Annotated in this window: 105 protein-coding genes, 1 tRNA gene and 1 riboswitch (2 of these 107 only partly in view); of the genes, 53 read left to right on the forward strand and 53 right to left on the reverse strand. The window is 62.8% G+C overall.

The window, feature by feature from the left end:
• Both ACIQUG_RS00540 and ACIQUG_RS00545 read right to left on the reverse strand, forming a co-directional pair.
• On the reverse strand, positions 1–251 hold the 5' end (the start) of the coding sequence (locus ACIQUG_RS00540) for a hypothetical protein (protein WP_402316344.1). The gene continues 259 nt to the left of window position 1, outside the view; 251 of the gene's 510 nt are visible here — the first part of the coding sequence; the start codon lies at positions 249–251; its stop codon lies off the left edge, out of view.
• Positions 248–808 (reverse strand): CGNR zinc finger domain-containing protein, encoded by a 561-nt coding sequence (locus tag ACIQUG_RS00545; protein ID WP_402316347.1) that lies wholly within the window; start codon positions 806–808, stop codon positions 248–250. Before ACIQUG_RS00545 ends, ACIQUG_RS00540 begins: the two co-directional genes overlap by 4 nt.
• 67 nt (positions 809–875) lie before the next feature.
• Here ACIQUG_RS00545 and ACIQUG_RS00550 point away from each other — a divergent pair, with 67 nt between their 5' ends.
• A complete protein-coding gene (locus ACIQUG_RS00550; RefSeq protein WP_402316348.1) occupies positions 876–1,772 on the forward strand; it encodes a branched-chain amino acid ABC transporter permease in 897 nt (298 codons plus the stop codon).
• 19 nt (positions 1,773–1,791) lie between these two features.
• Here ACIQUG_RS00550 and ACIQUG_RS00555 read toward each other — a convergent pair whose 3' ends face one another.
• From ACIQUG_RS00555 to ACIQUG_RS00575, 5 genes are all read right to left on the reverse strand, one after another.
• Entirely contained in the window at positions 1,792–2,256 is a 465-nt protein-coding gene (locus tag ACIQUG_RS00555) for a molybdenum cofactor biosynthesis protein MoaE (protein WP_402316351.1), read from the reverse strand.
• A gap of 4 nt (positions 2,257–2,260) precedes the next feature.
• Complete coding sequence (gene moaD, locus ACIQUG_RS00560; RefSeq protein WP_034803865.1) at positions 2,261–2,521, reverse strand: molybdopterin converting factor subunit 1; 261 nt, start codon at positions 2,519–2,521, stop codon at positions 2,261–2,263.
• A complete protein-coding gene (pgsA, locus tag ACIQUG_RS00565) occupies positions 2,518–3,105 on the reverse strand; it encodes a CDP-diacylglycerol--glycerol-3-phosphate 3-phosphatidyltransferase (RefSeq protein WP_034803862.1) in 588 nt (195 codons plus the stop codon). The genes moaD and pgsA overlap by 4 nt, the downstream gene beginning before the upstream one ends.
• 129 nt (positions 3,106–3,234) lie before the next feature.
• Positions 3,235–5,259: an excinuclease ABC subunit UvrC gene (uvrC, locus tag ACIQUG_RS00570; RefSeq protein WP_402316355.1), complete on the reverse strand. Its 2,025-nt coding sequence runs from the start codon at positions 5,257–5,259 to the stop codon at positions 3,235–3,237.
• Complete coding sequence (locus ACIQUG_RS00575; protein ID WP_402316358.1) at positions 5,256–6,020, reverse strand: SDR family oxidoreductase; 765 nt, start codon at positions 6,018–6,020, stop codon at positions 5,256–5,258. The genes uvrC and ACIQUG_RS00575 overlap by 4 nt, the downstream gene beginning before the upstream one ends.
• Positions 6,021–6,387: 367 nt before the next feature.
• Here ACIQUG_RS00575 and ACIQUG_RS00580 point away from each other — a divergent pair, with 367 nt between their 5' ends.
• Positions 6,388–7,026 (forward strand): outer membrane protein, encoded by a 639-nt coding sequence (locus tag ACIQUG_RS00580; RefSeq protein ID WP_043611409.1) that lies wholly within the window; start codon positions 6,388–6,390, stop codon positions 7,024–7,026.
• Between the two features lie 60 nt (positions 7,027–7,086).
• Here the strand turns inward: ACIQUG_RS00580 and ACIQUG_RS00585 are convergent, their stop codons facing one another.
• The 4 genes from ACIQUG_RS00585 to ACIQUG_RS00600 all read right to left on the reverse strand — a co-directional run bounded on the left by ACIQUG_RS00585 (position 7,087) and on the right by ACIQUG_RS00600 (position 9,819).
• Positions 7,087–7,677, reverse strand: a complete 591-nt coding sequence (locus ACIQUG_RS00585; RefSeq protein ID WP_402316361.1) for a glutathione S-transferase — start codon at positions 7,675–7,677, stop codon at positions 7,087–7,089.
• Positions 7,678–7,738: 61 nt separating this feature from the next.
• Positions 7,739–8,455, reverse strand: coding sequence for a ribonuclease T(2) (locus tag ACIQUG_RS00590; RefSeq protein WP_402316364.1), 717 nt, complete (start codon positions 8,453–8,455; stop codon positions 7,739–7,741).
• A gap of 2 nt (positions 8,456–8,457) precedes the next feature.
• The gene (locus ACIQUG_RS00595; protein WP_043611411.1) at positions 8,458–8,898 is read right to left on the reverse strand and encodes a hypothetical protein; all 441 of its coding nucleotides are present in this window, start codon (positions 8,896–8,898) and stop codon (positions 8,458–8,460) included.
• Between the two features lie 51 nt (positions 8,899–8,949).
• On the reverse strand, positions 8,950–9,819 hold the full coding sequence (locus ACIQUG_RS00600; RefSeq protein ID WP_402316367.1) for a 23S rRNA (adenine(2030)-N(6))-methyltransferase RlmJ: 870 nt from the start codon (positions 9,817–9,819) through the stop codon (positions 8,950–8,952).
• Between the two features lie 69 nt (positions 9,820–9,888).
• On the opposite strand from ACIQUG_RS00600, the gene ACIQUG_RS00605 reads away from it, so the two are divergent.
• From ACIQUG_RS00605 to ACIQUG_RS00625, 5 genes are all read left to right on the forward strand, one after another.
• On the forward strand, positions 9,889–12,024 hold the full coding sequence (locus tag ACIQUG_RS00605; RefSeq protein ID WP_402316369.1) for a molybdopterin-dependent oxidoreductase: 2,136 nt from the start codon (positions 9,889–9,891) through the stop codon (positions 12,022–12,024).
• Positions 12,025–12,056: 32 nt separating this feature from the next.
• On the forward strand, positions 12,057–12,950 hold the full coding sequence (locus tag ACIQUG_RS00610; protein WP_402316372.1) for a cation diffusion facilitator family transporter: 894 nt from the start codon (positions 12,057–12,059) through the stop codon (positions 12,948–12,950).
• 42 nt (positions 12,951–12,992) lie between these two features.
• A complete protein-coding gene (locus ACIQUG_RS00615) occupies positions 12,993–13,589 on the forward strand; it encodes an NUDIX domain-containing protein (protein ID WP_402316375.1) in 597 nt (198 codons plus the stop codon).
• Between the two features lie 103 nt (positions 13,590–13,692).
• The gene (gene mprF / locus ACIQUG_RS00620; RefSeq protein ID WP_402316378.1) at positions 13,693–16,302 is read left to right on the forward strand and encodes a bifunctional lysylphosphatidylglycerol flippase/synthetase MprF; all 2,610 of its coding nucleotides are present in this window, start codon (positions 13,693–13,695) and stop codon (positions 16,300–16,302) included.
• Positions 16,299–17,684, forward strand: coding sequence for a virulence factor family protein (locus ACIQUG_RS00625; protein WP_402316381.1), 1,386 nt, complete (start codon positions 16,299–16,301; stop codon positions 17,682–17,684). Before mprF ends, ACIQUG_RS00625 begins: the two co-directional genes overlap by 4 nt.
• Before the next feature lie 13 nt (positions 17,685–17,697).
• Here ACIQUG_RS00625 and purN read toward each other — a convergent pair whose 3' ends face one another.
• Positions 17,698–18,366, reverse strand: coding sequence for a phosphoribosylglycinamide formyltransferase (gene purN, locus ACIQUG_RS00630; RefSeq protein WP_402316384.1), 669 nt, complete (start codon positions 18,364–18,366; stop codon positions 17,698–17,700).
• Positions 18,363–19,433 carry a phosphoribosylformylglycinamidine cyclo-ligase gene (purM, locus tag ACIQUG_RS00635; protein ID WP_043611418.1) on the reverse strand — a complete coding sequence of 357 codons (1,071 nt, stop codon included), beginning with the start codon at positions 19,431–19,433 and terminating at the stop codon, positions 18,363–18,365. Before purM ends, purN begins: the two co-directional genes overlap by 4 nt.
• Positions 19,434–19,692: 259 nt before the next feature.
• On the opposite strand from purM, the gene ACIQUG_RS00640 reads away from it, so the two are divergent.
• The 4 genes from ACIQUG_RS00640 (at position 19,693) to ppx (ending at position 25,316) form a co-directional block, all read left to right on the forward strand.
• Positions 19,693–20,814, forward strand: a complete 1,122-nt coding sequence (locus ACIQUG_RS00640) for an AI-2E family transporter (protein ID WP_043611419.1) — start codon at positions 19,693–19,695, stop codon at positions 20,812–20,814.
• Between the two features lie 26 nt (positions 20,815–20,840).
• A complete protein-coding gene (gene hdaA, locus ACIQUG_RS00645; protein ID WP_043611420.1) occupies positions 20,841–21,530 on the forward strand; it encodes a DnaA regulatory inactivator HdaA in 690 nt (229 codons plus the stop codon).
• A 64-nt stretch (positions 21,531–21,594) separates the two neighbouring features.
• The gene (locus ACIQUG_RS00650) at positions 21,595–23,781 is read left to right on the forward strand and encodes an RNA degradosome polyphosphate kinase (RefSeq protein ID WP_402316389.1); all 2,187 of its coding nucleotides are present in this window, start codon (positions 21,595–21,597) and stop codon (positions 23,779–23,781) included.
• Between the two features lie 11 nt (positions 23,782–23,792).
• A complete protein-coding gene (ppx, locus tag ACIQUG_RS00655) occupies positions 23,793–25,316 on the forward strand; it encodes an exopolyphosphatase (protein WP_402316391.1) in 1,524 nt (507 codons plus the stop codon).
• 65 nt (positions 25,317–25,381) lie between these two features.
• On the opposite strand, the gene ACIQUG_RS00660 is transcribed toward ppx, so the two are convergent.
• Both ACIQUG_RS00660 and ACIQUG_RS00665 read right to left on the reverse strand, forming a co-directional pair.
• On the reverse strand, positions 25,382–26,740 hold the full coding sequence (locus ACIQUG_RS00660) for an esterase-like activity of phytase family protein (protein WP_402316394.1): 1,359 nt from the start codon (positions 26,738–26,740) through the stop codon (positions 25,382–25,384).
• A gap of 174 nt (positions 26,741–26,914) precedes the next feature.
• Positions 26,915–27,841, reverse strand: coding sequence for an AraC family transcriptional regulator (locus tag ACIQUG_RS00665; RefSeq protein WP_402316397.1), 927 nt, complete (start codon positions 27,839–27,841; stop codon positions 26,915–26,917).
• Here ACIQUG_RS00665 and ACIQUG_RS00670 point away from each other — a divergent pair.
• The gene (locus ACIQUG_RS00670; protein WP_402316399.1) at positions 27,840–28,247 is read left to right on the forward strand and encodes a DUF2000 family protein; all 408 of its coding nucleotides are present in this window, start codon (positions 27,840–27,842) and stop codon (positions 28,245–28,247) included. The genes ACIQUG_RS00665 and ACIQUG_RS00670 overlap by 2 nt on opposite strands.
• A gap of 45 nt (positions 28,248–28,292) precedes the next feature.
• On the opposite strand, the gene ACIQUG_RS00675 is transcribed toward ACIQUG_RS00670, so the two are convergent.
• The 4 genes from ACIQUG_RS00675 to ACIQUG_RS00690 form a co-directional block, all read right to left on the reverse strand.
• Entirely contained in the window at positions 28,293–29,342 is a 1,050-nt protein-coding gene (locus ACIQUG_RS00675) for an adenylate/guanylate cyclase domain-containing protein (protein ID WP_402316402.1), read from the reverse strand.
• 161 nt (positions 29,343–29,503) lie between these two features.
• A complete protein-coding gene (gene rnd / locus ACIQUG_RS00680) occupies positions 29,504–30,676 on the reverse strand; it encodes a ribonuclease D (RefSeq protein WP_402316405.1) in 1,173 nt (390 codons plus the stop codon).
• 77 nt (positions 30,677–30,753) lie between these two features.
• Positions 30,754–32,154, reverse strand: a complete 1,401-nt coding sequence (locus tag ACIQUG_RS00685) for a multicopper oxidase family protein (RefSeq protein ID WP_402316408.1) — start codon at positions 32,152–32,154, stop codon at positions 30,754–30,756.
• A gap of 93 nt (positions 32,155–32,247) precedes the next feature.
• Complete coding sequence (locus ACIQUG_RS00690; protein ID WP_205239160.1) at positions 32,248–33,489, reverse strand: MFS transporter; 1,242 nt, start codon at positions 33,487–33,489, stop codon at positions 32,248–32,250.
• Positions 33,490–33,816: 327 nt separating this feature from the next.
• Here ACIQUG_RS00690 and aspS point away from each other — a divergent pair, with 327 nt between their 5' ends.
• The gene (gene aspS / locus ACIQUG_RS00695; protein ID WP_402316411.1) at positions 33,817–35,604 is read left to right on the forward strand and encodes an aspartate--tRNA ligase; all 1,788 of its coding nucleotides are present in this window, start codon (positions 33,817–33,819) and stop codon (positions 35,602–35,604) included.
• Positions 35,605–35,684: 80 nt separating this feature from the next.
• On the opposite strand, the gene ACIQUG_RS00700 is transcribed toward aspS, so the two are convergent.
• Positions 35,685–36,887, reverse strand: a complete 1,203-nt coding sequence (locus tag ACIQUG_RS00700) for a serine hydrolase domain-containing protein (RefSeq protein WP_402316414.1) — start codon at positions 36,885–36,887, stop codon at positions 35,685–35,687.
• 66 nt (positions 36,888–36,953) lie between these two features.
• On the opposite strand from ACIQUG_RS00700, the gene ACIQUG_RS00705 reads away from it, so the two are divergent.
• Positions 36,954–37,604 carry a TetR/AcrR family transcriptional regulator gene (locus tag ACIQUG_RS00705; protein ID WP_402316416.1) on the forward strand — a complete coding sequence of 217 codons (651 nt, stop codon included), beginning with the start codon at positions 36,954–36,956 and terminating at the stop codon, positions 37,602–37,604.
• A gap of 22 nt (positions 37,605–37,626) precedes the next feature.
• On the opposite strand, the gene groL is transcribed toward ACIQUG_RS00705, so the two are convergent.
• From groL to ACIQUG_RS00730, 5 genes are all read right to left on the reverse strand, one after another.
• Complete coding sequence (groL, locus tag ACIQUG_RS00710) at positions 37,627–39,252, reverse strand: chaperonin GroEL (RefSeq protein ID WP_402316419.1); 1,626 nt, start codon at positions 39,250–39,252, stop codon at positions 37,627–37,629.
• Positions 39,253–39,348: 96 nt separating this feature from the next.
• Positions 39,349–39,582, reverse strand: coding sequence for a hypothetical protein (locus tag ACIQUG_RS00715; RefSeq protein WP_043611430.1), 234 nt, complete (start codon positions 39,580–39,582; stop codon positions 39,349–39,351).
• A gap of 134 nt (positions 39,583–39,716) precedes the next feature.
• Entirely contained in the window at positions 39,717–40,724 is a 1,008-nt protein-coding gene (locus ACIQUG_RS00720; protein ID WP_402316422.1) for a lysophospholipid acyltransferase family protein, read from the reverse strand.
• Complete coding sequence (locus tag ACIQUG_RS00725) at positions 40,711–42,144, reverse strand: cytochrome P450 (RefSeq protein ID WP_402316425.1); 1,434 nt, start codon at positions 42,142–42,144, stop codon at positions 40,711–40,713. The genes ACIQUG_RS00720 and ACIQUG_RS00725 overlap by 14 nt, the downstream gene beginning before the upstream one ends.
• Before the next feature lie 482 nt (positions 42,145–42,626).
• Complete coding sequence (locus ACIQUG_RS00730; protein ID WP_402316428.1) at positions 42,627–43,826, reverse strand: hypothetical protein; 1,200 nt, start codon at positions 43,824–43,826, stop codon at positions 42,627–42,629.
• Between the two features lie 448 nt (positions 43,827–44,274).
• On the opposite strand from ACIQUG_RS00730, the gene parC reads away from it, so the two are divergent.
• The gene (parC, locus tag ACIQUG_RS00735) at positions 44,275–46,551 is read left to right on the forward strand and encodes a DNA topoisomerase IV subunit A (RefSeq protein ID WP_192447319.1); all 2,277 of its coding nucleotides are present in this window, start codon (positions 44,275–44,277) and stop codon (positions 46,549–46,551) included.
• Positions 46,552–46,724: 173 nt separating this feature from the next.
• Positions 46,725–47,138, forward strand: coding sequence for a transcriptional regulator (locus ACIQUG_RS00740; RefSeq protein ID WP_402316431.1), 414 nt, complete (start codon positions 46,725–46,727; stop codon positions 47,136–47,138).
• Between the two features lie 9 nt (positions 47,139–47,147).
• Here ACIQUG_RS00740 and ACIQUG_RS00745 read toward each other — a convergent pair whose 3' ends face one another.
• The 4 genes from ACIQUG_RS00745 to hemB form a co-directional block, all read right to left on the reverse strand.
• Complete coding sequence (locus ACIQUG_RS00745) at positions 47,148–48,044, reverse strand: DMT family transporter (protein WP_402316434.1); 897 nt, start codon at positions 48,042–48,044, stop codon at positions 47,148–47,150.
• 3 nt (positions 48,045–48,047) lie between these two features.
• Entirely contained in the window at positions 48,048–48,836 is a 789-nt protein-coding gene (locus tag ACIQUG_RS00750) for an arginyltransferase (RefSeq protein ID WP_402316437.1), read from the reverse strand.
• A gap of 188 nt (positions 48,837–49,024) precedes the next feature.
• Positions 49,025–49,489 (reverse strand): RDD family protein, encoded by a 465-nt coding sequence (locus ACIQUG_RS00755; RefSeq protein WP_043611437.1) that lies wholly within the window; start codon positions 49,487–49,489, stop codon positions 49,025–49,027.
• Between the two features lie 88 nt (positions 49,490–49,577).
• Positions 49,578–50,594, reverse strand: a complete 1,017-nt coding sequence (hemB, locus tag ACIQUG_RS00760; protein WP_402316442.1) for a porphobilinogen synthase — start codon at positions 50,592–50,594, stop codon at positions 49,578–49,580.
• Between the two features lie 183 nt (positions 50,595–50,777).
• Between hemB and ACIQUG_RS00765 the strand changes: the two genes are divergently transcribed.
• The 7 genes from ACIQUG_RS00765 to ACIQUG_RS00795 all read left to right on the forward strand — a co-directional run bounded on the left by ACIQUG_RS00765 (position 50,778) and on the right by ACIQUG_RS00795 (position 57,384).
• Positions 50,778–51,215: a DUF6163 family protein gene (locus ACIQUG_RS00765; protein ID WP_402316445.1), complete on the forward strand. Its 438-nt coding sequence runs from the start codon at positions 50,778–50,780 to the stop codon at positions 51,213–51,215.
• A gap of 130 nt (positions 51,216–51,345) precedes the next feature.
• A complete protein-coding gene (gene ldtR, locus ACIQUG_RS00770) occupies positions 51,346–51,858 on the forward strand; it encodes a transcriptional regulator LdtR (RefSeq protein ID WP_043611441.1) in 513 nt (170 codons plus the stop codon).
• Positions 51,859–52,350: 492 nt separating this feature from the next.
• A complete protein-coding gene (locus ACIQUG_RS00775) occupies positions 52,351–53,679 on the forward strand; it encodes a murein L,D-transpeptidase (protein ID WP_402316448.1) in 1,329 nt (442 codons plus the stop codon).
• A gap of 183 nt (positions 53,680–53,862) precedes the next feature.
• Entirely contained in the window at positions 53,863–55,158 is a 1,296-nt protein-coding gene (gene glyA / locus ACIQUG_RS00780; RefSeq protein WP_043611443.1) for a serine hydroxymethyltransferase, read from the forward strand.
• 10 nt (positions 55,159–55,168) lie between these two features.
• Positions 55,169–55,642, forward strand: coding sequence for a transcriptional regulator NrdR (gene nrdR, locus ACIQUG_RS00785; RefSeq protein WP_034803756.1), 474 nt, complete (start codon positions 55,169–55,171; stop codon positions 55,640–55,642).
• Between the two features lie 18 nt (positions 55,643–55,660).
• Complete coding sequence (gene ribD / locus ACIQUG_RS00790) at positions 55,661–56,764, forward strand: bifunctional diaminohydroxyphosphoribosylaminopyrimidine deaminase/5-amino-6-(5-phosphoribosylamino)uracil reductase RibD (protein WP_402316452.1); 1,104 nt, start codon at positions 55,661–55,663, stop codon at positions 56,762–56,764.
• Positions 56,764–57,384 carry a riboflavin synthase gene (locus tag ACIQUG_RS00795; protein WP_402316454.1) on the forward strand — a complete coding sequence of 207 codons (621 nt, stop codon included), beginning with the start codon at positions 56,764–56,766 and terminating at the stop codon, positions 57,382–57,384. Before ribD ends, ACIQUG_RS00795 begins: the two co-directional genes overlap by 1 nt.
• 73 nt (positions 57,385–57,457) lie before the next feature.
• Here the strand turns inward: ACIQUG_RS00795 and ACIQUG_RS00800 are convergent, their stop codons facing one another.
• The 3 genes from ACIQUG_RS00800 to ACIQUG_RS00810 all read right to left on the reverse strand — a co-directional run bounded on the left by ACIQUG_RS00800 (position 57,458) and on the right by ACIQUG_RS00810 (position 59,190).
• Entirely contained in the window at positions 57,458–57,808 is a 351-nt protein-coding gene (locus ACIQUG_RS00800; protein WP_402316457.1) for a hypothetical protein, read from the reverse strand.
• A gap of 281 nt (positions 57,809–58,089) precedes the next feature.
• Positions 58,090–58,665, reverse strand: a complete 576-nt coding sequence (locus ACIQUG_RS00805; RefSeq protein ID WP_402316460.1) for a GNAT family N-acetyltransferase — start codon at positions 58,663–58,665, stop codon at positions 58,090–58,092.
• A 24-nt stretch (positions 58,666–58,689) separates the two neighbouring features.
• Positions 58,690–59,190 (reverse strand): cupin domain-containing protein, encoded by a 501-nt coding sequence (locus ACIQUG_RS00810; RefSeq protein ID WP_402316463.1) that lies wholly within the window; start codon positions 59,188–59,190, stop codon positions 58,690–58,692.
• A 428-nt stretch (positions 59,191–59,618) separates the two neighbouring features.
• On the opposite strand from ACIQUG_RS00810, the gene ribH reads away from it, so the two are divergent.
• The 4 genes from ribH to ACIQUG_RS00830 all read left to right on the forward strand — a co-directional run bounded on the left by ribH (position 59,619) and on the right by ACIQUG_RS00830 (position 64,125).
• Positions 59,619–60,080, forward strand: a complete 462-nt coding sequence (gene ribH / locus ACIQUG_RS00815; RefSeq protein WP_043611448.1) for a 6,7-dimethyl-8-ribityllumazine synthase — start codon at positions 59,619–59,621, stop codon at positions 60,078–60,080.
• Positions 60,077–60,559 (forward strand): transcription antitermination factor NusB, encoded by a 483-nt coding sequence (nusB, locus tag ACIQUG_RS00820; protein WP_043611449.1) that lies wholly within the window; start codon positions 60,077–60,079, stop codon positions 60,557–60,559. Before ribH ends, nusB begins: the two co-directional genes overlap by 4 nt.
• Positions 60,560–60,564: 5 nt before the next feature.
• On the forward strand, positions 60,565–61,794 hold the full coding sequence (locus ACIQUG_RS00825) for an MFS transporter (protein WP_402316468.1): 1,230 nt from the start codon (positions 60,565–60,567) through the stop codon (positions 61,792–61,794).
• A 195-nt stretch (positions 61,795–61,989) separates the two neighbouring features.
• Complete coding sequence (locus tag ACIQUG_RS00830) at positions 61,990–64,125, forward strand: sodium-translocating pyrophosphatase (RefSeq protein ID WP_402316471.1); 2,136 nt, start codon at positions 61,990–61,992, stop codon at positions 64,123–64,125.
• A gap of 71 nt (positions 64,126–64,196) precedes the next feature.
• Here ACIQUG_RS00830 and ACIQUG_RS00835 read toward each other — a convergent pair whose 3' ends face one another.
• Positions 64,197–64,703, reverse strand: coding sequence for an outer membrane protein assembly factor BamE (locus tag ACIQUG_RS00835; RefSeq protein ID WP_043611497.1), 507 nt, complete (start codon positions 64,701–64,703; stop codon positions 64,197–64,199).
• Positions 64,704–64,841: 138 nt separating this feature from the next.
• On the opposite strand from ACIQUG_RS00835, the gene ACIQUG_RS00840 reads away from it, so the two are divergent.
• The 6 genes from ACIQUG_RS00840 to ACIQUG_RS00865 all read left to right on the forward strand — a co-directional run bounded on the left by ACIQUG_RS00840 (position 64,842) and on the right by ACIQUG_RS00865 (position 69,367).
• Positions 64,842–65,381, forward strand: a complete 540-nt coding sequence (locus tag ACIQUG_RS00840; protein ID WP_402316475.1) for a ubiquinol-cytochrome C chaperone family protein — start codon at positions 64,842–64,844, stop codon at positions 65,379–65,381.
• Positions 65,382–65,470: 89 nt separating this feature from the next.
• Positions 65,471–66,022, forward strand: coding sequence for a DUF177 domain-containing protein (locus ACIQUG_RS00845; protein WP_043611453.1), 552 nt, complete (start codon positions 65,471–65,473; stop codon positions 66,020–66,022).
• A gap of 202 nt (positions 66,023–66,224) precedes the next feature.
• Positions 66,225–67,283, forward strand: coding sequence for a phosphate acyltransferase PlsX (gene plsX, locus ACIQUG_RS00850; RefSeq protein ID WP_043611454.1), 1,059 nt, complete (start codon positions 66,225–66,227; stop codon positions 67,281–67,283).
• Between the two features lie 4 nt (positions 67,284–67,287).
• A complete protein-coding gene (locus tag ACIQUG_RS00855) occupies positions 67,288–68,259 on the forward strand; it encodes a beta-ketoacyl-ACP synthase III (protein WP_402316478.1) in 972 nt (323 codons plus the stop codon).
• Positions 68,260–68,351: 92 nt separating this feature from the next.
• Positions 68,352–68,690 (forward strand): integration host factor subunit alpha, encoded by a 339-nt coding sequence (locus tag ACIQUG_RS00860; protein WP_034803721.1) that lies wholly within the window; start codon positions 68,352–68,354, stop codon positions 68,688–68,690.
• Positions 68,691–68,830: 140 nt separating this feature from the next.
• Positions 68,831–69,367, forward strand: a complete 537-nt coding sequence (locus ACIQUG_RS00865) for a MerR family transcriptional regulator (RefSeq protein WP_034803717.1) — start codon at positions 68,831–68,833, stop codon at positions 69,365–69,367.
• Positions 69,368–69,566: 199 nt separating this feature from the next.
• On the opposite strand, the gene ACIQUG_RS00870 is transcribed toward ACIQUG_RS00865, so the two are convergent.
• Positions 69,567–69,731 (reverse strand): hypothetical protein, encoded by a 165-nt coding sequence (locus tag ACIQUG_RS00870; protein WP_089043959.1) that lies wholly within the window; start codon positions 69,729–69,731, stop codon positions 69,567–69,569.
• 397 nt (positions 69,732–70,128) lie between these two features.
• Here ACIQUG_RS00870 and ACIQUG_RS00875 point away from each other — a divergent pair.
• The 3 genes from ACIQUG_RS00875 (at position 70,129) to ACIQUG_RS00885 (ending at position 71,838) form a co-directional block, all read left to right on the forward strand.
• Positions 70,129–70,205 (forward strand) — tRNA-Pro (locus tag ACIQUG_RS00875).
• A gap of 156 nt (positions 70,206–70,361) precedes the next feature.
• Complete coding sequence (locus ACIQUG_RS00880; RefSeq protein WP_402316482.1) at positions 70,362–71,225, forward strand: glycosyltransferase family 8 protein; 864 nt, start codon at positions 70,362–70,364, stop codon at positions 71,223–71,225.
• Between the two features lie 319 nt (positions 71,226–71,544).
• Complete coding sequence (locus ACIQUG_RS00885) at positions 71,545–71,838, forward strand: hypothetical protein (RefSeq protein ID WP_402316484.1); 294 nt, start codon at positions 71,545–71,547, stop codon at positions 71,836–71,838.
• Between the two features lie 88 nt (positions 71,839–71,926).
• On the opposite strand, the gene ACIQUG_RS00890 is transcribed toward ACIQUG_RS00885, so the two are convergent.
• The 5 genes from ACIQUG_RS00890 to ACIQUG_RS00910 are packed head-to-tail and all read right to left on the reverse strand — an operon-like array spanning position 71,927 to position 77,739.
• A complete protein-coding gene (locus ACIQUG_RS00890; RefSeq protein WP_402316487.1) occupies positions 71,927–73,120 on the reverse strand; it encodes a glycosyltransferase in 1,194 nt (397 codons plus the stop codon).
• Positions 73,121–73,122: 2 nt separating this feature from the next.
• A complete protein-coding gene (locus ACIQUG_RS00895; RefSeq protein ID WP_402316490.1) occupies positions 73,123–74,367 on the reverse strand; it encodes an O-antigen ligase family protein in 1,245 nt (414 codons plus the stop codon).
• The gene (locus ACIQUG_RS00900) at positions 74,364–75,926 is read right to left on the reverse strand and encodes an undecaprenyl-phosphate glucose phosphotransferase (RefSeq protein ID WP_402316493.1); all 1,563 of its coding nucleotides are present in this window, start codon (positions 75,924–75,926) and stop codon (positions 74,364–74,366) included. The genes ACIQUG_RS00895 and ACIQUG_RS00900 overlap by 4 nt, the downstream gene beginning before the upstream one ends.
• A gap of 59 nt (positions 75,927–75,985) precedes the next feature.
• Positions 75,986–77,158, reverse strand: a complete 1,173-nt coding sequence (locus ACIQUG_RS00905; protein WP_402316496.1) for a glycosyltransferase family 4 protein — start codon at positions 77,156–77,158, stop codon at positions 75,986–75,988.
• A gap of 5 nt (positions 77,159–77,163) precedes the next feature.
• Positions 77,164–77,739, reverse strand: coding sequence for a polysaccharide biosynthesis/export family protein (locus tag ACIQUG_RS00910; protein ID WP_402316499.1), 576 nt, complete (start codon positions 77,737–77,739; stop codon positions 77,164–77,166).
• A gap of 203 nt (positions 77,740–77,942) precedes the next feature.
• On the opposite strand from ACIQUG_RS00910, the gene ACIQUG_RS00915 reads away from it, so the two are divergent.
• Positions 77,943–80,126 carry a GumC family protein gene (locus ACIQUG_RS00915; protein WP_402316501.1) on the forward strand — a complete coding sequence of 728 codons (2,184 nt, stop codon included), beginning with the start codon at positions 77,943–77,945 and terminating at the stop codon, positions 80,124–80,126.
• Positions 80,127–80,180: 54 nt separating this feature from the next.
• Here the strand turns inward: ACIQUG_RS00915 and ACIQUG_RS00920 are convergent, their stop codons facing one another.
• From ACIQUG_RS00920 to ACIQUG_RS00930, 3 genes are all read right to left on the reverse strand, one after another.
• On the reverse strand, positions 80,181–81,425 hold the full coding sequence (locus ACIQUG_RS00920) for a GNAT family N-acetyltransferase (RefSeq protein WP_402316504.1): 1,245 nt from the start codon (positions 81,423–81,425) through the stop codon (positions 80,181–80,183).
• Positions 81,426–81,565: 140 nt separating this feature from the next.
• Positions 81,566–82,306 carry a metallophosphoesterase family protein gene (locus tag ACIQUG_RS00925; protein WP_402316507.1) on the reverse strand — a complete coding sequence of 247 codons (741 nt, stop codon included), beginning with the start codon at positions 82,304–82,306 and terminating at the stop codon, positions 81,566–81,568.
• A 33-nt stretch (positions 82,307–82,339) separates the two neighbouring features.
• A complete protein-coding gene (locus ACIQUG_RS00930; RefSeq protein WP_043611500.1) occupies positions 82,340–82,552 on the reverse strand; it encodes a DUF2842 domain-containing protein in 213 nt (70 codons plus the stop codon).
• A 173-nt stretch (positions 82,553–82,725) separates the two neighbouring features.
• Between ACIQUG_RS00930 and ACIQUG_RS00935 the strand changes: the two genes are divergently transcribed.
• A complete protein-coding gene (locus ACIQUG_RS00935; RefSeq protein ID WP_402316510.1) occupies positions 82,726–83,829 on the forward strand; it encodes a COX15/CtaA family protein in 1,104 nt (367 codons plus the stop codon).
• Between the two features lie 77 nt (positions 83,830–83,906).
• Here ACIQUG_RS00935 and argC read toward each other — a convergent pair whose 3' ends face one another.
• The 3 genes from argC to ACIQUG_RS00950 form a co-directional block, all read right to left on the reverse strand.
• A complete protein-coding gene (gene argC, locus ACIQUG_RS00940; protein ID WP_192447293.1) occupies positions 83,907–84,839 on the reverse strand; it encodes an N-acetyl-gamma-glutamyl-phosphate reductase in 933 nt (310 codons plus the stop codon).
• A 150-nt stretch (positions 84,840–84,989) separates the two neighbouring features.
• A complete protein-coding gene (gene speB / locus ACIQUG_RS00945) occupies positions 84,990–85,952 on the reverse strand; it encodes an agmatinase (protein ID WP_402316514.1) in 963 nt (320 codons plus the stop codon).
• 126 nt (positions 85,953–86,078) lie between these two features.
• Entirely contained in the window at positions 86,079–86,870 is a 792-nt protein-coding gene (locus tag ACIQUG_RS00950) for a phenylalanine 4-monooxygenase (protein ID WP_402316517.1), read from the reverse strand.
• Positions 86,871–86,983: 113 nt separating this feature from the next.
• On the opposite strand from ACIQUG_RS00950, the gene ACIQUG_RS00955 reads away from it, so the two are divergent.
• Positions 86,984–87,457, forward strand: a complete 474-nt coding sequence (locus ACIQUG_RS00955) for an Lrp/AsnC family transcriptional regulator (RefSeq protein ID WP_192448278.1) — start codon at positions 86,984–86,986, stop codon at positions 87,455–87,457.
• A gap of 36 nt (positions 87,458–87,493) precedes the next feature.
• Here ACIQUG_RS00955 and ACIQUG_RS00960 read toward each other — a convergent pair whose 3' ends face one another.
• The 4 genes from ACIQUG_RS00960 to ACIQUG_RS00975 all read right to left on the reverse strand — a co-directional run bounded on the left by ACIQUG_RS00960 (position 87,494) and on the right by ACIQUG_RS00975 (position 89,524).
• Positions 87,494–87,832, reverse strand: a complete 339-nt coding sequence (locus tag ACIQUG_RS00960; RefSeq protein WP_402316520.1) for an antibiotic biosynthesis monooxygenase family protein — start codon at positions 87,830–87,832, stop codon at positions 87,494–87,496.
• A gap of 102 nt (positions 87,833–87,934) precedes the next feature.
• Positions 87,935–88,402 carry a 30S ribosomal protein S9 gene (rpsI, locus tag ACIQUG_RS00965; RefSeq protein ID WP_043611468.1) on the reverse strand — a complete coding sequence of 156 codons (468 nt, stop codon included), beginning with the start codon at positions 88,400–88,402 and terminating at the stop codon, positions 87,935–87,937.
• 2 nt (positions 88,403–88,404) lie between these two features.
• On the reverse strand, positions 88,405–88,869 hold the full coding sequence (gene rplM / locus ACIQUG_RS00970; protein ID WP_043611469.1) for a 50S ribosomal protein L13: 465 nt from the start codon (positions 88,867–88,869) through the stop codon (positions 88,405–88,407).
• A 223-nt stretch (positions 88,870–89,092) separates the two neighbouring features.
• A complete protein-coding gene (locus tag ACIQUG_RS00975; protein WP_402316524.1) occupies positions 89,093–89,524 on the reverse strand; it encodes a PaaI family thioesterase in 432 nt (143 codons plus the stop codon).
• 168 nt (positions 89,525–89,692) lie between these two features.
• On the opposite strand from ACIQUG_RS00975, the gene ACIQUG_RS00980 reads away from it, so the two are divergent.
• A complete protein-coding gene (locus ACIQUG_RS00980) occupies positions 89,693–90,514 on the forward strand; it encodes an enoyl-CoA hydratase (RefSeq protein WP_402316527.1) in 822 nt (273 codons plus the stop codon).
• 3 nt (positions 90,515–90,517) lie between these two features.
• Here the strand turns inward: ACIQUG_RS00980 and ACIQUG_RS00985 are convergent, their stop codons facing one another.
• Positions 90,518–91,354 carry a DMT family transporter gene (locus ACIQUG_RS00985; protein ID WP_192447288.1) on the reverse strand — a complete coding sequence of 279 codons (837 nt, stop codon included), beginning with the start codon at positions 91,352–91,354 and terminating at the stop codon, positions 90,518–90,520.
• Positions 91,355–91,540: 186 nt separating this feature from the next.
• Here ACIQUG_RS00985 and ACIQUG_RS00990 point away from each other — a divergent pair, with 186 nt between their 5' ends.
• From ACIQUG_RS00990 to ACIQUG_RS01000, 3 genes are all read left to right on the forward strand, one after another.
• Positions 91,541–91,969, forward strand: coding sequence for a CoA-binding protein (locus ACIQUG_RS00990; protein ID WP_402316530.1), 429 nt, complete (start codon positions 91,541–91,543; stop codon positions 91,967–91,969).
• Positions 91,970–92,172: 203 nt separating this feature from the next.
• A complete protein-coding gene (locus tag ACIQUG_RS00995) occupies positions 92,173–93,456 on the forward strand; it encodes an O-acetylhomoserine aminocarboxypropyltransferase (RefSeq protein ID WP_192447286.1) in 1,284 nt (427 codons plus the stop codon).
• Between the two features lie 50 nt (positions 93,457–93,506).
• Positions 93,507–93,851, forward strand: coding sequence for a cupin domain-containing protein (locus tag ACIQUG_RS01000; RefSeq protein ID WP_043611473.1), 345 nt, complete (start codon positions 93,507–93,509; stop codon positions 93,849–93,851).
• Between the two features lie 39 nt (positions 93,852–93,890).
• Here the strand turns inward: ACIQUG_RS01000 and ACIQUG_RS01005 are convergent, their stop codons facing one another.
• Positions 93,891–95,129 (reverse strand): cytochrome P450, encoded by a 1,239-nt coding sequence (locus ACIQUG_RS01005; protein ID WP_402316534.1) that lies wholly within the window; start codon positions 95,127–95,129, stop codon positions 93,891–93,893.
• Positions 95,130–95,327: 198 nt separating this feature from the next.
• Between ACIQUG_RS01005 and ACIQUG_RS01010 the strand changes: the two genes are divergently transcribed.
• The 9 genes from ACIQUG_RS01010 (at position 95,328) to ACIQUG_RS01050 (ending at position 107,936) form a co-directional block, all read left to right on the forward strand.
• Positions 95,328–95,975, forward strand: a complete 648-nt coding sequence (locus ACIQUG_RS01010) for a VOC family protein (RefSeq protein WP_402320497.1) — start codon at positions 95,328–95,330, stop codon at positions 95,973–95,975.
• Between the two features lie 159 nt (positions 95,976–96,134).
• Entirely contained in the window at positions 96,135–96,992 is an 858-nt protein-coding gene (locus ACIQUG_RS01015) for an endonuclease/exonuclease/phosphatase family protein (protein ID WP_402316536.1), read from the forward strand.
• Between the two features lie 19 nt (positions 96,993–97,011).
• Positions 97,012–98,571 (forward strand): phospholipase D family protein, encoded by a 1,560-nt coding sequence (locus tag ACIQUG_RS01020; protein WP_402316539.1) that lies wholly within the window; start codon positions 97,012–97,014, stop codon positions 98,569–98,571.
• A 287-nt stretch (positions 98,572–98,858) separates the two neighbouring features.
• Positions 98,859–99,491 (forward strand): ATP-dependent Clp protease proteolytic subunit, encoded by a 633-nt coding sequence (locus ACIQUG_RS01025; RefSeq protein ID WP_034803630.1) that lies wholly within the window; start codon positions 98,859–98,861, stop codon positions 99,489–99,491.
• A gap of 283 nt (positions 99,492–99,774) precedes the next feature.
• A complete protein-coding gene (gene clpX / locus ACIQUG_RS01030; RefSeq protein WP_043611478.1) occupies positions 99,775–101,052 on the forward strand; it encodes an ATP-dependent Clp protease ATP-binding subunit ClpX in 1,278 nt (425 codons plus the stop codon).
• Between the two features lie 384 nt (positions 101,053–101,436).
• Positions 101,437–103,857 (forward strand): endopeptidase La, encoded by a 2,421-nt coding sequence (lon, locus tag ACIQUG_RS01035; RefSeq protein ID WP_043611479.1) that lies wholly within the window; start codon positions 101,437–101,439, stop codon positions 103,855–103,857.
• 220 nt (positions 103,858–104,077) lie between these two features.
• The gene (gene hupB / locus ACIQUG_RS01040; protein WP_034803616.1) at positions 104,078–104,353 is read left to right on the forward strand and encodes a DNA-binding protein HupB; all 276 of its coding nucleotides are present in this window, start codon (positions 104,078–104,080) and stop codon (positions 104,351–104,353) included.
• A gap of 123 nt (positions 104,354–104,476) precedes the next feature.
• A riboswitch (FMN riboswitch) is annotated at positions 104,477–104,659 on the forward strand.
• 87 nt (positions 104,660–104,746) lie between these two features.
• Positions 104,747–105,661 (forward strand): DMT family transporter, encoded by a 915-nt coding sequence (locus ACIQUG_RS01045; RefSeq protein WP_205239127.1) that lies wholly within the window; start codon positions 104,747–104,749, stop codon positions 105,659–105,661.
• 67 nt (positions 105,662–105,728) lie between these two features.
• Complete coding sequence (locus ACIQUG_RS01050) at positions 105,729–107,936, forward strand: esterase-like activity of phytase family protein (protein WP_402316544.1); 2,208 nt, start codon at positions 105,729–105,731, stop codon at positions 107,934–107,936.
• A 94-nt stretch (positions 107,937–108,030) separates the two neighbouring features.
• Here ACIQUG_RS01050 and ACIQUG_RS01055 read toward each other — a convergent pair whose 3' ends face one another.
• Together ACIQUG_RS01055 and ACIQUG_RS01060 are read right to left on the reverse strand one after the other, a co-directional pair.
• Positions 108,031–108,507: a MarR family winged helix-turn-helix transcriptional regulator gene (locus tag ACIQUG_RS01055; protein ID WP_043611481.1), complete on the reverse strand. Its 477-nt coding sequence runs from the start codon at positions 108,505–108,507 to the stop codon at positions 108,031–108,033.
• A gap of 228 nt (positions 108,508–108,735) precedes the next feature.
• Entirely contained in the window at positions 108,736–110,574 is a 1,839-nt protein-coding gene (locus tag ACIQUG_RS01060; protein WP_402316547.1) for a methyl-accepting chemotaxis protein, read from the reverse strand.
• 379 nt (positions 110,575–110,953) lie between these two features.
• On the opposite strand from ACIQUG_RS01060, the gene ACIQUG_RS01065 reads away from it, so the two are divergent.
• Positions 110,954–111,830, forward strand: partial view of an exonuclease SbcCD subunit D gene (locus ACIQUG_RS01065; RefSeq protein WP_402316550.1) — the 5' portion only. Its footprint extends 404 nt past the window's final position; only the first 877 of its 1,281 coding nucleotides appear in the window; it begins with the start codon at positions 110,954–110,956; its stop codon lies beyond the right edge, outside the window.

Raw genomic sequence — 111,830 nt, forward strand, 5'->3', positions numbered from 1 at the left:
GGAAAGAGCTTGCGCTCGAGCGTCAGCGCGTCGCCGCCGGCGGGGTTTTCGAAGCGCGCAACGACGACGCTGCCGTCGGGCACCGCCTCGGCCTTGGTCAGCGTGACCATGTAGGTCGCATAGGCGAGGCGGTAGTTGAAGACGAACATCTTGCCCGTCAGCTTCAGCGGATCGGCGCCGCTCTCGCGCTGGCAACCGCTGACGGCGAGTGCAATGGCGAGCGTGGCCACGATCCCGAATGTCCTTGTCATGAGGCTGCCTCTTCCCTGTTGCGGCGATAGTGGCGCTTGGCCTTGTTGCGGTTGCCGCAGACGGCCATGTCGCACCAGGTCCGGCTGCGGTTGCGGCTGCGGTCGAGAAACAGCCAGCCGCAATTCGGGCAGATCTTCAGCCGGTCGGGCTCCGGGTTGGCGGCAAGCGCGAGCGCCGATTGCGCCGTCGCCGTGTCGAGCGAAAGCCGGCCGCCCTGATGCTTCGGGCCGCGCAGGACGCCGGCGATCGCCTCCAGCAGATCCGCCAACAGATCCGGCCGCCCTGCATCCGAAATCTCCGCGCGAAAATGCCGGTCGGTCGCTTCGCGCAGCAGCAAGAGTCGGCCACGGTTCTCCTCGGCGACCGGTACGAGCACGCCGAAGCGCCCACTCTCCGCCCCAAAGCGGGTGGCCGCGTCCGCAAAGGAATCGAGCGCTGCGACATCGGTGAAGCGGTCGATCCGGCGCTCGGGGTCGAAGCGCAGGACGATGGAATTGGCGACGTCTAGTGCCAGGGCGCCGCCGGCAAATCGATGGGCTGTCCAGGTGAAGGTCATGCTAAAATCCTAACTGGCAAAATTGATTTTACCAGTTATATTGATCTTGTCACGTTCCGGATGTGCCATGCTCTATTTTCTGCAGCAGCTCGCCAATGCCGTTCCCATTGCAGCGCTCTACGCGGCGCTTGCCTTTGGCTATGCCATCGCCTTTGCCGTGACGCGCCGGGCCGATCTCACCTATGGTGCGCTCTTTGCCTTCTCGGGCCAGATCTTTGTGCTGTTTGCCGCTTTCGGCTGGGACCGGTTGTGGCTGGTGCTTCCGGCCGCCCTTGGTCTCGGTGCGGCGGCAGCCCTGACTTTCAGCGTTGGTGCCGGGCTCGTCGCCGGGCGGTATGTCATGCGACCGTTGGCCTTCTCGTCGGCCAACACCGTCGTCGTCGCCTCGCTTGGCTGCCTGCTGGTGCTGATGGAAACGGCACGGCTTGCCTCGGAGACCCGCAGCCTGTGGCTGCCGCCGTTCCTCAACGCCAACATCGTGTTCTGGGACGATCCGCGGTTCCCGGTCACCCTGACGGTCATCCAGCTCGGCAACACCGCGCTGATGGCGGCGCTGGTGGCGGCCGGCCACTGGTTCCTGACGCATTCGCGGGCAGGGCGGTTCTGGCGGGCCGTCTCCGAGGACCGGGGGGCTGCGGCCCTTTGCGGCGTCGACGCTGCCACCGTCTACATCGTCGCCTATGGCGCGGCATCCCTGATTGCGGCGGTCTGCGGCATTCTCGCCGCGTCCTACTACGGCAACATGGATTTCGGCACGGGGCTGACCTTCGGCGTCAAGGTGCTGTTCATCGCCGCGATCGGCGGTCAGGCTTCACCGCTCTATGCCGCGCTTGGGGCGGCTGCGGTCGGCCTGCTCGAAACGCTGTGGACCGCCTATGGCCCGATCCTCTGGCGAGACTTCGCGATCTTTGGATTTCTGGTGATCGTGCTGGCGGTGACGCGCAAGGAGAAGGTCATTCCCTGACCTTGAGGGACCGTCGTTTTTACTTCGACCAGCGGTCCCTGGCCGTATCGTCGGCGTCCTTGGCGCTGACCCAGCCGCCGGTCGTGCCGTCGCCCAGGTGTTCCTTTTTCCAGAAGGGCGCCGAGGTCTTCAGGAAATCCATGATGAAGTTGGCGCCGTCGAAGGCAGCCTGCCGGTGCCGCGAAGCGGCAACGACAAGCACTACGTTCTCGCCGGGAAGGATCTTGCCGTAGCGGTGGATGGCGGTGGCGGCCTGGAGCGAGAAGCGCTCGACCGCTTCGTGACAGATGCGTTCGATCTCCGCCTCTGCCATGCCGGGATAGTGTTCCAGTTCGAGGGCGGCAAGCGCGCCCGCTTCGTCGCGGCAAAGCCCGGAAAAGGTGACGACAGCGCCGATATCGGCACGCCCGATCGAAAGCTTCGCAACCTCGGCATTGAGGTCGAAGTCCTCGCGCTGGACGCGCACGGTCACCGGCGCGCGCATGGGCTCAGCCACCCGTCATTGGCGGAAACAGGGCAATCTCCCGGGCGCCGGCGATCGGCTCCTTGTGGTCGACATGTTCCTGGTTGATGGCCGCACGGATGACGTTTTCATGTTCGAGCGCCGCCTCGTATTCCTCTCCGAGCGTCTTCAGGTGCTGAAGCAGATCGGCAATGGTGACGACGCCGGCGGGAAGGTCGAGGGTTTCCTCGCCCTTGCCGATGCGCTCGCGCACCCATGAGAAATAGACGAGGTTGACGGTGCTCATTCGTTGACCACGTGCTTGAGGCCGGCGCGGAAGTAATCGTAGCCCGAATAGAGCGTGATCGCGGCGGCAATCCACAGGAGCACGATACCGGCTTCCGTCGTATAGGGCAAAATCTTGTCGCCGGCCGGGCCGGCAAGCAGGAAGGCGATGGCGACCATCTGGATCGTCGTCTTCCACTTGGCGATGCGGGTGACGGGAACGCTGACCTTCAGCGCCGCCAGATACTCGCGCAGACCCGACACCAGGATTTCACGGCACAGGATGATGATCGCAGCCCAGATCGACCAGCCGGCGATCGTGCCGTCGGCGGCGACGAGCAGCAGGATGGAGGCGACCAGCAGTTTGTCGGCGATCGGATCGAGCATCTTGCCGATGTTCGACGTCTGCTTCCAGATGCGCGCGAGATAGCCGTCGAAGAAATCGGTGATCGAGGCAACGGCGAAAAGCGCCACGGCCGTCCAGCGCGCGAAGTCCGAACTGTGCAGCCGTCCTTCGACAAAGAAGCAAAGCACGATCAGCGGCACGATCAGGATGCGGAAATAGGTGAGCAGGTTCGGGATGCTGTAGGCGACGGGCGTGGGCATGGATTCGTGTTCTCTGGTTCGTCAGGTACAGAAATGACTTTGCTGGCCGGAGGTCAACAGGTCATCGTCGTCAACTGTCATATTTGCCCTATCGCATGTGAACGCCGGGTGAATTGTGACATCAGGTTTTCATTTCCCCGCATCGTCGTGGAAATGTTCGTAGACCAGCCGCGCCACCGTTTCGGAAATCCCGGCGACGGCCATCAGGTCGTTGATGCCGGCGCGCGAGACGGCCTTGGCCGTGCCGAAATGCGTGAGCAGCGCGCGCTTGCGCGTCGGCCCGATGCCGGCGATCTCGTCGAGCGGGTTCTTGACCATCTCCTTCTTGCGGCGGGCTCGATGCGAGCCGATCGCGAAACGGTGCGCCTCGTCGCGCAGCCGCTGGATGAAATAGAGCACCGGATCGCGCGGCGGCAGTGTGAAGCTGTCGCGGCCGAGTGCGAAGAAGCGTTCACGGCCGGCGTCACGGTCGACGCCCTTGGCGACACCGATCGCCGTCACGCAGTCCTCGACGTCGAGCTCCTTGAGGATGGCGCGCACCGCGGTCATCTGTCCCTGGCCGCCGTCGATGAGGATGACGTCGGGCCAGGCGGGGAAGGCGGCATCGTCGCCGACCTCGACGGTCCGGTCCGGCTTGCCTTCCTCTTTCAGCAGCCGTGAGAACCGTCGTGTCATCACTTCGCGCATCATGCCGAAGTCGTCGCCCGGGGTGATGTCGGTCGATTTGATGTTGAACTTGCGGTACTGGCCTTTGACGAAGCCTTCCGGCCCCGCGACCACCATGCCGCCGACGGCATTGGTGCCCATGATGTGGGAGTTGTCGTAGATCTCGATGCGGCGCGGCGTGCGCTCCAGCTTGAAGGTTTCCGAGAAGCCTTCAAGCAGGCGCGATTGCGAGGCCGTTTCCGCCAGCTTGCGGCCGTGGGCTTCGCGCGCATTTGCGAGCGCGTGATCGACGAGATCTTTTTTTTCGCCGCGCTGCGGCACCTGAATCGCGACCTTGTAGCCGGATTTCTCGCTGAGTGCCTGGCCGAGCAATTCCTGCTCTTCCACCGCTTCGCAAAGCAGGATCTGCCGGGGACAGGGCTTGTCGTCATAGAATTGCGCGAGGAACTGCGAGAGCACCTCGGCCGTCGGCAGCGAAGGATCGGCCTTCGGGAAGTAGGCGCGGTTGCCCCAGTTCTGTCCGGTGCGGAAGAAGAAGACCTGGATGCAGGAGATCCCGCCCTCGTGGTGGATCGCAAAGACGTCCGCTTCCTCGACGCCGGAGGGGTTGATGCCCTGATGGCTCTGGACGTGGCTGAGCGCGGCCAGACGGTCGCGGTAAAGCGCCGCCCTTTCGAAGTCGAGGTTCTCGGCTGCCTCGCCCATCGCAGCAGCAATCGTCGCCTTCACCGCCTGGCTCTTGCCTGAGAGGAAGTCCTTGGCCTCCTGCACCAGTTCCGCGTAGCCCTGATCGCTGATTTCGCCCGTGCAGGGCGCCGAACAGCGCTTGATCTGGTAGAGCAGGCAGGGGCGCGTGCGCGTCTCGAAGACGCTGTCGGTGCAGGTCCGAAGCAAAAAGGCGCGCTGCAGCGAATTGATCGTGCGGCCGACGGCGCCGGCCGACGCGAAGGGACCGAAGAAATCGCCCTTGCGGCTGCGTGCACCGCGATGCTTGTAGAGCGCCGGCGCCCGGCTGTCACCGGTCACCAGGATATAGGGAAACGACTTGTCATCGCGCAAAAGCACGTTGAAGCGTGGGCGTAAGCGCTTGATCAGGTTTGCTTCGAGCAGCAGCGCCTCTATCTCGGTGCGCGTCGTCACGAACTCCATGTTCGCCGTCTCGCGCACCATGCGGGCGATGCGGTTGGAATGGCCGCGTCCCTGGGCATAGTTGCTGACACGCTTCTTCAGGCTGCGCGCCTTGCCGACATAGAGTACGTCGCCGGCCTCGTTGAACATGCGGTAGACGCCGGGGCCGTTCGGCAGCAGCTTGACGAAGGCCTGGATCAGCTCCGCGCCCTTCAGCCCCTCGGTCTCCGAGTGATTCTCGTGCCACTCGACGACGGGCGCGACGCCGCCTGCGTCAGACACTTCGATCAGGTCGTCGTCGTCTTCCGCTTCGTTGCCGTCATAAAGGATGCCGCCGTCGGCCGGCACGCGTCCATTCATTCCACTATCTCCCTGATGTCGGGCGTTTCCCAGGCGAGGTGCTGGCCCCCGTCCAGTGCGATCATCTGCCCGGTAATCGACGGCGTGTCGAACAGGAAGCGGATCGTGCGTCCGAATTCGTCGAGCGTCGGCCCGCGCTTCAAGATCAGCGCGTCGACCTGCGCCTCAAAATCTTTCGGGTCCTGCCGTTCGTTCGGCAGCGTCGGCCCGGGGCCGATGCCGTTGACGCGGATGCGCGGGGCGAGCGCCTGCGCCATCGTCCGGGTTGCCGTCCAAAGCGCCGACTTGGACAACATATAGGAATAAAAGCGCGGATTGGGAGCCCAGACGCGTTGGTCGATGACATTGATGATGAGCCCGTTGGCATCGGCCGGCAGTAGCGCGGCGAAATCGCGCGCGAGAAGGGACGGGGCTTTCACATGCAGCGCGAAATGCTGGTCCCAGACCTCTTCGTCGAAGGCATCGAGGCTGTCCTTCTTGAACAGCGACGCATTGTTGACGAGCAGGTCGATCGGCCCGAGTGCAGCCGTCGCGCGCTCGATCAGTGTCGATGTCGCGCCCGTATCCGTAAGATCGGCTCGAATCGCGACGGCATTCGTTCCGGCCTCTACGAGGGTTTCGGACAGGGCCTGCGCTTCGTCAAATGAGGCATCGGCATGAATGGCGACCGCAAAGCCGTGGGCGGCCAGGTCCTCCACTATAGCTTTGCCGATCCTCTTGGCGCCCCCGGTTACGAGTGCCGCCTTCAGTGCTTTCTTCAACGTTTCATCCCGCTTTTTCGAATCTTCGCGTCAGCGGACGAAGATATAGGGAAGAAACGCGGGGCTGAAACACTCCCTGACGATTCCTTGCCCAAAAATTAATGGAATTGGCGTAAATTGTATTATTTTGCGTACTTATAGTATAGCTTTCGTTAATCTTGAATCATGGTTAACAAATCTCCTGTGGCGCCAAAGCAACATCAAATTTTGGGCGCGTTTGTGCCACCAAAATTTCACAATTTGGCTCTTGTGAATCCGCAATTGCTGGCCAATTTCAGCTCAACCGGGCGGGTTAATTAAAAGTTGTCCGATGTTCCACTGCGGGACCCCAAGCCCGAGGGGCATCGGTACGAAAAGGAGAATGTTTATGCGTACGCTCACCACCACCCTCATGGCTTCGGCTATGACCCTCATCGCCTTCCAGGCCGCCCAGGCTGCAGACGCGATCGACGAAGTTCCGGCAGCTCCGCAGGCCGAATACACCGAGCCGGCAGCCAAGAACTGGTCGGGTGCCTATGTCGGTGGTACCGCCGATTGGAAGCATGGCCAGCACGATGCGACCGGCAGCAACACCGCAGCCGGCTTCGGCGGCGGCCTCTATGGCGGTTACAACGTTCAGGACGGCCAGATGGTATACGGCGGTGAAGCCGACATCGGCTACTCCGGCCAGGATTCGACCAAGGGCAACCTGCGCATGAAGCAGGGCGTCAACGGCTCGCTCCGCGGTCGCGTCGGTGTCGATCTGAACCCGGTCCTCGTTTACGGTACCGCAGGTCTCGCCGTCGGCCAGACCAAGGGCACCGTCGGCGGCGCTTCCGACAAGAACACCATGGTCGGTTGGACCGCAGGTGTCGGCGCGGAAACCTTCGTCACCGACAACATCACCGCACGCGTCGAGTACCGTTACACGGACTACGGTTCGAAGGACTTCCGCATGGGCGGCACCAACGTTTCGTCGGGCTACGACGAGCACAGCGTTCGCGTCGGTATGGGCGTGAAGTTCTGATCGGCTTCGCCAGATCAACGAAAAAGGCCGGGTCACCCCGGCCTTTTTTGTGGCTTCTGTTCAGGCCTTGAACTTAGGGTAATCCGGGAAGTGTTTTTCGAACTTCGCCGGCCAGTTCTTCAGCTTGGCGCGTCCCTTCTGCCATTCGCCGGCAAAGCGCAGCTCGATGTAGCGCAGCATCGCAGCGAGCGCGAAATGGCCGGCATTGAGCTTGGCGCCGGTCTTCGGCAGGTTGGCATTCAGATAGTCGAGGCTGCGCTCGACCTTTTCCCATTGCCGGTCGATCCAGGGCTGATGCACCTTTTCCGGCGGATGGGAGCGCTTCTCGTAGACGATCGACAGCAGGCTGTCACAGATGCCGTCGCACAGCGCCTCCAGCAGCTCGACGTCGGTGCGCTTTCCGGCATTCCTCGGATAGAGCTTGCCCTTGGTTTCCCGGTCGATGAAATGCATGATCGTACGGCTGTCGTAGAGCGCCCGACCGTCGTCGAGAATCAGCGTCGGGATCTTGCCGAGCGGATTGTTGTCGATCAGCTCCGGCGGGTTGGCATTGGTGTCGGTCAGGACACTTTCGGCCGCATAGCCCGCATAATGCGCCGCCATGCGCACCTTGGTCGAATAGGGCGAGGCGGGCGAGTACAAGATCTTCATCGAGCGTCTTTCCTTCCAGGGATTGCGAGATGGGTTTCTAACAGGCGCCTTCTCCGGCTGGTCAAAGCGCCGGGGGCAGCGACACGCTTTCCTTTCGGCAGGCCTGGCGATCGACCGCCGGGCAGGCGCGGAAATTGAGCGACTTGTCGAAGCAGATCCGGATTTCCTCGAGCCGATTGCCCTCGCAGGTCACGGCGACGGCGTCCTTCGTCATGCCGGGGTTCTTGGCGACGAGCGCGTCTTCGATGGCGGCAACACGCAGGCCTTTTTCTTGGCGGGGAGGTGCGAGCTCCGATGGCAGCGTCAACCGCTCCCAGGCCGCGCGTGTGACGGCGAAGTAATCCTCCTGGCTGAGGCCGGAACAGGTCCCGTGCTTGCGCCATTGGTGGCCGATCAGGCCCATCGATGGAATGAGGTCGAGATATTGCTTGCCGAGCGACGAGGGCACGCGATCGGACTGCCGTGTCGGGCAGAAGTCCGGATAGCCCCGTTCGTTCTGCGGCCACAGGCCATGCACGATCAGGCCGCGATTGCCGCCGACTTCGCACTGGCTGGATTTTCCCTTGGGGTCGTTGTCGCCGCACCAGGTCGGCGACCAGGAAAGCGAAAGCACGTAGAAATCGAAGCCGCTGCCGAGCGGAACCGCAGCGGCTGCCTTTGTCGTCTGCTGCCCCGTCGCCGTCGGCGCCTTCTCGGTGCTCTGGTCGCTGCAGGCAGCAAGGACGATGACAATAAAAAGCGCCGGCAAAAGCCGGCGTACATTCCGGAATGCTTTCATGATTAGCGAAGCGAGGCGCAATACGCGCCGTAGACATACCAGGGATCGAGGCCGCCGACACAGAACTCGATGCTTCTGCCGACGCCGGCAAAGCCCCACGGGCGTTCGATGAGGTAATAGAGCGACCGTTGTTCGCCGTTGGTCATCACAGCGGTTCCGTAGCAGTATTCACGCTCGACGAGATGCGTCTCGTCGCGGAACTCCTGCCGGTTCTGCCCCATGTTGCGGATTTCGGCGATCGAGAGATTGGCGTGCAGGTAGTTTGCATCCCGATACGCGAACCGGGATGTGATGAAGCCGAGGACCGAGGATTCGCTGCAGACCCCGGCGTTGTAGGATTGCGCCTGGCTGCTGCCGATATAGTCGGCGGCGATGGCGCCCGGCGCCGTAGCGCCCGCGAGGGAAAGCGAAATGAGAAGCGTGGCGGCGAGCGTGCGAGTCATGGGCGTCTCCCTATGTCGTCACATGAGATTGCGGTGCGTCGCGCCCGTCCGTCAAGCCCCTCGGGTTGTCTGTTCTTCCCCGCGCAGCCAGAAGCAGCGGCTGGACGCAAAACGATCCTGCCCCAGCCGGGTTTTCAGGAACGGCAGCAACAGGTCGAGCTCGCTCTTCAGCGTGAAGGGCGGGTTGACGATGATGAGGCCTGAACCGGAAAGCCCCGTGGTTTCCCGGTCGCTTCTGACCGACAGCTCGGCGCAGAGCATCTTCGGGATGTCCAGCGCCTTCAGCGCCTCATGAAACGCTTTGATCGGCGCGCCCTGCTTCAGCGGATACCACAGGCAATAGACGCCGCCGGTAAAGCGGCGGTAGCCGCGCGCAAGGCCATCGGCCAGCCGCTCGTATTCGCCCTCCTTCTCGAAGGGCGGGTCGACGAGAATCAATCCGCGCTTTTCCTTCGGCGGCAGGTGCGCGCCCAGCGCCAGCCAGCCGTCGAGCTCGGTGACCCGGCTCTGGAAATCGGCGTCGAACAGCCGGTGCAGGGTCTCGTAGTCGTCCGGATGCAGTTCCATCGCCGAAAGCCGGTCCTGGGAGCGGAAGAGCATGCGCGCGAGCTTCGGCGAACCGGGGTAGAGCGTCAGCTCGGAGCCGGGGTTCAGGGCGCGGATGGAGGAGAGGTAAGGGGCAAGGATCGCCGCGATCTCCGGCGGCAGTTCGCCGTCGAGCAGCCGGCCGACGCCGTCGCGCCATTCGCCGGTCTTCTGCGCTTCCTCGCTGGAGAGGTCGTAGAGCCCGATACCCGCATGGGTATCGAGAACGCGGAATGCCTTCTCCTTCTGCTGCAGATAGGTGACGAGCCGCGCCAGCACCGCGTGCTTCAGGACGTCGGCGAAATTGCCTGCGTGATAGATGTGCCGATAGTTCATGAGCGCCGCCGATGGCTGTGATCAATAGTTGCGATGGGTGGGCGATTGGCTCTTTGAGCCGAAATGCCGATGCCATATAGAAAAGCCATGAACGTTGCGACCCCCATCAAAGCAGAAAAAACCATCGGCCACTCGGTCTGTCCGCACGACTGCCCCTCGGCCTGTGCCCTGGAAGTCGACCTGACCGCCGAGGGGCGGATCGGCCGTGTGCGCGGCGCAGCCGCCAATACCTACACCGCCGGCGTGATCTGCGCCAAGGTGGCGCGGTATTCCGAGCGCATCTATCATCCTGACCGTCTGATGGCGCCGAAGCGTCGCAAGGGCGCCAAGGGCGAGGGGAGCTGGCAGGAGGTGAGCTGGGAGGCGGCGCTCGACGAGATCGCCGATCAGTTCATTCGCGCCGAGCAGAAATATGGCGCCGAGACCGTGTGGCCCTACTTCTATGCCGGCACCATGGGCCAGGTACAGCGCGACTCGATCGACCGGCTGCGTCATGCCAAGCGCTATTCCGGCTTCTTCGGTTCGATCTGCACCAACATGGCCTGGACCGGTTTGAGCATGGCGACCGGCGCCCTGCGCGGCCCCGACCCGCGCGAAATGGCCAAGGCCGATTGCGTCGTGATCTGGGGTACGAATGCGGTCGCCACCCAGGTCAACGTGATGACCCATGCCGTGAAGGCCCGCAAGGATCGTGGCGCGAAGATCGTCGTCATCGACATCTACGACAATCCGACGGTCAAGCAGGCGGACATGGGCCTAGTGCTGAAGCCGGGCACCGACGCCGCACTTGCGTGCGCCGTGATGCACATCGCGTTTCGCGACGGCTACGCCGATCGGGCCTACATGGCTGACTTCGCCGATGATCCGGCCGGCCTTGAAGCACATCTGACGTTGCGCGGGCCGGAATGGGCGTCGGCGATCACCGGCCTGTCGGTCGAGGAAATCGAGGCCTTCGCAAGACTGGTCGGCACGACGCCGCGGACTTATTTCCGCCTTGGCTACGGTTTCACGCGCCAGCGCAATGGTGCCGTCGCCATCCACGCGGCAGCATCGGTCGCGACCGTTCTCGGTTCCTGGAAACACGAAGGCGGCGGCGCCTTTCACTCCAACAACGACATCTTCAAGCTCGACAAGCGCGAATTGATCGGCTCGGCCTTCCACGATCCGGATGTCCGCATGCTCGACCAGTCGCAGATCGGCCGGGTGCTGACCGGGGACGCCGAGGCGCTGCGCCATCGCGGTCCCGTGACGGCGATGCTGATCCAGAACACCAATCCGGTGAATGTCGCGCCGGAGCAGCGGCTGGTGAAGCGCGGCTTCCTGCGCGACGATCTCTTCGTCGCCGTGCACGAGCAGTTCATGACCGATACGGCGGCTGTTGCCGATATCGTCCTGCCGGCAACCATGTTCCTGGAGCATGACGACCTCTATCGCGGTGGCGGTCACCAGCACATCCTGATCGGCCCCAAGGTGGTCGAGCCGCCCTCGACCGTGCGCACCAATCTGTTCGTCATCGAGGAACTGGCCAAGCGCCTTGGGGTTGCCGACCATGCCGGCTTCGGCCTGACGGAGCGCGAACACATCGACCGGCTGCTCGCCAACTACGGCATCGGCTACGAGGAGATGAAACGCCAGAAGTGGCTCGACTGTCAGCCGGCTTTCGAGGAGGCGCACTTCCTCAACGGCTTCGGCCACCCCGATGGCAAGTTCCGCTTCAAGGCGGACTGGACGGGGACGCCGGCGCCGAACCGGCCGCCGAAGTCGATGGGCACGCAGGGGCCGCACCAGGCGCTGCCGGAGTTTCCTGACCATGTCGACCTCATCGAGGTTGCCGATGCCGAGCACCCGTTCCGGCTGGCGACCTCTCCGGCTCGGTCCTTCCTCAACTCGACCTTTGCCGAGACGCCGTCCTCGATCCAGAAGGAAGTGCGCCCGGAAGTGATGGTTCATGCGGAAGATGCGGCAGAACTCGGCATTGCCGATGGCGATATCGTCCAGCTCGGCAACGTTCGTGGCCAGGTGCGTCTGCATGCGAAGATCGGTGGCGGCGCCCGCCGCGGCGTGGTCATCGCCGAGGGCCTGTGGCCGAATGGCGTGCATCTCGACGGGGAGGGCATCAACGTGCTCACCGGCGCCGATGCCGTTGCGCCCTATGGTGGTGCCGCCTTCCACGACAACAGGGTCTGGGTAAGGTTGGCGCGCTAAGTCAGGTTGTAGAACGGCAGACGGAACCTCCCATGAGCGGCGATCACAACCACGCAGATGTCACGAGCACGCCGGTTTCAAGGCTTTGGGCCTCGCTTGGCCTGACGGGCGGCTTCATGCTGGCAGAAGTGGTCGGCGGGATCCTGACCGGCAGCCTGGCGCTGATCTCCGACGCGATGCACATGCTGACCGATACGGCGGCCCTTGCGATTGCGCTCGTCGCCATCCATGTCGGCCGCCGCCCGTCGGACCTCCTGCGCACCTATGGCTACGCCCGCTTCGAGATTCTGGCCGCCGCCTTCAACGCGCTGCTCCTGCTCGGTGTCGCCTTCTACATTCTCTACGAGGCCTGGAAGCGGTTGTCCGAGCCGCAGGAGATCCAGTCCGGCGGCATGCTGGTGATTGCCGTCATCGGCCTTCTCGTCAATCTCGCCTCGATGCGGCTGCTCACCAGCCACAAGGACGAGAGCCTCAACGTCAAGGGCGCCTATCTCGAAGTCTGGTCAGACATGCTGGGCTCGGTCGCTGTCATCGTCGGCGCGGTGGTCATCTGGCTGACAGGGTGGCAATTGGTCGATTCGCTGCTCGCTGTCGGCATCGGCTTCATGGTCTTCCCACGCACCTGGGTGCTGCTGAAGGAATGCGTCAACATCCTGCTTGAAGGCGTGCCGCCGGGCATGCGCCTCGCCGATGTCCATGCGACGATTGCCGCCGTTCCCGGCGTTGCCTCCGTGCATGACCTGCATCTTTGGGCGATCACCCAGAGCCAGCCGTCGCTGACCGCTCACGCCGTGCTTGCCGACGGTGCCGATGCCGAGGCCGTGCGCCGCGCGATCGAGGACCGCTTGCGCGCGACCTTCGACCTGCACCACACGACGCTGCAAATGGAGCGGGAAGACCGCGCGGCGACAGAACATATCCACTGATGGCCAAATGGCGGGATCGCACTAGCCGGAGAAGGAAGTTGCATGAGCACCCACCATGACCCACGCGTCAGGATCGTCGGCCGCCGCACGCTGTGGAAGGGCTTTGCGCACCTGGAAGAGGTGACGTTCGAACAGCAGATGTCCGATGGCGCGACCGTGACGCTGAAGCGGGAGATCCATGACCATGGCAATGCGGCGACCATCCTGCTCGTCGATGCCAGGCGGCAGAGCGTCATCCTGGTGCGGCAGTTGCGCGTGCCGGTGCTGCTCCAGGGCGACCCGGCCTATCTGATCGAGGCGGCCGCCGGGCTTCTGGACGGCGACACACCGGAAGAGGCGATCTGCCGTGAGGCGCTGGAGGAGACCGGCTACCACGTCCAGGACGTCATCCACCTCTTCGACGTTTATATGAGCCCGGGCGCGCTGACCGAGCGCACGAGCTTCTTTGCCGGCCACATCGACGCCACCGAGAAGCGCGGCGACGGCGGCGGGCTTGCGCATGAGGGAGAGGACATCGAAGTGCTGGAGATCCCCTTCGACGAAGCCTTCGCGATGATCGCCGGCGGCGAGATCCGCGACGCAAAGACGATCATGCTGCTGCAGTGGGCGAAGCTGAACCGGCAGGAACTGTTCGCTTAAGGGATTGTTTTGTAAGACTATTATTTATTACGGATATTTCACTTTTTGATCCGCATCGGGTAAGCTAAAGCGCTGATGTCCTCATTATCGACATGGGCGCTTCATGACACCCTCTCTACCGGTACGTGCAGCCGACGACGAACAGCAGGCGGAGGGAGGCTGGATCGCCTTCCTGCGCCGCAACCGTCGCTATCTTTCGGCTGCCGGTACGCTCTTTGTTATCGCACTCTTTGGCTTTGCGATCTTTCACCTGACATCCGAGGTTCAGTACGACGAAGTCGTCCAGGCATTGGCGGACACCAGCTGGACGGCGGTTGCGGCCGCGGTGTTCTTCACCGCATTGAGCTTCCTCGCGCTCACCTTCTATGATGTCAGCGCGCTCGATTACATCAGGCGCAAGCTGCCCTATGCCGATGTGGCGCTGACGGCGGCTTCGGCTTATGCGGTCGGTAACACCGCGGGTTTCGGGGCGCTCAGCGGCGGCGCTATCCGCTACCGTTCCTATTCGCGCCTCGGCATCGAGCCGGAAAACATCGCCCGGATCATCGCCTTCGTGACGCTGGCCTTCGGGCTCGGACTGCTGACGGTGACCTGCCTCAGCCTGCTCGCTGTCGGCGAATATGTGGCGCCGATGACCGGCATGGATCCGTTGGTGCTGCGCGTGATCGCCGCCGTCATCCTCGCCGGGCTCTTCAGCGTGTTCTTTCTGGCGCGGGACGGGCGGGAGGTGAGCCTCGGCCGGCTGACCTTGCGGCTGCCGGATTCGCGTACGGTCTCGCGCCAGTTCCTGGTGACGGCGCTCGATCTCGCCGCCTCGGCGACGGTTCTCTATGTTCTCCTGCCCGCCGGTACGATCGGCTGGCCGGCCTTCCTTGCGGTCTATTCGCTGGCCGTGGGCGTTGGCGTCTTGAGCCATGTGCCGGCCGGCCTCGGCGTCTTCGAGACGATCATCATCGCGACGCTCGGCCACAATGCCGATGTCGACACTATTCTCGGCGCGCTGGTGCTCTACCGCGTGATCTATCACGTGTTGCCGCTGGTGATCGCGATCGCCGTCGTCATCGGCATCGAACTCCGCCAGCTGTCCGGCCATCCGGTCGCATCGAGCGTACGGCGCATCGGCGGCCGCATGACGCCGCTCCTCTTGGCGACGCTCGGCATCGTGCTGGCGATCATGCTGGTTCTTTCCAGCGTGACGCCGACGCCGGACGAAAACCTGGCATTCCTTGAAGGACTGCTGCCGCTGCCGATTGTCGAAGGCGCACACTTCCTTGCCAGCCTGCTCGGCCTTGCCCTTGTCGTCGTCTCGCGCGGGTTGGCGCTCAGGCTCGACGGTGCCTGGTGGGCCTCGATCGTGATTGCTGTCGCCGCGCTTCTGCTGTCGCTGATCAAGGCGATCGCCGTGGTGGAAGCCGGCATGCTGGCCTTCTTCCTGGTGGGGCTCATCGTCAGCCGCCGCCTGTTCGTGCGACCTGCTTCGCTGTTCGGGCAGGCGCTGACGGTGCCGTGGCTGACGGCGCTGGGCGTCATCTGCCTAGGCGCTCTGGTCGTGCTGCTCTTCGTCTATCGCGATGTCGAATACAGCCATGAACTCTGGTGGCAGTTTGAATTCTCCGCCGAAGCGCCGCGCGGCCTTCGCGCGCTTCTCGGCGTCACCATCGGCGCGAGCATGCTTGCGATCTGGAGCCTGATGCGTCCGGCAACCGGATCCGCCGAGCCAGCCTCAGACGACGCGATGGAGCGCGCGCTTTCGATCGTCGAGGCGCAGGACATGTCCGATGCCAACCTGGTGCGCATGGGCGACAAGAGCCTGTTGTTTTCCGCCGACGGCCGCGCCTTCATCATGTATGGCCAGCGCGCCCGTTCCTGGATCGCGCTTTTTGATCCCGTCGGTCCGATTGATGCCTGGCCGGAGTTGATCTGGCACTTCATCGAAAAGGCGCGCGCGGCCGGCTGCCGGGCGGTCTTCTACCAGGTCTCGCCGCAGGGGCTTGCCTATTATGCCGATGCCGGGCTGCGCGCCTTCAGGCTTGGCGAACTGGCCCGCGTCGATCTTGCCCGCTTCGAGCTGAAGGGGGGGAAATGGGCAAACCTGCGCCAGCAGGTGAGCCGTGCCCAGCGAGACGGGCTCGAGTTCCGTGTCGTCGCGCCCGAAAACGTTGCGGACGTCATGCCGGACCTGACCGCGGTGTCCGATGCCTGGCTCGCGCATCACAATGCCAAGGAGAAAGGCTTCTCGCTCGGCGCCTTCGATCCCGAATATCTTCGTGAGCAGCCGGTGGCGATCCTCACCTGCGGCGGGCGTATGGTCGCCTTTGCCAACATTCTGGTCACGGCGACCAAGGAGGAGGGCACCGTCGACCTCATGCGCTTCTCGCCGGATGCGCCGAAAGGCGCCATGGATTTTCTCTTCGCCCAGGTGATGGAGTATCTGAAGGCCGAGGGCTACCGTACCTTCAACCTTGGCATGGCGCCCCTGTCGGGCATGTCCACGCGCCAGATTGCGCCGGTCTGGGACCGGGCCGGGCGCACCTTCTTCGAACACGGCGAACGGTTCTACAACTTCAAGGGCCTGCGGGCCTTCAAGTCGAAGTTTCATCCGCAGTGGCAACCGCGCTATCTTGTCGCCAGTGGCGGCATCAATCCGATCCTCGCCCTGATGGATGCGACATTCCTGATCGGCGGCGGTCTCAAGGGAGTGGTGAAGAAATGATCCGTGTCGCGAACGCCTGGAAATGCCTGACTTCGGCGGCGCTGCTGCTCTCGGCATCGATGTTCCCCGCTCTCGCCGAGGACGCACCGAAGAGCTATGATACCGGGATGATCCCGTCGCCACGCATCATGCTGCCGAAGGAAAAGGCGGCCGCACTCGTCGTGCTGCTGTCGGACGCGGCCGGATGGTCGGACAAGGAACAGGCGATCGCCGACACGCTGACGGATGACAAGACCGTCGTCATCGGCATCGACCTCAAGGCCTATCTCGCCTCGCTCGCCAAGGATGATGGCGATTGCATCTACATGGTCTCCGATATCGAATCGCTCAGCCAGCAGGTGCAGCGCGCGGTCGGCACGGACGCCTACCAGCTGCCCGTCGTCGCGGGCGTCGGTGCCGGCGGTGCGCTGGCACTGGCGATCGCCGCCCAGACGCCACCGGCCACCATCGGCCAGACGCTGGCGGTCGACCCGGAGGAGGGGATCGCGCTTGAAAAGCAGCTCTGCACCCCGGCCGAAAAGATGAAGAAGGGCGACCGCATGGTCTATGGACTGACCGACGGCGTATTGCCGGATCCGGTCTCCGTCGTCTTTTCTCCCGCAGCGTCGGCGGACGGGCGCGCCCATGTGGCGGCGCTGATCGCCAAGCACCCGGACATCGAGCAGGAGGACAGCGAAGACGACGCCTATACGACGCTGTCCGATCACCTCACCGATATCATCGACAGTGAACGCGACGCCGGCAATCCGTTCGGCCTGCCCTTGACCATCCTCGACGCAAAGCCGACCCGCGACACGATGGCGGTGATCTATTCGGGCGACGGCGGCTGGCGCGACATCGACAAGGAAGTCGGCGACGTGCTGCAGCAGCAGGGCGTTCCGGTCGTCGGATTCGATTCCCTGCATTATTTCTGGTCCGAGCGCGATCCGCAGGTAACGGCGGACGACCTTGCCAAGGTGATGAGCTACTACCGCAAGCACTGGAACGTGCGAAACGTGCTCCTCATCGGCTACTCCTTCGGTGCCGACGTCCTGCCGCGAACCTTCAACCTGCTGCCGGCTGGCGAAAAGGCCCATGTTCGCCAGGTGACCTTGATGGCCCTCTCGCACATGGTTGATTACAAGGTTTCGGTGCTGGGCTGGCTCGGTGCTTCGGGCGACGGCAAAGGCGGTGATCCGCTCGACGACATCAAGCGCATCGATCCGGCGCTGGTGCAATGCATCTACGGCACCGACGAAGAGGACGATGCCTGCCCGCAGCTGAAGGGCACCGGCGTCGACGTCATCGGCATCGACGGCGGACACCACTTCGACGAGGATTATCCGGCTTTGACACGGCGCGTGCTCGACGCTCTCGATCGCCGGCTGGCGTCGGCGAAGTGACCATTTGATCTCGTCAGGCTGCGGGTGAAATCAGCGTGGCGTTCGGTTCGGCGGCGCTCTCGCTCACCGCGCGGCCGTCTTCCATGCGCACCTTGCCCTCGGCCATCAGCCGAAGCGCCATCGGATAGGTGCGGTGCTCGACCGTCAGCACCCGTGCCGCAAGGCTGTCGGATGTGTCTCCAGGCTGAACCGGGACCACAGCCTGCGCGAGGATCGGGCCTTCGTCCATGCCCTCGGTGACGAAGTGCACCGTGCAGCCGGCGACCTTCATGCCGGCGTCGATCGCCCGCTGATGCGTGTGCAGGCCGGGGAAAAGCGGCAGCAGCGACGGATGGATGTTGAGGATGCGTCCCTCGTGGCGCTGGATAAACGTCGCCGAGAGCAGGCGCATATAGCCGGCAAGGCAGATGATGTCCGGCGACAGCCGGTCGAGCTCGGCAAGGATTGCCGCTTCGTGGGCTTCCTTGCTGTCGAAGTCCTTGCGCAGGAAAGCGCGGGTAGGGATGCCAAGCGCCTCGGCTTTGGCGAGGCCGCCGGCATCCGCCTTGTCGGCGATGACGGAGACGATCTCGGCCGGGAAGTCCGGCTCGGCGGTCGCCTTAGCGAGCGCCAGCATGTTGGAGCCGCCGCCCGAAATGAAGACGACGACCCGCTTCTTGCCCGTCGAGACTTCTGTCGTCATAGGGCGAGGTTGCCCTTGTAGATCGTGCCGGCTGCCCCTTCTTCGCGGGCGACCATGCGGCCGAGCGTGAAGACGGTTTCGCCTTCGCCGGTCAGCACGGACGCGACCTCGGCAGCCTTGTCGGCCGGAACGACGGCGATCATGCCGACGCCGCAGTTGAAGGTGCGCAGCATTTCATTGGCGGCAACGCCACCGGTCTGGGCAAGCCAGGAGAAGACCTTCGGTGCCTTGATCGCGTCGAGATCGATCTCGGCCGCGAGATGCTTCGGCAGCACGCGCGGAATGTTCTCGGGGAAACCGCCGCCGGTGATGTGGGCGAGCGCCTTGATCGAACCGGTCTCGCGGATCGCCTTCAGGAGCGGTTTCACATAGATGCGCGTCGGCGTCATCAGCAGGTCGGCAAGCGTGCCTTCGCCGAACGGCGCAGGGGCGTCCCAGGCAAGGCCCGACAGCGTGACGATCTTGCGCACCAGCGAGTAGCCGTTGGAATGCACGCCGGAGGAGGCAAGGCCGAGGATGACGTCGCCTTCGGAGATGTCACCGGCCGGCAGCAACTGACCGCGTTCGGCAGCGCCGACGGCAAAGCCCGCGAGATCATAGTCGCCGCCCGAATACATGCCGGGCATTTCGGCGGTCTCGCCGCCGATCAGCGCGCAACCGGATTCGCGGCAGCCCGCGGCAATGCCGGCGACGATCGCGGCACCCTGGTCCGGGTCGAGCTTGCCGGTCGCAAAATAGTCAAGGAAGAACAGAGGTTCGGCGCCCTGGACGACCAGGTCGTTGACGCACATGGCGACGAGGTCGATGCCGACGGTATCGTGCTTGTTGGCGTCGATGGCGATCTTCAGCTTGGTGCCGACGCCGTCATTGGCGGCCACCAGAACCGGGTCGGTGAAGCCCGCAGCCTTGAGATCGAAGAGACCGCCGAAGCCGCCGATCTCGCCGTCGGCACCGGGGCGCCGGGTCGAGCGCACATGCGGCTTGATCTTCTCGACCATCAGGTTACCGGCGTCGATATCCACGCCCGCGTCGCTATAGGTGAGACCGTTCTTTCCCGACTGGCTCATGCTCGTTCTCCAAGGCTCGTCGTGCGACAGGTATTTTGCGGATGCGATTGGCACGGCAGGCAAGGGAGTGCAAGCCGAGAGCAGGCATTGGCGGCGTTTTTTCACCATTTTGCCCATATCCCACGGCGCAAGCCAGTCCACTTGGCTTTAAACTGGATGACTGCACCGGTCGCACTTGACCGTTACGCGCACCGCCCCCTATCTCCTTGACAGGGTTGTGATACGCAACAGTGGCGAGCGGCGCCTCAAGAGGAATGTCATGGATATCAAGGTCAGCGGTTCCGGATTGCAGCGTCAGGTCATTTTCTGGCTGCTGGTGCTTGCCGCCTTCATTGCCTTTCTGATGGTCTTCAGCTCGATCCTGCTGCCGTTCCTGGCCGGCATGGCGCTTGCCTATTTCCTCGACCCGGTCGCCGACCGCCTAGAGCGCTTCGGCCTCAGCCGGTTGATGGCGACGGTGGTGATCCTAGTCGGCTTCGTCGTCGTCTTCGTGCTGGCGCTGATGATCATCATTCCCGTCATCGTCAGCCAGGCGTCGGACTTCATCGCCAATATTCCGGGCTACGCCTCGAAGCTTCAGGTGCTCGTCAACGAGGCGCAGGCGCGGCTGATCCCCGATTGGCTGGCAAGCCAGATGCCGTCGCTGAAGCAAAGCTCGGGCAAGCTGCTCGAACAGGGCGCCGCCTTCGTCGGCACGCTCTTCCAGCAGATCTGGAACTCCGGCGTGGCGCTGCTCGATGTCATCTCGCTGCTGGTCGTCACCCCCGTCGTCGCCTTCTACATCCTGCTCGACTGGGACCGGATGGTCGAGAAGGTCGACAGCTGGGTACCGCGCGACTACGTCTCTGATGTGCGCCAGATCGCCCGCGACATGAACGCGACCATCGCCGGCTTCGTGCGCGGGCAGGGCTCGCTCTGCGTCATTCTCGGCCTTTACTACGGTATCGGCCTCTCCTTGGTCGGACTCAATTTCGGCCTGCTGATCGGCCTCTTTGCCGGCATGATCAGCTTTATTCCCTATGTCGGATCGATGGTCGGCCTGGTGCTCGCCGTCGGCGTCGCCCTGGTGCAGTTCTGGCCGGACTATCTCTGGATCGGCCTTGTGCTTGCCGTCTTCTTCAGCGGCCAGTTCATGGAGGGTAACATCCTCCAGCCGAAGCTGGTGGGCAAAAGCGTTGGCCTGCACCCGGTCTGGCTGATGTTTGCGCTGCTTGCCTTCGGCGCGCTCTTCGGCTTCGTCGGCCTTCTGGTCGCGGTGCCGGCAGCAGCCGCCATCGGCGTGCTTGTCCGCTTCGGCATCCAGCGTTACCTTGATAGCGACCTCTATCATGGGCACGGCAAGGCCGTGGAAAAGAAGGCGAAGAGCGACAAGGCCGCCTGATTTCCGACGATTGTCCCGAGTACAGCATGACAAAACGCCCATTTGAACAAATCCCCCTGGCCTTTGGCCACGACCCGGCGACGGGTCGTGAGGACCTGCTCGTCTCCGACAGGCTGAGCGCGGCCATCGCCATCGTCGACCATTGGCCGGACTGGCCGGCGCCGGTGGTCATCATCGCCGGCCCGGTCGGATCCGGGAAATCGCACCTCGCCAGCATCTGGAAGGAGCGGGCAGGGGCGGAAGTCATCCACCCGCTCGCCGGCTCCGATGCCGCGTTGATCGCGGCCGAAAGGCCCGTTCTCTTCGAGGATGCCGACCGCAGCGGTTTCGACGACACGACGTTGTTCCACGTCATCAACAACGTGCGCCAGCATGGCACCAGCCTGCTGATGACGACGCGGCTCTGGCCGATGTCTTGGCCGGTGACGCTGCCGGACCTGCGTTCGCGCCTGAAGGCCGCGACCGTGGTCGAGATCGGCGAGCCCGACGACGAATTGCTGACGCAGGTGCTGATCAAGCTCTTTGCCGATCGCCAGCTCCTCGTCGACGAGCGGCTGGTCGGCTACATAGTCCAGCGCATGGAACGGTCGCTCGAAGCCGCGCAGACGATCGTCGAGCGCATCGACCATCTGGCGCTCGCCCGCGGCACGAAGCTTTCGCGCGCGCTCGCCTCCGAAGTGCTCGAAGAACTGGGAAATCAGCGTCGGTCCGATTGACTGTCACAGAACCGTCGTCAAACTGAGATAGCCGGTGCAGCCGGAGCAATGGGATCTGAAAAGCATGGATAACGCGCTATCTGCGGTGAACGAAAATCAGGCATCGGCGGAGGACGTCGACCTGCTGACGAGCCCGCAGCGCTTCATCAACCGCGAATTTTCCTGGCTGCAGTTCAATCGCCGCGTGCTCGAGGAAACGCTGAACACCGCGCATCCGCTGCTGGAGCGCGTCCGCTTCCTGTCGATCTCGGCTGCCAACCTCGACGAGTTCTTCATGGTGCGTGTCGCCGGCCTCGAAGGCCAGGTGCGCCAGGGCCTCTCGATGCGCTCGCCCGACGGCAAGACCCCGGTCGAGCAGCTCGAAGACATCCTGAAGGAAATCGACAATCTGCAGATGGAGCAGCAGGCCTCACTCGCCGTGCTGCAGCAGTACCTCGCCAAGGAAGACATCCTCATCGTTCGCCCGGCCTCGCTGTCGGCGCAGGACAGGAGCTGGCTTGCCAACGAGTTCGACCAGGCGATCTTCCCGGTGCTGACGCCGCTCTCGATCGATCCGGCCCATCCGTTCCCGTTCATTCCCAACCTCGGCTTCTCGATGGGCCTGCAGCTGGTCAGCAAGACCGGCCGTGAGCCGATGACGGCGCTATTGCGCCTGCCGGTCGCGCTCGACCGCTTCATCCGGCTGCCCGACGTCAAGAACGTCATCCGCTACATCACCCTCGAAGATATGGTCAGCCAGTTCATCGACAGGCTGTTCCCCGGCTACGAGGTCAAGGGCTCCGGTACCTTCCGCATCATTCGCGACAGCGATATCGAAGTGGAGGAAGAGGCCGAAGACCTGGTGCGCTTCTTCGAGACCGCGCTGAAGCGCCGTCGCCGCGGTTCGGTGATCCGCATCGAGACCGATTCGGAAATGCCGGCGTCGCTGCGCCAGTTCGTGGTGCAGGAACTGGGCGTCCCGGAAAACCGGATCGCCGTCCTGCCGGGACTGCTGGCGCTCAACACTTTGTCCGAAATCACCAAGGCTCCGCGCGACGATCTGCGCTTCGAGCCGTACAATCCGCGTTTCCCGGAGCGCGTGCGCGAGCATGCCGGCGACTGCTTGGCGGCGATCCGCGAGAAGGACATGGTGGTGCACCACCCCTACGAGTCCTTCGACGTCGTCGTGCAGTTCCTGTTGCAGGCGGCGCGCGATCCTGATGTCGTCGCCATCAAGCAGACGCTTTACCGCACCTCGAACGACAGCCCGATCGTGCGGGCCCTGATCGACGCTGCCGAGGCCGGCAAGTCGGTGACGGCGCTGGTCGAACTCAAGGCCCGTTTCGACGAGGAAGCCAATATCCGCTGGGCGCGCGATTTGGAACGCGCCGGCGTGCAGGTCGTCTTCGGCTTCATCGAACTGAAAACCCACGCCAAGATGTCGATGGTGGTGCGGCGCGAAGAGGGCAAGCTTCGGACCTATTGCCATCTCGGCACCGGCAACTACCACCCGGTCACGGCGAAGATTTACACCGACCTGTCGTTCTTCACCTGCAATCCTGTGATCGCCCACGACATGGCGAACATTTTCAATTTCATCACCGGCTATGGCGAGCCGGAGGCGGGCATGAAACTGGCGGTCTCGCCGCACACGCTGCGTCCGCGCATCCTCAGGCACGTCGACGAAGAGATTGAGCATGCCAAGGCGGGTCGCGCGGCTGCGATCTGGATGAAGATGAACTCGCTCGTCGATCCCGAGATCATCGACGCGCTCTACAAGGCGAGCCGCGCCGGCGTCGAAATCGACCTTGTCGTGCGCGGCATCTGCTGCCTGCGGCCGCAGGTCCCGGGGCTGTCGGACAATATCCGTGTCAAGTCCATCGTCGGTCGATTCCTCGAACATTCCCGCATATTCTGCTTCGGCAACGGTCACGGGCTTCCATCGGAGAATGCCCTTGTCTATATCGGCTCGGCGGATATGATGCCGCGCAATCTGGACCGGCGGGTTGAGACGCTCGTGCCTCTCATCAACCGGACTGTGCACGAACAGGTTCTGTCGCAGATCATGCTGGGTAATCTCATCGACAACCAGCAGAGCTACGAAATTCTTCCCGATGGCACCTCTCGCCGGATGGAAGTCGGCAAGGACGCCGAGCCTTTCAACGCACAGCACTATTTCATGACCAATCCCAGCCTCTCCGGCCGGGGCGAGGCCCTGAAGTCCAGCGCACCGAAGCTCATAGCCGGCTGGAAGAGCGGCTGGCACAAATAAACTGGAATTGCATGGTCGAATCTGAAGCGCAGGGGCGTCTGCCCGGCATCCGCCCGGTTTCCGTTATCGATATCGGTTCGAACTCCATCCGCCTTGTCGTCTACGAAGGCCTGAGCCGCTCGCCGGCCATGCTGTTCAACGAAAAGGTGATGTGCGGTCTCGGCAAAGGCATCGATGCGACCGGACGCATGGATGAAGACAGCGTCGAGCGCGCGCTGAGAGCGCTGCATCGCTTTCACGCGCTCTCCAAACAGGCGCGGGCGACCTCGATGTATGTGCTGGCGACGGCAGCCGCGCGCGAGGCGAGCAACGGCCCGGCCTTCATCGAGAAGGCCGAGGCGATCCTCGGTCACAAGGTCCGCATCCTCACCGGTGAGGAAGAGGCCTATTATTCCGCGATGGGCATCGTCAGCGGCTACCACGATCCCGACGGTGTCGTCGGCGACCTTGGCGGTGGCTCGCTCGAACTCGTCGACGTCGCCGGCACGAAGATCGGCAAGGGCATCACCCTGCCGCTCGGCGGTATCCGCCTGTTCGAACACAGCAACGGTTCGCTCACCAAGGCACGCACCTGGGTGCGCAAGTTCATGAAGAACTCGGCCGTGCTGAAGACCGGCACGGGGCGCACCTTCTATGCGGTCGGCGGCACCTGGCGCTCGATCGCCAAGCTGCACATGGAGATCCGCGACTATCCGTTGCACATGATGCAGGGCTACGAGATTTCCTTCGACGAGGCGATGGCGCTTCTGCCGGAAGTGATCGAGCCGAAAAACATCAAGCCATCTGCCTATTCGACGATCTCGAAAAGCCGCCGCAGCCTTCTGCCCTTCGGGGCGATCGCCATGCAGGAAGCGCTTGAGATCATGAAGCCGGAGCGGATTTCCTTTTCGGCGCTCGGCGTTCGCGAAGGCTATCTGTTTTCGCTCTTGAAGGACGAGGAGCGCGCCCAGGATCCGCTGCTGACAGCGGCAAACGAGATCGCCATCCTGCGCGCCCGCTCGCCCGAGCACGCCCGTGAGCTGGCCGATTGGACCGGCCGCATGGTGCCGTTCTTCGGCATCGAGGAGACCGAAGAGGAGGGCCGGTATCGCCAGGCCGCCTGCCTGCTCGCCGATATCAGCTGGCGCGCGCATCCGGATTATCGCGGCCTGCAGGCGCTGAACATCATTGCCCACTCGACCTTCTCGGGCATTACCCACGCCGGCCGGGCCTATATCGCGCTTTCCAATTATTACCGCTTCGAGGGGCTCAACGACGACGGCGCCACGAACGCGCTTGCCGGCATCACCACGCCGCGCCTGCTGGAACTGGCAAAGCTGCTCGGCGGCCTCTTGCGCGTCGCCTACCTCTTCTCGGCATCGATGCCCGGCATTGCGCGGAACCTGACGTTCCGCAAGTCGTCGCTTCCGGACGTGGATCTGGAAATTGTCGTTCCGACTGCCTATTCGGAGTTTGCCGGAGAGCGTCTGGATGGCCGCCTGCAGCAACTCGGAAAGCTTACCGGCAAGCGGCTCGCTTTCCACTTTGAAAGCTGACGCCGAAGAAATCCCGGACTAAAAAAGGAAGGGCGCGCGAACCGAAATTCGCGCGCCCTTCTTGTTTATTCGGCATTCAGGAAGTCGCCGACTTCGAGCAGCACGAACTCGTTGTCGTCGGCCTTGTCGAGCGCGCGACCGGCCGAGAACGGCAGGTTGTTGTCGTTGCCGACGATGATGTGGGTCGCATCGACGCGGTCGACGTTTTCGATGGTGACGAAGGGCATGTCGTAGAAGCCTTCGCCGCCGCCCTGGCGTTTCTTGTTATCAGGATCGGCGATCTTCAAGAGGTCGATGTAGCCGATCTTGTGCACGGCCTTGCCGGCATTGGTGTCGTCGAAGGCGATCTTGTAGATGCGCTTGACCTTGGAGCCCGTTGCGAAGCAGTCCGGCTTCGGGTCCTTCGGATCGGCGCAGGCCTTGTCCATCGTGCCGGCGCCATTGTCGCGCTCAATCACCAGTGCGGTCTTGTCGTCGAGCATGTTGAAGTCGCCGATTGCCTCGCCACCTTCAGCCAGCGGGTAGAGCCAGCTACGGCCGGTCCAGGCCTTGCTTGCGACATCGAGTTCGATGATGCGCAGCGCTGGGCGGCCATCGGCCTGCTCGACCGTTTCGCTGTCGGTCCAGATCGGCCCTTCGAGCAGGCCGTAAAGCTTGCTGCCGTCCTTGGAAAGCGCCATGCCTTCATAGCCGCCGGAGCGCTTCAGATTGAAGGCAGGCGTCTTCTTCGACGGATCGCCCTGCAGCGTCAGCGTCGGATTGTCGGGCGACATCACCGGCTTGCCATCGACCGTGGTCGCGATGACGTCGGTCAGCTTGCCGTCGAGATCGAACTTGAGGATGTACGGGCCGAACTCTTCACCCACCCAGAAGCCGTCGGCGACCGGCTGGATCGATTCGACGTCGAAGTCGGCGCCGGTGAGATAACGCTTGTCCGAGCCTTCCATGACGATCGGGAAGGGGGCCTTCTTGTCCGGGTCGGTCAGGAACAGTGTCTTCAGCGCTTCGACCTTGCCGGCGTCCCAGTCCATCTTCACATGGTGCAGCATCAGCATGGCGTCGCTGGAGTTCATCTTGCTGCCGAAGCCGTTGTCGGACAGGCTCCAGAACGTACCATCTTCCATCGCCTTGATGCCGGAAAAGCCCTGCATCGGCTGGCCGTCGAAGGGAAGCGACAGACCGGTCAGGCGCACGCCGTCCTTGCCCGGCACGGTGCCGAGCGCTTCGGCACGCTTGCGGTCCGCGGTGGTGAACTTGCCGGAGGTCTTGAGATGTTCAGGCGCGTCCGCGGGGGCAGCGATGATCGTGTTTGCCGGCAGGATCGCGTGGCCCTTCAGGGTCGCGGTGAAGGACTTTTCCTCGGCCGAGGCGGCCATCGTCATCAAAAGGGAAAGAGCCGCAGTGGCGAGAAGCGTTTTCGTCATGAAGTTCACCTTGGGTTGGAGCCTTCTGCCTGCCGCCTTGGATCGCCGTAGATCCAAGGAGAAAGACGTGCAGCAAATTCGACGTGCTGCAGCGACCCTTGCGCGTCCCACGACGCGCGGCGCTGCAGTCCGAACCCGATAGGCGGCTATGATGACGGTTGGGTGATGCTTGCTTTACAACCCGATGAAGCTTTGGTGACAGCATTGGCCGGCGACGGCAAGGCTCGCCCAGCGGCCGGGCGTCAGGCCGTAGGCGCGCTTGAAATGACGAGTGAAATGCGCCTGGTCGGCAAAGCCGGTTTCGAGTGCTGCACCGGCAAGGCTTTCGCCCCGGGCGATCATCTGCCGTGCCCGCTCCAGTCGGCGCATCAGCAAGTAGCGGTGCGGGCTGGTGCCGAGAACCCGGCGGAATTGCCGGGCGAGCGTGAAGCGATCGAGCCCGCTCACCACCTCCAGCTCCTGCGAGCCGACGGGGCGTTCGAGATTGGCGCGAAGGAACTCGCTTGCCTGTAGAACGGCGTGCTTGTCGGCCTTTCCGGGCTTGGCGTCCTTGGTGCCGGCGTGACGGTAGAGCCCCTCGGCGATCCGCACGAGGATATCGTCGAGTGCCAGTTCGTCGATGCCATTGTCGAGATCCATGACGGCTTCGCCGACCGCCAGCCTCAGCGCCTCGTCGCCCACGACAGGGGCCGCGACGAAGGGCAGGGAACGATCGGTTTCGTCAAGGGCTGCGAGCAGCCGTTCCGGCTGCAGGTACATCATTCTGTAGCGAAGCCCGATCTCCGTTCCCGCGCCGCCGTCGTGGATCTCGTCCGGATGGAGGATGATGATGCTTCCAGGATTGCTGAAGCGACTTTCGCCACGGTACTGGAACGTCTGCACGCCACCGAGCGTCACGCCGATGGCGTAGGTATCGTGGCGGTGCGGCTCGAAGAACTTTCCATGCAGGCGCGCCTCGATGCGCTCGATGCCATCGACGGCAGGCGCCACCCGAATGCCGTCGCCGGGTGCCCCGCACAATCGTTCAAGATCGATTGCTGCACCGTCCGATAATGCGTCTTCCGGCACGCCCTGTCGGGCTGAAATGGAGATGGCCGTCATGTTCGATACCAAATTTGCAATCGTCTTGCGCGAGGACCTGGCAACCTGGCAGAAGCTCAACGTCACCGCCTTCCTCGCCACCGGGATCGCCGGACAGAAGCCCGACATCATCGGCGAAGATTATCGCGATGGCGCCGGCAACGTCTACAACGCCTTGAGCATCCAGCCGATCATCGTGCTAGCCGCAGATGGGAAGACGCTCGGCAACATTCAACGGCGTGCGATCGAAAGAGAGGTCAAAGCCTCGATCTATGTGGACGCCATGTTCGCCACCGGCCACGACCACGCCAACCGTGCGGTCTTCGCCGAGACAAGTCCCGAAGACGCTGCAGTCGCCGGCATTGCCATTCATGCGGACAAGAAGCTTGTCGACAAGATCACCAAGGGCGCCAAGCTGCACGGTTGACGGCGGTCACGATCCGGTCGGTCGATGTCGTGTGGCCGGCCGGTATCACTCGGCCGCGGTCGATGCCAGCTGAGGCGCCGCGCTGCCCGCGCGCAACGACAGAACGCCAAGCTTCTGCCCCCGTCCTCTGACGGCATGCTCGCCGAGATCCTCGACCCGGACGTAGTGCGGCAGGCGCATCTTGCGGGCGAAGTCGGTGGAGATCAGCACCTGGTGGCCAAGCGTCTTGCAGAAGCCTTCAAGCCGGGCTGTGGTGTTCACCGTATCGCCGAAATAGGTGATCTTGTGCCGGTCGAGCCCGATTTCCGCCGCGACGATGGTGCCGCCATGAAGTGCTGCGCGCAGGCGCGGAACTTCGCCGAACTCTTTTTGCCAGCGGGTCGCGTCCGCATCGATCATCTCCAGGATGTCGAAGACGCAATGAATGCAGGCGGCATTGTTGGTGGCGCGATCGAAAGGCCAGGTAATGACGGCGGCGTCACCGATGTAATCGTCGATCGAGCCGCGGTAGCGCATGACCGGATCGGCGATCGTTGCAAACAGCCGGCCGAGATATTCCTGCATCCTGAGGTCGCCGTGTTTCTCGGCATAGGCTGTCGATCCGGCAAGGTCGATGAAGAGGAAGACGCGTTCCTCCTCGACCGGCCTGCGGTAGCGGCCGGTGAGCAGGCTCAAGAAGACGTCGCGTCCGAGCAGTTCGCGAACCCTGAGGATGAAGACGAGCGAACCCGAAACGCCGAGCGCGAAGACGAGGACTGTCTTGGACGGCATCATCGCGTCCATCCAATGGTCTTTCATGACGCCACCCGTCTGCATGAGCAGGCCGGCGGCGGCATAGCCGACGTCGAGAAGCACGAAGTAGATCACCAGCGACGCGACGAAGAAGACCGGCGTGGAGAAGGCGTGGATCCGCCGATGCAGGCGCCGAAAAATGATGCGTCGCTCGAACGCGATGATCGGAAGGCACATGAAGAGCGCATAGGTCGCGCCGATCAGGGCGCCTTTGCCGTAGAAAACCCATGCGTAGACCGCACCGGCGCCGGCGATGACCAGCAGCAAGAGAAGTCCTTCGAAAGTCGAAAAGCGCCAACGCATGCAGAAAGCTCCGGTACCGGAAGAGGCGGCATCCGTGTCGGCCGGCGCTGCCCAGGACGCCGGCTCACGTCACCTCGCTTGAAACGATGGTGATTCTGTTCCGCCCGGCCCTTGGCTAGAGCTGGATTCGGGCGGAAACTTGTCTCCGCCCGATCCCTTTTTCAAGCTGACGCGGACGTGATCTCGGCGCCGATTTCCACTGCTTCGATCTTCTTGTCGACGAAGCGCAGGGCGACGTCGCCGTTGATCAGCTTCAGTGCCGTTTCGCCGAAGAGTTCGCGCCGCCAGCCCTTGAGCGCGGCGACATCCGCCTTCTCGCCCTCGGCTGCTATTCTGTCGAGATCATCGCTGTTGGCGATGATCTTCGCGGCGACGCCCTGCTTCTCGGCGATCAGCTTCAAAAGCACCTTCAGCATTTCGCCGGCGGCAGCAGCACCTTCCGGCGCATGGCTCTGGCGTGGAAGCTTCGGCAGATCGGCCTTCGGGATCGCCAGCGCCTCGTTGACGGCCTCGACAACCGCCGTTCCGGCGGTGGAGCGTTCCCAGCCCTTGGGGATGGTCCGGAGCCGTGCGAGTGCTTCCGCATCCTTCGGCTGCTGCTGGGCGATCTCGTAGATGGCATCGTCCTTGAGGATGCGGCCGCGCGGCACGTTGCGGGCACGCGCTTCGCGCTCGCGCCAGGCCGCAACCGTCTTCAGTACGGCGAGTTCGATCGGCTTCTTCACCCGCATCTTCAGCCGCTGCCAGGCGTCATCAGGGTGCAGGTCGTAGGTGTCACGGGCCTCGAGAATGGCCATCTCTTCGGTCAGCCAGAGCGAACGGCCTTCGCGCTCGAGTTCTGCCGCCAGGTATTTGTAGATGTCGCGCAGATGCGTGACGTCGGCCAGTGCATAGTCGAGCTGCTTTTCGGTCAGCGGACGGCGGCTCCAGTCGGTAAAGCGCGAGGACTTGTCTATCTGCGTGCCGGTGACGCGGTTGACCAACTGGTCGTAGGAAACGCTGTCGCCAAAGCCGCAAACCATCGCCGCGACCTGCGTATCGAAGATCGGATGCGGAATAAGGTTTCCGAGATGGAAGATGATCTCGATGTCCTGACGCGCAGCATGGAACACCTTGATGACCTCAGGGTTGGCCATCAGCGCGAAGAAGGGCGCAAGATCGATGCCCTTTGCCATCGGGTCGACAATCACGGCAAGGTCCGGGCTCGCCATCTGGATCAGGCAAAGCTCCGGCCAGAAAGTCGTCTCGCGAAGAAATTCGGTATCAATCGTAATATAATTTGAAAGGGCCAGCTGCTGGCAGGCGGCCTCAAGGTCTGCTGTTGTTTCAATCATCAGATTTAAATCACTGTGGCGAAAATGCGGCTTGGAATTTCGTGTAACTCTTCGCGGCATCTGTCACAATCGAAATCTCAGACGACTTTGAAATAACCCGTCATGCCGGTCTTCTGGTGCTCGATGATATGGCAATGCACGACCCAATCGCCCGGATTGTCCGCCACAAGCGCGACTTCCGCCTGTTCGTCGGGCAAAAGCAGGATCGTATCGGTCGGCGGCGGCAGGAAAGTCCGCTTGTTGGAATTGATAATGCGGAAGCTCAGGCCGTGCAGATGGATCGGATGCGCATGCGGCGTCCGGTTGGCGATCTCGAGCACATAGCTCTTGCCGAGCTTCATCTCTTCGATCGGCGCGATCGGGTCGGGCGTGTCGCCCGGCCACGGAACCTTGTTGATCGCCCAGAAGGTGTAGCCGAGCGAGCCGCAGATCGAAGGCGTCGCCTTGTGCTCCGCCGTCGCCGTCAGTTCGAGCGGCACGCGGGTGGCGGTGGAAAGATCGGCTTCCGCGATCGGGTTGGCGGGCAAGGGGGCGACATCCCGAAGGTCGCGCTTGAGCGAGGCACCGGCTGAGCGGAAGCGCGCGATCGTCCAGGGATGCGATCCACGCAGGTTGCCAAGCGTGGCCGTCTGGCCTTCGCCATCGGGCATGCGCACGACAAGATCGACGCGCTGGCCGGGGGCAAAATCGTAGCGGTCAAGCGCAAAGGGCTTGTCGATCGGATTGCCGTCCAGCGCAATGACCATTGCGTCCGCGCCCTCAAGGCCGATCGTATAGATGCGGGTGACGTCCGTTGCTGCGATGCGCACGCGCACCAGGCCGCCGGCCGGCGCGTCATAGGTAGGCTCTTGCTGCCAGTTGGCGGTGCGCACCGTGCCGTAGGTGCCGCCGCGGGCCGCATCGCGCGGCTTGAATGCGTCGATGAAGGCGCCGCCCGTGCCGAGCCGCCAGTCGCGCAGGTTGAGCACGATCTCCGCATCGAAGGTCGGGTCGTCAGGGTTCTCGACGACGATAACGCCGGTCAGGCCGGCGCCCATTTGGGTCAGCGTGTTGCAATGCGGGTGGTACCAGAAGGTGCCGGCATCGGGCGGGGTGAACAGATAGTCGAAATGGTCGCCCGGATAGACATAGGGCTGCGTCAGTTCCGGCACGCCATCCATGGCGTTGGCGATGCGCAGTCCATGCCAATGCACCGTCGTCGGCTCGTCGAGCCGGTTGAGGAGGCGGGCGGCATAGGGTTCGCCCTTGCGCATGCGCAGGACCGGCGGCATGGCGCTGCTTGAGGTCTCACCCAAGCCGTAGGTCATGACCTTGGGTGTAAGCCCATCCTTGGCGATCTGGGCTTCGGTTAGCTGCGCCATCAGGATCTGCGGATCGGGTGCGGCGCCGGCGCGCGCCGCCATGCCGGCACCGAGCGTGAAGGCGCCTCCGAGAGCAGCGGAGCCTTGGAGGAAGGTGCGGCGGCTGATGACGGGCATTTCGGCGATCTCGGCTGCTGTTTGAGGTGTGCCGGTTCTAAACCTGATTATTGTGTTCAGCAATTATCCTGATCGCGCGCATCTTGCCGCAGGTCAGCGGTCCTTGCGTTTGTGGTTGTTGCCGGCAGCGAGTTTGTTGAAGAAGGACGAGGTGCGCAGCAGGTTGCGGAACGGCATCGCCCGCTCACCGGCCGGTACCGGCGCGCGCGCCGTCATGCGCTGCAGCGTGTAGAGCATGAACAGGAAGAGGATCGCTGCCGTGTAGATGAACAGCGCCTGCGGCCCGAAGATTTCGAGCAGGAAGGATGCAAACAGCGGCCCGATGATCGCGCCGAGCGACCAGAAGAACAGCATGCCGGCCGAAACGAGCGCATGCTGTCCCTCGGCCGCATGGTCGTTGGCATGCGCCGAGCAGAGCGAATAGAGCGGCATGGCAAAGGCGCCGAACAGGAAGATGCCGGCAAAGTTCAGCCACTCGTCGTTGCCGGCGCCGAAGGCGAGGAACAGGCCGGCGAGCAGCGAGCCGAAAGTGGCGATCAGGATGATCAGGCGGCGGTCGAACCGATCGGAATAGTGGCCGAGCGGATATTGCAACACGACGCCGCCGATGATGCCGGCGCTCATGAAGGTGGCGATCGCGGTCACCGAAAGGCCGATGCCCTGCGCATAGATCGGCCCGAGCGAGCGGAAGGCGGCGTTGGTCAGGCCGACGACGATGCAGCCGACGGTCGCGAGTGGCGAGATGTTCCAGAGCGCCTTGACGTCGAAGCGGATCGCCTCCGGCGCCACCGGGCTTGAACGGTCGGCAAAGGAGATCGGCACCAGCGACAGCGTCAGCGCCATGGAGATGATGGCAAAGAGCTCGAAGCCGCCAAGCCCGATGCCTGGAATCACATATTGCGCCGCCGTGACCGAACCGAGGTCGACGAGGCGATAGACGGAAAGCGTGCGGGCCCGGTTGGCATTGGTGACGCTGGCGTTCAGCCAGCTCTCGACCGTTGCGAACAGGCAGGCAAAACAGATGCCGGCCAGAAGCCGCATCAGGAACCACATCAGCGGATTGATGACGAGCACCATGGAAATGGCGGCCGCTGACGCGATCGCCGCCATCGCCGAGAAGGTGCGGATATGGCCGATCGAGCGCAGGATGCGGGTGACGTAGACGCAGCCGAGCGCGAAGCCGATATTGTAGCCGGCGCCGATGACCCCGATAAGCGATGTCGAGAACCCTTCTTCGAGTGCACGCAGCGAGATGAAGGTGCCTTGCAGGCCGTTGCCGCCGATGAGGATGCCTGCGGTGACGAGGAGGGGGATGAGCGGGCGAATCTGAGACATGGGGCAGGCGACATCCGGGAAGGCGGCCACGACTCGGGTGGGATCACTGTCGGGCCTTGCTCATGTGTAGCCCCGCATTTTGCCGCCGGACAGTCCCGAATTGTGACGATTGCCGTTCTTTTCGCGGCATTTCACCCGCCTTCTGTTACAAGCGGTCTTGGACTGGCTCCTGCCTTCGTTTACAACGCACCTCCATCGGGGGCGGCAGCGGGCGCTGCAGCTTGACAAAGGCTGCGCATCATGCGCTTTTCCGCCCGATTTTGACCATGTTGCCGCGCGCTGTGTCCCACGAGCTTGCGCGGCCCTTTGCAATTCCGGGATAAGACGATGCACCGTTACCGCAGCCACACCTGTGCCGCCCTCCGCAAGTCGGATGTCGGCTCCACCGTTCGCCTTTCGGGCTGGGTCCACCGCGTCCGCGACCATGGCGGCCTGCTCTTCATCGACCTGCGTGACCACTACGGTATCACCCAGGTCGTCGCCGATCCCGACAGCCCGGCCTTCAAGGCGGCCGAGACCGTTCGCGGCGAATGGGTCGTGCGCATTGACGGCCTCGTCAAGGCGCGCATGGACGATACCGTCAACAAGGGCATGCCGACCGGCGAAATCGAGCTCTATGCGCAGGAGATCGAAGTTCTCTCCGCCGCCAAGGAACTGCCGCTGCCGGTCTTCGGCGAGCCCGACTATCCGGAAGACGTACGCCTCAAGTACCGCTTCCTCGACCTTCGCCGCGACACGCTGCACAAGAACATCGTCAAGCGCACCCAGATCATCTCGTCGATGCGCCGCCACATGGGCGACGTCGGCTTTACCGAATACACGACCCCGATCCTGACGGCCTCGTCGCCGGAAGGCGCGCGCGACTTCCTCGTGCCGTCGCGTATCCACCCGGGCAGCTTCTACGCCTTGCCGCAGGCCCCGCAGCAGTACAAGCAGCTCTTGATGGTGGCCGGCTTCGACCGCTATTTCCAGATCGCACCGTGCTTCCGCGATGAAGACCCGCGCGCAGACCGCCTGCCGGGCGAATTCTACCAGCTCGACCTGGAAATGAGCTTCGTCGAGCAGGAAGACGTCTGGTCGACCATGGAGCCGGTCATCCGCGACATCTTCGTCGAGTTTGCCGACGGCAAGCCGGTAACCGAGAAGTTCCCGCGCATTCCTTACGACACGGCGATCCGCAAGTACGGCTCCGACAAGCCGGACCTGCGCAACCCGATCGAGATGCAGGCAGTGACCGAACACTTCGCCGGTTCCGGCTTCAAGGTCTTCGCGAACATGATCGCGTCGAACCCGAAGGTCGAAGTCTGGGCGATCCCGGCCAAGACCGGTGGCTCGCGCGCCTTCTGCGACCGCATGAACGCCTGGGCGCAGAGCCAGGGCCAGCCGGGCCTCGGCTACATCTTTTGGCGCAAGGAAGGCGAAAAGCTCGAAGGCGCCGGCCCGCTCGCCAAGAACATCGGCGAAGAGCGCACGGATGCGATCCGCACCCAGCTCGGCCTTGACGACGGCGACGCCTGCTTCTTCGTCGCCGGCGATCCCACGAAGTTCTACAAGTTTGCCGGCGAAGCCCGCACCCGCGCCGGCGAGGAACTGAACCTCGTCGACCGTGACCGCTACGAATTCTGCTGGATCGTCGACTTCCCGTTCTACGAATGGCTGGAAGACGAAAAGAAGATCGACTTCGCCCACAACCCCTTCTCGATGCCGCAGGGCGGCCTCGAGGCGCTGAACACCGAAGATCCCCTGTCGCTCAAGGCCTACCAGTACGACATGGTCTGCAACGGCTTTGAAATCGCCTCGGGCTCGATCCGTAACCAGCTTCCGGAAGTGATGGTCAAGGCGTTCGAACTGACCGGCAAGTCGCAGCAGGAAGTCGAAGACCAGTTCGGCGGCCTCTACCGCGCCTTCCAGTACGGCGCACCGCCGCATGGCGGCATGGCGTTTGGCATCGACCGCATCGTCATGCTGCTCGTCGGCGCCAAGAACCTGCGCGAGATCTCGATCTTCCCGATGAACCAGCAGGCGGTCGACCTCCTGATGGGCGCACCGTCCGAAGCGACGCCGGCCCAGTTGCGCGAACTGGCGATCCGCCCGATCCCGCAGAAGAAGGACTAAGGTCGAACGGACCTGATCCCAAAGAGAAAGCCCGGCGATCGTCTCGCCGGGCTTTTTCTTTGCCTGCTCCAGATGTCCGTTCAGTGCCTGCCGTAGACGGCGTCGCGAACATCGCGGGTGAACGGCCCCCACATGCCCTCGAAGGTCGTGTTGGTCATGGCGACGACGGTAATCTTCTCGACCGGATCGACGAACCAGTTGTGACCGTAGGCGCCGCCCCACTGGATCGTGCCCTTCGATTGCGGCGTGGCGCCGGCCTTGGGATCGACGAGCACGGCCCAGCCATAGCCGAAGCCCCAGCCGGGCCCTTGCGTCTGAGCCTCAGGCCCGGTCTGATCCTGCATCATCGTCCTCACCGTCTCTGCCGACAGGATAGGGCTGCCGCCCTTGCGGATGGCTTCGAGGAAGGTCAGCACATCCTTGGCCGTCCCCGCCATGCCGGCCCCACCCGAGGGGAATTGCTTGGCGTCGAGGATGCGGTCCGGCGAGAACGTCAGTTTGCCTTCGCCGATCGGCACGGGGATGCTTCCCTCCATGCGCTTCGGTTCGGGCGAGTCGTCGAAATAGGCGGCGGTCAATCTCTCCGACGGCTTTGTCGAGAAACCGGCGTCGGTCAGCGACAGCGGGGCGACGACGAGTTCATTGACTGCCTTGTCTAGCGTCTTGCCGGTTGCCTTCTCGATGACGCTACCAAGCACGTCGATCGCCAGCGAATAGCGAAAGGCCTTGCCCGGTTCGGAGGCGAGCGGGACGCTGGCGAGACGCTTCAGGTTTTCGTCGAGCGAGAGATCGGTGAGATCGAGGCCGTCGGAAACGCCGGCCTTGGCATAGCTGCCGCCGGGCGGCTGGAAGAAGCCGTATTCGAGCCCTGCCGTATGGTTGAGCAGATGGCGGACGAGGATCGTCGCCGGGTTGCCGTCAAAGGTCGGCGTGAAGTCGGGAAGCCATTTGCTGACCGGATCGTCGAGCGTGATCCGGCCCTCTTCGACAAGGCGCATGGCCGCCGCCGTCACGAAAGGTTTCGTGACCGAGGCAAAGCGGAAAATGTCGTTCTCCTTCATCGCGCGGCCGGCCTCCCGGTCGGCGAGCCCCGCGGCGCGTGAATAGACAAGTTGCCCGTCGCGGGCGACGAGGATCACGGCGCCGACGATGCGCTTGTCGGCGATCGCCTGATCGATGACTGGGTCGAGCCGTGCGCTCAGCGATGTGTTCTGATTGTCGGCCAGTGCAGGGGAGGCGACCAGCAAAGCGAGCAGTGCGGCGGCTTTCAGATGGAGACTCATTGGACAAATCCCTCTATAATCACAATGACCATTCCTGAATACGCCAGGTGTTGAGAGAATTCTAGAGTGACCATTGTGGAAAATGATGCGACTTTGGTATCGCCTTCGCGCCGCCGCGGGCGACCGCGCGCTTTCGATCGCGACGTGGCACTGGCCGCTGCCGGCGAAACCTTCTGGCGGCTTGGCTACGAAGGCGCGTCGATCGCCGATCTCACGGCCGCCATGGGGATCACGCCGCAGAGCCTCTACGCGGCATTCACCTCAAAGGCGGATCTCTATCGCGAGGCGCTCGAACAATATCGGCGCGAGGAGGGGGCGGCCGCCGGCCGCAATCTTGCCGGCAAAGGGCACGTGGTCGAGGTGATCGGCAAGTTGCTGCGCGCGTCGGCCCATGAGTTTACCCGCCCCGGGCGCCCGAAAGGCTGCATGATCTCAACCGCGGTGCTCACCTGCGCCGTCGAGAACCAGGCGATCGCAAGCCACGTCTCGGCCCTGCGCAGCGAAACGCTGGCGCTGCTGGAGGCGCGCTTCCGGCAGGGCATAGCGGATGGAGAACTGCGCGCGGACACCGATGCCGGAGGCCTCGCGCGCTTCGTCGGCGCCATCCTTCAGGGCATGACGGTCCAGGCGCAGGACAGCGCCGGCGAAGCGGACCTGCTGCCGATCGCTGAGCTTGCCATTGCCGAGGTCGGGCGCCACCGGCAGCCGTCCGGCTAGGCGGCCGACCGCCGGGTGCGGGTCAGAAATCCATGCCCGGGCCGGGTGGTGGCGTGGGCCCGTTCTTCTTCGCTTTTTCGGCGACCATGGCTTCGGTCGTCACAAGCAGGCCGGCGACGGACGCCGCATCCTGTAGCGCTGCCCGCACGACCTTCGCCGGATCGATGACGCCCATGCGGTATAGATCGCCATATTCCCCGGTCTGCGCGTTCCAACCCTGGGCGAAGTCGCTCATCTCCCGAAGTTTGCCGACGATGACCGAGCCCTCGGCGCCGGCGTTTTCGGCGATCTGGCGCACCGGCGCCTCCAGCGCCCGCCGCACGATCTCGACGCCGACGCGTTGGTCGTCGTTTTCGGGCTTGAGCCCATCGAGCGCGTGGACGACCCGGAGCAGTGCGACGCCGCCGCCAGGCAGAATGCCTTCCTCCACCGCGGCCCGGGTCGCATGCAGCGCGTCGTCGACCCGGTCCTTCTTTTCCTTCACTTCCACTTCTGTCGAGCCGCCCACCCGGATCACCGCGACGCCGCCGGCAAGCTTGGCCAGCCGTTCCTGCAGTTTCTCGCGATCGTAGTCGGAGGTCGTTTCCTCGATCTGCGCCTTGATCTGGCCGACACGCCCGTCGATGTCCGCCTTGGTGCCGGCGCCGTCGACGATGGTGGTGTCTTCCTTCTCGACCATCACCCGCTTGGCCCGCCCGAGATTGGCGAGCGTCACGTTATCGAGCTTGATGCCGAGGTCTTCGGAGATGACGGTGCCGCCTGTCAGGATTGCGATGTCTTCGAGCATCGCCTTGCGCCGGTCGCCGAAGCCCGGCGCCTTGACGGCGGCGATCTTCAGCCCACCGCGCAGCTTGTTGACGACCAGCGTCGCCAGCGCTTCGCCTTCCACATCCTCGGCGATGATCAACAGCGGCCGGCTTGCCTGGATCACCGCTTCGAGGATCGGGATCATCGCCTGCAGGTTGGAAAGCTTCTTTTCGTGAATGAGGATGTAGGGGTCTTCGAATTCTACCCGCATCTTCTCCTGGTCGGTGACGAAATAGGGGGAGAGATATCCCCGGTCGAATTGCATGCCTTCGACGATCTCCAGCTCGATTTCCGCGGTTTTCGCCTCCTCGACCGTGATCACGCCTTCGTTGCCGACACGCTCCATGGCCTTAGCCAGATAGCTTCCGATTTCGGCGTCGCCGTTGGCCGAGATCGTGCCCACCTGTGCGATCTCCTCATTGTTGGAAATCTTGCGCGCATGGGTCTTCAGTTTCGCGACGATCGCGTCGACGGCGAGATCGATGCCGCGTTTCAGGTCCATCGGATTCATGCCGGACGCGATCGCCTTGACGCCTTCCTTGACGATGGCCTGCGCGAGCACGGTGGCCGTCGTCGTGCCGTCGCCGGCCACGTCGCTGGTGCGCGACGCGACCTCCCGCAGCATCTGCGCGCCCATGTTCTCGAACTTGTCGTCGAGCTCGATCTCCTTGGCGACCGACACGCCGTCCTTGGTGATGCGCGGCGCGCCGAAGGCGCGTTCGATGACGACGTTGCGGCCCTTCGGGCCGAGCGTGACCTTGACCGCATCGGCGAGAATGTCGACGCCGCGCAGCATCCGATCGCGGGCATCGCTACTGAACCTGACTTCCTTGGCAGCCATTGTGGACCTCCCTCAACACGAACATATGGCCTCACGCACCCAGCCGCCCGGCAGGCGGCTTGCAATCGGACTTACCCGGCAAGCAGTTGTCTTCGACTACAGTTCGAAATTCCGCTCTTCTTCGTTGTCCGGGGTCAAGATATCGATCAGCGCCGCAACGCGTCCGGCCGGCAGATGGCGGCCTTCCCCGATCAGCGCTTCATCGTTGTTGACCCAGGCGATCGCCTCTGCGAGCTCGCCGGCCGTTGCGCCGGTCGCAAGCAGTTCGGCCATCAGCGTCTCGTCGACCGGGCCAAGGATGGCTGTAATGTCCGCCTGCTTCAGTCCCATGGCTATCTCCTTCCGTTTTATCGGTCAGGAACAGGGAATTCGGTTCTTGGCGAGATAAATAGGCCAGACCCGGCCGGCATCAAGCGGCGATCGCAAAGCCGACATGCAGGCGCACCAAAAGGCGCGAGCAAGCTTCACTGCGGCCGAAGCGCGTTGTCGAGGAAGTACCATTGGTCGAGATGGGCGCGAACGACCGGCTCGATCGTGTCGTTCAGCAGCTGCATGTCGTCCAGCAGCCGGGCATTGGGGTGCGCGTCCTCCGGCAGCCTTATCGGCGGCAAGGCCGTGCATTCGAAGCGGAAGTCGTCGGTACGAAGGCCGTACCAGGGGCAGATCGTGGCGCCCGTCATGCGCGCTAGCCGTATGGCGATCGCGATGTTGCCTTCCTGATGCGGCCGGCGGCCGAAGAACGGCCCGCGGATTATGCCGCCAAACCCTTCGTCGCAGAAGATGCTGACAACGCCGCCGCCTTTCAGAACCTTCAGCGCTGGCCGGATCCCGTCCATTCCCGGAGGCAGAAACTGCAGGCCCGCCTTGCTGCGCACCCGGCCGGCGATCCATGCCTTGGCCCGGCCCTTGGGTGGCACGTAGAAGGCATGCGGCTGGAGACCAAGCTTGCGGAATGCGATCGTGCCCACTTCCCAGTTACCGAGATGCAGGCCGACGAGAATGACCGGGCCGTGGTTCGCCGCCTCACGGATGGGCGCAAGGCCATCGGTCTTCAGCCGCTCCGGCCGTCGCTGCAATCGGTTGACGACGGAGAACTCCGTCATCAAGCGCCCTTGGGCCCGGCAGTTTTCGAGAAACAGTGCCTCGCGCTGCTGGGCGTCAAGGTCCGGCCGCAACTGTTCGATGGTTTCGCGGGCGCGGCGCGTTGCCACCTTGTGGAAGCGCGGGACCATGAAGAGGCCGAGCCCTGCCCCGAGCCTGGAGCAGGCGTCCATCGGCAGCAGCTTCATGCCGAAATGGGCGACGATGTTGGCGACGTTCCAGATGTTGTCGGTGATCCAATAGCGCCGGAAGGCCCGCGCCCTGTCGCCACCCGCCAGGGCATCGGCGAGCCGCGGGGCGCTTTCCTCGGCGAAGATCCATGCCCTGCGCTTACCGATCGGCTGCGCCGCGTGCGGATCATCCGGCGCCATGCGACGGGGCCTCTCGCTTGTGCAAGGTAACCGGCAGGCCATTCTTCGGCCTGAGCGTCAGGCGGCAGATCGGCTCGACCGCATGGCGCTGGCTCACACGAACCCGGTAGCGCTGCGCGATGATCGCCAGGCAGAGGATCGCTTCGGTCAGGCCGAAATGCAGGCCGGGGCAGACGCGTGGTCCGCTGGCAAAGGGGATGAAGCTGTAGGGCGTCGGGCGGCGGCCTTCGGTGAACCGCTCCGGATGGAAGTGGTGTGGATCCTGGAACAGGCTTTCAGTCCGGTGGAGAAGCCACGGCACGATCAAAACGAGCGAGCCCGGCTCGGCGGCAACGTCGCCGATCATGTCCGCCTCGCGCGTCTGCCGCGCCAGGATCGGCACCGGCGGGTAGAGGCGAAGCGTTTCTTCGATGACCGCGCGGCACCATTCGAGCTGCGGCACGTCGTCGATCGTCGGTGTCCGGTCGCCGCAGACCCTGGCGATTTCGTCGTGCACGGCCTTCTCGACCCAGCCGGCCTTTGAGAGCAGATACCAGGTCCAGGTCAGCGTCGCCGCCGTCGTCTCGTGGCCGGCCATGAAGATGGTTGCGGCCTCGTTGCGCAAGGCGACGACATCGAGTTTCAGTTCCGGGTTTCGTTGCTGGCGGCGGATCAGCAGCTCGACCATCGAATTGTGGTCGCCGCGTCCGGCCAGGTGATCCTCCACCACCTTGTCGATGGTTGCGTGGATGCGCTTGACCGAACGACGCAGGCTCGGTGTGCGCAGCACCGGCAAGCCATCGTCGAAGCCGAGGAAGTAGCCGATGTTGATGGAATCGACCAGGGACTGGTAGCTGGTGAAGCCCTCGGTCACGGCCGCGGCACTGTCGTCGCCGAGCTGGTTGCCGAAGACACTGCGCGCGATGATCTCGGCGGTCAGTCCGGCCATTTCGTGCAGAGCGTTGACCTCGGCGCCATCGGGCATGCGGTTCCAGCGCTCGACCAGTTCGCTGGTCGTATTTTCCATGACCGGTCCGAAGGAGGGGACCCGTTTGGCGTGGACGATGTCTGCCACCAGCGGCCGGCGCTGCTTCCAGGTGTCTCCGTCCGAAATGAACAGCCCGTCGCCCAGCAGGAATTCGAGTGCCCGGCGCATCTGCGGGCTCTTGCGTTCGAAGTTTTCGTGGCGCTTGACGACGACCTGGCGGATCAGGTCGGGCGAATTGACAACGATGATCTGCCGCCCGAGGATCTTGGTCTGCGAGACCTTTTCGGCATAGTCGCTCGCCCGCCAGATCGACAGGAAATCCGTCCGCGCCTGAAGCAACAGCCGCAGCGGCTTACCCGGCGGGCCTGTGTAGTAATCGGCTCGGACGGGCGCGAATTTCCCCTCCAGCAATTCTTCGGTGAAATTTACAGACTGCTGGAGCCAGGCGAGCATTTACGTCCGATCTGCCGTAACGTGGAGACGATATTCGGGCATGTATTTGTATATTTTGCACAAAGTCCGAGACGTCCCGGTCGAGGCTTAAATGCTCTCAAGTTCGCTGGAAGTCGGACTCTGAATTGCCTGAGGCTGGCATGCACGATTTCGATGAAAAACGCCATCGCCTTACGGTGAAAATTTCTTGGTGCAAGCAATAGCCGACCGGGAAGAAGCGTGCCCCGCAACCGGTGCGCGCTCCACAAGGGCGCCCGACGTGATCCGACTTTGCGGTTCGCAAGCAAAGGCGGAGCTTGTTCTTTCAGGGGAGGGGTGGCGGTGCGGGCTTCGGCTGGCGAAGTCCGCCGAGTGAATGCTGTGGGCCGCATGGGAGGCGGGGCGCGGCGCCATCAAACCTTGCGCGCCTGTCTCGGCGCGCAAGGCTGGTCGTCATCTTGGTCTCTCCCGGGCTCGGCTGAGGCCGGGAGAAACCTGAACGATTAGTCGTTCGCCGTTACCTTGACGCCGAGCACCGACGGGATGGTGTTCGGCGCGCCCATGGCGGCGCCCATGATCATCGGGAACGGAACCGGCTTTTCCGGAGCGGCGCTGATCGTCAGGCTCTTCGGGCCGTCGAGATAGGCGTTGACGGCGGCCGACACCTGGTTCTGCAGTTCCGGCACGTTGAGTTGCGCCATCATGATCGGAACCAGGCCCTTCAGCGACTGCGCCATCTGCTCGCCGGAAACACCCTGCTGCGAACCTGCATAGTCGAGCGCCTTCTTGGTGATCGACGCGTCGTCGAAGCGGATTTCGGCACTGTTGAAGGTCAGCTGCTGCATGAGGCCCATCATGGCGAGACCCATGGCCTGGTTGGCCTCTTCCTTGTTCGGGTTGGCTTCGGCAGCCTTCATCGCTTCCTGCATCGACTTGACGAAGGCAAGCGTGTAGCCGGAGATGTCGAGAGCGAAGTTCAGCCGGCCGACATTCTTGAAGTCGAGGGCATATTCTTCGAGTGCGACATTGCCGCTTTCGACTTCCCAGCTGCCCTTCATCGTCAGGGCGCCGTCGATGGTGGTGAGGCCGAGCTTTTCGATCGCCTCCTTGCTCTTGGCGTCTTCGACCGACGACAGGTCGGCCTTTATGCCGGACGCAGTCGCGTCGAAGTCGAAGCCGGCGTCATTCTCTTGGCGCGCGAGGTTGGCTTCGGTGCTTTCGAGCGAGAAGACTTCCTTGCCCTTGGAGCTGACGGCGATCGGGCCGGTGCTGGCGCTTTCATAGAGAAGGATGTCGTTGATCGTTCCGCCGGTCGCATTGGCCGGGATCGTCAGGCCGGAGAGCAGGATGTCCTTGACGGAAATGGCACCCTCGTCCTGGCTGACATTGACGTCGGGGAACGAAACGGTTTCGGCGTAATAGCCGCCGCCTTCGGTTTCCTCGACGCCTTCGAAGGTCAGGTCCCCGATCTTCAGGTCCACCGCTTCGCCCGGCTGGCTTGCGACCTTGAGCTTCACGCCGGTCACCGTCACCTTGTCGCCGTCGACTTCGGCCTTGTCGTAGGTGAGCGAGGTGCCGTTCGCGTTCGTCGCTGCGTCGAGCTTCTTCATCAGATCGGCGCCATCGAGCGCGAAGGCCGGGCCGGTAAGCGTGAGGAGCGCGGCGCTCGCCATCATCAGGCGGATCTTGCGCGTGTGCATCATTTCGAGTTCCTTCGTGAAAATCTTTGATTGTGTAGCTGTTTTAAGAAGATAAGGCGTCGCTGATCTGGTTCCTTTGGCGAAGGGCTTCAACTGTAGGCGCTTGGCAGCATTCGTCTTTGTCGGCGGCGCGCTGCCGCCATTTCCATCTGCCAATGCGCGTCCTGCGATCCCCCTTGCAAATCGTCCAAATCAACTCCAGCCGAAGCTATTACGAAACAGGGCGAAATTATATTCGCTTGGGCGAACCGCACATGTTCCTGCTCGGGCATGCTTTCCGGGACGTTACCTGGCGGCAGCCTCCGACGCATAGCGGCGCGACCGTTGCACGAACATTGCGCCGGGGCAAGCGGATCGGTGCGGCGGCCGGTTATTTGACGCGCAGGGGTTCTCCACAAGCGCAAGCCCTGAAAACCTTGCCGTTCCGGGTTTGTTGCGCTAGCAAGAACCTATGGGACAAAGCCTCAATCCCCCGTCAGGCGGGGACGATCACATTCAGCCGGTTGACCTCAAGGCGGCGCTGGAAGAGCGTTACCTCGCCTATGCCTTGTCGACCATCATGCACCGCGCGCTTCCGGACGTTCGCGACGGGCTGAAGCCCGTGCACCGCCGCATCGTGCATGCGATGAGCGAGATGGGGCTGCGCCCCAACTCCTCGTTCAAGAAATGCGCACGTATCGTCGGCGACGTGATGGGCAAGTTCCATCCGCACGGCGACGCGTCGATCTATGATGCGCTGGTGCGCCTGTCGCAGGAATTTGCGATCCGCTATCCGCTGGTCGACGGCCAGGGCAACTTCGGCAACATCGACGGCGATAACGCCGCGGCGATGCGCTACACCGAAGCCAAGATGACGGACGTCTGCTCGCTGCTCCTGGAAGGCATCGACCAGGACGCGGTGGATTTTCGCCCGACCTACAACGAGGAAGACCAGGAGCCGACCGTGCTCCCCGGCGCCTTCCCGAACCTTCTCGCCAACGGCGCGACGGGCATCGCCGTCGGCATGGCCACCTCGATCCCGCCGCACAACGCGCATGAACTGTGCGACGCGGCGCTGCATCTCATCCGTCATCCCGAGGCGACCGTCGAGGATCTGCTTTACGATCCGGCCAACCCGCAAAAGGGCGGGATCGAAGGGCCCGACTTCCCGACCGGCGGCGTGATCGTCGAGGGCCGGGAAAGCATGGCCGAGTCCTACCGCACCGGTCGTGGCGGTTTCCGTGTCCGTGCCCGCTGGGCGCAGGAAGAGCTTGGGCGCGGTGGCTACCAGATCGTCGTCACCGAGATCCCGTACCAGGTGCAGAAGTCGCGCCTGATCGAAAAGATTGCCGAGCTGCTGATCGCCCGCAAGCTGCCGCTGCTCGAAGACATCCGCGACGAATCGGCCGAAGACATCCGCATCGTCCTCGTGCCGAAGAGCCGTTCGGTCGATGCCGGCATCCTGATGGAATCGCTGTTCAAGCTGACCGAGCTCGAAAGCCGCATTCCGCTCAACATGAACGTGCTGTCCATGGGGCGCGTGCCGCGGGTCATGGCGCTGAACGAAGTGCTGTCGGAATGGCTGGCGCATCGCCGTGAAGTGCTGCAGCGCCGCTCGCGCCACCGGTTGGCCGCGATCGACCGCCGGCTTGAAATCCTCGGCGGCTACCTTGTCGCCTACCTGAACATCGACGAAGTCATTCGCATCATCCGCGAAGAGGATGAGCCGAAGACGGTCATGATGGAGCGGTTCTCGCTCACCGATCTCCAGGCCGAGTCGATCCTCAACATGCGCCTGCGCTCCTTGCGCAAGCTCGAGGAATTCGAGATCCGCACCGAGTTCGATGCGCTCTCGAAGGAGAAGGCCGAGATCGAGGCACTGCTCGCCTCCGACGAAAAGCAATGGCAGACCGTCGCCTGGGAAATCGGCGAAGTCAAAAAGAAGTTTGCCAAGGCGACCGAGATCGGCAAGCGCCGCAGCACCTTTGCCGACGCGCCGGAAGCCGACGTCGAAGCGATCCAGCAGGCGATGATCGAGAAGGAACCGATCACCGTCGTCATCTCTGAAAAGGGCTGGATCCGCGCGCTGAAGGGCCACATCTCCGACACGTCGTCACTCCAGTTCAAGGAGGGCGATGCGCTGAAGGTGGCGTTCCCGGCGCAGACGACCGACAAGATCCTCGTCTTCACGACAGGCGGTAAGGTCTACACGCTCGGCGGTGACAAGCTGCCCGGCGGTCGCGGCCATGGCGAGCCGCTGCGCATCATCGTCGACATGGAGACCGACCAGGACGTTCTGACGGCCTTCGTTCACGATCCGGCGCGCAAGCTTATCGTCGCCTCGGTTGCCGGCAATGGCTTCGTCGTCACCGAAAGCGATATCGTCGCCAATACCCGCAAGGGCAAGCAGGTGATGAACGTCTCGGGCAGCGACGAAGCGAAGCTGGTCGTTCCGGTCAAGGGCGATCACGTGGCCGTCGTCGGCGAAAACCGCAAGCTGGTCGTCTTCCCGCTCGTGCAGATCCCCGAGATGGCGCGCGGCAAGGGCGTGCGGCTGCAGCGCTACAAGGATGGCGGCATCTCCGACATCCGCTGCTTCACGATCGCCGACGGTCTCGTCTGGGAAGACAGCGCCGGCCGGGTCTTTACCAAGACCAAGGACGAACTGATCGAATGGCAGGGCGACCGCGCGTCTGCCGGCCGCGTCGTTCCGAAGGGCTTCCCGCGCAGCGGCAAGTTCAGCGGCTGACCACGATAACGAGAGCCATGCGGTCTAACGACCGCGTGGCTTCTGTTTCGTTCCGGCGCAGTCTGGCGCGCGCTCTTAAATCATTGGAAATCCAAATGAAACGCAAGCGCAACTGGCGCTTGTAAGCCAGAAGGCTATAATGGATCACTGCGCATCCAACAGGGATGACAGCGATGCCGAATGCCACAACCCTTGATGATGTCCTGCTGGCGCTTGCCCACCCGGTTCGCCGCCGCACGTTCGAGATCCTTTTTGCCGGTGAGGCGCGCGTCGCCGACATAGCTGTGGCTGTCGCGGTAACCGGCGAAGAGTTGGAAACGCACATAACGCTTCTGGAGGCCGCTGGCCTCGTTACCCGCCTCAGGCGGCGCGATGGTGACGCCTTGATCGGCAATCCGGCGCCGCTCAGCGTCGCGGCCACCTGGATCAACACCAACCGCGAACTGTGGGTCATGCGCGTAGAGATGCCTGGCGTCCGCCCGGCTTCGCTCGGACAGCCGCAGGAACCGCTGCCGGTGCGCGATCGGGGTGTCGATCACAAGCGGCGTCGTCCGCGGCCGAGCGGTCAGCGCGACGACAAGTCTTAAACAGCAGTGCTATTCGGCGCAGGCGACGGCCGCTTTCAGCGACCGGCTGCGCATCTGCCAGAGCGAATGGCCGATCAGCGCGAAGATGAGGATCGAACCGCCGATCAGCGTCTGCGTTGTCGGTGTTTCGGCAAAGACCATCCACACCCAGATCGGCGCGAGAATGGTCTCGAGCAGATAGAACATGCCCACTTCCGGGGCTGAGAGATAACGTGGGCCCGTCGCAAGGCAGAAGAAGGCGAGCGGGATCATCACCAGGCCGTTGAAGAGGATGTAGCCGGGGGCGGCGATCGTGAAGCCGCCGGCCGGCAGCATCAGGAGCGCGACGGCTGCCGGAAAGATCGCCGTCACCAGCGGCACCAGCGCCATGTCGCGCTTGCTCGCGCGGCTGATCGTGATCGCGCTTGCCAGCAGAAATGCGGAGGATGCCGCCATGGCGTCGCCAAAGAGGTGGCCGCTTTCCAGCCCGTCCTGGACGATCAGCCCGACGCCGAGCACCATCACCAGCATGGTCACAAGCGTCGCATTCGATGGCCGCTCTTTTAGGAAGATCCACGAGAGGATGGCGGCGAACATCGAGGTGAAGGCGAGGATGAAGACCACATTTGCCGTGGAGGTGTTGAAGACGGCGAGCAGGAACGTGCAGGAATTGATGCCGTAGAAGATGCCGACCAGGAGGCCGGCCTTGCCGGGCATCAGGGAAATCTTCCGGCCCAGCACGCGGTTGAGCACGAACCAGGCGCCCAGCGCGATTACGAAGGTCGACAGGCTGCGCACGGCAAGCAGCGACCAGACGTCGCCGCCGGCGGATCGGATGAGCGGAATGTCGAAGGACAGAGCGAGGCCGCCGAGGCCGGTGATGGCAAGGCCGCGCCGGTGCATCGCGGCATCAGAAGATGAACTCAATTTCTAACCCGTTTTCGTAGGAGCGGCTTCCAGGGTGGTGTCTCCGCCTTCATAGCGCTCCCAGCCACGGGCCATAAGGTGCTCTTGCGGCAGAAACTTTGTTTTATACCCCATCTTGCGCGAGCCTTTGACCCAATAGCCAAGATAGACATGGGGAAGGCCGCGCTCCCGGGCGCGGCGAATGTGATCGAGAATCATGAAGGTGCCGAGCGAGCGCTCTTCCTGCGCCGGGTCGAAGAAGGAGTAGACCATCGACAGCCCGTCGCCCATGCGGTCGGTCAGCGCTGCAGCAATCAGCGGCCCGCGCGCCTTCTCGCTGATGCCGTCGCCTTCGACCCTCAGGCGATACTCGATGATCTTGGTGTGAACATGGGTGTCCTCGACCATCATCGCATAGTCGAGCACCGACATGTCCGACATGCCGCCCTTCTGGTGGCGTCGGTCGAGGTAACGGCGGAAGAGGTTGTACTGTTCGCTCGACGGCTCGGCCGCATACTCCGCCGAGATCACGTCGTGGTTGGCGGCAAGCACCCGGCGCATGGAGCGGGTGGGCTTGAACTCGTTGGCGAGGATGCGCACCGAAATACAGGCGCGACAGGTTTCGCAGGCAGGACGGTAAGCAATGTTCTGCGAGCGGCGGAAGCCGCCTTGCGTCAGGAGATCGTTGAGCTCGGGCGCGCGCTCACCCACCATGTGGGTGAACACCTTCCGCTCCATCTCGTTCGGCAGATAAGGGCAGGCTGCCGGTGCAGTCAGGTAAAATTGCGGAGACGGTGCGGTCTGTGTGTTCATCGAGTGCGGAGGTCACTCTTCGCGCTGTGGTTCATGACAGTAGCATGGCGCAAGAATGGAAAACGTCAACTCACTCGTTTGCCGCTTCCGTCTGCGCCTGCCGATATTTTAGGTGTGACCACAATAGGTGGCGGCGGTAAGGCGGAAGACGCCGCCTTACGCTTTCAGCTCGGTTGCCTGCGCCGGTTTCAATACATGTCGCGGCGCACCGTGACGGTGCCGATCAGCAGGTCATGCAGCAGGCGGCTGCGGTCGGTGAAAAGACCGATCAGCAGGATCAGCGGCGTCAACAGCGCGTTGGCGATCCAGAAGATGACGAGGTGGACGATCGCCGTCAGGAAGTCCATCGGGCGCCCGTCGGTTCGGGCAATCGCCAGGCCCATCACGCGCATGCCGGGAGAGGCCTGTTCGCGGCCACCGACCGTAAGCCCGAAATAGAGCATGGCGACGATCGCAAAGAGCGCCGGATACAGCATGAAGCCGAGGCCGAGCGTCAGGATGCCGAGGAAGAAGACGACGACCGCCGCGGGGATCCACAGAAGCGCGATGATCGCGTAATCGATCAGAAAGGCAAAGACGCGTCGCGACAGCACGCCCTGATAGGCGCGCCAGTCATTGCTCGGCAGCCTCAGTTCTTCGTTGTGCATGGTCATCGGTCAAAAGCCTCGTTTGGTTGCAGCAAGGATATGGGATGGCATTCCCTGCAAAACAAGGATCTGGGCCCGGATCAAGCGGAGCGTTTCAGCGGCCTTTGGCGAGGATGCGGGCCACTTCGACGGCGAAGTAGCTAAGGATGCCGTCGCAGCCGGCGCGCTTGAAGGCGAGCAGCGTTTCGAGCATCACCTTTTCGCCGTCGATCCAGCCGTTGGCAGCCGCGGCCTTCACCTGCGAGTACTCGCCGGACACCTGATAGGCGAAGACCGGCAGGCCGAAGGCTTTCTTCATCCGCCAGCAGATGTCGAGATAGGGAAGGCCTGGCTTTACCATCAGCATGTCGGCGCCTTCCTCGACGTCGAGGGCTGCGTCGCGGATCGCCTCGGTGCCGTTGGCCGGGTCGATGTAATAGGTCTTCTTGTCGCCTTTCAGAAGGCCGCCGGTGCCGATCGCCTCGCGATAGGGGCCGTAGAAGCCGGAAGCGAACTTGGTCGCATAGGCCATGATGCCGACATTCTGGTGGCCGCTGGCGTCCAGCGCCTGGCGGATCGCGCCGATGCGACCGTCCATCATGTCCGAGGGGGCGATGATGTCGGAGCCGGCATCGGCCTGGGCGACGGCCGCGCGGGCGATCATCTCGACGGTCTCGTCGTTGACGATTTCGCCGTTGCGCAGGATCCCGTCATGGCCGTGGCTGGTGAAGGGATCGAGCGCGACATCGGTGATGATGCCGATTTCGGGCACGGCCTTCTTGAAGGCGCGGGTTGCCTGGTTGATCAAGTTGTCGGCGGCAAGACTGTTGGAGCCGGTCTCGTCGCGCAGCGACAGGTCGATGTTGGGGAAGGTGGCGATGGCCGGGATGCCGAGATCGGCCGCTTCTTTCACCGCCTCGACCGCTTTGTCGATGCTCATTCGGTTGACGCCCGGCATCGCATCGATCGGCTGGACGATATTGCTTCCCGGCACGATGAAGATCGGCCAGATCAGGTCGTCGACGGTCAGGCGGTTTTCCTGCACCAGCCGGCGCGTCCAGTCGGCCTTGCGGTTGCGGCGCATGCGGCGGTGGCCGGTAACCCTGTCCACAAGATTTGTCCTGTCGTTCATCGCGCCGCGCCTTTCCCGTGAAAATCGTCGATAGGCAAGCGCTTTATCATGGGCTGGCCGTCATTGGGAACCGCGCGGCCGGCGAACGGGCTGCGGCATTTCTTCCCTTTAAGGGTGGCCGCGGGGGAGGGGAGGCCGTGATGCCGCTGGCGGATGGCAAAGACCCGCCCTATCTTGCCGCCCATGCTTCATGATTCTGCCCATGTGCCGAAACCGTCGCTGACCGAGATCCTCTTCGGTCTCTTCCTGCGTCTGGTCTCCGCTTCATGTATCTGGTTCGCGCTGAACTACTGGGCCATGCTGATTGGCTTTTCCCATGGCGGCGCCGGGCGCTTCGATCTCCTGACGCCGGAGTGGCGAGCGGCCGCAACCGCACTTGCCGTGATCTATCCGGTGGCTGCCCTCGGCCTGTGGCTGCTGGTCTCCTGGGGGCCTGTCGTCTGGGTGGTTGCGGCAGCGATCGAGGTCGTGATGTACGAGTACTATCCTGCCAGTTTCGGCGCCCGTCCGCTGCTGGTCGTGTTGCATGCGGCGGTCGCCGTTACCTTCGTTCTTTTCCGCGCGGCGATCTTCTATCAGCGCTGGCGGCTTGCCAGGCAGGTAAGAGTTGATTCACCCTGAGACAGGGTCGCCAAATGGCAAGCTCTTGTTAAGGCTGCGGTTTAAGTAGAATTTTAGACGTATTCGATAGGGTCTCACTCAAGGCGGGAAGACAAACAGACACCGCCAAACAAAACAGTGAGGCAGTCAAATGAACACCAAGATGAAGCCGCAGGCAGTTCAGGCCAGAGACCCCCAGGAAGAAACCATCCGCGGTCTCTACATGGAATCCCTTCACCTCGTCGAGCGTCTGCACCGCCGCCTGCTCGACGTCATCAAGGACGAGTTCGACCGCGAAGGTCGCAGCGACGTCAACGCCGTTCAGGCTCTGTTGCTCTTCAACATCGGCAACTCGGAACTGACCGCCGGTGAACTTCGCTCCCGCGGCTACTACCTCGGCTCGAACGTCTCCTACAACGTCAAGAAGCTCGTCGACCTCGGCCTGATCAACCATCAGCGCTCCCGCGTCGACCGTCGCTCGGTCCGCATCAGCCTGACGGAAGACGGCCAGGAAATCGCCGAAACCGTCGCCAAGCTTTACGAGCGCCACATCGGCTCGATCCAGAAGGTCGGCGGCATCGGTTCGGACGAGTTCACCCAGATGAACAAGCTCCTGCAGCGCCTCGATCGCTTCTGGAACGACTCGATCATGTACCGCCTCTGATCAAGGCAAACCTCCAGTTCAAGGGTCGGGCGCAATCCCTGCGTGTCCGACCTTTGCCATTTGCGGCACCCTGTCCTGTTGCCGAAAAGCTGCACAGCTGCGGCACGCTTTCCGCGCCTTCGCGCGATTTTTCAAGCCAAAAACATTAGCAAATCAGAATGTTGCCGTTTCCAATTCGGCTCCGGCTCCGTCGCGCCCAGCGAAAAGCAAAAGGCATGCCATGTCGCGGTTCAGCCTCGCCGAGACACGAATTGGCCATATTGCTATGACAGCGACGACGACATGCGGTAGGTGCGGCCACATGTTTTCTGGTGTGTGGATTCGTTTCGCGTTTCGCCTGCCGAATGAGGGTCCTCACTCGCGGCATCGTGAAATCTTGTGAGGGCAGGGTGGCTCGTTGGTTGACCTTTGTTAACCACGATCGTGTTAGGGCTGCGGCAACGTGCGTGTCAGCGCATAGGGCGCGTGCCAACGCATTGGGATGGTAGGATTATGTCGAAAAAGAATGGAATTGATGCATTCTCGCGCCGCGCCTTCTTGCGCTCGGCAGCAACCTTCGGCGCCGTGGCAGTCGCCGGCGCGGCAAGCGCACAGGACGCCCTGAACGAGATCATCAATTCGCCTCGCCGCGGCTCCTGGGACGACCAGTTTGACGCGAAAGGGGCATCGCGCACCGCGACGACGGTTGTTTCGAATACGCCTGTCTTCGGCCCGGAAACGATCGCTCACGTGCAGCAGGCGATCTTCGACTATCAGAACATCGTTTCGCAGGGCGGCTGGCCGTCGGTTCAGACCAGCGTCAAGCTCGAGCTCGGCGTCACCGACCCCTCCGTGCAGCAGCTCCGCCAGCGCCTGATGGTTTCCGGCGACCTGCCGCGCTCCGCCGGTGTCTCCTCGTCCTTCGACAGCTACGTCGAAGGCGCAGTCAAGCGCTTCCAGGCCCGCCACGGTCTGCCGGCAGACGGCGTCATCGGCGAGTACACGCTGAAGGCGATCAATGTCGATGCCAACACCCGCCTCGGCCAGCTTCAGACCAACCTCGTTCGCCTGCAGTCGATGTCGGGTGGGCTCGGCCGCCGCTACGTGATGGTCAACATCCCGGCCGCCTATATCGAAGCGGTGGAGAACGGCCGCGTGGCGCTGCGCCACACGGCGATCGTCGGCAAGATCGACCGCCAGTCGCCGATCCTCAACTCGAAGATTTACGAGGTCATCCTCAACCCTTACTGGACCGCGCCGCGCTCGATCATCCAGAAGGACATCATGCCGCTGATGCGCAAGGACCCGACCTATCTGGCGCGCAACTCGATCCGCCTGTTCGATGGCAGCGGCGCCGAAGTGTCGCCGGAAACCGTCGATTGGAACGCGGAAAAGGCGCCGAACCTGATGTTCCGTCAGGACCCGGGCAAGATCAACGCGATGTCGTCGACGAAGATCAACTTCCACAACGAGCATCAGGTCTACATGCACGACACGCCGCAGCAGGGCCTGTTCAACAAGCTCATGCGCTTCGAATCGTCGGGCTGCGTACGCGTGCAGAACGTGCGCGACCTTTCGACCTGGCTCCTGAAGGAAACGCCCGGCTGGTCGCGCCAGCAGATCGAGGCGACCATCAAGACCGGCGTCAACACGCCGATCACGCTTGCCGAGGAAGTGCCTGTTTTCTTCACCTACATCACCGCCTGGTCCGCCAAGGATGGCGTGGTTCAGTTCCGCGACGATATCTATCAGCGCGACGGTGCCACCGAACTCGCGCTTCAGACGCCCTATGGCGTCGAGCAGTCGGCCGGTTCGGTCGACCAGGACGCCTTGCCGCAATAGGCAGATTTGCGACACGAAATCGAAAAGCCGCGTTTCCCCTGGAAGCGCGGCTTTTTCATGCGCCGGACCCCGCGATATTTCGGCGCGGCAGATGGGGGAAATGACGCAAACCGCACAGCGGATATTGCTCTCTCCGTGCGAGGAAGTTAAAGAACTGCCACCCTTGAGAGGAGCCTCGCACCGATGCCTGAACAGACCAATGACGCTTTCTTCACCCGCTCTCTGGCCGACAGCGATCCGGACATCTTTGGTGCGATCGAGAAGGAGCTGGGTCGCCAGCGCCACGAGATCGAGCTGATCGCCTCCGAGAACATCGTTTCCCGCGCCGTGCTCGAAGCCCAGGGCTCGATCATGACCAACAAATATGCCGAGGGCTACCCGGGCAAGCGCTACTACGGCGGCTGCCAGTTCGTCGACATCGCCGAGGAACTGGCGATCGAGCGCGCCAAGAAGCTCTTCGGCGTCAACTTCGCCAACGTTCAGCCGAACTCCGGTTCGCAGATGAACCAGGCCGTGTTCCTGGCGCTCCTGCAGCCGGGCGACACCTTCATGGGCCTCGACCTCAATTCGGGCGGCCACCTGACGCACGGTTCGCCGGTCAACATGTCCGGCAAGTGGTTCAACGTCGTCTCCTACGGCGTGCGTGAAGACGACCACCTGCTTGACATGGACAACGTCGCCGAGCAGGCGCGCAAGCACAAGCCGAAGCTGATCATCGCCGGCGGCACCGCTTATTCGCGCATCTGGGACTGGAAGCGTTTCCGCGAGATCGCCGATGAAGTCGGCGCCTGGCTGATGGTCGACATGGCGCACATCGCCGGTCTCGTCGCCGGTGGCCAGCATCCGTCGCCGTTCCCCCATTGCCACGTGGCAACGACCACGACGCACAAGTCGCTTCGCGGCCCGCGCGGCGGCATGGTTCTGACCAACGACGAAGATATCGCCAAGAAGATCAACTCGGCCGTATTCCCGGGTCTCCAGGGTGGTCCGCTGATGCACGTCATCGCTGCGAAGGCTGTCGCCCTCGGCGAAGCGCTGCAGCCGTCGTTCAAGGACTATGCGGCCCAGGTCGTCAAGAACGCCCGCACGCTTGCCGAAACGCTGAAGGCCAACGGCCTCGACATCGTCTCGGGCGGTACGGACAACCACCTGATGCTCGTCGACCTGCGTAAGAAGAATGCAACCGGCAAGCGCGCGGAAGCCGCTCTCGGTCGTGCCTTCATCACCTGCAACAAGAACGGCATCCCGTTCGATCCTGAAAAGCCCTTCGTCACCTCGGGCGTCCGTCTCGGCACGCCGGCCGGCACGACCCGTGGCTTCAAGGAGGCCGAGTTCAAGGAAATCGGCGAGCGGATCGTCGAGGTTCTCGACGGCCTGAAGGTCGCGAACTCCGACGAGGGCAATGCTGCCGTCGAAGCGAGCGTGCGCGACAAGGTCGTCAAGCTGACCGACCGCTTCCCGATGTACGGCTACATGTGATCGGTCGCCCATGCGCTGCCCCTATTGCGGTTCTGAAGACAGTCAGGTGAAGGATTCCCGTCCGGCGGAGGACGGGAATGCCATTCGCCGCCGCCGGATTTGTCCGGATTGCGGAGGTCGTTTCACGACCTTCGAACGGGTGCAGTTGCGTGAGCTGATGATCATCAAGAAAACCGGTCGGAAGGTTCCTTTCGACCGGGACAAGCTTTTGCGCTCCTTCGAGATTGCGTTGCGCAAGCGCCCGGTCGATCGCGACCGCATCGAGCGGGCGGTTTCCGGCATCGTGCGCCGCCTCGAAAGCTCCGGCGAGACCGAGATCCCTTCGGAAGAAATCGGCCTGCAGGTGCTCGAAGCGCTGAAGAGCCTCGATGACGTGGCCTTCGTGCGCTACGCTTCGGTCTATCGCGATTTCTCCCATGCGGAGGATTTCGAGAAGGTCATCACCGAGATCAGCGCCAAGATCGCGCGCGATCCCGGCGAGTAGATTACGCTGGATAGAGCCATGACAGCGCCCAACCGTGAAGACGAGAGGTTCATGGCCGCGGCGCTGAGGCTGGCTCGCCACCATCTCGGACAGACATCCACCAATCCTTCCGTCGCCTGCCTGATCGTCAAGGACGGCGTTATCGTCGGCCGGGCCGTAACCGCGCGGAGCGGCCGCCCGCATGCCGAAACCCAGGCGCTGACCGAGGCCGGCGAGAAGGCGAGGGGTGCCACCGCCTACGTGACGCTCGAGCCTTGCTCCCATCACGGCAAGACGCCGCCCTGCGCCGATGCGCTCGTCGCCTCCGGTATATCCCGCGTGGTGATCTCGATCCTCGATCCGGACGTGCGGGTCGCAGGGCGCGGCGTCGTGCGCCTGCGCGATGCCGGCATTACCGTCGATATCGGTGTGCTCCCCGAGGACGGGCATCAGGCGCTTGAAGCCTACCTCATGCGCCAGGTCAGCCGACGTCCCTATGTGACTCTCAAGCTTGCCGTTTCGGCCGATGGCATGATCGGCCGCAAGGGCGAGGGGCAGGTGCGCATCACCGGTTCCATCTCCCGTGGTCAAGTACAGATGCTGCGGGCGGAGACCGACGCGATCCTGGTCGGGATCGGCACGGCTGCCGCCGACGATCCGGAATTGACCGTGCGCTTGCCGGGGCTCGAACATCGTTCGCCGCTGCGCATCGTTCTCGATCGCCGGCTCGACCTGCCGCTTTCCTCCAAACTCGTGTTAACGGCGCGAGAGGTCCCCGTCATCGTGGTCTCCAGCGACGGTTCCGGTGATGCTGATTCGGATGATAGCCGAGCAGCACGCAAGGCGGCCATGGAGGCGGCCGGCGTCGAGGTGCTCGAAGCCGGATCGATCGCCGACCTTCTTGCCGCACTCGCGTCCCGCGGTCTCTCCTCGCTGATGGTTGAAGGTGGTGCAGTGGCTGCGCGCGCCTTTCTCGATGCGAACCTTGTCGACCGCATCCAGCTCTACACCGGACCGGGGACCATTGGCGAAAACGGCATCGCATCCCCATTTGACCGTAAGTCCGTGCCCGCAGGCTTCCGCCGCGTCGCCGAGGCACGCTATGGCGACGATCTGTTCGAGGAATACGAAAGGGAAAACTGATGTTCACAGGCATTGTTACCGATATCGGCACCGTCGATTCAGTCACCCCGCTGAAGGAAGGCATCAAGCTGCGTGTTGCCACGCGCTACGACCCGAAGACGATCGACATGGGGGCCTCGATCGCCCATTCCGGCGTGTGCCTGACGGTGACGGCTTTGCCTAACGCCGGCAGCAACGAGCGCTGGTTCGAGGTCGAGGCCTGGGAAGAGGCGCTGCGGCTGACCACGATCGCTGGCTGGACGAAAGGGACGCGCATCAATCTCGAGCGGTCCTTGAAGATCGGCGACGAACTCGGTGGCCACCTGGTTTCCGGCCATGTCGACGACAAGGCGGAAATTCTGTCGGTGGAAGCGGAAGGCGACGCCGTGCGCTTTCGTCTGCGGGCGCCTGAGCATCTGGCAAAGTTCGTCGCTCCAAAGGGATCGGTCGCGCTAGACGGTACGTCGCTGACGGTCAACAAGGTGGCGGGCGCCGAATTCGACGTGCTCCTGATCCGCCATTCGCTGGAGGTCACGACCTGGGGCGAGCGCAAAGCCGGCGATTTCGTCAACTTCGAGGTTGACACCATGGCGCGCTACGCGGCGCGTCTCGCGGAGTTCCCGGCGCCAAAGCCGGAGTGAACTGACTTCCTCTTTCACCGAATGCAAACCGCCCCCGATCGGGGGCGGTTCTGGTTTCGGGAGATGTTGACGCTCAACGTACGTAGAGGGTCAGGCTGCCATCGGCCGCCTGTTCGGCGCCGGCAATGTTGTTCATCTCGACATTCTGCGCCTTCAGCTTGGCTGCAAGCGGCTTGTTGCCTTCGACGGCTGCGTGCAGGGACGAAAGCTGTTGCGGCGTGGCTTCGTTGATCCACGTGCGCGTCTGGCTCGATTCCTTCAGCGTATCCACGTCGACGACGTTGAAGTGATCGCCCTTGAAGTCGCGGACGGTGTGGTCGATTTCGGCCGGCCAGTTCATCGCGGTGCTTGCGGCATAGGAGATGCCGCCGAAGGAGAGGGCGGAGAGAGCAGCGATGACGGAAAGCTTGGCTATGCGGTTCATGGTCATGCTCCTTTGTTTGCCGCAACGAGGCGCAAGCCGGCCCGATACGGGAACGCGGAACCTTGCGGGTTTCCGGGCCGGTGAGGTTCGCCTATTGCGGCGGCCAGCAGGGTTCGTTTGCGGGTGTTGTCACCCGCAAGCAAAGGCGCTGGACTGTTTCGACTGATTGGTCGGCGTTTGCTCCCTTCTTGGGGAGGGCGCGTCGTGCCAACGACTAGGAAACTGGGCCGGAATGTGGCCCTTTCCATGGCATTGGCATCGGGAAAACAATTAAAAATTGTTCATGTTTCGGCGTGCGCGCGAGCCCATCTTTCGCCTGTCGCAGCCGCTGTTTTCTGGTGGCGCTCGAACATGATCACGTGGTTGCCGTGATAGGTCGTGCGCCAGAATTCCTTGAAACCATGCTTCTCGGCGACCCGGATCGAGGCGTGGTTGCCGATATCGATGATGCAGGTCTTGCGCAACGTCGGAAACTGGCGGTCGGCCCATTTGAGCGCCGCGCTGACGGCCTCGGTCGCGAGCCCCTTGCCATGCGCCTTCGGTGACAGTGCCCACCCCGTTTCCATCGTTCCTTCGAGCGAAGGCGTGATGGCGCGATGCACGTCGTGGAAACCGGCCTCGCCGAGAAAGGCCCCGGTCTCCCGGTCCTGGATGGCAAAGAAGCCGAAGCCGAAATAGTGCCACATGCCGACCTGGCGCAGGAAGCGGGTCCAGGACTGCTCCCGCGTAAACGGCACCCCGCCGACGTAACGGATGACCTCGGCATCGCCGAACAGCGCGGAATAGGCGGGGAAATCGTCACGGCGATAGGGGCGCAGGACAAGGCGATCGGTCTCGATGATGGGAACGCTATGCATATTCGATCCTATGCTGTGATGATGTCAGGCACCGGGCTCGCCGTCCCAGTAGTCGACGGCGCTTTCCGGTCGGCCGGTGAAGCTGAACGACCGCTCGCCCTTGGTGCCGCGCGTCCTGGCGAGGAACTTGCCCGAATCCGGGTACTCGCAGATTTCGGTTGCCGCCTTGGTCGAGATCGAAAGGTACTTGAGCGGCACTGAGCCGGTGTTGATCAGGTGATGCGCTGTTTCAGGACCGCCTGCAGGCGCGCCCAGAATGTCACCCGGGCCAACCGCATAACGCTCGCTGCCGAAGCGGTAAGTCCCTTCACCCTCGAGGATAATGAACATTTCCTCTTCGACATGGTGATTGTGAAACGGGCAACCGGACTTGCCCGGCGGCACTTCACCGTAGCCGATGCCCAGATCCTTGAGGCCGAGCAGCGCGCCGAAGGCGACGTCACGGGATTCGAAGAAAGTGCCTTGAGTCCAGTGGTCGAGTTCCAGGTTTTTGGGATTAACGATCGGCTTTTTCGTATCGGTCACATGGTCCTCCCTGGCGCACCGTTGTCGCGGTAACGCTAATACGTTCTATCCGTGTCGCGCGTTCGTCCCGTCGTCAACCTGCGATCGCTAAAATTAGCGACGATGGTTACAGGAATACATCCTAGTGTTGCAATCCATCGGCGAGACCATCTAGGCGCAATCGCGCGATGGTTTCACCAGGGGCTGTGAGGCCGCGTATGGGTGCGAATAAGGCGTGCGGCTTCCCGTCTTCGCCGGTCGGCGGCTGTGCCCTCCGGTGGGACCGAGTTGGAGGAGCGGCGAAGCCTAGGATGGTGGTTATTGGCGGCCGCCGGACGCGGCAAAAGGCCTTCTGCGGTGGAATTTGCTTGCCATTCGACGCCGGGCGTGGTTTGACCGCCGCCTTGGCCGGTCGCATCCGGCGCTGAAATCTCAAAGACAGGTGATCCATGGCAGAGACCACGGCAGCCCACATCCTGATTGTGGAAGCGCGTTTCTATGACGATATGGCCGACGCTCTGCTCGACGGAGCGAAACATGCGCTGGACGAAGCCGGGGCGACCTATGATATCGTAACGGTTCCGGGTGCTCTCGAAATCCCGCCGGCGATCGCCATGGCGCTCGACGGCGCTGACGAAGGTGGCACCGAATACGACGGTTTCGTTGCCCTTGGCATGGTCATTCGTGGCGAAACCTATCATTTCGACATCGTCGCGAACGAATCCTCGCGCGCGATCATGGATCTTGCGGTGAGCGAGAGCCTCGCGATCGGCAACGGTATCCTGACGGTCGAAAACGACGATCAGGCCTGGGCGCGTGCGCGCCGGTCGGAAGGCGACAAGGGTGGCTTTGCTGCGCGTGCGGCACTGACCATGATTGAACTTAAGAAGAAACTGGGCACGGAAAAGTGACGAAAACCCCCTCGGATCAACCGCTGAAGCAGGTCAACCAGCGCGGTGCAGCACGCCTTGCCGCGGTGCAGGCGCTCTATCAGATGGACATCGGCGGCACCGGTGTCCTCGAAGTGGTTGCTGAATACGAAGCGCATCGCCTCGGACAGGATGTCGATGGCGACACCTACCTGAAGGCCGACCCCTCCTGGTTCCGGTCGATTGTCGCCGGTGTCGTGCGCGACCAGCGCAAGCTAGATCCGTTGATCGGTTCGGCGCTTCAGGACGACTGGGCGTTGTCGCGTCTCGATTCCACCGTGCGCGCCATCCTGCGTGCGGGCACCTTCGAGATGCTTGAGCGCAAGGACGTGCCGGTTCCGGTGATCGTCACGGAGTATGTCGAGATCGCCAAGGCCTTCTTCTCGGATGACGAGCCCAAGCTGGTCAATGCTGTCCTCGACCGCATTGCCCGACAGGTCCGCGGCGAACCGAGGAAATAAGGTTGATGGTTGCGGCTGCTGCAGATGACATGGGCAACACCCTTCGCGAAACACGCCGCAACGTTTACCTCCTGACCGCCGCGCAGGCCGTGCTCGGCGTCGTCGGCCCCATCTGCTTTTCGGTCGGCGGTGTCGCCGGCTACCAGATGCTGGCGGAGGACAAGTCGCTGGCCACCGCGCCGCTCACCGCGTTCAACGTCGGCATGGCGCTGGGTGTTGTGCTGGTTGCGGTATTGTCGCGCCTGATCGGCCGCCGTTTCGCCTTCATGAGCGGGACCGCAATCGCGGCCGCCGGGGCAGCGCTCGCCGCCGTCGCACTCTTCCGCGAGAATTTCTGGCTCTTCGCCTTCGCACTCGCGATGCTCGGCTCGTCGAACGGCTTTACACAGAAGCTGCGCTTTGCCGCTGCCGACGCTTCGCCGTCGTTTTACAAGCCCAAGGCAATCTCGCTGATCCTTGGCGGCGGCATCGTTTCGGCCGTTCTCGGTCCGCAGATCGTCATTTTCGCTGGCGACCTGTTCGCGCCGGTTTCCTTTGCCGGGGCTTTCGTCGTCCTGATGCCGATTTGCCTCGTTGCAGCCCTGTTTTTCGCGCCGTTGCGGCTGCCCGAACCGGGCGCAATGGTGAGTGCCCACCACGATCAGTTCGTTCGTCCGCTCGGCGAAATCGTCCGCAGCCAGCGCTTTGCCACCGGCATGATCTGCGGCATTTCCAGCTACGCGCTGATGACCTTCATGATGACCGGCGCGCCCGTCGCCATGGTGATCGGCTGCGGCTTCTCGACCGAGCTCGCCACGCTCGGCATCCAGTGGCACGTATTGGCGATGTTTGCGCCGAGCTTCGTCACCGGCATGCTCATCAGCCGCTTTGGCGCCGAACGCATCGTCGGTTGCGGCCTGCTCTTGCTCATGGCCTGCGCCGCAGTCGCGCATATGGGCATCGAGCTCTGGAACTTCTGGGGTGCGCTGGTGCTGCTTGGCCTCGGCTGGAACTTCGGCTTCATCGGCTCGACGGCGATCGTCGCCAGCAGCTACCGGCCGCAGGAAGCCGACAAGGTCCAGGCCTTCCACGACATCATCCTGTTCACCACCGTGGCGCTGTCGTCGTTTGCCTCGGGCAAGGTGCTCACCGCCTATGGCTGGGACATGCTGAACGCGGTCGTGTGGCCGGTGACGATCGTTTGCCTTATCCTCCTCTTGCTCCTGAAGCGGGCGCCGCGCAAGGCCGCCGCCTAACGCTCCATTCCCCTGAAATCTAAAGCGAACGAGGCGCCGCCAGTGGCGTTTCTCGGGGCTTGACGATCTCCCGTTGCAACCGCACTCTGGCCGCGCCGTGAGGGGTGCTGCTTGAGGAGGTGGTGCGTGATTCGCGGTTTTGAGGGGCCTGCGGCCGGGAGTGAGTCCGCGGGTTGTAACGGAGGGTAATGCGAAATGACCATTTTATTGGGCGTTATCGCATGCGGGTTGCTCGCGGTGGCTTACGCCATCTGGGCAACACAGTCGGTGCTTGCCGCCGACCAGGGGAACGCCCGCATGCAAGAAATCGCAGGCTACATTCGTGAAGGGGCGCAGGCCTATCTCACGCGTCAATACAAGACCATTGCTATTGTCGGCGTCGTCGTATTCATCGCCGCTTGGGTTCTTCTTTCTCCCGCCGCCGCTTTTGGCTTTCTGATCGGTGCGATCCTTTCGGGTGCCGCGGGTTTCATCGGCATGCACGTTTCGGTGCGGGCCAATGTACGCACGGCCCAGGCTGCTTCCGTCAGCCTTGCCTCCGGTCTCGACATCGCCTTCAAATCCGGCGCAATCACCGGCCTTCTCGTTGCGGGCCTGGCCCTTCTTGGGGTCTCGGTCTACTACGTCGTCCTCACGGCCGGCATGGGGCATGAGCCTGCCTCGCGCGAAGTCATCGATGCCCTGGTCTCACTCGGTTTCGGCGCATCGCTGATTTCGATCTTCGCCCGTCTCGGCGGTGGCATCTTTACCAAGGGTGCCGACGTTGGCGGCGATCTCGTCGGCAAGGTCGAAGCCGGCATTCCAGAGGATGATCCGCGCAACCCGGCGACGATCGCCGACAATGTCGGCGACAATGTCGGTGACTGCGCCGGCATGGCCGCCGACCTGTTCGAGACCTATGCCGTCTCCATCGTCGCAACCATGGTGTTGGCGGCCATCTTCTTTGCCGGGACGCCGTTGCTCGCAACCGTCATGGTCTATCCGCTGGCAATCTGCGCCGCCTGCATCATCACCTCGATCGTCGGCACCTTCTTCGTGAAGCTGGGTTCCAACAATTCGATCATGGGAGCGCTGTACAGAGGGCTGATCGTCACCGGCGTGCTGTCGATCGTCGGTCTCGGCGCGGCCACGTCCTTCACCATCGGATGGGGCTCGATCGGTACCGTCGCCGGCAAGGACATCACCGGCTGGAACCTGTTTATCTGCGGCATTCTCGGGCTGGTGGTCACGGCGCTGATCGTGGTGATCACGGAGTACTATACCGGCACCAACAAGCGGCCGGTGAATTCGATCGCCCAGGCCTCAGTCACCGGCCACGGCACCAACGTCATCCAGGGGCTAGCCGTCTCGCTGGAATCGACCGCGCTGCCTGCCATCGTCATCGTCGGCGGCATCATCGCGACCTACCAGCTCGCCGGCCTCTTCGGCACCGGCATTGCCGTCACCGCCATGCTCGGCATCGCCGGCATGATCGTGGCGCTGGACGCTTTCGGGCCGGTCACGGACAACGCCGGCGGTATCGCGGAGATGTCGCATCTGCCGCCGGAGGTACGCAAATCCACCGACGCGCTTGATGCGGTTGGCAACACCACCAAGGCCGTCACCAAGGGCTACGCAATCGGTTCCGCCGGTCTCGGCGCGCTGGTGCTTTTTGCAGCCTATTCGAACGATCTGAGCTATTTCGCCGCCAATGGCGACAAGTATCCCTACTTCGCCGATGTCGGGCAGATCTCCTTCGACCTCTCCAACCCCTATGTGGTTGCCGGCCTGATCTTCGGCGGCCTCATTCCCTATCTCTTTGGCGGCATTGCGATGACTGCCGTCGGCCGTGCAGCCGGCTCGATCGTCGAGGAGGTTCGCCGGCAGTTTCGCGAGAAGCCCGGCATCATGGCAGGCACGGAACGGCCCGACTATGGCCGCGCGGTCGACCTTCTGACGAAGGCGGCGATCCGTGAAATGGTCATTCCTTCGCTGCTGCCGGTGCTGGCGCCCGTCGTCGTCTATTTCGGCGTGCTGCTGCTTTCGGGCTCGAAGGCCTCGGCCTTCGCGGCTCTCGGTGCCTCTCTGCTCGGTGTCATCGTCAACGGCCTCTTCGTGGCGATCTCGATGACTTCGGGCGGTGGCGCCTGGGACAATGCCAAGAAGAGCTTCGAGGACGGTTTCGTCGACAAGAACGGCGAACGCCATCTGAAGGGCTCCGACGCCCACAAGGCGTCGGTGACCGGCGACACCGTCGGCGATCCCTACAAGGACACGGCCGGTCCGGCCGTGAACCCGGCGATCAAGATCACCAACATCGTGGCGCTACTGCTTCTGGCAATCCTCGCCTGATCACATCGCCAAGCAAACAAAAAGGCCCGCGGAACATCGTTCCGCGGGCCTTTTCTTTGGAATGGGGCGGCTTAGTTGCCGAAGTCCTTGAACAGGCTGCGTGCCGCGGCCTGGCCTGCACCGGGGCCGGTCAGCAGTTGGCCGAGGAAGCTTGTTTCCTTGCCGCCTGTCGGCGTCGTGCGGGTCAGCATGTCGAAGACCTTGCCGTCCTTCAGCGTGTAGTGAGCCAGCTGGCTGACGGTGCCTTCCTTGTCGAAATAGACGGCTAGGATCGACTGGTCGACCAGCTGCGGCTTCATGAAGGCGACAGGGCGCTTGCGCGTCTGCGAAATGTAGTAGAACACTTCGTTGTCGAAGGTTGCCGTCGTCGAGGGCGTGCCGAGCGAGAGCAGTACCTGCTCGCGGCTGGAGCCGACCGGAACGAGGTTTAGCGTTTCCTGGTCAACCACATAGCCCTGATGGAGAACTTCACCGACATTGGCGGACTGGCAGGCGGAAAGGGTAAAACCGGCGATTGTGGCTACGACCGCCACGCGGCCGAGGGTCTTAAAGTTTTTTCTCAAATACCGCTTCGTCAACGACAGCTCCCCTTGGAGAAACGATGGCAGATCCGCCATTGCAATTCGTGCCTGCTTCGGTAAACCAGCTTCGGCTGTCATGCAACAACGTCATGGGCGCTTGCGCGCATTTCGAGAAAGCCAAGCCCGAGCTTTGTGATGATTTTTGGACTGTTTAAAAGAAAAAGTGGCAACACCGCGATTGTCGAGCGGCAATATGCATTGCTGACGGCGGCCGCACGCCAGCCCTACCTCTACACCGACCTCGATGTGCCGGACACGGTGATGGGCCGGTTCGAGATGCTGTCGGCAACGCTGATCCTCTATTTCCGCCGTACGCGCGCTTCGGCGAGGGCGGGCCAGGAAATCGCCCAGGAGATCATCGATGCCTTCTTCGAGGACGTGGATCATTCGATCCGCGAGCTCGGCGTCGGTGACGCCGGCGTGCCGAAGAAGATGAAGAAGCTGGCCGGCATGTATTACGGCCGGCTCGAATCGTACGCCGCGGCGCTGGAAACGAAGGACGTCGAGGCTCTGGCGGCAGCGCTCAGGCGCAACTTCCACCCCGATGGCGGCGACGCGGCGCCTTCGATGATGGCGCTTGCTGGCTATCTGCTGGCGGTCGAGGCGCAGCTCGTCGATGTCGCGGAAGACGTCGTCGAAGTCGGCCAGTTGCACATTCCGCCGGCTGGGGCGTAATAGAAATCAAGAGCGTCGCCACCGGCAGCCGGTCGGCGGCTGCATTCGCGATGGGCGCCAGGTAAGCCCGCGCGAGGAAGGATCCAATTATGAAAGATGAAAGCCGGCCGGCCTTTTCTTACCCGGTGAAGGTAGGGCACATTTCGGCGAACGCGGTCAGCGTTCACCTCTCCGCCAATGAGCGTGAGCGCAAGGCGCTTGCCGAGCTTTGGAACATCAACGATGTCCTGTCGCTCGAGGCCGACCTGCAGATCGCGCGCTGGAAGAAGGATGGCGTGAAGATCAAGGGCGACGTCAAGGCCCGCATCGTGCAGAGTTGTGTCGTCACGCTTGAGCCGGTCGAAGCCGATATCAACGAGCTGGTCGAGGCGATCTTCGTGCCCGAGGGATCGCGGCTCGCCCGCCAGGCAAGCAACGACGGCGGCGAGATGGTTCTCGACCCTGACGGCCCCGATATTCCCGATACCTTTATCGGCGACACCATCGACGCCGGCGTCGTCGTCAGCGAGCAGGTCGCGCTCGCGATCGACCCTTATCCCCGTAAGCCCGGCGTGACGTTCGGCGAGCGCATCGAGAGCACATCTGCCGATGACAAGAAGCCGAACCCCTTTGCGGTCCTGAAGGACTGGAAAAAGGACTGAGGTCGCGAAAGCGTCATCTACAATTCGGTTGTCACGCAATGGAAAAGCAGTATTTTGGCCCCAAACCGGCCAGAAGAGCCGCCAAAGCGATCTGCCGCGTGCTTGGCTCAAGCGTCAGAAGCAATATGTTTCGTCTATGCGTTTCCGTTGAGTGCGCCGCGGCGGCACGTGTTGTGTGGCAGAAATAAAGGATAAGACACGCGTGGTCAGAATTTCACTTGACGTGATGGGGGGCGACTATGGTCCTGAAGTCGTCATCCCCGGCGCCGCAAGAGCGCTTGAACGTCATCCGGACATCAAGTTCGTTTTGTTCGGCATCGAAGCGCAGTGCGCGGGCCTCCTTGAAAAATATCCGAAGCTGAAGGCCAACAGCACCTTTTACGACTGCGAGATTGCAGTCGCCATGGACGAGAAGCCGAGCCAGGCGCTTCGCCGAGGTCGCGGCAAGTCGAGCATGTGGAAAGCGATCGACGCGATCAACGCCGGCGAGGCAGACGTCGTCGTTTCCGCCGGCAATACCGGCGCACTGATGGCCATGTCGGTCTTCTGTCTGCGCACCATGCAGGGAATTCAACGGCCGGCGATCGCCGCCATTTGGCCGACGCTGAAGGGCGAGAGCATCGTGCTCGATGTCGGCGCGACGATCGGTGCGGACGCGCAGCAATTGATGGATTTCGCGCTGATGGGCGGCGCCATGGCGCGCGCGCTGTTCGAGATCGAACGACCGATGGTCGGGCTGCTGAATGTCGGCGTCGAGGAGATCAAGGGACAGGAAGAGGTCAAGGAAGCCGGCCGCCTGATCCGTGAAGCCAATATCGACGGCTTCGACTATTACGGCTTCGTCGAGGGCGACGATATCGGTCGCGGAACCGTCGACGTCGTCGTCACGGAAGGTTTTTCCGGCAATATCGCGCTGAAGGCTGCCGAAGGCACCGCGCGCCAGATCGCCGAATATCTGCGCGCTGCCATGTCGCGCACGCTTCTTGCCAAGCTCGGCTATATCCTTGCCAAGGGCGCCTTCGACCGCCTGCGGGAGAAGATGGACCCGCGCAAGGTCAATGGCGGCGTGTTCCTTGGCCTCAATGGCGTCGTGATCAAGAGCCATGGTGGTGCGGATGCCGAAGGTTTTGCAGCCGCGATCGATGTCGGCTACGACATGGTGAAGAATGGCCTGAAGGCGAAGATCGAGCTCGATCTGGCGAAGTACCATGGCGGCGAGCCGCCACAGGCCCTTTCCGCCGGCATGAATGATGAGGTTTGAATAGATGATCCGTTCCGTCGTTCGCGGTTTCGGCGCGGCTTTGCCGAAACGCGTGGTCACCAATCAGGAGCTGGAATCCAAGGTCGATACGTCCGATGAGTGGATCGTGCAGCGCACCGGCATCCGGCAGCGTTACATCGCCGGCGAGGGTGAAACCACGGCTTCGCTCGGCGAAGGTGCGGCACGCGCCGCGCTCGCCAATGCCGGGCTTATCCCTGATGACATCGACCTGATCATCCTGGCGACCTCCACCCCGGACAACACGTTCCCGGCAACGGCCGTCAATATCCAGGATCGTCTCGGCATGCGCCATGGCGCGGCCTTCGACATGCAGGCGGTCTGCTCGGGCTTCGTCTACGCGGTCACCACGGCGGATGCCTATATCCGCGGCGGGCTTGCCAAGCGCGTGCTGGTGATCGGCGCGGAAACATTCTCCCGCATTCTCGACTGGACCGACCGCACGACCTGCGTGCTCTTTGGCGACGGCGCCGGCGCCATCATCCTGGAAGCCCAGGAAGGCGAGGGCACCAATGCCGATCGCGGCGTACTGACGGCGAAGCTTCGCTCCGATGGCGCGCACCGCGACAAGCTCTATGTCGACGGCGGCCCCTCGACCACGGGAACGGTCGGCCATCTGAAGATGGAAGGCCGCGAAGTCTTCAAGCATGCGGTCGGCATGATCACCGACGTCATCGAGGCCGCCTTCGAGGCGACCGGGACGACGGCCGAAGATCTGGATTGGCTGGTTCCGCACCAGGCCAACCGCCGCATCATCGACGGTTCTGCCAAGAAGCTTGGTATCCCTCTCGACAAGGTTGTGGTGACCGTCGATCTGCATGGCAACACCTCCGCAGCCTCCATTCCGCTGGCATTGAATGCGGCGGCGGGCGATGGCCGGATCAAGAAGGGTGACCTTGTCCTGCTCGAGGCCATGGGCGGTGGCTTCACCTGGGGCTCCGTGCTCCTCCGCTGGTAAAGAAATTGCTTAAGCAACAGGCGCTTGACCGCAAAAGGCAAGGGCAATAGTCTTCGGACGCTGATCGGCGTACCAGACGTTGGTGGGGGAAGATGAGCGGAAAAACAGTAACACGGGCGGACTTGGCTGAGTCGGTTTTTCGCAAGGTGGGTCTGTCGAGGACAGAGTCTGCCGAGCTGGTGGAAACCGTCATTGACGAAATATGCAACGCAATCGTGCGTGGCGAGAGTGTGAAGCTGTCCTCTTTCGCGACCTTCCAGGTCCGCGACAAGAACGAACGTATCGGGCGAAACCCGAAAACCGGCGAGGAAGTGCCGATTTCGCCCCGGCGCGTGATGACCTTCAAGGCGTCGAACGTCCTGAAGCAACGCGTGCTGAAGGCGCATCTGGGCCGCAGGGCCAAGCAGAAACCGGTGTCTCCCGTTTCGTGAACGCCAGACGACAGCCACAAATGTGGTTGAAAACCCATCCATAAGCCGTTGAAATGGAGCCGATTCGTGCCATCATTGGCACGGTATCGGCTCTTTGTCGGCTTTCGAGCCTGAGTCGCATGGCATGGATTGGGAACGATATGGAAAAGAGCCCGGACGCTTTTCGCACCATCAGCGAGGTCGCTGACGATCTCGACCTGCCGCAGCACGTCCTGCGTTTTTGGGAAACCCGCTTCCAGCAGATCAAGCCGATGAAGCGCGGCGGTGGCCGGCGGTATTACCGGCCGGAGGATGTCGACCTTTTGAAGGGCATCCGGCATCTGCTCTATGATCACGGCTATACGATCAAGGGCGTGCAGAAACTCCTGAAGACCAACGGCAACAAGTTCGTCGCGGCAATTGCGAGCGGTGATCTCGCGACCGTCGAGGCACTTGCGGCCTCCAGCAATGAAGAGCCGGCACCGCCGAAGGCTGGTCTTTCCGAGGAGGATCAGATCGTTGGCCGCGCCAAGGCGCCCGCGAGCCGCCGTTTCTTCTCCTTCGGCGGCAGCAGTGACGACGTGCCCGAGATCTCTCTCGGAAAATCCTCGTCCGTGGGCAAGGAAGATCGCGCCCTGCTACAGGAGGCGCTCTATGACCTCCTGGAGTGCAAGCGGTTGCTCGACCAGGTGCGCTGAGAAAGCCATTTCAGAGAATCGATCAAGACCGGTTTCGGACGCCCGACTGCATGTCGGCCGAGCCGTCTCGACGCAAGTATCTTTTATGCGATCACCAAGACAGCGCCTGTGCCGTCGGCGCGCTACCCGACGGCGAGGAGCATATGCGCGCCTATCCGCAGGACGCGCGCGACCATCCTCAATAGCGTTTGAAAAAGCGTCAGTAGGAGATGCGGAAGCCGCCGGGGCTCGCCGCGGAGACGTCAGGCTCAGGGTAGGGGCCTGTCCACTGCGCATAGGTCGTGTTGGTCGAACCCGAGGTCGCACAGCCGGAGAGCGTGAGAAGCGCAAGCGCGGTGAGGGCCATAAGGGACTTAAGAGGCATGGTTTTCTCCTAGAAAGGGAGACGCTCCAGGCCTCAAGGGCCAGTATCAAACTGTCCCTCAATTCATCCATGATGGCAAGCTCACGTTGCGTTAGGCAGCAAGTTTCGAGCGACGGGATCTCGTTTTGGTGAAGGTTCCGTAGCCGGACGCGCGGTCGGTGTTTTTCGTCGCCACGCAGCATCGGACCTTGCAGGCATCCAGTGGCGCGCGGGGGTGGGGGCCTTCTCTGTCCGCAGTCGCGTCACGGGGGCGATGCCATGCCGTGAATTTGCGGAATGTCCTGTAGGACTTTCGGCTCCCACACATACTTTTCCACGCCGTTTGTTCCTTTTTCGATCCAGGCCGCATTTTCCCGCTTGCGCTCTAAGCGTTGGTTATATAGGGGTTTCCTCGGTTCGGAGCGTAGCGCAGCCCGGTAGCGCACTTGACTGGGGGTCAAGGGGTCGTGGGTTCGAATCCCGCCGCTCCGACCATTTTCCTCTTCGGCTTTGATGGCCGAAATCCCCTGAGGAACTTCGATTTCCCTTCATCTTTTCGATAAGCGACCGATCACTTCGGCGGCCCTGCCGTGAGGGATGGGCGAATAGCGGGTCATTGTCTTGATGGCCTGGCACGATTTGGGGGGCTTAATGCGTGCGGAAACTGATGAATCGGCTTTGGCTTTAAGCGCGTGTTTTGTCGTCACTTCCGTGGACCGCAGGTTTGTCGAGTTCGCCGGAGTGATGTTGCATACGCTGGCTCTGAATGGCGATGTCGACGAGGTCAACGTCATCGTCTTCTGCGACGGACTGACCCCCAAGGATAAATCGCATCTGAGACGGTGCGGCGGGCGCCTGCGCTTAACGCTGTTCGAATTGTCCGAAAAAACGCTTCGGCAATTCGAGGGGTTGAAAACCAACAGCAACTGGAGCCGGTCGATCTACACCCGGCTTGTCTTGCCAGACCTCCTTGGCCGTAAGGAGGGGCGGCTCGTCTATCTCGATGCCGATACGATCGTGGTCGACAGTCTGCGTCCGTTGCTGAACCTGGATATGTCCGGCATGCCGGTGGCCGCTGTCGGCGGCGTGTCCAACCAGGACAATGCGCGTCTGAAGCTTCCGGACGGAACGAGAACGATGAATTCCGGCGTTTTGCTGATCGACATTGTGGAATGGTTGAAGAGGGATCTGTCCGGTCGCTGCCTCGAGATTGTCCGTTCGCAGGCCGCAAGGCTGAAGTTCTTCGATCAGGACGCATTGAACATCGCTCTCGCTGGGCAATTCGCTTCCCTCGACCGTCGTTGGAATGTGATCCTGCATTCGCATGCCGACGAACCGGCGATCTTCCATTTCACGCACGACAAGCCCAACTCCGTTCGTTGCCAGCACCCGGCGCAGCCCCTGTATTTGCAGTACCGGCAAGCGACGCCTTGGGCGAAGAAGCGTCTCAAGTCGCGCTGGCACAAGCGGATCAGTCGGCTGACACACTCCGTCCGAAGACTTTTCGGGCGCTGAAACTCGGCCAGCCGGAGTTCTGTCGGCGGCGTCCGCAATCGTGATGTCTCCTTGCCGGCTCCGGTGCTCCAAGCTTCGGTTTGGCCTTGTAACGGGCTATCTCGGCATCGCCCCGGCCCGGGTCGCACTTGCTGTGATCGGCGCACGAAGCCGCACGGACCCCCGTTGGTTGCGACGCATAAAATTTATCGCTCATCCGAAATCGCTAAAATGCCTCGTTCCGGTGCGATGGTCCACGCGGCTGGGGCCGACCGCCGTCCTCGCGAAAGTGATGGAATGGCCTTATGGCGGGCGCCTGCCTGCCAAAGGAGGAAATGGAATGAAGACGCTTTCGAAGATTTTTGCCGTGTCGTTGCTCGGGCTTTCGGCCCTGACGGCAATGCCGGTCATTTCGACGTCCGGCACCGCCCGTGCCGACGACGCCGTCATCCTCGTTCCGGGCCAGCCTACCGGCTCATCGGGTGATACCGGCACGGCGAGTTCCAACCCGGATACCGGTGCTGCGAGCTCCAACCCGGATACCGGCGCCGCCAATTCCAACGGCGATACGGGGGCACCAAGTTCGAACCCCGATACCGGCGGTGGCTCGGGCGCGGAAGGATCGACGCCCTAAGCGATCCTGCGAATGCAGCAAAAGAGGTCCTTCAACAGGGCCTCTTTTTTGTTTTCGAAAAGAAGCAGCGGGGCAATCACTCTTTTCGCTATGTGGTTGACTGGAGCAGGTCGGCCTTCTGCAGTTTTGAAGCCGCGTTCCGGTAAAGGGCCTCCGTGCGGTCGAGCATGACGGCAAGCGTAAAGCGGTCCTTCAGGCTTACCGCGCTGGCCGCCAGGACCTTGAAGGTTTCGGGCTCCGCGGCACTGATCATGCTCTTGGCGAGTGCTGATGTGTCGTCGCTATTGGGCAGGATATAACCGTTCCGCCCGTCCTCGATCACCGTGCGCGCGCCACCGATATCGGTGGCGATGATCGCCTTGCCGGCCGCAGCCCCTTCAAGCATCACATAGGACATCGCCTCGTAGCGGCTCGGCATCACCAGGAGGTCGAAGGCCGGCACGGCCTGCGGGCCGGTGAAGGCGGAGGTCAGATGCATCCGGTTCTGCAGCCCGCTTTCGGCAATCGCCTTGCGAAGGCTGCCCTCGAGCTCACCGCTGCCGACCATGACGAGGTGGCTGTTTCTGACCGAGGCGGCCACACTCTTGAAAGCGGCGATCAGCCGTTCCGGCGCCTTCTGGGCGGACAATCGTCCAACGAAGCCGAAAACGAAAGCGTCCGGCGCGATGCCGAAGCTGGCGCGCAGCGTCTGCGCCATTTCGCCCGAGGGCGGTGTCACGCCATTGACGATCACCGACATGCGCTTCTCCGGCATATGCAAGGACAGCGCGTGATGGAACTCGTCGTCGGAGACGCAGATCAGGTGATCGGTAAAGAAGCGGGCCAGCGCCCATTCGATCGTGCCATAGATCAACCGTCCGCCGCGGCCGAGCGTCGGGTCGAGCGTGCGAAAGGCGTGTGGCGTGTAGATCCGCGGCACATGAGAACCGGGCAGCCGCAGGCGCGTCAGCGCACCGGCCTTGGAACTGTGGCCATGGACGATGTCGAAACCGTTGTTCTGGATGATGCGCCGGAGTTCGAGAAAGCAGCCGACATCAGACGGCCCGGGCGCGCGTCTCATCGGGATGGCGTGTACCGCCGGCAGGCCGATTGCCTTCAGTTCACGAACGAAACCTTCCTCGGCGCGCACCGGCGAATAGACGGCCTCGACGTGATGCCCGCGCTTGTGCATGCCGCGGCAGAGATCGAGGAAGTGTCGGCCCGAACCGCCACCGCTCGGCTCCAGCACTTCTAGGAGCTTGAGGGAAGGGGCCGGCGACCGGCGCGGAACCACATGTTCCATGGTCAGGAGCTCCGGCCGGCGCGCGCCTGCCGGCGATGGCGATATTCAAGGGCGGCGCAACCCCAGATGATTCCGATGAGCAGGTAGAAGTGGCGCCAATGGTCCGTGTCGATGACATTGCCCACCCCGACATGGCCGAGGACGGCGACCCAGGCGATCATCAGATAGGTTTGCCAGGGGCGGTTGAGCAGCAGAAAGCGGAAGCCGAGCGAGAGCGTCCAGATGATCAGCGTCACATAGCTGATGAATCCGAGCCAGCCGTAGGAGGTCAGCGACTTCAGCCAGACGTTGTGCTCGTCCTCCGGGAAGATCGTGCTGAAGACCATGGGACCGATGCCGAGCGGCTTTTCCATCGACATCAGGAAGCCGAGCCTGTGGCGGTCGAAGCGCCCGAGGTGGCCGCCGTCATAATCCTGCACCAGCTGCGAGCGGCTGGAAAAGAGGGTTGCGACCTGCTCGGACTGCAGCGCGACGAGGAGAGCGCCGACGATCATGATGCCGCCGACCAGCGCCAGCACCAGGATCCGCAGGCGAAAGAGGCCGTTTCGCTCTTTCAGCAGCATCACGAAGACGAAGGCGACGACGCAGAAAAGGTTGAGGGCCCAGGCTGCGCGGGAAAATGAAAGGAAGACGCCGAGTGCCAGCACCAGCAGCGCGGCGATCTTGAGCGGCGCCTTCTGGATGGGCTGCGTGAGGATGCCGTGGATGAGGTACATGGCCGGCACCGAGAGGAATGGGCCAAAGACGTTCGGATCCTGGAATGCGCCCTTGGCGCGGCCATAGAGCGTGAAGTTTTCCGCACCCGGCACGGCGCCGAAATAGCCGAGGATGCCGAGTAGGGCCGTGATGATGGCCGCCGCCGTCCAGGCGTTGAAGATCAGCCGCAGCCGTTCGTGGCGGTCCTCGATGATGGCCGCGAAGAAGACCGAGGAGAGCGCAAGGAATCCGGAGACCGCCATGTACATCGGCCCCTTCGTCAGGTCGGTCATGACCGTCAGAGACAGCATGCCGCCAACCATGAACAGGGTCAGAAGCGTCAGCAGCGGGGCAACGCTGCGCGAGATCTTGAGGCCCACAAGCGCCCAAAGGCCGATGAGCGCCACCAGGAACAGCTCATAGGGTGCCGGCTCGAAAATGACGAAGCCAGAGAGAAACACGGCAAATGCGACGAGCCCTGAGCCGAGCAGCGAGAGCGCCGCAAGCTGGGGACGAGCGATCGGGAGCCGGCCTGTATCGACGGTGCTCAATAGGCATTCTCGGTGTTGAGCAGCCTGAACGGCGTCAGGAACAGGATCTTGAGGTCGAAGAGCAGCGACCAGTTTTCGATGTAGTGCAGGTCGAAGGCGGTGCGCAGGCGGATCTTGTCGTCATTGTCGATCTCGCCACGCCAACCGTTGATCTGCGCCCAGCCGGTGACGCCGGGCTTGACGCGGTGGCGGGCGAAGTAACCTTCGACGACGTCGGAATAGGTGCGGTTCTGGGTCTGGGCGAGCACGGCGTGCGGCCGCGGCCCGACGAGCGACAGCTCACCCTTCAGCACGTTGAAGATCTGTGGCAGTTCGTCGATCGAGGACTTGCGGATGAAGCGGCCGACGGGGGTGACGCGCGGGTCGCCCTTGGTCACGGCGTTGCGGGCCGTCGGGTCGCTCATATGCGTATACATCGAGCGGAACTTGTAGACCTCGATGGTCTCGTTGTTGAAGCCGTGCCGCTTCTGCTTGAAGATGATCGGGCCGGGAGACGTTGCTTTGACCGCAATCGCCGCGCCGAGCATGATCGGCCAAAGAAGCACCAGGGCGACCAGGCTGAAGAAGATGTCGAAGCCGCGCTTGGCGACGGAGTCCCAGTCGGCGATCGGCTTGTCGAAGATGTCGAGCATCGGGACGTCGCCGACATGGGAATAGCTGCGCGGGCGGAAGCGCAGATTGTTGGCGTGGGCGGCGAGCCGGATGTCGACCGGCAGGATCCAGAGCTTCTTCAGAAGCTGGAGAATGCGCTTTTCTGCCGTCAACGGCAGCGAGATGATCAGCATGTCGATGCGGGCCAGGCGGGCGAATTCCACCAGTTCGTCGACCGTTCCGAGCTTCGGGTAGCCGGCGATGACGTTGGGAGAGCGGCGCTCGTCGCGGTCGTCGAAAATACCGCAGATGCGGATGTCGTTGTCGGGCTGGTCCTCGAGCGTGCGGATCAGGTCCTTGGCCGGCTGGCCGCCACCGACGACGACGGCGCGGCGTTCCATCGTGCCGTTTCGGGCCCAATGGCGGATGGAATAGGCGATGAAGGCGCGCTCGGCGATCAGAAAGATTGCGCCGCCGATGAACCAGCCACCGAACCAGACACGTGAATACTGATGGCCGGATTTGAGGAAGAACAGCGCGATGGCGATGCCGCCGAATGCGATGGCCCAGGAGGCGAGGATGCGCGGCATCACCCGCAGCCAGGCGCGCAGCGCCGGGATCTGGTAGGTGTCGGCGATCTGCATGGCAGCGACTGCCAGGGCGGAGCCGCCAAAGAGGATTGCCAGATAGAGCGGCAGCTGCTCGAAGCCCGGCTGGACATAAAGCGCGTTGATGGCATAGCCGATCGCAAAGAGCGCGCTGAACTCGAACAGGCGCATCAGCCCCATGATCATCGCCGGCGAATAGGTATCGGCGCTGAACTGCTCGGCGATCTGCCGCGCCAGCGGATTGAGATCCGTGGTCGTCGTTTCGTCCGGCATTTCGCCAGGCGCGCGGGCGCGGATTTCCGAAATCTTCTTGCGAAGCGCTTCGGGATCGAACGAACCCGGGCGGTCAAACTTGTTCATGGCTGTCTTCCGGCGCTGAAGTCCCTCAGCCGGGATAGCAGAAAGCCACTAAGAAACGCTTACGTTGTGGGCAACACGCTATCGGCGGGCGGCTGGTAACGGCACAATTCCCGATAGAGGCTTAACATATCCGCCGACATTACCGAAGCTGCAAATTGCGACTTGAACGTGCTCGGATCGGGCATCACACGTGCCGCCCAGTCTTTCTCTGTGATTGCGCGGGCCATGATGTCGGCAAGCGACCGGGCATTGGCGGGTTCGGCAAGCGCGGTGCTGTCGCGTCCGAGAATTTCCGGGATGCCGCCGACACGGCTGGCGATAACAGGCTTTCGCGCCGCCAGCGCCTCAAGCACGATATAGGGCATGGATTCGGCGCGCGAGGGAACGACGATGTTGCGCGTCAGCGCAAAGGCCTCTCGCGTCTTCATCGCCGGCTGCATGCGGATACGGCGGCCGAGACCCTGCTGCAGCACCAGATCGCAGTATTCCTGCTGCTGCGGGCCGTCGCCGATCATCAGCGCCGACAGCGGCCGGCCGACAAGCCGTTCGGTCTGGGCGAAAGCCTCCACAAACAGATCGGGACCCTTCAGGTCCCGCATCATGCCGATATAGAGAAAATCGACCGCATCCGGCTGGGGCGGGACGACCTCGAACTCCCGGTCGTCGATGCCATTGTAGATCAACGCGTTGCGCTCGCGCGGTGCGCCGACCTTTGCGAAATAGGTCTGCCGCTCGAAGTCGCAGACGAAGACGAGGGCGTCGGTGATCCGCTGCTGGATCCGCTCGGCCGGGAAGACCAAACGCCCGGTCAGAGAGCCCGGACGGTAGTGCAGGCTGCCGCCATGCGGCGAATAGAGGCGGGCTACGCGATACTTGTTGACCCGCAGGGCTGAACCGATGAGCCGGGCAATGACGCCGCCTTTGGCGCCGTGCCCATGCAACACATCCGGTCGCAAACTTCTGATTTCCTTGTAGCCGCGCCACAAAGCGGCAAAATCCGACGGCCCGACCGACCGGTGGATCGGCATCCGGATGAGGCCGAGCGCGAGATAGGGGCGAATTTCGTCGAACAGCCGATCCTCGTGACTGCCGCCTGTCGTGCTGTCGCAGAGGATCCCGACCTCATGGCCGGCCTTGGCATGCGCCTCGGCCAGGTCGCGCACGTGGCGGAATATCCCGCCGACAGGCGACCTGAAGCAGTGGATGATGCGCAAGGGCCGCTCTTGTTGCATCGAGATCAGAACAGGCGTTCGCGAACATAGATCGTGTCGCCGGCAAGAACAGCGTCGGTGATCGGGACCCGGCCGGTGATGATGCGGCCATTGATCTTGCGCGTAATGTCGGCGTTCGACTGGTTGGCGCGCGGCGAGAAGCCGCCGGCAACCGCGATCGCGTTCTGCACGGTCATCCCCGGAACATAGGCATACTGGCCGGCCTGACCGACTTCACCCATGATGAAGACGGAACGGTAGCGATCGACCTCGATCGTGACGTCTGGATCGCGCAGATAGCCTTGCTTCAGCTTGGCGGCGATCATGCCCTCGAGTTCGGGCAGGGTCCTGCCGCGCGAGGCGACCGTGCCGATCAGGGGGAAGGCGACGTAGCCGGCCTGATCGACCGTGTAGGTACCGCTGAGGCCGGCTTGTTCGAAAACGTTGATGCGCAGGCGGTCGCCGCTGTCGAGCCGATAGGGCTGGATCGTGGCTTCGCTGAAGGCTTTGGGTGCGGGCTGGTAGCTCGTGCAGCCGCCGAGCAACATCGACAGCGTTGCCGCCGTGATCGCGAGACCCGTCTTGATAGCTGCAGTGGACATGCGGTTCATAGGCTCCGGAAACGACCAGCTTTTGTGACGTTATCGATCCGTTAGGGTTAATAGCAGGTAAACTCGCGGTAGAATTTTCGCGGAGACCTGGCGATGCCGCCCGGCCGTTACCATCCGCAGGTTGATCGCATTAACCCTTGCGTTACCATGTTCCTTTACGGTCCGGCGAGATTTGAAAGTTCGGAGCGACGAGCATGTCGGGAAACGGCAGCGCACAGCAGGATGTGGATATCGACCTCGGCGGCCTTTTTCGCGCCGTCTGGGATCGGCGCGTCAAGGTTTTGCTCGCCACCGTCGCTGTGGCGGCGCTTGCTTTCGGCGCAGCAAAGATGATCGCGCCGGATTACCAGAGCGAAACCCGCGTGCTGATCGAATCGCGCGAGCCGGAGTTCAGCGGCCCCAACCAGGCCTCCCAGGCGGGAGCCGACCGCGTCTTCGACGAATCCGGCATTCTCAGCCAGGTCCAGGTGCTCAAGTCGGCCGACCTCATCAAGCAGGTCGCTCGTAACATGAAGCTTTACGAGCTCAAGGAGTTCGATCCGTCGTCGGCGCCCTCTGCGCTTTCCGATCTCCTCGTCATGCTCGGCCTGAAGAAGAACCCGCTTGAGATGCCGCCCGAGGAGAGGGTGCTCAAGGAATTCTCCGACAAGCTCCAGGTCTATCAGGTGGAGAAGTCGCGCGTGATCGCGATCGCCTTCACCTCGAAGGACCGCCAGCTTGCAGCCGCCGTGCCCAACGAGATGGCGAAGGTCTTCCTGGCGCTTCAGAGCGGCGCAAAGCTCGATACCAATTCCGAGGCGACACGCTGGCTCGAACCCGAGATCGCCAATCTGCGCGAGAAGGTGCGCGACGCCGAAGCGAAGGTTGCGGCCTATCGCGCCTCGTCCGATCTGCTGCCGACCGGTGAAACCACCAACTTCGCGACGCGGCAGCTTACGGATATTTCGTCGGAACTGGCGCGAGTGCGCGGCGAGCGCGCCAATGCGGAAGCGCGTGCCGCCGGCGTACGCTCGGCGCTGGCAAGCGGCCGCGCGCCGGACACCATTGCCGATGTCGTCGGCTCGCAGATGATCCAGCGGCTGAAGGAGACGGAAGCGAACCTGCAGGCGCAGGTGGCGGACCTCTCGACCACCCTGCTTGACGGGCACCCGCGTCTGAAGGCGCTGAAGTCGCAGCTCGAAGGTATCCGCGGCCAGATCAGCACCGAGACCCGCAAGATCCTGACGAGCCTCGAAAACGAGGCGAAGGTCGGCGAACTGCGCGAACAGCAGCTCGGGCAGCAGTTGAATGCGCTGAAGGCACAGTCGGCGCAGGCCGGCGAAGAAGAGGTGGGGCTGCGCGCGCTCGAGCGCGAAGCGACCGCGCAGCGGCAATTGCTGGAGACCTATCTCGCGCGCTATCGCGAGGCGACATCGCGCACCGTGGAGAATGCGACGCCGGCCGATGCACGCGTCATTTCGAGTGCCGTGGTTCCGACCGGCGCGAGCTTCCCGAAGGTACTGCCGATCACCATCGTTGCAGCGCTTGCCACATTCCTCCTGACCTGCATTGGCATCATGCTCGGCGAGCTTTTCAGCGGGCGAGCCTTGCGGCCGGTTTCAGCTACAGGCGAACGGGCACCGGTCCGGCCCCGTCCGGCGCTTGCCGCAAGCGTTGCCGATTTGCCGCCGGCGCAGATGGCTGAGGCATCGCCCGTCATTTCGTCCGCAGCCGATGACGCAGTCGACTTGCTACCTGCGGCGGACGTGTCGCTTGCCCGGGACACGGAGGAGGAGGCCGCCGAGGCGGATTTCTCGATCGAAGCCGTCGCCGAGCATCTGCGTGCCACCAATGTGCGCGTTGCGATTTCGGTTTCGCCCGGCGGCGACGAGGGCTCCACCGCGACCGTGATGCTCGCCCGGTTGCTCGCCGAAGAAGAATTGAAAGTCGTGCTGATCGACCTGACGGGCTCTGCCTGCCCGACACGACTGATGGCGCGCTCGCAGCAGCTTCCGGGGATCACCAATCTCCTGGCGGGGGAGGTGCCCTTCACGGACACGATCCACGCCGACCGCTTTTCCGACGCGCACATCATCCCCCAAGGCGACGCCGATCCGCGCCAAGCGATGCGTGGCATCGACCGGCTGAAGATGATCATCGACGCCTTGACCAACGCCTATGATCTCGTTCTCCTCGAATGCGGCCCTGCCGATGAAATGGCCGTGGAGAAGATCGCCGGTCGCGATGGCGCCGAAATCATCCTGTCGGCACCGTCGGTGAGCGACGAGCGGATCGTCGAGGTACTGACCGGCTTCGGCGCGGCGGGCTACCGCGACATCGTGCTGATGACCGGCCAGGTGCAATCGGACCCCGAATACCCGGACCGCGACGCGGCGTAATGGCGGCGCGGGCCTCTGCCGCAAAGCGCAGGGACCGTGCTCTAAGCTGGATGATCAGTCGGCGCTGTTGTCGAAGGTCTTGCCTTGCCTGCGCCGTCGCGTGCGCTGAATGCGGCCATAGACGGCCTTGTTCGCCTTGATCGCCCTTTTTGCCCTCACGACGAGGTAGTGCCGCAGACCTGCGAGCCGGCCAGCGAGCGTCACCGGCAGCACGATATCGCGCAACGGCGTTTCGATCGTGCACCACGAGCGCTTGTAGGGCTGGTCGCCCACGCCGAAGTCGAACAGGCGCACGCCTTCGCCCGATAGGCGCTCGATCATGCGGTAGAACAGCAATTCACCCGGGCTGGCGTCGCCGGCCATCGCTTCGTCGATCGACCCGAACTGGCAGATCACGTGATCCGCCTTGCGCGACAGTCCGGCGACGGCGACGATCCGGCCGTCATTTTCGCCTCGCAGGCGTATGGCATTGAGTTCCATGAGCTGAACGTCGTCGTCCACGCGGGCGGCGAGCGCATGGAAAAACGCCTGCGTTTCCGGATCCTGGAAGACATCGGGAAAGCCGAGCGTGGCAAATCGCGTCGCCTTCTGCCGAAAGAAGGTGTCGAGCAGGGCTTGGGCCTCGTCGCTCGTGCGGGCGACCACATAGTCGTAGCCGCCCATTTCAGCCAACCGCCGTTCGGAAATGCGCATCTTCTTGCGCCGCCGCTTGGCGTTGAGCTGGGCCAGTGTGGGCTGAATGCCACCGAGAAGGGGAAGCTGGAACGACGGGTTGGGATTGGTAACGCCCGAAAACAGGGCGAAGGGGCTGGGGTCGCCGCGCCAGTCGTTCGGCAGGCGATCGAGCATGACGATGTCGGCCAGGCCGCGCAGTGCGTCGCAGATGGCGCGGGCAAGCGCGTCGGCGAGCGCGGGCGTGGTGATGATGGCCGCGGCGTTGTGGGCAAACAGCCCGGTGTTCAGGTTGCTGTGCTCGGTTCCGATCAGTCTCGCCGTTCGAAACACGCGTCCGCGCGCCACTTCCAGCGGCAGGATGAGCAGGAGTTCGCCATCGAATGCAATCCGCAGGAGAGCCAGGTCGCTGGCATGGGTCGCAGCCCAGGCGCGGCACCAATGATAGGCATGGTGCAGCGAGTTCCCGGGAAGGGTGTCGAGCATGCGCCACTCGGTTTCGAGTGTCTCCATGTCGCGGTGAAGCGAGATTTCGAAGCGGCCGGCGGCATCGGTCGGATCTGCGCGCAAGGACGCATGCGCGCGGCGGTCACCGGAGCCATCCATGGTGAGTTCCGAGTTCGTCATCGCAGGTGCCGTCCGGTCCTTGTTGCGGAGAGATTGAACCTCAAACCCGCTACGATCGCTTTAATTCGGGAGTGCTTATGAAGGTCGACTGGCAATAACCGGCGAACGCGGTTAGCAAAGCGTGAAACGAAATTGACGCCTCACGCGATGAAGCCGGTTGCCAACACGCTGGCCCATTCCAGGCGGTAGCGGCGGGCCGCAAGTTGCGACATCGCCGTCCAGTTGTAGGTCACGCTGCGAAAGGTCACGTCCCATTCCGTCTTCGACTGCTCGACGATGGCGTAGCGCGCGTGTGGGGATCCGGCCTCGACCTTGTGGGCCACCGGCCGGCTGTCGGTGTAGCCGGGGCAGCCGACGCTGCCGGGGTTGACGACCAGGCGTCCGTCGGAGAGGCGGACGACGCGAGGAAGGTGGGTGTGGCCGCACAGGATTACCGGATAGTCGATCCCGACAGCTTCGGCCTCGATGGCCGAACGCGCGGCCCTATGAACCGTGCCGTCCGCCGTCAGGGCTTCGAGCCAGTAGGTCTCATCGTCGGTCGGGGTCGCATGGCAGAGGAAGAACGTTTGCCTGTGGACGTGTGCGACGGGCAGGGTGGCCAACCACTCGCGGTGCTCCAGCTTCAATTCATCGAAAGCCGCGCGATCGGAGAGCCCCATATCGCGCGGATCGACCGTCAACAGGTAACGGTCGTGATTGCCGCGGATCGAGGGGATCGCCCGTTCCATCAGGATGTCTGCCGTGCGCGCGGCGTTGAGGGGACCGCTCAGATGATCGCCAAGATTGACGATATCGGTAATCCCTTGTGCATCGATGTCGGCGAGCACAGCTTCGAGCGCAAGATCGTTGCCGTGGATGTCCGCGATGACCGCAAGTCGCATGGGCGTCCTCCCGAATGGCTACCGGATCGAGGATCAACGATCCCGAGCGGGCTTTTCCATCCATTTGATGATCAGCATGGCCGGCAAGATCCAGAGCAGGCCGGTGAAGAAGAAATAGGCCAGGTGCACGTACCAGGGAGCGGCGCCGAGCAGCAGCGAGGCGAAGGTAACGGCGGCAAGCGCATAGACGACGACGAGGATGATGATCAGGATCGTGCCGATCAGCTTTCTGAGGCGTACGGGCATTTCATATCTTTCACAGGGGCAAATGCGCGCGGAGCGGCCGCGACCGCATGCCGCAAAGGTTTCGGCCTTGTTTTGCATGCCGCTCTGGTGCAAATCAACGGCTTTCCGAAAGGTGCGACCGTTGATCCGTCCGGTTGCGCCGCCGACAACCCTGCGACACCAGAGGGAACATGATGGCCGGCGTCGAAATGGCGACTGAACAAATGCTTCGAAACGAGATCGGCAGGACCGACCGCAACCGCCGGCAGATCCGCGGCTGGCTGGCGGTCGTGCTGTTCACTCTCTTTGCCCTGGTGCTCGTCGGCGGCGCGACGCGCCTTACCGAATCAGGCCTCTCCATCACCGAATGGAAGCCGATCCATGGCGTGATCCCGCCGCTGACGGTGGCCGAGTGGGAAGAGGAGTTCCAGCTCTACCAGCGCATTCCGCAGTATCAGCAGATGAACAGCGGCATGACGGTCGACGAGTTCAAGACGATCTTCTGGTGGGAATGGGCACACCGCCTGCTCGCGCGCACGATCGGCCTGATCTTCGCGCTGCCGCTTGCCTATTTCTGGTTCACCGGAAAGGTCGAGCGCAAGCTGCGCATGCCGTTGCTCGGGATCCTTGCGCTTGGCGGTTTTCAAGGTTTCATCGGCTGGTGGATGGTATCCTCGGGCCTGGTGGAGCGCACGGAAGTGAGCCAGTACCGGCTGGCGACGCATCTCGTCATCGCCTGTCTGATCTTTGCCGCCTGCATGTGGATCTTCCGCGGGCTCAGTCGGCATTCGAATGAAGCGGCACCCACCGACCGCTCGCGCAAGATGGCCATGATCATCGCCATCTTCAGTCTTTTCCAGATCTATCTCGGAGCGCTGGTCGCTGGCCTCGACGCCGGCTTCAGCTACAATACCTGGCCGCTGATGGATGGCGCAATCATCCCGCAGGACCTGTTCCTGCAGCAGCCTTGGTGGATCAACCTGTTCGAAAACCCGAAGACGGTGCAGTTCGTCCACCGCATCGGAGCCTACGTGCTCTTTGCCTTTGCGCTGATGCACATGATCGCCTCGCTGCGGGCAGCACCCGAAACCACCCATGCGCGCCGTGCGGTGCTCCTGTTCCTGCTCGTCTCGGCACAGGCGGTGATCGGTATCACCACGCTGGTGCTGCAGGTGCCGATCGGCTGGGGTGTGGCGCACCAGGGCGGCGCCCTCGTTGTGCTTGGCTTTGCCATCGCCCATTGGCGCGGATTCTACGGCGAGTATCCGCGGCCGACGGCGATCGAAATGCGCGACTGACGCCCGGCGAAATCCGGAAAAAGAAAGACCCCGGCGAGCGGCTCGCCGGGGTCTTTTGTTTTTCAGCCGATTGCCGATCAGGCCGACAGCATCAGGTCCATGTTCTGGACCGCCGCGCCCGAGGCGCCCTTGCCGAGATTGTCGAGCAGGGCGACGAGGTTCACATGGTTGCCGCCAGGGGTGCCGAAGACGAAGAGCTTCATCGTGTCCTTGCCGGCAAGCTCGGTGGCGTCGATGCGGGCGAGCTTTTCGCTCTCCTGGAGCGGCACGACCTCGACGATCGACTGGTCGGCATAATGCGCGACGATCGCAGCGTGGATCGTCTCGAGTGTCGTACCGGCGGCGAGGTCCTCGAGATAGAGAGGCACCTGGACGATCATGCCCTGTGCAAACTTGCCGACGGAGGGTGCAAAGACCGGTGCGCGGTCGAGCAGGCCGTGCATCTTCATCTCGGGCACGTGCTTGTGCTTGAGCGTCAGGCCGTAGAGGAAGTGCGGTGCGCTGATGTGGTCGGCATTGGTCTCGTCTTCCATCTGCGCGATCATCTGCTTGCCGCCGCCGGTGTAACCGGAAACCGCATTGACCGTCACCGGATAGCCGTCGGGCAGGATGCCGGCCTGGCGCAGCGGCCGGATCACGCCGATCGCGCCGGTCGGATAGCAGCCGGGATTGGCGACGCAACGGGCGCTGCGGATCTTCTCCGGCTGCGCCTTGTCCATTTCGGCAAAGCCATAGGCCCAGTCAGGCGCAATCCGGTGCGCGGTCGAGGTGTCGATGATGCGGACCTTGTTGTTGCCCGAGACCATCGAAACCGCCTCGCGCGAGGCGTCATCCGGCAGGCAGAGGATTGCGATGTCGGCGTCGTTCAGAAGATCTTCGCGCATCGCGGCATTGCGTCGTTCCGCTTCCGGAATGGAAAGCAGTTCGAGATCGCTACGGCCGGCCATGCGCGTGCGGATCTGCAAGCCCGTGGTGCCGTGTTCGCCATCGATGAAGATCTTCGGTTTCATGATTTTCCCGTTCTGCCAGACAGTTAGAAGCCGTTCCGGAATCACTCTGGCATAGAATTGAATCAGTTTCTCAACAGGTCGGCGGAGCGCCGCCAACCCCACCTTTTCTATATAAGCAGCCGCCCTCCATCGCAACGGCAACGGTCGTCTTCAGCGAAGCGGCGCGCGCTCGGCAAGTTTCTCCGCATGCAGCCCCAGCATATACATCGCGACGGTCGCACCGGCGATCGCCGTGATGTCGGCGTGGTCGTAGGCCGGCGCCACTTCGACCACGTCGCTGCCGACCACCGTCAGCGCGCCGAGCTTGCGCAGGACGGACAGGATCTTGGCGCTCGACGGGCCGCCGGCGACCGGGGTACCGGTGCCGGGCGCATAGGCCGGGTCGAGGCAGTCGATATCGAAGGTGAGATAGGCCTTGCGCTCGCCGACCTGCCTTATGATCGTCTCGGCGATGTCGCCGGCGCTCATCTCCTCGACGTCGTAGCCATAGAGAATGCGGATGCCGCAATCCTCGGGCGCGTGCGTGCGGATGCCGATCTGGATCGAGGCTTCGGTGTCGATCAGCCCTTCGCGCGCCGCACGCCCGACAAAGGAGCCATGGTCGATGCGGCCGCGCTCGTCCGACCAGGTATCCTGGTGGGCGTCGAACTGGACGAGGGCGAGGGGACCGTGCAGCGCCGCCTGCGCCTTCAGGATGGGATAGGTGACGAAGTGGTCGCCGCCGAGCGTCTGCAGATAAGCGCCGCTCCTGATGATCTTGGCCGCTTCGCGTTCGATCGTTGCCGGCGTCTTCGAATGGTTGCCGTAGTCGAGCAGGCAGTCGCCATAGTCGACCGTTGCCATCTCCGCGAAGAGATCGCGGTCGAACGGGTACTGCGGATCGTTGTCGAAGATGGCCGAGGCGCGGCGGATCGCCTGCGGCCCGAAGCGGGCGCCGGGACGGTTGGACGTGGCGGCGTCGAAGGGAATGCCCCAGACGACGGCATCGACGCCCTTCAGCTGCTTCGAATACTTGCGGCGCATAAAGGAGAGAATGCCGGCATGGGTCGGATCGGACGCCGCCGATGTCAGTGAGCGCGCCGTCAGCGCATGATCGATTGTCCTATTCGCCATATCCCGCCTCTGCCTCGGAGCCGGACAGCGCGCATCCTCTGCGCGCATCCGCTCAAACCTGTGGTGGCGGAAGGTTGGACAATCGTTGCCGGCAAGGCAAGGCCCTGCCGGCCGTTTCTTCGGCGATTATGAAGCCTTGGCTTCGTAGGTCGGGGCGAAGTCGCCAAGCGCCTTGGCTTCGGTGATGCGCGCGGCGATATCTTCCTCGATGATCGTCTCGAGCTGGGCGAAACTGTCGATCACGTAATAGATCGGCTGGACGATATCGATACGATAGGGCGTCCGCAGCACGGTCATCAGGTCGAAGGGACGAAACTCGACACCTGGGGTTCCCATCGCATTGCGTGTCTCGTTGGGCGAAGACACGATGCCGGCGCCATAGCAGCGGCGACCCTTCGGCGTGTTGATCAGGCCGAACTCGACGGTGAACCAGAAGATCCGGAACATATGCCAGGAATAGCCCTTGCCGAGCGAAACCGCCTTCTCGCCGAAGCGGCGCACGAAGTTGGCGTAGCTCTGGTTGGTGAGCAGCGGGCAGTGGCCGAAGACCTCGTGAAAAATGTCGGGCTCTTCGATGTAATCGATATGCTCGCGGCGGCGAATGAAGGTCGCCAGCGGAAACTTGCCCTGAGACAGCAGTTCGTAGAAGCGGGACGGCGGAATGAGGGCAGGTACACCTTCGACGCCGAAGCCGGTGGTTTCCGCGAGGCGCCGGTTCACGTCCTTCAATTGCGGCACGTGATCGGGGCCGAGATCGAGCGTCTTTGCGCCTTCCAGATATTCGTCGCAGGCCTTGTCGGCGAGCAGCGTCATCTGCCGCTGATAGAGCTCGCCCCAGATCGCATCTTCTTCCGGGGTGTAGAGATAAGTGCCGTCCGGTTCCGGCAGTTTGGCCGTGTAGCTGCTTTCCTTCGTCATGACGTCTCCTCATTCGTCAGATGAACTCTCCTGTTGCAATTGTATCGCGGATGGAGCGAGTATTTGTTCCACAGTTGCCAGGTGGAGGCCTGATGGCGGGAGGAAAATTCGAAATGCCGTCCGATGTGAAAGAAAATCTTCAGCCCGTTCGAAAGCTGCTACGGCTGATTCAGGCCGATAGCGGCCAGTCTCTCTCCGATCTCGCCGAAAAAGCCGGCATGTCGCAAAGCTCGGCCTGGCGACGGCTGCAGGAACTGGAGACGGATGGCGTGATCCGCAAGCGCGTCGCGCTGCTCGATCCGGCAAAGCTCGATCTGAAACTCTGCATCATCGCCCATGTGACGCTCGAAGATCACCACGATGAGGCGATTGCCGCCTTCTCCGCCGTCGTGCGCGAGCGGCCGGAGATCATGGAGTGCTACGCTTTATCCGGAACGTTCGACTATATGCTGAAGATCCGCGCCAATGACGTCGAAAGCTACGATGCCTTCATGACACGGTACCTGATGCGCAATCCGCATGTGCGCACGGTGGTGTCGAGTTTCGTCCTGCGCGAACTCAAGTCGACGACGGAGCTGCCGATTTAAGCCGTTCGCCAGTGGCGGCCTTACCCCGCGGGAGAACTACGAGCGCTCGAACCCGTATTGGCGTTCGATCTTGCCGACGCGCACCTGGTAATCCTCGTACCAGCGCTCGCGGCCGAGCCGCTGGGCCGTCAGGTGGCGGACGTTGTTTTTCCAGGCAGCGATGCTCGCCTCATCGACCCAGTAGGAATTGGTGAGGCCGAAGCCGTCGGCGCCGCGAACGCTTTCCAGGCCGAGAAAACCCGGCTGCTCGCGCGCAAGCCGCTCCATTTCGTCTCCCATGTTGTCGTAGCCGTGATCACCAGCCGTGCGCCGCGAGGCAAAGGTGACGATGTAATAGGGCGGCTCTGGGGTCTTTGCGACGGGAGAAGTGGTCATGCGGTGCCTCAAAGGCTCGACGTTGCGGGATATGGTGCGTCGGATGATAACAAAAAAAGGCGGAGCAAAGCCCCGCCTTTCCAAGTGTCGCAGTTGAAGCGATTAACGCTTCGAGAACTGGAACGAACGACGTGCCTTCGCACGGCCGTACTTCTTACGCTCGACCACGCGGCTGTCGCGGGTGAGGAAGCCACCGCGCTTCAGGACCGAGCGCAGGCCCGGTTCGAAGTAGGTGAGTGCCTTGGAGATGCCGTGACGAACGGCACCGGCCTGGCCGGAAAGACCACCGCCAGCAACGGTCGCGTCGATGTCGAACTGGCCGTCACGGGCAGCAGCGACGATCGGCTGCTGCAGGATCATCTGCAGAACCGGACGGGCGAAGTAAGCCGCGTAGGGCTTGCCGTTGATGGTGATCTTGCCGGTGCCCGGCTTGACCCAGACGCGGGCGACAGCGTCTTTACGCTTGCCGGTCGCGTAGGAGCGACCCTGGGCGTCGACCTTCTTGACGTGAACCGGAGCAGCCGGTTCCGCGGTCGTGGCGATGTCCTTGAGAGCGGAAAGGTCAGCCATTATCAGGCGCTCCTTGTGTTCTTGCTGTTCAGCTTGGCGACGTCGAGGACGGTCGGCTGCTGTGCTTCATGCGGGTGGTTGGCGCCTGCGTATACGCGCAGGTTCTTCATCTGGCGACGGCCGAGCGGACCGCGCGGAACCATGCGCTCGACGGCCTTCTCGAGGACGCGCTCCGGGAAGCGGCCTTCGATGATCTGGCGCGCAGTGCGCTCCTTGATGCCGCCGGGGTAGCCGGTGTGCCAGTAGTACTTCTTGTCGGTGTACTTCTTGCCCGTCAGAACTGCCTTCTCGGCGTTGATGACGATGACGTTGTCGCCGTCGTCAACATGCGGGGTGAAGGTAGCTTTGTGCTTGCCGCGCAGGCGGTTCGCGATGAGGGAAGCGAGGCGACCAACAACGAGGCCTTCGGCGTCGATGATGATCCACTTCTTCTCCACCTCTGCAGGCTTCTGAACGAAGGTTGCCATATCAAAATCTTTCTTTGGACCCGAGCGGCGAACCGCTGGGCGTTTCTTGTTGCTTGGTTTTGCCCGGTTTCCCGGGCAAAAGAGAAAGCGGCCCGTAAGGACCGCGATCTGCGGCAGCTTATACGCAAGTGCGAAACAAGCGTCAAGAACGCGGAATCTGCGCGACGGAAATAAAATCAATTAAAAACAATATGTTACTTGTGCGGTATTTTGATACCACAAATTATCGTGGCGGAATCGAATAGGTCGCCGTGGCATGCGCGACAAGGTCGTCGTCGCCAACCTTGACGATCGATGCGTCGAGAACGGCAAGCCGCTTGCCGAGTTTGAGGATCCGGCAGGTGCATTCGAGCGGTTCAGGCTCGGGCTTGCGCAGGAAGTTGATGTTGAGATTGGTGGTGACGGCAAGCGCAACCGGCCCGATATGGGCGATCAGCGCGATATAGGCGGAAACGTCGGCGAGTGCGAAAAGGGTAGGGCCGGAGACGGTTCCGCCCGGCCGGATATGCCGTTCGTTCGGATCGAGCCGCATGGTGGCAAAGCCCGGACCGACCGCCGTGACATGGAAGACCTTGCCGTCGGTGTGGACCTGCGGGAAATCCGTGTCGAGGAACCGGTTGAGGTCGTCGACGGTCATGATCGGCTCAAGGGGCATGCATCGCATCCTTCAACATGTCTGCCCGCCACCTGAAACCGACTGATGGCCCGACGCAAGGCGGAAAATGGTCGTAGGCGGAATGCGTCAGCGGGTGTGCCTGTCGGCTTGCACGGCACGCGCGTCCGGCGTACCACCAAGCCAAAGTTCAAGCTCCAGGAGAAGAAGATGGCCGACGTCGTATCGTTCAAGAAGGAAGAGCCGAACGGCCTGCTGCTGAAAGATCGTTCGGGGCCCGTCTTGCGGCTGACGCTGAACAACCCGCCGGCCAACGTGCTGTCGATTGCCATGATGGAGGCGCTGCACGCCGAGTTCGATGCGGTAGCAACCTCCAAGGACATCAGGGTGGTCGTGCTCGCCGCGACCGGCAAGCTATTTTCCGCCGGTCACGATCTGAAGGAAATGACCGCGCGCCGCGAAGACGACGACCGGGGCCGGGCCTTCTTCGAGCGGACGATCCGCCTCTGCGCCGATCTCATGCTGAAAATCACGCAGCTGCCGCAGGCCGTCATCGCCGAGATTGACGGCCTGGCAACGGCAGCTGGCTGCCAGCTGGTTTCCAGCTGTGACCTTGCGATCTGCACCGACAGCTCCACCTTCTGCACGCCCGGCGTCAATATCGGTCTCTTCTGTTCGACGCCGATGGTCGCGCTCACGCGTGCGGCGCATCGCAAGCAGGCGATGGAAATGCTTTTGACCGGCGAGACCATCGACGCCTCGACCGCCAAGGATTTCGGCCTCGTCAACCGCATCGTGCCGCAGCAGTACCTGCGCCAGGTGGTCGACAAATACGCTGCGGTCATTGCCTCGAAGTCGCCGCAGGCGCTGAAGATCGGCAAGGAGGCCTTCTATCGTCAGGCGGAGATGGACCTGCCGGAGGCTTACGACTACGCAGTCGGCGTCATGGTTGAGAACATGCTGGCGCGCGATGCCGAGGACGGCATCGGCGCGTTCCTCGGCAAGCGCATGCCGGAATGGAAGGAAGACTGACGCTCAGGCGAGTTTCAGGAGCAGGGCGCCGAGCGCGATGACGCAGGCAGCCGCGATGCGCCAGGCGCTGACCGGTTCTTTCAGGAACACGACCGAGATCACCACGGCAAAGAGGATCGAGGTTTCGCGCAGTGCCGCGACGGTCGCGACCGGCGCTTTGGTCATCGCCCAGAGCGCCAGGCCATAGGCGCCGATCGAGCCGGCGCCGCCGATAAGGCCCCGCCACCAGTTCTTGTAGACGTGGCGGGCGACTGGCTTGATGCCACGCCGGGCAAAAGCCCAGGTGAACAGCAGAACCGGCGGCAGCAGCGCCATCCACAGCGTGTAGGAGATGGCGTTGCCTGAAACGCGCGCGCCGATACCGTCGACAAAGGTGTAACTTGCGATGACGCAGGCATTGAGCAGGGCAAGCACGATCGCGTTCTTGCCGCCCTTGCGCGACTCGAAGGCGAGCGTCAGCACACCGGCAGAGATCGTCAGGATACCGATCATCGTTCCGAAGGTGAGCTTTTCGCCGATCAACGCCCCACTGGTCATCGCGACGATCAACGGTGCCGCGCCGCGCATCAGCGGATAGACAAGGCCGATGTCGCCGGCGCGATAGGATGCGGCGACGAGTTGGAAATAGGCGAACTGGAACAGTGCCGAAACCAGGATGTATGGCCACGCTTCCGGTTTGGGCAACGGCATGAACGGCAGGAAGGGGATGGCGACGGCTGCGGCCCCGAGCGCGATCATTGCAGCGTCGAGCGACTTTTCCGTTCCCGCCTTGACCAACGCATTCCAGGTCGCGTGCAACAACGCCCCGAACAGGACGAGCGCAATGACTTCAACGGGCAAGATGAGACCTCGGAAAACGATGTGGCAGGCTTTGTGATGCTTGTCGCGCCGCACGGGCGCAAAAGCAACCGGAAAGTCTTGCAGAAGCGGCAATCTTTGGCGGGGAACGAACGGCCCGCACGGTTGACTTGGCCGGCCTCGCCATCATTATACGACCGTTTAACACGAACGGATACGAAGCCGCAGATGAACCACGACGCTTACCCGGACTATTATCTCGCCGATTTCCTGCGCGAGACCAAGACGATCGCCCTTGTCGGCGCTTCGCCCAATCCTGAGCGTCCGAGCCATCGGGTCATGGCGTTTCTGTTGCGCAAGGGTTACCGGGTGATCCCGATCAATCCCGGGCATGTCGGCAAGAGCATCCAGGGCCAGGCCGTGGTCGGCCGGCTTGCCGATATTAAGGAGCCGATCGACATGGTCGACGTCTTCCGCGCTGCCGACGCCCTGCCGGCGCTCGTCGATGAAATTCTCGCGCTGGAGACGCTGCCGAAGGCGATCTGGGGCCAGCTCTCGGTGCGCAACGATGCTGCTGCGGCGAAAGCGGAAGCCGCCGGCATCAAGGTGGTCATGGACCGCTGTCCGGCGATCGAGTACCCGCGTCTGATCGGCTGATCCCGGTCGGCGCATCGCCGGCGGACCACACAACCGTCAGTTCTTGAAAAATCCTCTTTGACCGCATGCGTAGGCTCTGGAATAGTGCCGCGGCTTGCGCGCTCAACCGCGCGAGCACGATAGCGGTTCACGCGTAGATTCAAGGTGATAGAGCGCCCCGGCGCGCAGGCTGGCGGCCGCGCTCTGGTCATGGGAGGGACGAAATGACGAAAGACAATCCGGGTTTCAACACGCTCGCAATTCATGCGGGGGCGCAGCCCGACCCGACCACGGGTGCACGGGCGACGCCAATCTACCAGACGACGAGCTTCGTCTTCAACGACACTGACCATGCCGCGGCACTCTTCGGCCTCCAGCAGTTCGGCAACATCTACACCCGCATCATGAACCCGACGCAGGCAGTGCTCGAAGAGCGCATCGCCGCGCTTGAAGGCGGCACTGCGGCACTCGCCGTTGCCTCGGGCCACGCCGCACAGCTTCTCGTCTTCCACACGATCATGAGCCCGGGCGACAACTTCATCGCCGCAAACCGGCTCTATGGCGGCTCGGTCAACCAGTTCGGCCACGCCTTCAAGTCCTTCGACTGGCAGGTCCGCTGGGCCGACCCCGCCGATCCGGCTTCCTTTGAGGCGAAGATCGACCGGCGCACCAAGGCGATCTTCATCGAGAGCCTCGCCAATCCCGGCGGCACCTTCGTCGATATCGCGGCGATCGCCGAGGTCGCCCGCAAGCACGACCTGCCGCTGATCGTCGACAACACCATGGCGACTCCCTATCTGTTGCGGCCGCTGGAGCATGGCGCCGATATCGTCGTGCACTCGCTGACGAAGTTCATCGGCGGCCACGGCAACTCCATGGGCGGCGTCATCGTCGATGGCGGCACCTTTGACTGGTCGAAGTCCGGAAAATACCCGATGCTGTCTGAGCCGCGTCCGGAGTATGCCGGTGTCGTGCTGCACCAGACCTTCGGCAACATCGCCTTCGCCATCGCCGCACGTGTCCTCGGCCTGCGCGACTTCGGCCCGGCGATCTCGCCGTTCAATGCCTTCATGCTGGTGACTGGCTCCGAAACGCTTCCGCTGCGCATGCAGCGCCATTGCGACAACGCGCTTGCGGTCGCCAAGTGGTTGAAGACGCACGACAAGATTTCGTGGGTCAACTATGCCGGGCTTGAGGACGACCCCAACCACGCGCTGCAGCAGCGCTATTCGCCGAAGGGCGCCGGTGCCGTCTTCACCTTCGGCCTCAAGGGTGGCTACGAGGCGGGCAAGCGCTTCGTCGAAGGGCTGGAAATGTTCTCGCACCTCGCCAATATCGGCGACACGCGCTCGCTCGTCATTCACCCGGCCTCGACCACCCACCGCCAGCTGACGCCCGAGCAGCAGGTGGCGGCCGGCGCCGGCCCCGACGTCGTGCGCCTCTCGGTCGGCATCGAGGATGTCTCCGACATCATCGCCGACCTCGAACAGGCGCTGGCCAAGCTCTGAAACTCTAGCCGAGAAGGGCGCGCCAGCGCGCCCTTCGCAAGGGTGCCAAGATGACGAATATGCAGAAGTTCGACCTGTCCACCGTTGAGGCGGAAACCGGTACACCGGCGGCCGACCGGCTCATCTCAGGCGCGCCGCAGTTCAAGACCTGGAACCTGGAGGAGGCCGAAGGTGGCCTCTATGCCGGGGTCTGGGAATCGACGCCCGGAAAATGGCGGATCGTCTATGAGGAGTGGGAGTATTTCCACATCCTCTCCGGTTATTCGATCCTCACGCAGGATGGTGGCGAAGCGGCGCATCTGCGCGCCGGCGACAGCATGATCCTGCGCCCCGGGTTTGAGGGCACCTGGGAAGTCGTGGAGACGACCCGCAAGGACTATGTCATCCGCCTTTAATCGCTGCGGCACCGGAGACCCATGGGGCTTCGGTGCAGCTCACCAGGCGAGGTCGAGGCGTTCCAGTCCGTGGAAATGAAACGCGTCCTTGACCTCGGGCTCGGTCTTCAACCGCATGCCCGGCAGGCGCCGAAACAGGATCGGCAGCGCCAGGTTGAGCTCCAGCCGGGCGAGCGGCGCGCCGATGCAGAAATGCAGGCCGGCTCCGAAGGAGACATTGGCGCCTTCGTCGCGCGTCGGCCGGAAGGCGTTCGGGTCGGTGAACTTCTTCGGGTCCACATTCGCCGCTCCGAGCAGCAGGCCGACCTTGTCGCCCTTCCGCAGCATGACACCTTCGTCGAGTTCGATATCCGACAGCGCGTAACGCTGGAAAATATGCAGCGGTGCGGCAAAGCGCAGGCATTCCTCGACCGTCAGCGCGGTTGCTGCATCCGTCGCAAACAGGTCTTTCGCTGAAAGTCCGGATTGCAGGACCGTCTTCACAGCATTGCCGATCTGATGCACGGTCGCCTCGTGACCCGCATTGAGGAGGAGGGCGGTGGTCGAGACCAGCTCCGCGTCCGACAGTCGCTCGCCGTCCTTTTCCGAGGTGATCATGTGCGTCAGCAGGTCGTCCGCGGGGTTGCGACGCTTCTCTGCGATGATGCCGCGCAGATAATCGGCAAAATCCGCGGACGCCTGGTTGGCGTCGAGTTCGGTCTCGTAGCTGGGGTTGAAGACATACATCCGAACCATGCGATGCGACCAGTCGAGCAGATCGGGCGCTGCCTCGACGGGAATGCCGAGCATGCGGGCGATGATCGTCACGGGAAGCGTTTCGGCAAAGCTCTTCAGCAGTTCGACCTCGCCGTCATCTGCAAAGCCGTCGATCAGGGTATGGGACAGTTGCTCGATGTCTGGCCGCAGCTGTTCGATCTGCCGCGAGACGAAGGCGCGGTTGACGAGCGTGCGCAGTCGGGTGTGTGCGGGCGGTTCGAGCTCCAGCAGCGAATGTTCCTCGAGCGCGTCGAATTCCTTCAAATGCGGTTTCGGCGCCGGTAGTCCAAGTTCGTCGCGCGTCGCCACATGCAGGATCTGCCGGCCGAAACGCCGGTCGCGCAGAAGCGCGTTCACCTGATCGTAGCCAGCGAAATACCACTGCTGCCGTTCCTCCCAGAAGAAGGCCGGGCACTGCGCATGGATCTCGGCATAGGCTGCGAGCGGGTGGCGGTAGAAGGCTGGATTGCGCGCGTCGATGGAAACGCGCCTCAGCGCGCGGTCGATGGAAATGGCAGGCATGGCAGGGGCTCTTCGCGGACTTCAATGGCCCCTATGTCTAAGGGAATCGCGGTTCGGCCGGCAAGCGCGGATATCGCACCCATCGGGGCGTTGACAGCAGGTGCCATGGCGGCCAATCTCTCCTGGCTGCGTAGGGCGCATCGGCAGAGAGCTGAAAGGGCAACGCCCGCCTACGGAACACAGACCGTAGTTGCGCCCATGCCAAACCTTGAAAACCTGAAGAAGCAGGCGAAGCAATACCTCAGATGGCATCGCGACCAGTACTATCCGGTCGCGGCCGAGATCAGGGCTGCCTTGCCGCGCTTCCGCGATCTTGACGATCACGCCATTCTGATGGCTGAGTTCAAGCTCGCTGACGCGCAGGAACTCGTCGCGCGTCAATCCGGTTTCGACAGTTGGCAGGCGCTCAAATCAGGAGCCCTGACAATGACCAAACAATTGAAACCCGCCACACCGCAGCCGGTGCTGCAATCGACAGCCGCACAGTTGTTCGTTGCCGACATTGGGGCCGCATGCGACTTCTTCACCGGGAAGCTCGGCTTTGCGGTCGATTTCGTCTACGGCGATCCGCCCTTCTACGGGCAGGTGATCCGGGACAATGCCCGGCTCGCTCTGCGTCTCGTTTGTGAACCCGTCTTCGTCGGCGACATCCGGCAGCGCGAGCACCTGCTTTCCGCCTCCATCGCCCTCGATACCGCCAATGACATCAAGCAATTGTACCTGGGCTACCAATCGGCCGGGGTCGCTTTTCACCAAGCGTTGCGTACGGAACCCTGGGGTGCGCGTACGTTTGTCGTGCTCGATCCCGACGGAAATCTGATACTGTTTGCAGGGCCGGCCGACTGAACTGAAAAGCGGGAGGGGGCGCCGGTAGCGTGCGTTCGCCGCCGGCGCCCGCGTCTTCCGGCGCGCCATTCGCGGGGAACAAACTTCCGCTTTCCTCCCTTTTTCTATGGCACCAGGCGACCTATTTGCGCATGATGCGGCCAGCAAGCAGGGAGCGGCATGGGAAAAAACCAGTCCAGTCTATCGGCGGGGATCGTCGCTGCGATCCGCAAGAGGCGTCCCACCGTCGTTCACCGCGAAGCCGCGGTCAGCCGCGGCGATATCGTCATCGCCTCCTACAACATCCACAAATGCGTCGGCACCGACGGGCGCTTCGACCCCGGCCGTACCGCCAATGTCATCGGTGAACTCGGTGCCGATATCGTGGCGCTTCAGGAGGCCGATCAGCGGTTTGGTGAGCGTGCCGGTCTTCTCGATCTCGAACACTTGCGCCGCGAGGCACACCTTGTTTCGGTGCCGATTTCCGGCTTTTCGACCAAGGGGCATGGTTGGCACGGCAACGTCCTGCTGCTGCGCGAGGGCGCCGTTTCCGACGTGCGGCAGTTGAAGCTCCCTGGCGTCGAGCCGCGCGGTGCGCTGGTCGTCGATCTCGACTTGAAGGTGGGGCCGCTGCGCATCATCGCCGCCCATCTCGGTCTTCTCCGGCATTCGCGCGCCCAGCAGGCCGAGGCGATCCTCGAGGCGGCATCCGATGCGAACGGGCGGCCGACCCTGCTCATCGGCGATCTCAACGAATGGCGGATGGGGCGGCGTTCGTCGCTGTCCTTCCTCAGCCCGGTATTCGATCCGTCCCATGCGACGGTCGCCAGTTTTCCCTCGCGCTTCCCGCTGTTGCCGCTCGACCGTGTGCTCGGCAATCCGCACCATCTGGTGACGTCGGTCGCGGTGCACGACTCGCCGCTGGCGCGGATCGCCTCGGATCATCTGCCCGTAAAGGCCTCGATCGACCTGAAGGCCGTGCAGCCGGAGCCAAGAGACGGCAAGCGGGTGGAAGCGAGTCGCTCGGGGTCGGCCTGACGGCGCGGACGAGTTTTCGATGTGGTCCTCTGTCCTGTTCACCATTGCCGCCATCCTCGGACTGCTCGTGGCGACCGTGCTTTACATCTACGGCCGCTTCGGCCGACGCCCGCACGGGCCGCCGTCAAGCGCCCTTCCGTTGGCCGATGCCGGCACAGAGCTCGACCGCTATCTGGCGCCTCTCGTCGACGCCCAGGCGGGTGCCAATGGCGTGGCGCTGGTTTCCGACAATATCGAGGCCCTGGTGGTGCGCGCGCACGCGGCCCGGCGTACCGGGCGCAGCCTCGACCTGCAGTACTACTACTGGAAGGGCGACCTGACCGGACTTCTTCTTGCCCGTGAGATCCTGGCCGCCGCAGACCGCGGCGTGCGTGTCCGGCTGCTGCTCGACGACATCAATGCCGGCATCCACGACCGCATGTGCATCGCGCTCGACGCCCATCCCCATATCGACGTGCGGCTCTTCAATCCGAGCCGGGCGCGCACCGATCGCTTTCGCCGCGGCTTCGAAATGGCGATCCGCGCTTTCAGCGCCACGCGCCGCATGCACAACAAGCTCTGGGTGGCCGACAGCCGCGTTGCGATTGCCGGCGGCCGCAACATCGGCGACGCCTATTTCGATGCCGCCGAACTCTCCAATTTCCGCGATCTCGATGTCTGGATGGTGGGGCCGGTGCTGGATCAGGCGTCGGCCATGTTCGACCGCTATTGGAACAGTGCCTCCGTGCTTCCGATCGCAGCGCTGCGCACGCCGCGCAAGCAGTATTTGCCCGCGCTACGCGAGGCCGTCGACGGATTGGCCCGCACGCCGGCGGGGCGGTTCTATCTGGAACGCATCGACAAGGCGGTGGAGGAGGCCGAGATCTACCACGGCACGCGGCAGCTTCACTGGAGTTCCGATATCCGGCTGGCATCCGATCCGCCGGAAAAGGCGCTGATGCAGCGACGCCAGAACTGGCTGTTGCGCGAGCTTTTTCCGCTGATCGAGGCTGCCACGCGGGATCTCAGGATCATCTCGCCCTACTTCATCCCCGGCGCTGCCGGCACACGGGAGCTCGCCGCCATCGTTGCGCGCGGCGCTCGCGTCGCGGTGCTCACCAATTCGCTTGCGGCGACCGACGTTGCCGCCGTTCACGGCGGTTATGTCAAATATCGCCGCAAGCTCATCCGGGCCGGCGTCGCGCTCTTCGAGTTGAAGGAGCAGGGCGATGTTGCCGAGGGGCACCGCATGACGCTGTTCGGGCGCCGCAATGCGAGCCTGCACAGCAAGGCCTTCGTGGTCGACGGCCTGAACGGTTTCGTCGGCTCGATGAACTTCGATCCGCGCTCAGCCTCGCTCAATACGGAAATGGGCGTGGTCTTTCAGGATGCGGCGCTTGCCGGCGAACTGGCTTCCATGTTCGAGGACGAAACCTCGCCGGCAATCAGCTACCGGGTCGATATCGAAGGATCACGCCTCATCTGGCGCGATCGCGCCAATGGCTCCGAGCGGCTGGTGCGCCACGAGCCGGATGCGAGCCTAACAAGGCGCATGATCGCCGGGCTGATCCGCATTCTGCCGATCGAGTCGCAGCTGTGACCCGTGGCCTGCTTGCCTCATTTGCGCTTCGTTTACCGATATCGTTGATCCCTGTGCGCAGCGTCTGGGTGTGCGGTCTTGGTCGAGGACGTTGCGCGAAAAATGCTCTATCGCCAACCATGTGTGGAGGACGGCCAAACTTCGAGGCGAACAGTGCCTTCGATTAAGCTTATCGAAGCTTCGCGACTTGAAGTGCAGGGTGTTGACACTCTATGTAGGAGCAGAAGGTAAATCCCGTGATTCCCGGTTCGCAACGGTTTTGCGAACCCGATTGATGAAGGTTCGATATGAGAAATCCCGTTGATACCGCCCTGGCACTGGTGCCGATGGTTGTTGAACAGACCAACCGCGGTGAACGTTCCTACGATATCTTTTCGCGCCTTCTGAAGGAGCGCATCATCTTCGTGACCGGCCCGGTCGAAGATCAGATGGCAACGCTCGTCTGCGCCCAGCTTCTTTTCCTCGAAGCGGAAAACCCGAAGAAGGAAATCGCGCTCTACATCAACTCGCCGGGCGGCGTCGTCACGTCGGGCATGGCGATCTACGACACGATGCAGTTCATCAAGCCGGCTGTTTCGACGCTCTGCGTCGGCCAGGCCGCCTCGATGGGTTCGCTGCTCCTGGCTGCCGGCCACAAGGACATGCGTTTCGCCACGCCGAACGCGCGCATCATGGTTCACCAGCCTTCGGGCGGTTTCCAGGGCCAGGCCTCGGATATCGAGCGTCACGCCAAGGACATCCTGAAGATGAAGCGTCGCCTCAACGAGGTCTACGTCAAGCATTGCGGCCGCACCTACGAGGAAGTCGAGCAGACGCTCGATCGCGATCACTTCATGAACGCGGACGAAGCTTTGAGCTGGGGCCTCGTTGACAAGGTGCTGACCTCGCGCGAAGAAATCGAAGGCGGCGAGCAGGCCTGATAACGCGCATTTGTGTCGGGATAGATGTAATTGTGACACAATTGTAATGGCTCAAGGGCTTTATCGACAGGGTAAAGCCGGTAATATGAACCATTAATGCTATGTTGGAATCTGACGGCGTAGTGTTGGTTCGAGTTGGGAGAGTCGTTGCGGCCGCGTCGGGCGTCTTCGCCAGGGGCGGTAAGTACTCCCGGAAGCCCTGCGTGAGGTTGAGGCGCAAGGCAAATTGAGTGGTCCGCGATACTTTTCTTGAAAGTGTCCGGCGTGCTGGAAGGAAGTCGAAATGAGCAAGGTCAGCGGAAGCAACGGCGGTGACTCGAAGAATACACTTTATTGTTCGTTCTGCGGCAAGAGCCAGCACGAAGTCCGCAAGCTGATTGCCGGACCGACCGTATTCATCTGCGATGAATGCGTCGAGCTGTGCATGGACATCATTCGCGAAGAGAACAAGACCTCGATGGTCAAGTCCCGCGACGGTGTTCCGACCCCTCAGGAAATCATCAAGGTTCTGGACGAATACGTCATCGGTCAGCAGCAGGCCAAGCGCATCCTGTCGGTCGCCGTTCACAACCACTATAAGCGCCTGGCGCACGCCGCCAAGGGCAGCGACGTCGAACTGGCGAAGTCGAACATCATGCTCGTCGGCCCGACCGGCTGCGGCAAGACCTATCTCGCCCAGACGCTCGCCCGTATCATCGACGTGCCGTTTACCATGGCTGACGCCACGACGCTGACCGAAGCCGGTTACGTCGGTGAAGACGTCGAGAACATCATCCTGAAGCTGCTCCAGGCGGCCGACTACAACGTCGAGCGCGCGCAGCGCGGCATCGTCTATATCGACGAAGTCGACAAGATTTCGCGCAAGTCCGACAACCCGTCGATAACGCGCGACGTATCGGGCGAGGGCGTGCAGCAGGCGCTTCTGAAGATCATGGAAGGCACGGTTGCCTCGGTACCGCCGCAGGGCGGCCGCAAGCATCCGCAGCAGGAATTCCTGCAAGTGGATACGACCAACATCCTGTTCATCTGCGGCGGCGCCTTTGCCGGCCTCGACAAGATCATCTCCGCCCGTGGCGAGAAGACCTCGATCGGTTTCGGCGCAACGGTCCGCTCGCCGGAAGATCGCCGTGTCGGTGAAGTCCTGCGCGAACTGGAGCCGGAAGATCTCGTCAAGTTCGGCCTGATCCCGGAATTCATCGGTCGTCTGCCGGTTCTGGCGACGCTCGAAGATCTCGATGAAGATGCGCTGATCCAGATCCTGTCCGAGCCGAAGAACGCTCTGATCAAGCAGTACCAGCGCCTGTTCGAGATGGAAGACGTGGAACTGACCTTCCACGAGGACGCGCTTCGCGAGATTGCCCGCCGGGCGATCGTGCGCAAGACGGGTGCCCGTGGCCTTCGCTCCATCATGGAAAAGATCCTGCTCGACACCATGTTCGAGCTGCCGACGCTCGAAGGCGTGCGCGAAGTAGTCATCTCCGACGAGGTGGTCAAGGGCTCTGCCCGGCCGCTCTACATCTACTCGGAACGGTCGGACGAAAAGACCAACGTTTCGGCCTGAGCGTCCTGAAATATCCTTTGAGAAGCCCGCCTCGTGCGGGCTTTTTCATGTCTACTTCATGTCTTCACACTTAGCTGTTGAGACACGAACGCAGGGGCGCAGATTTCACAATTCGATTGTTGCTAAAGTGCCGCAAACAACGCAATGATGTGACGATTCAATGAAGGACCTTAATGGTTGCGGTCCAAGAGCTTGTAGTCCGTCGCAAGGTCCGCAACAGCATTGATGCGTAGTCAGAAGGACCCGGCCACAGTTTGTGGATGTCTGCGTCGAGCCTTGAAATGGACGCGGTTGCACTCCACTTTCATGTGGAAAATATGACAGCCGGGAGTGCCTGTAGGGCTCCCGGAAACGGGCCCGAAATCGGGACGGAAAGGAAATGACATGACGAACAAAACGTCACCGGCGACTGAAAGCGCGACCTACCCGGTCCTGCCGCTCCGCGACATCGTAGTCTTCCCGCACATGATCGTGCCGCTTTTCGTCGGCCGCGAAAAGTCGATCCGTGCGCTTGAGGAAGTCATGGGCACCGACAAGCAGATCATGCTTGCCACCCAGATCAACGCCACCGACGACGATCCGGAACCGTCCGCGATCTACGAAGTCGGCACCATCGCCAACGTCCTGCAACTGCTGAAGCTGCCCGACGGCACCGTCAAGGTGCTGGTCGAAGGCCGCGCGCGCGCCAAGATCGACGGCTACACGCCGCGCGAAGAATTCTACGAAGCCGCCGCGCACACGCTGAGCGAGCCGGAGGAAGACCCGGTCGAGATCGAGGCGCTCAGCCGCTCGGTCGTCTCCGAGTTCGAAAGCTACGTGAAGCTCAACAAGAAGATCTCCCCCGAGGTCGTCGGTGTTGCCAGCCAGATCGAGGACTATTCGAAGCTGGCCGACACGGTGGCTTCGCACCTTTCGATCAAGATCGTCGAAAAGCAGGAAATGCTGGAGACCACCAGCGTGAAGATGCGCCTGGAAAAGGCGCTCGGCTTCATGGAAGGCGAGATCTCCGTCCTGCAGGTTGAAAAGCGCATCCGCTCGCGCGTCAAGCGCCAGATGGAGAAGACCCAGCGCGAATACTACCTCAACGAACAGATGAAGGCGATCCAGAAGGAACTCGGCGACGGCGAAGACGGCCGCGACGAGATGGCCGAGATCGAAGAGCGTATCGCCAAGACCAAGCTTTCCAAGGAAGCGCGCGAAAAGGCTGACGCGGAGCTGAAGAAGCTGCGCCAGATGAGCCCGATGTCGGCGGAAGCCACCGTCGTTCGCAACTACCTGGATTGGCTGCTCGGTCTGCCCTGGGGCAAGAAGTCGAAGATCAAGACCGACCTGAACCATGCCGAGGAGGTGCTCAACGTCGATCACTTCGGCCTCGACAAGGTCAAGGAGCGCATCGTCGAGTATCTCGCCGTGCAGGCGCGTTCGACCAAGATCAAGGGCCCGATCCTGTGCCTCGTCGGCCCTCCGGGCGTCGGCAAGACCTCGCTCGCCAAGTCGATCGCCAAGGCGACCGGCCGCGAATACGTGCGCATGGCACTTGGCGGTGTTCGTGACGAAGCCGAAATCCGTGGCCACCGCCGCACCTATATCGGCTCCATGCCGGGCAAGGTCGTCCAGTCGATGAAGAAGGCGAAGCGGTCCAACCCGCTGTTCCTGCTCGACGAAATCGACAAGATGGGCCAGGACTTCCGCGGCGATCCGTCGTCGGCGCTGCTCGAGGTGTTGGATCCGGAACAGAACTCGACTTTCATGGACCACTACCTGGAAGTCGAATACGACCTGTCCAATGTGATGTTCATCACCACCGCCAACACGCTGAATATCCCGGCGCCGTTGATGGACCGCATGGAAGTGATCCGCATCGCCGGCTACACCGAAGAGGAAAAGCTGGAAATCGCCAAGCGGCACCTGCTGCCGAAGGCGATCCGCGACCACGCGCTGCAGCCAAAGGAGTTCTCGGTCACCGACGGCGCGCTGATGGCGGTCATCCAGACCTACACCCGCGAAGCCGGTGTGCGTAACTTCGAGCGCGAGCTGATGAAGCTCGCCCGCAAGGCCGTGACCGAGATCATCAAGGGCAAGGCCAAGAAGGTCGAAGTGACCGCTGCCAACATCAACGACTATCTGGGCGTTCCGCGCTTCCGCCACGGCGAAGCCGAACGTGACGACCAGATCGGTGTTGTCACCGGTCTCGCATGGACCGAAGTCGGCGGCGAGCTGCTGACGATCGAAGGCGTCATGATGCCCGGCAAGGGCCGCATGACCGTCACCGGCAACCTGCGCGACGTGATGAAGGAATCGATTTCGGCAGCGGCGTCCTATGTCCGCTCGCGCGCGATCGACTTCGGCATCGAGCCGCCGCTGTTCGACAAGCGTGACATCCACGTGCACGTGCCGGAAGGCGCGACGCCGAAGGATGGTCCGTCGGCCGGCGTTGCCATGGCAACCACGATCGTGTCGATCATGACCGGTATCCCGATCTCCAAGGATGTCGCCATGACCGGCGAGATCACGCTGCGCGGCCGCGTGCTGCCGATCGGCGGTCTGAAGGAGAAGCTCCTGGCAGCGCTTCGGGGTGGCATCAAGAAGGTGCTGATCCCGGAAGAGAACGCCAAGGATCTTGCCGAGATCCCGGACAACGTGAAGAACGCGCTCGAAATCATCCCGGTTTCGCGGATGGGCGAAGTGCTCGAACACGCTCTGGTGCGCATGCCGGAGCCGATCGAATGGGACCCGGCAAACGAGCCGGCAACCGTTGCACCGGTTGATTCGCAGGACGAAGCAGGCTCTTCGATCGCCCACTAACGGGTGCTCGAAAAAGGGCGCCGCCGGCTCGCGCGGCGCTCATTTTGCAGAAAAATTGGGAAGACCGGCCATTGGCCGGTCTTTTTTGTTGTAAAAGCGCCCTGCAAGCCTTGCATTCCAAGGGATTAGGCGCAATTGGGAAAGGCAAGACGCGGGCGAAGCGCAAGCCGCCGCGCCTTAAAACACAGTCGTTTCGAACCAATCTGAAAGGGGTGGAAACATGAACAAAAATGAGCTCGTGTCTGCCGTTGCTGAGAAGGCCGGACTTTCCAAGACCGACGCATCTTCTGCAGTTGATGCAGTTTTCGAGACCATCCAGGCTGAGCTGAAGAACGGCGGCGACATTCGCCTGGTCGGCTTCGGCAACTTCTCGGTTTCGCGCCGCGAAGCCTCGAAGGGTCGTAACCCGTCCACGGGTGCGGAAGTTGACATCCCGGCACGCAACGTGCCGAAGTTCACGGCCGGCAAGGGCCTGAAGGATGCCGTCAACGGCTGATGAGATTTGCTTGGCGGCCGGACACGAGGCCGGCAGTCCAGGTATTCGAGGGTTCGGCGCAAGCCGGACCCTTTCGCATTTTGGGGCAGCCCTTGCGGGTACCCGCCATTTGCTCTAGGGCTTGCCCATTCTCAGGGCGGGGTGAAAGTCCCCACCGGCGGTAAGGGCATGAGAGCGCGGCGTCTTGAAGGCGCGCGAAGATGGCCCAAGCCCGCGAGCGCCTCTCCTCGATTTTTTGGGGGAGGGTCAGCAGATCCGGTGCAACTCCGGAGCCGACGGTCATAGTCCGGATGAAAGAGAATGGTCGCTGGCACGAAGGGCAGGGATGCCCGGCGTCGTGCCGTGCGCTCATGCGTCCTGATTTGTGTTTGGTCCGCTTTCAGGGTGCATGACATGAATCAGACTTCCCTCGGCTTTTCCTCCTCGCGCGCCATGGCCGGAGCCGGCTTCATGGTTCTGGCCGGGATCGCCTTTGCCGGCCTCAATGTCGTCACCCAATGGCTGACGATGAAGCTCGGTTTCCCGGCCACCGCCATGGCGTTCTGGCAATATGCCTTCGCCTTCCTCTTCTCGCTGCCGTTTCTGCGACGCGCCGGGCTGTCGGCCATGCGCACCGACTATCCCTGGCGCCATGTCGTGCGCGTGGTGCTGGCCGCCTTCGGGGTCGGGGCCTGGGTCTCGGGGCTAGCGCACGTGCCGATCTGGCAGGCGATCGCGCTGGTCATGACCTCGCCGTTCTTCATCATCCTCGGCGCCCGCCTGTTTCTCGGCGAACGTGTCGGCGCGGCGCGCTGGGCGGCAACCGCGGTTGGCTTCGCCGGGGCGATGATCATTCTCGAACCCTGGTCGGACAGTTTCAGCTGGGCTGCCCTTCTTCCGATCCTGTCGGCGCTTTTGTGGGGGGCTTCGTCGCTCATCACCAAGAGCCTCACCAGTCTTGAGCGCCCCGAAACGATCACGGTCTGGCTGCTTGTGCTTCTGACGCCGATCAACGGCGCCATCGCGCTTTCGGCCGGTTTCACCGTGCCGGATGGCGCAGCGCTCGGCTTCCTGCTGCTTGCCGGGATCCTGACCGTCGTCGCGCAGTATCTGCTGACGCTCGCCTATACGGTGGCCGACGCCGCCTATGTGCAGCCCTTCGACGACCTGAAGCTGCCGCTCAACGTCTTCGCCGGCTGGTTGGTCTTCGGTTACGCGCCGACAGGGTATCTTTGGGTCGGCGCGGTGCTGATCCTTGGCGCTTCGCTGTTCATCATGCGCAACGAGATGCGGCGCGAGCGCGCCGCTCCCGCGACCGGAACGGTGTAAAACCCGAGCGTTGTCATTCGGCTGTCATCGGCATCGCGCAGAACCCCCATGTTTTCAGTGTTCGCACATGGGGGATTTCATGACCATCACTTCGCGCGTGACTGCGCTCGCGGCCGTTCTTCTTGCCTCCGCAGCATTTCCTGCGGCGGCCGAGCCCGTCTTCAACCGCATTGCATCCTTTGCTGTTGCCGATAACCTGCCGGAAGGCGATGCGCGCAAGGCGCCGACATCCGCCGAAATCATCACGGCCAGCGAGGACGGCAATCTGCTCGTCTATTCCGACAGCCCCGGCAAGCGCGTCGGCCTGATCGACATTACCGATGCCAAGGCGCCGAAGGCAGCCGGCACGGTTTCCTTTGACGGCGAGCCGACTTCGGTCACCATCGCCGGTGCAAAGGCACTCGTCGCAGTTAACACGCGCGAGAGCTTCGTCAAGCCGTCCGGGCTTCTGGCGATCGTCGATCTGGCGTCGAAGAAAGTCGATGCGACCTGTGATCTCGGCGGCCAGCCGGATTCGATCGCCGTCAACAAGGACCGCACGCTTGCTGCCATCGCCATCGAAAACGAGCGTGACGAAGAGCTGAACGATGGCAAGATCCCGCAGATGCCGGCCGGCGAACTCGTTATCCTGCCGCTGAAGGATGGTGTTGCCGATTGCGGTTCGCTGAAGCGCGTGACGCTGACCGGTCTTGCCGAAATCGCCGGTGAAGACCCGGAGCCGGAATTCGTTTCCTTCAACGGCAAGGACGAGATCGCGCTGACCCTGCAGGAAAACAATCACATCGTCATCATCGACGGCAAGACCGGGACCGTGAAGACGCACTTCTCCGCCGGCACGGTCGACCTCAAGAACATCGACACCAAGCGTAACGGCGCGATCGCCTTCAAGGACGAGCAGCCGGGCCGCAAGCGCGAGCCCGATGCGGTGAAGTGGCTCGACGACGACCGCATCGTCGTTGCCAACGAAGGCGACTATGAAGGCGGTTCGCGCGGCTTCACGATCTTCGACGCCACCGGCAAGATGCTGTTCGAATCGGGCGCGAGTTTCGAGCACGCGGTTGCCGCCATCGGCCACTATCCGGAGAAGCGCTCTTCGGCCAAGGGTGTTGAGCCCGAGGGCCTGGAAGCGGCGAAGTTCGGCGACGACAACCTGTTCTTCGTGCTGGCCGAGCGCGCTTCGATCGTCGGCGTCTACAAGGACACGGGCGCAGAGCCTGAGCTGCTGCAGCTCCTGCCGTCGGGCATTTCGCCGGAAGGCGCCGTCGCGATCCCGTCGCGCAATCTCTTTGCGACCGCTAACGAAGTCGATCTCGTCGAGGATGGCGGCGCACGTTCGCACGTCATGATCTACGAGCGTGCCGAGGGCGAAGCTGCTTATCCGCAGATCCGCTCCGCCGAGAAGGACGGCCTGCCGATCGGCTTCGGTGCGCTCTCCGGTCTCGTTGCCGTCGCCGACAAGCCCGGCTTCCTGCGCGCCGTCAATGATTCGGTCTACTCGTCGCAGCCGACGATCTTCACCATCGACGCTACCCAGAAGCCGGCGCTGATCACCGAAGCGCTCGCCATCACCCGTGACGGCGCACCGGCTCAGAAGCTCGACATCGAAGGCATCGCCAATGACGGGGAAGGGGGCTTCTGGCTCGCGTCGGAAGGCAACTCCGACAAGCTCTACAGCCACGCGATCTTCCACGTGAACAAGAAGGGCGAGATCAAGAAGGAAATCGCCCTGCCGGAAGCGCTGCGCGCCGGCGAAACCCGCTTCGGCTTCGAAGGCATCACCGTTGTCGGCGAAGGCGAAGAGCAGACGCTGTGGATGGCGGTTCAGCGCGAGTGGAAGGATGACGAGAAGGGCTTCGTCAAGCTCGTCTCCTACAACCCGAAGAGCGAAGAATGGGGTGCGGTGCGCTACCCGCTGGAAAAGGCCGGTGACGGCTGGGTCGGCCTGTCGGAAATCTCCGTTCACGGCGACTACGCCTACATCATCGAGCGCGACAACCTGATCGGCCAGGCTGCCAAGCTCAAGAAGATCTATCGCGTTGCGCTGTCGGAACTGAAGCCGGCTGCCCTTGGCGGTGAATTGCCTGTCGTCAAGAAGGAAGAGGTTCGTGACCTCATTCCGGAACTGAAGGCGCTGAACGGCTACGTCGTCGACAAGGTCGAAGGCTTCACCGTCGATGCCGCCGGCAACGGCTATGTCGTTACCGACAATGACGGCGTCGACGACTCCTCTGGCGAAACCCTGTTCTTCTCCATTGGCGCCATCAACGCGATGTAAGCGTTACCGCCCGGAGAAAACGGGAGAGGCCGGGACATGACGTCCCGGCCTCTTTCTGTTTCGAAACTGTTGATTTGCGAAAGGCGGCCCGAGCCTAGCGGGCGATCGCGACCTGCGCTGCCTCTTCGGCCTCATCCTTGCGCTTGCGGATCTCGTCCGTCCGGTCGACCAGCTTGCCGACGATGTCATAGAGCGCGTCGAGTTCTTCATCGTCGAGTGCGGAGAAGATTTCCTCGAGCAGCTGTTTGCGGGGATGTTCGGCGGCTTCCAGAACGATGCGGCCGGTTTCGGTGATCGAGACGATCTTGGCGCGCCGGTCCTCGGGATCGGGCTTGCGCATGACCAGGCGGTCACGCTCCAGGCCGTCGATCGCTTCGGTGACCGTGCGCGGCGCGAAGTTCAGCGCACAGGCGATGTCGGTCGAGCGACAGGGGCCGAGCTTGCTGAGGAAGAAGAGGAACTTGCTGCGCGCCAGCGACACGCCTTCCTCGGTCATCGATTCGTTCACCAGCCGGTGAACCCGGTGGTAAAGCTCGAACAGTCTATCGGATACTTCGAATGTCTTCTTCATGATCGTCGCTGGAATTTCATGAGGTGCCATGTGAAATGGCAGTAACATTAGTGATAGTTATAATTGCCGCATTTGTCGACACAAACCTCCGGCGTTTCACGGTAACTCCGTCGCCGACAAAGAAACGGCCGCCATTTCTGGCGGCCGTTTCACTTTGTTCGGCAAGAAATTCTCGCAATCGGCGACCGTTTGCACGTCACACGACTTGCGCGTCGCCTCGGGTCGCGATCAGGCGGCCCAACGCGATGCGCCGGTCGACTGGGCGTAACCGTGATCACCGGCCTCGGCGAGCGTGAAGCGTGCGATCAGTTCCCGCAGGCGGCCGGCTTCCTGGGCAAGCTGAGCGCTTGCCGCATTGGCTTCCTCGACCATTGCCGCGTTCTGCTGCGTGACCTGGTCCATCTGGTTGACGGCCGTGTTGACTTCGGAAAGCCCGGCGGACTGTTCCTGCGCCGAGACGGCGATCGCGTCCATGTGCTGGTTGATCGTGACGATGAAGCCTTCGATCGTGCGCAAAGCTTCGCCGGTTTCGCGAACGAGCCGGACACCGCTTTCGACTTCGACGGCGGAGTTGCGGATCAGATCCTTGATCTCCTTGGCGGCGTTGGCCGAGCGCTGGGCAAGCTCGCGCACTTCCTGGGCGACGACGGCGAAGCCCTTGCCGGCATCACCGGCGCGGGCAGCTTCGACGCCGGCATTGAGAGCCAGCAGGTTGGTCTGGAAAGCGATCTCGTCGATCACGCCGATGATGTTGGAGATCTGGCTCGACGAATGCTCGATGCGGCCCATGGCGTCGACAGCACCCGAGACGATCGCGCCGGACTTGCGGGCGCTTTCGTTGGCCTGGCCGGCAACGGTGCGGGCCTCGTGGGTGCGCTTCGACGAATTGCCGACATTGACGGTGATCTGGTCGAGCGCGGCTGCAGTCTCTTCCAGCGAGGCCGCCTGCTGCTCCGTCCGTCGCGACAGGTCGTCGGCGCTCTGGCTGACTTCGCGGGCACCGCTGTCGATGCTGCCCGAGGCTGCCGAAACGGCGGCAAGCGTGTCGGCGAGCTGGGCGACGGCCTGGTTGAGGTCGTGACGCAACTGCTCGAAATCGGGCGAGAAGGGTTCGTTGAGCTGGAAGGCGAGATCGCCCGAGGCGAGGCGACGCAGGCCGGTGGCAAGACCGGCGGTTGCTTCCTGAAGGCGGCGCTGGGCTGCGGCTTCCGCTTCTTCCGTCACGCGCACGCGTTCCGCTTCCGCCTTGGCGCGCTGCGTCTGGGCGTCGGCTTCGAGATGCTGGTTGGTGATCGCCGCCTGGCGGAAGACCTCGACGGCACGGGCCATCTCGCCGATTTCGTCCTTGCGGGCGCCATAGGGGATGCTGCTGTCGGTGTCGCCTTCGGCAAGGCGTGCCATCGATCGGGTGATGATCTGGATCGGGCGAGCAATGCCGCGCACGGCATAGAGGATGGCGCCGAGCACGATGACGGCGGCAAGGGCGATGACGCCGATCTCGATCATGCGGATCTGGTCATGCGTCGCCGAGCTTGCTGCAACGGCGGCATCTGCACCGGCGAGGTTCAGCGCACGCATTTCCTTGATCGCTTCGTCGACCTTGCCTTCTGTCTCGCGCATCTCGACCTTGAAGACGCTCTGCGCCTTCATGTTCTCGAGGTTGTTGGAGAGCTTGACCATGCCTTCGGCGACCGAGAGATAGGCCTGATAGGCGGTCCGGACATTGTCGAGCCCTGCCTTGTCGGCATCGGTGACCATCAGGCTCGAATATTCGTCAGCGAGCTTGTTGAAGCCTGCGACGGTCTCGCCGATGACCTTCTCCGCCGCCTTCTTTTCAAACGGGGTCAGGGAAATCAGATGGCGCGCAAACGCCATGCGGGTATCGGAAAGCTGCGTTTCGAGCGCGCGGGAAAGCGAGACGCGCGGCAGCCAGGTGGTGGCGATCTCGTTGTTGCGCTCGTTCATCATCTTGATGCCGCCGAGAGATGAAACGGCAAGTGCCGAGACGATAACGGCAACCACGAGGAAAAGGGCAATAAGCGTGTGGGAAATCTTGAGCCGTGACATGGTACCCCCGGAAGGACGGCCGTCCGTAAAACTGTACTTGAATTAAGTCATTCCGGCTCTTGATCGTCATGACGGAGCGGATAGCCGAAGCAGGAATCATTCCGGTGCCTGGCCGCGCGTGAAACGCAGCCGGGGCAAACCTATCGAACAAGATGTTACAAAAGCCCTAATCGATTAAAGTGAGTATAATCTGATATTTGCAGGTAGCGCCGCGATGTCTGGAGTGGACGATGTTAACTATTTCCGCCGGTCGCATCTGTATTAGCGTTGTCTTTACTTCGGAATTCCGAAATATGCTTTCCGGCAGGCTGCGCATCTCGCAAGTGGATGACGCATGACGGCTGATTGACGGGCGATGGCGGGGCGGCCATGGTCGGCCATGCCCTTCCGTTTCGTCCATACCGCAGACCTGCACCTCGATTCGCCCCTCCGCAGCCTCGCCCTTAGAAACGCCGATCTCGCAGAGATCGTGCGCGGGGCGTCACGGCAGGCCCTGGTCAAGATCGTCGATCTTTGCATCGCCGAAGAGGCCGATGCCTTGCTGATTGCCGGCGACCTCTATGACGGCAGCCAGACGTCGATGAACACGGCCCTGTTTCTCGGCCGGGAACTGCGCCGGCTCGACGAACACGGCATCCGCGTCTTCATCATTCGCGGCAATCACGACGCCCAGTCACAGGTCACCAATGAGCTGACCCTGCCGCCATCGACCCACGTCTTCAAGGGCAAGGCGAAGGCGGTGGTTGCCAAGACGCTGGCAAGTGGTCGTGACGTCTATGTGCACGGGGTAAGCTTCGCCAGCCCGCATGCGCCCGAAAGCCTGCTTCCGGCCTTCCAGCCGCCGGTGCCCGGCGCGGTGAACATCGGCATGCTGCACACGAGCCTCGCCGGCGCCGCCGGTCATGATCTCTATGCCCCCTGCAGCGTCGCCGATCTCGTTGCCCATGGTTTCGATTACTGGGCGCTCGGCCATATCCATCAGCGGCAGGTCCATGCGGCAGAGCCTTTCATCGTCATGCCGGGCATGCCGCAGGGCCGCGACATCAACGAGGTCGGCGTGAAGAGCGTGTCGCTCGTCACGGTTGACGACGATGGCCGCCTCAGTGTTGCCGAGCGGGCGATCGGCATTGCCAGCTTCGAACGCCTTCGTGTCGATCTGACGGGCATCACGGAATGGCGCGATATGCTCGATGCCGTCAGGCAGGCGCTGTCGCGCATCTGTGGTGAAACAGCGGCAGAGAACGTCATCTTGCGCC

Origin of the sequence: Ensifer sp. NPDC090286, assembly GCF_044769565.1 — a bacterium.
Taxonomy (GTDB): domain Bacteria; phylum Pseudomonadota; class Alphaproteobacteria; order Rhizobiales; family Rhizobiaceae; genus Ensifer.

What these genes read in the sequence shown, in the direction of transcription:
- ACIQUG_RS00545 (WP_402316347.1), bottom strand. Translation starts at nt 808, where the DNA reads ATGACCTTCACCTGGACAGCCCATCGATTTGCCGGCGGCGCCCTGGCA.
- ACIQUG_RS00550 (WP_402316348.1), top strand. Translation starts at nt 876, where the DNA reads ATGCTCTATTTTCTGCAGCAGCTCGCCAATGCCGTTCCCATTGCAGCG.
- ACIQUG_RS00555 (WP_402316351.1), bottom strand. Translation starts at nt 2,256, where the DNA reads ATGCGCGCGCCGGTGACCGTGCGCGTCCAGCGCGAGGACTTCGACCTC.
- moaD (WP_034803865.1), bottom strand. Translation starts at nt 2,521, where the DNA reads ATGAGCACCGTCAACCTCGTCTATTTCTCATGGGTGCGCGAGCGCATC.
- pgsA (WP_034803862.1), bottom strand. Translation starts at nt 3,105, where the DNA reads ATGCCCACGCCCGTCGCCTACAGCATCCCGAACCTGCTCACCTATTTC.
- uvrC (WP_402316355.1), bottom strand. Translation starts at nt 5,259, where the DNA reads ATGAATGGACGCGTGCCGGCCGACGGCGGCATCCTTTATGACGGCAAC.
- ACIQUG_RS00580 (WP_043611409.1), top strand. Translation starts at nt 6,388, where the DNA reads ATGCGTACGCTCACCACCACCCTCATGGCTTCGGCTATGACCCTCATC.
- ACIQUG_RS00585 (WP_402316361.1), bottom strand. Translation starts at nt 7,677, where the DNA reads ATGAAGATCTTGTACTCGCCCGCCTCGCCCTATTCGACCAAGGTGCGC.
- ACIQUG_RS00590 (WP_402316364.1), bottom strand. Translation starts at nt 8,455, where the DNA reads ATGAAAGCATTCCGGAATGTACGCCGGCTTTTGCCGGCGCTTTTTATT.
- ACIQUG_RS00595 (WP_043611411.1), bottom strand. Translation starts at nt 8,898, where the DNA reads ATGACTCGCACGCTCGCCGCCACGCTTCTCATTTCGCTTTCCCTCGCG.
- ACIQUG_RS00600 (WP_402316367.1), bottom strand. Translation starts at nt 9,819, where the DNA reads ATGAACTATCGGCACATCTATCACGCAGGCAATTTCGCCGACGTCCTG.
- ACIQUG_RS00605 (WP_402316369.1), top strand. Translation starts at nt 9,889, where the DNA reads ATGCCATATAGAAAAGCCATGAACGTTGCGACCCCCATCAAAGCAGAA.
- ACIQUG_RS00610 (WP_402316372.1), top strand. Translation starts at nt 12,057, where the DNA reads ATGAGCGGCGATCACAACCACGCAGATGTCACGAGCACGCCGGTTTCA.
- ACIQUG_RS00615 (WP_402316375.1), top strand. Translation starts at nt 12,993, where the DNA reads ATGAGCACCCACCATGACCCACGCGTCAGGATCGTCGGCCGCCGCACG.
- mprF (WP_402316378.1), top strand. Translation starts at nt 13,693, where the DNA reads ATGACACCCTCTCTACCGGTACGTGCAGCCGACGACGAACAGCAGGCG.
- ACIQUG_RS00625 (WP_402316381.1), top strand. Translation starts at nt 16,299, where the DNA reads ATGATCCGTGTCGCGAACGCCTGGAAATGCCTGACTTCGGCGGCGCTG.
- purN (WP_402316384.1), bottom strand. Translation starts at nt 18,366, where the DNA reads ATGACGACAGAAGTCTCGACGGGCAAGAAGCGGGTCGTCGTCTTCATT.
- purM (WP_043611418.1), bottom strand. Translation starts at nt 19,433, where the DNA reads ATGAGCCAGTCGGGAAAGAACGGTCTCACCTATAGCGACGCGGGCGTG.
- ACIQUG_RS00640 (WP_043611419.1), top strand. Translation starts at nt 19,693, where the DNA reads ATGGATATCAAGGTCAGCGGTTCCGGATTGCAGCGTCAGGTCATTTTC.
- hdaA (WP_043611420.1), top strand. Translation starts at nt 20,841, where the DNA reads ATGACAAAACGCCCATTTGAACAAATCCCCCTGGCCTTTGGCCACGAC.
- ACIQUG_RS00650 (WP_402316389.1), top strand. Translation starts at nt 21,595, where the DNA reads ATGGATAACGCGCTATCTGCGGTGAACGAAAATCAGGCATCGGCGGAG.
- ppx (WP_402316391.1), top strand. Translation starts at nt 23,793, where the DNA reads ATGGTCGAATCTGAAGCGCAGGGGCGTCTGCCCGGCATCCGCCCGGTT.
- ACIQUG_RS00660 (WP_402316394.1), bottom strand. Translation starts at nt 26,740, where the DNA reads ATGACGAAAACGCTTCTCGCCACTGCGGCTCTTTCCCTTTTGATGACG.
- ACIQUG_RS00670 (WP_402316399.1), top strand. Translation starts at nt 27,840, where the DNA reads ATGTTCGATACCAAATTTGCAATCGTCTTGCGCGAGGACCTGGCAACC.
- ACIQUG_RS00665 (WP_402316397.1), bottom strand. Translation starts at nt 27,841, where the DNA reads ATGACGGCCATCTCCATTTCAGCCCGACAGGGCGTGCCGGAAGACGCA.
- ACIQUG_RS00675 (WP_402316402.1), bottom strand. Translation starts at nt 29,342, where the DNA reads ATGCGTTGGCGCTTTTCGACTTTCGAAGGACTTCTCTTGCTGCTGGTC.
- rnd (WP_402316405.1), bottom strand. Translation starts at nt 30,676, where the DNA reads ATGATTGAAACAACAGCAGACCTTGAGGCCGCCTGCCAGCAGCTGGCC.
- ACIQUG_RS00685 (WP_402316408.1), bottom strand. Translation starts at nt 32,154, where the DNA reads ATGCCCGTCATCAGCCGCCGCACCTTCCTCCAAGGCTCCGCTGCTCTC.
- ACIQUG_RS00690 (WP_205239160.1), bottom strand. Translation starts at nt 33,489, where the DNA reads ATGTCTCAGATTCGCCCGCTCATCCCCCTCCTCGTCACCGCAGGCATC.
- aspS (WP_402316411.1), top strand. Translation starts at nt 33,817, where the DNA reads ATGCACCGTTACCGCAGCCACACCTGTGCCGCCCTCCGCAAGTCGGAT.
- ACIQUG_RS00700 (WP_402316414.1), bottom strand. Translation starts at nt 36,887, where the DNA reads ATGAGTCTCCATCTGAAAGCCGCCGCACTGCTCGCTTTGCTGGTCGCC.
- groL (WP_402316419.1), bottom strand. Translation starts at nt 39,252, where the DNA reads ATGGCTGCCAAGGAAGTCAGGTTCAGTAGCGATGCCCGCGATCGGATG.
- ACIQUG_RS00715 (WP_043611430.1), bottom strand. Translation starts at nt 39,582, where the DNA reads ATGGGACTGAAGCAGGCGGACATTACAGCCATCCTTGGCCCGGTCGAC.
- ACIQUG_RS00720 (WP_402316422.1), bottom strand. Translation starts at nt 40,724, where the DNA reads ATGGCGCCGGATGATCCGCACGCGGCGCAGCCGATCGGTAAGCGCAGG.
- ACIQUG_RS00725 (WP_402316425.1), bottom strand. Translation starts at nt 42,144, where the DNA reads ATGCTCGCCTGGCTCCAGCAGTCTGTAAATTTCACCGAAGAATTGCTG.
- ACIQUG_RS00730 (WP_402316428.1), bottom strand. Translation starts at nt 43,826, where the DNA reads ATGATGCACACGCGCAAGATCCGCCTGATGATGGCGAGCGCCGCGCTC.
- parC (WP_192447319.1), top strand. Translation starts at nt 44,275, where the DNA reads ATGGGACAAAGCCTCAATCCCCCGTCAGGCGGGGACGATCACATTCAG.
- ACIQUG_RS00740 (WP_402316431.1), top strand. Translation starts at nt 46,725, where the DNA reads ATGCCGAATGCCACAACCCTTGATGATGTCCTGCTGGCGCTTGCCCAC.
- ACIQUG_RS00750 (WP_402316437.1), bottom strand. Translation starts at nt 48,836, where the DNA reads ATGAACACACAGACCGCACCGTCTCCGCAATTTTACCTGACTGCACCG.
- ACIQUG_RS00755 (WP_043611437.1), bottom strand. Translation starts at nt 49,489, where the DNA reads ATGACCATGCACAACGAAGAACTGAGGCTGCCGAGCAATGACTGGCGC.
- hemB (WP_402316442.1), bottom strand. Translation starts at nt 50,594, where the DNA reads ATGAACGACAGGACAAATCTTGTGGACAGGGTTACCGGCCACCGCCGC.
- ACIQUG_RS00765 (WP_402316445.1), top strand. Translation starts at nt 50,778, where the DNA reads ATGCTTCATGATTCTGCCCATGTGCCGAAACCGTCGCTGACCGAGATC.
- ldtR (WP_043611441.1), top strand. Translation starts at nt 51,346, where the DNA reads ATGAACACCAAGATGAAGCCGCAGGCAGTTCAGGCCAGAGACCCCCAG.
- ACIQUG_RS00775 (WP_402316448.1), top strand. Translation starts at nt 52,351, where the DNA reads ATGTCGAAAAAGAATGGAATTGATGCATTCTCGCGCCGCGCCTTCTTG.
- glyA (WP_043611443.1), top strand. Translation starts at nt 53,863, where the DNA reads ATGCCTGAACAGACCAATGACGCTTTCTTCACCCGCTCTCTGGCCGAC.
- nrdR (WP_034803756.1), top strand. Translation starts at nt 55,169, where the DNA reads ATGCGCTGCCCCTATTGCGGTTCTGAAGACAGTCAGGTGAAGGATTCC.
- ribD (WP_402316452.1), top strand. Translation starts at nt 55,661, where the DNA reads ATGACAGCGCCCAACCGTGAAGACGAGAGGTTCATGGCCGCGGCGCTG.
- ACIQUG_RS00795 (WP_402316454.1), top strand. Translation starts at nt 56,764, where the DNA reads ATGTTCACAGGCATTGTTACCGATATCGGCACCGTCGATTCAGTCACC.
- ACIQUG_RS00800 (WP_402316457.1), bottom strand. Translation starts at nt 57,808, where the DNA reads ATGAACCGCATAGCCAAGCTTTCCGTCATCGCTGCTCTCTCCGCCCTC.
- ACIQUG_RS00805 (WP_402316460.1), bottom strand. Translation starts at nt 58,665, where the DNA reads ATGCATAGCGTTCCCATCATCGAGACCGATCGCCTTGTCCTGCGCCCC.
- ribH (WP_043611448.1), top strand. Translation starts at nt 59,619, where the DNA reads ATGGCAGAGACCACGGCAGCCCACATCCTGATTGTGGAAGCGCGTTTC.
- ACIQUG_RS00825 (WP_402316468.1), top strand. Translation starts at nt 60,565, where the DNA reads ATGGTTGCGGCTGCTGCAGATGACATGGGCAACACCCTTCGCGAAACA.
- ACIQUG_RS00830 (WP_402316471.1), top strand. Translation starts at nt 61,990, where the DNA reads ATGACCATTTTATTGGGCGTTATCGCATGCGGGTTGCTCGCGGTGGCT.
- ACIQUG_RS00840 (WP_402316475.1), top strand. Translation starts at nt 64,842, where the DNA reads ATGATTTTTGGACTGTTTAAAAGAAAAAGTGGCAACACCGCGATTGTC.
- ACIQUG_RS00845 (WP_043611453.1), top strand. Translation starts at nt 65,471, where the DNA reads ATGAAAGATGAAAGCCGGCCGGCCTTTTCTTACCCGGTGAAGGTAGGG.
- ACIQUG_RS00855 (WP_402316478.1), top strand. Translation starts at nt 67,288, where the DNA reads ATGATCCGTTCCGTCGTTCGCGGTTTCGGCGCGGCTTTGCCGAAACGC.
- ACIQUG_RS00860 (WP_034803721.1), top strand. Translation starts at nt 68,352, where the DNA reads ATGAGCGGAAAAACAGTAACACGGGCGGACTTGGCTGAGTCGGTTTTT.
- ACIQUG_RS00865 (WP_034803717.1), top strand. Translation starts at nt 68,831, where the DNA reads ATGGAAAAGAGCCCGGACGCTTTTCGCACCATCAGCGAGGTCGCTGAC.
- ACIQUG_RS00870 (WP_089043959.1), bottom strand. Translation starts at nt 69,731, where the DNA reads ATGCCTCTTAAGTCCCTTATGGCCCTCACCGCGCTTGCGCTTCTCACG.
- ACIQUG_RS00880 (WP_402316482.1), top strand. Translation starts at nt 70,362, where the DNA reads ATGCGTGCGGAAACTGATGAATCGGCTTTGGCTTTAAGCGCGTGTTTT.
- ACIQUG_RS00885 (WP_402316484.1), top strand. Translation starts at nt 71,545, where the DNA reads ATGAAGACGCTTTCGAAGATTTTTGCCGTGTCGTTGCTCGGGCTTTCG.
- ACIQUG_RS00890 (WP_402316487.1), bottom strand. Translation starts at nt 73,120, where the DNA reads ATGGAACATGTGGTTCCGCGCCGGTCGCCGGCCCCTTCCCTCAAGCTC.
- ACIQUG_RS00900 (WP_402316493.1), bottom strand. Translation starts at nt 75,926, where the DNA reads ATGAACAAGTTTGACCGCCCGGGTTCGTTCGATCCCGAAGCGCTTCGC.
- ACIQUG_RS00905 (WP_402316496.1), bottom strand. Translation starts at nt 77,158, where the DNA reads ATGCAACAAGAGCGGCCCTTGCGCATCATCCACTGCTTCAGGTCGCCT.
- ACIQUG_RS00910 (WP_402316499.1), bottom strand. Translation starts at nt 77,739, where the DNA reads ATGTCCACTGCAGCTATCAAGACGGGTCTCGCGATCACGGCGGCAACG.
- ACIQUG_RS00915 (WP_402316501.1), top strand. Translation starts at nt 77,943, where the DNA reads ATGTCGGGAAACGGCAGCGCACAGCAGGATGTGGATATCGACCTCGGC.
- ACIQUG_RS00920 (WP_402316504.1), bottom strand. Translation starts at nt 81,425, where the DNA reads ATGACGAACTCGGAACTCACCATGGATGGCTCCGGTGACCGCCGCGCG.
- ACIQUG_RS00925 (WP_402316507.1), bottom strand. Translation starts at nt 82,306, where the DNA reads ATGCGACTTGCGGTCATCGCGGACATCCACGGCAACGATCTTGCGCTC.
- ACIQUG_RS00930 (WP_043611500.1), bottom strand. Translation starts at nt 82,552, where the DNA reads ATGCCCGTACGCCTCAGAAAGCTGATCGGCACGATCCTGATCATCATC.
- ACIQUG_RS00935 (WP_402316510.1), top strand. Translation starts at nt 82,726, where the DNA reads ATGGCCGGCGTCGAAATGGCGACTGAACAAATGCTTCGAAACGAGATC.
- argC (WP_192447293.1), bottom strand. Translation starts at nt 84,839, where the DNA reads ATGAAACCGAAGATCTTCATCGATGGCGAACACGGCACCACGGGCTTG.
- speB (WP_402316514.1), bottom strand. Translation starts at nt 85,952, where the DNA reads ATGGCGAATAGGACAATCGATCATGCGCTGACGGCGCGCTCACTGACA.
- ACIQUG_RS00950 (WP_402316517.1), bottom strand. Translation starts at nt 86,870, where the DNA reads ATGACGAAGGAAAGCAGCTACACGGCCAAACTGCCGGAACCGGACGGC.
- ACIQUG_RS00955 (WP_192448278.1), top strand. Translation starts at nt 86,984, where the DNA reads ATGCCGTCCGATGTGAAAGAAAATCTTCAGCCCGTTCGAAAGCTGCTA.
- ACIQUG_RS00960 (WP_402316520.1), bottom strand. Translation starts at nt 87,832, where the DNA reads ATGACCACTTCTCCCGTCGCAAAGACCCCAGAGCCGCCCTATTACATC.
- rpsI (WP_043611468.1), bottom strand. Translation starts at nt 88,402, where the DNA reads ATGGCTGACCTTTCCGCTCTCAAGGACATCGCCACGACCGCGGAACCG.
- rplM (WP_043611469.1), bottom strand. Translation starts at nt 88,869, where the DNA reads ATGGCAACCTTCGTTCAGAAGCCTGCAGAGGTGGAGAAGAAGTGGATC.
- ACIQUG_RS00975 (WP_402316524.1), bottom strand. Translation starts at nt 89,524, where the DNA reads ATGCCCCTTGAGCCGATCATGACCGTCGACGACCTCAACCGGTTCCTC.
- ACIQUG_RS00980 (WP_402316527.1), top strand. Translation starts at nt 89,693, where the DNA reads ATGGCCGACGTCGTATCGTTCAAGAAGGAAGAGCCGAACGGCCTGCTG.
- ACIQUG_RS00990 (WP_402316530.1), top strand. Translation starts at nt 91,541, where the DNA reads ATGAACCACGACGCTTACCCGGACTATTATCTCGCCGATTTCCTGCGC.
- ACIQUG_RS00995 (WP_192447286.1), top strand. Translation starts at nt 92,173, where the DNA reads ATGACGAAAGACAATCCGGGTTTCAACACGCTCGCAATTCATGCGGGG.
- ACIQUG_RS01000 (WP_043611473.1), top strand. Translation starts at nt 93,507, where the DNA reads ATGACGAATATGCAGAAGTTCGACCTGTCCACCGTTGAGGCGGAAACC.
- ACIQUG_RS01005 (WP_402316534.1), bottom strand. Translation starts at nt 95,129, where the DNA reads ATGCCTGCCATTTCCATCGACCGCGCGCTGAGGCGCGTTTCCATCGAC.
- ACIQUG_RS01010 (WP_402320497.1), top strand. Translation starts at nt 95,328, where the DNA reads ATGCCAAACCTTGAAAACCTGAAGAAGCAGGCGAAGCAATACCTCAGA.
- ACIQUG_RS01015 (WP_402316536.1), top strand. Translation starts at nt 96,135, where the DNA reads ATGGGAAAAAACCAGTCCAGTCTATCGGCGGGGATCGTCGCTGCGATC.
- ACIQUG_RS01020 (WP_402316539.1), top strand. Translation starts at nt 97,012, where the DNA reads ATGTGGTCCTCTGTCCTGTTCACCATTGCCGCCATCCTCGGACTGCTC.
- ACIQUG_RS01025 (WP_034803630.1), top strand. Translation starts at nt 98,859, where the DNA reads ATGAGAAATCCCGTTGATACCGCCCTGGCACTGGTGCCGATGGTTGTT.
- clpX (WP_043611478.1), top strand. Translation starts at nt 99,775, where the DNA reads ATGAGCAAGGTCAGCGGAAGCAACGGCGGTGACTCGAAGAATACACTT.
- lon (WP_043611479.1), top strand. Translation starts at nt 101,437, where the DNA reads ATGACGAACAAAACGTCACCGGCGACTGAAAGCGCGACCTACCCGGTC.
- hupB (WP_034803616.1), top strand. Translation starts at nt 104,078, where the DNA reads ATGAACAAAAATGAGCTCGTGTCTGCCGTTGCTGAGAAGGCCGGACTT.
- ACIQUG_RS01045 (WP_205239127.1), top strand. Translation starts at nt 104,747, where the DNA reads ATGAATCAGACTTCCCTCGGCTTTTCCTCCTCGCGCGCCATGGCCGGA.
- ACIQUG_RS01050 (WP_402316544.1), top strand. Translation starts at nt 105,729, where the DNA reads ATGGGGGATTTCATGACCATCACTTCGCGCGTGACTGCGCTCGCGGCC.
- ACIQUG_RS01055 (WP_043611481.1), bottom strand. Translation starts at nt 108,507, where the DNA reads ATGAAGAAGACATTCGAAGTATCCGATAGACTGTTCGAGCTTTACCAC.
- ACIQUG_RS01060 (WP_402316547.1), bottom strand. Translation starts at nt 110,574, where the DNA reads ATGTCACGGCTCAAGATTTCCCACACGCTTATTGCCCTTTTCCTCGTG.